Annotated in this window: 88 protein-coding genes and 1 tRNA gene (1 of these 89 cut by a window edge); 34 read left to right on the top strand and 55 right to left on the bottom strand. The window is 28.5% G+C overall.

The features are described 5' to 3' along the window. The 4 genes from SY27_RS18135 to SY27_RS05495 form a co-directional block, all read left to right on the top strand. A protein-coding gene (locus tag SY27_RS18135) for a Crp/Fnr family transcriptional regulator (RefSeq protein WP_052705158.1) crosses the window boundary here: on the top strand, window positions 1–135 show its final stretch. Its footprint begins 429 nt before the window's first position; the window shows 135 of its 564 coding nt (coding positions 430–564); its start codon lies beyond the left edge, outside the window; its stop codon occupies window positions 133–135. A gap of 75 nt (window positions 136–210) precedes the next feature. Continuing rightward, window positions 211–996 (top strand): hypothetical protein, encoded by a 786-nt coding sequence (locus SY27_RS05505; RefSeq protein WP_045967976.1) that lies wholly within the window; start codon window positions 211–213, stop codon window positions 994–996. A 350-nt stretch (window positions 997–1,346) separates the two neighbouring features. Continuing rightward, window positions 1,347–1,538, top strand: coding sequence for a hypothetical protein (locus SY27_RS05500; RefSeq protein ID WP_045967974.1), 192 nt, complete (start codon window positions 1,347–1,349; stop codon window positions 1,536–1,538). A 172-nt stretch (window positions 1,539–1,710) separates the two neighbouring features. After that, window positions 1,711–2,652, top strand: coding sequence for a GyrI-like domain-containing protein (locus SY27_RS05495; protein ID WP_045967972.1), 942 nt, complete (start codon window positions 1,711–1,713; stop codon window positions 2,650–2,652). A gap of 63 nt (window positions 2,653–2,715) precedes the next feature. Here the strand turns inward: SY27_RS05495 and SY27_RS05490 are convergent, their stop codons facing one another. Continuing rightward, the gene (locus SY27_RS05490) at window positions 2,716–3,453 is read right to left on the bottom strand and encodes an SDR family oxidoreductase (protein WP_045967970.1); all 738 of its coding nucleotides are present in this window, start codon (window positions 3,451–3,453) and stop codon (window positions 2,716–2,718) included. Window positions 3,454–3,556: 103 nt separating this feature from the next. Between SY27_RS05490 and SY27_RS05485 the strand changes: the two genes are divergently transcribed. Then, window positions 3,557–3,913 (top strand): helix-turn-helix domain-containing protein, encoded by a 357-nt coding sequence (locus tag SY27_RS05485; protein ID WP_045967968.1) that lies wholly within the window; start codon window positions 3,557–3,559, stop codon window positions 3,911–3,913. A gap of 25 nt (window positions 3,914–3,938) precedes the next feature. On the opposite strand, the gene SY27_RS05480 is transcribed toward SY27_RS05485, so the two are convergent. Together SY27_RS05480 and SY27_RS05475 are read right to left on the bottom strand one after the other, a co-directional pair. Further along, on the bottom strand, window positions 3,939–4,205 hold the full coding sequence (locus SY27_RS05480) for a hypothetical protein (RefSeq protein WP_045967966.1): 267 nt from the start codon (window positions 4,203–4,205) through the stop codon (window positions 3,939–3,941). A gap of 55 nt (window positions 4,206–4,260) precedes the next feature. Then, window positions 4,261–4,593 carry a hypothetical protein gene (locus SY27_RS05475; RefSeq protein ID WP_152640710.1) on the bottom strand — a complete coding sequence of 111 codons (333 nt, stop codon included), beginning with the start codon at window positions 4,591–4,593 and terminating at the stop codon, window positions 4,261–4,263. Window positions 4,594–5,046: 453 nt separating this feature from the next. On the opposite strand from SY27_RS05475, the gene SY27_RS05470 reads away from it, so the two are divergent. Then, window positions 5,047–5,520 carry a hypothetical protein gene (locus SY27_RS05470; RefSeq protein ID WP_052705156.1) on the top strand — a complete coding sequence of 158 codons (474 nt, stop codon included), beginning with the start codon at window positions 5,047–5,049 and terminating at the stop codon, window positions 5,518–5,520. 98 nt (window positions 5,521–5,618) lie between these two features. Here SY27_RS05470 and mtaB read toward each other — a convergent pair whose 3' ends face one another. Continuing rightward, window positions 5,619–6,947 (bottom strand): tRNA (N(6)-L-threonylcarbamoyladenosine(37)-C(2))-methylthiotransferase MtaB, encoded by a 1,329-nt coding sequence (gene mtaB / locus SY27_RS05465; protein WP_045967963.1) that lies wholly within the window; start codon window positions 6,945–6,947, stop codon window positions 5,619–5,621. Between the two features lie 158 nt (window positions 6,948–7,105). Between mtaB and SY27_RS05460 the strand changes: the two genes are divergently transcribed. Both SY27_RS05460 and SY27_RS05455 read left to right on the top strand, forming a co-directional pair. After that, entirely contained in the window at window positions 7,106–7,378 is a 273-nt protein-coding gene (locus SY27_RS05460) for a hypothetical protein (RefSeq protein ID WP_045967961.1), read from the top strand. A gap of 27 nt (window positions 7,379–7,405) precedes the next feature. Then, on the top strand, window positions 7,406–7,672 hold the full coding sequence (locus SY27_RS05455) for a hypothetical protein (protein ID WP_045967959.1): 267 nt from the start codon (window positions 7,406–7,408) through the stop codon (window positions 7,670–7,672). Window positions 7,673–7,680: 8 nt separating this feature from the next. Here the strand turns inward: SY27_RS05455 and SY27_RS05450 are convergent, their stop codons facing one another. From SY27_RS05450 to SY27_RS05435, 4 genes are all read right to left on the bottom strand, one after another. Beyond that, on the bottom strand, window positions 7,681–8,037 hold the full coding sequence (locus SY27_RS05450; protein WP_152640709.1) for a hypothetical protein: 357 nt from the start codon (window positions 8,035–8,037) through the stop codon (window positions 7,681–7,683). Window positions 8,038–8,086: 49 nt separating this feature from the next. After that, window positions 8,087–9,241 (bottom strand): histidine decarboxylase, encoded by a 1,155-nt coding sequence (locus tag SY27_RS05445; protein WP_045967955.1) that lies wholly within the window; start codon window positions 9,239–9,241, stop codon window positions 8,087–8,089. Window positions 9,242–9,497: 256 nt separating this feature from the next. Next, window positions 9,498–10,673 carry a GlmU family protein gene (locus SY27_RS05440; RefSeq protein WP_045967953.1) on the bottom strand — a complete coding sequence of 392 codons (1,176 nt, stop codon included), beginning with the start codon at window positions 10,671–10,673 and terminating at the stop codon, window positions 9,498–9,500. A 115-nt stretch (window positions 10,674–10,788) separates the two neighbouring features. Next, window positions 10,789–11,043: a type B 50S ribosomal protein L31 gene (locus SY27_RS05435; RefSeq protein ID WP_045967951.1), complete on the bottom strand. Its 255-nt coding sequence runs from the start codon at window positions 11,041–11,043 to the stop codon at window positions 10,789–10,791. 231 nt (window positions 11,044–11,274) lie between these two features. Between SY27_RS05435 and SY27_RS05430 the strand changes: the two genes are divergently transcribed. The 5 genes from SY27_RS05430 (at window position 11,275) to SY27_RS05410 (ending at window position 17,174) form a co-directional block, all read left to right on the top strand. Continuing rightward, entirely contained in the window at window positions 11,275–11,805 is a 531-nt protein-coding gene (locus SY27_RS05430; protein WP_045967949.1) for a DUF4199 domain-containing protein, read from the top strand. After that, window positions 11,806–12,750 carry a glycosyltransferase family 2 protein gene (locus SY27_RS05425; protein ID WP_045967947.1) on the top strand — a complete coding sequence of 315 codons (945 nt, stop codon included), beginning with the start codon at window positions 11,806–11,808 and terminating at the stop codon, window positions 12,748–12,750. An 88-nt stretch (window positions 12,751–12,838) separates the two neighbouring features. Then, window positions 12,839–14,566, top strand: a complete 1,728-nt coding sequence (locus SY27_RS05420; RefSeq protein ID WP_045967945.1) for a phospho-sugar mutase — start codon at window positions 12,839–12,841, stop codon at window positions 14,564–14,566. Continuing rightward, window positions 14,567–16,396 carry an ABC transporter ATP-binding protein gene (locus tag SY27_RS05415; protein WP_045967943.1) on the top strand — a complete coding sequence of 610 codons (1,830 nt, stop codon included), beginning with the start codon at window positions 14,567–14,569 and terminating at the stop codon, window positions 16,394–16,396. It abuts the gene before it with no gap. A gap of 76 nt (window positions 16,397–16,472) precedes the next feature. Continuing rightward, the gene (locus SY27_RS05410) at window positions 16,473–17,174 is read left to right on the top strand and encodes a hypothetical protein (RefSeq protein WP_045967941.1); all 702 of its coding nucleotides are present in this window, start codon (window positions 16,473–16,475) and stop codon (window positions 17,172–17,174) included. Between the two features lie 6 nt (window positions 17,175–17,180). On the opposite strand, the gene SY27_RS05405 is transcribed toward SY27_RS05410, so the two are convergent. The 3 genes from SY27_RS05405 to SY27_RS05395 all read right to left on the bottom strand — a co-directional run bounded on the left by SY27_RS05405 (window position 17,181) and on the right by SY27_RS05395 (window position 22,188). Further along, window positions 17,181–17,900, bottom strand: a complete 720-nt coding sequence (locus SY27_RS05405; protein ID WP_045967939.1) for a hypothetical protein — start codon at window positions 17,898–17,900, stop codon at window positions 17,181–17,183. Between the two features lie 127 nt (window positions 17,901–18,027). Then, complete coding sequence (locus SY27_RS05400; RefSeq protein ID WP_045967937.1) at window positions 18,028–20,487, bottom strand: TonB-dependent receptor; 2,460 nt, start codon at window positions 20,485–20,487, stop codon at window positions 18,028–18,030. 12 nt (window positions 20,488–20,499) lie between these two features. Beyond that, entirely contained in the window at window positions 20,500–22,188 is a 1,689-nt protein-coding gene (locus tag SY27_RS05395; protein ID WP_045967935.1) for a M23 family metallopeptidase, read from the bottom strand. Between the two features lie 193 nt (window positions 22,189–22,381). Between SY27_RS05395 and SY27_RS05390 the strand changes: the two genes are divergently transcribed. The 4 genes from SY27_RS05390 (at window position 22,382) to SY27_RS05375 (ending at window position 25,400) form a co-directional block, all read left to right on the top strand. Beyond that, window positions 22,382–22,672 (top strand): hypothetical protein, encoded by a 291-nt coding sequence (locus SY27_RS05390; protein WP_045967933.1) that lies wholly within the window; start codon window positions 22,382–22,384, stop codon window positions 22,670–22,672. Between the two features lie 5 nt (window positions 22,673–22,677). Beyond that, on the top strand, window positions 22,678–22,971 hold the full coding sequence (locus SY27_RS05385) for a cell division protein ZapA (RefSeq protein WP_045967931.1): 294 nt from the start codon (window positions 22,678–22,680) through the stop codon (window positions 22,969–22,971). Window positions 22,972–23,177: 206 nt separating this feature from the next. Further along, window positions 23,178–24,740, top strand: coding sequence for a ribonuclease Y (gene rny / locus SY27_RS05380; RefSeq protein WP_045967929.1), 1,563 nt, complete (start codon window positions 23,178–23,180; stop codon window positions 24,738–24,740). A 48-nt stretch (window positions 24,741–24,788) separates the two neighbouring features. Beyond that, the gene (locus SY27_RS05375; RefSeq protein WP_045967927.1) at window positions 24,789–25,400 is read left to right on the top strand and encodes a porin family protein; all 612 of its coding nucleotides are present in this window, start codon (window positions 24,789–24,791) and stop codon (window positions 25,398–25,400) included. 70 nt (window positions 25,401–25,470) lie between these two features. Here the strand turns inward: SY27_RS05375 and SY27_RS05370 are convergent, their stop codons facing one another. The 4 genes from SY27_RS05370 to SY27_RS05355 form a co-directional block, all read right to left on the bottom strand. Further along, the gene (locus tag SY27_RS05370) at window positions 25,471–26,973 is read right to left on the bottom strand and encodes a PAS domain-containing protein (protein ID WP_045967926.1); all 1,503 of its coding nucleotides are present in this window, start codon (window positions 26,971–26,973) and stop codon (window positions 25,471–25,473) included. An 87-nt stretch (window positions 26,974–27,060) separates the two neighbouring features. Further along, window positions 27,061–27,960, bottom strand: a complete 900-nt coding sequence (gene xerD / locus SY27_RS05365) for a site-specific tyrosine recombinase XerD (protein ID WP_045967924.1) — start codon at window positions 27,958–27,960, stop codon at window positions 27,061–27,063. 80 nt (window positions 27,961–28,040) lie between these two features. Further along, entirely contained in the window at window positions 28,041–28,814 is a 774-nt protein-coding gene (locus SY27_RS05360; RefSeq protein WP_045967922.1) for a hypothetical protein, read from the bottom strand. Window positions 28,815–28,960: 146 nt separating this feature from the next. Next, window positions 28,961–29,608 (bottom strand): outer membrane beta-barrel protein, encoded by a 648-nt coding sequence (locus tag SY27_RS05355; RefSeq protein ID WP_045967919.1) that lies wholly within the window; start codon window positions 29,606–29,608, stop codon window positions 28,961–28,963. A gap of 558 nt (window positions 29,609–30,166) precedes the next feature. Between SY27_RS05355 and SY27_RS05350 the strand changes: the two genes are divergently transcribed. From SY27_RS05350 to SY27_RS05335, 4 genes are all read left to right on the top strand, one after another. Further along, window positions 30,167–30,709 (top strand): porin family protein, encoded by a 543-nt coding sequence (locus tag SY27_RS05350; protein ID WP_045967917.1) that lies wholly within the window; start codon window positions 30,167–30,169, stop codon window positions 30,707–30,709. A 76-nt stretch (window positions 30,710–30,785) separates the two neighbouring features. Continuing rightward, a complete protein-coding gene (gene aroQ, locus SY27_RS05345; RefSeq protein ID WP_045967915.1) occupies window positions 30,786–31,199 on the top strand; it encodes a type II 3-dehydroquinate dehydratase in 414 nt (137 codons plus the stop codon). Between the two features lie 117 nt (window positions 31,200–31,316). Further along, window positions 31,317–33,779 carry a DUF5686 and carboxypeptidase regulatory-like domain-containing protein gene (locus tag SY27_RS05340; protein WP_045967913.1) on the top strand — a complete coding sequence of 821 codons (2,463 nt, stop codon included), beginning with the start codon at window positions 31,317–31,319 and terminating at the stop codon, window positions 33,777–33,779. 54 nt (window positions 33,780–33,833) lie between these two features. Then, window positions 33,834–34,256, top strand: coding sequence for a hypothetical protein (locus SY27_RS05335; protein ID WP_045967911.1), 423 nt, complete (start codon window positions 33,834–33,836; stop codon window positions 34,254–34,256). A 59-nt stretch (window positions 34,257–34,315) separates the two neighbouring features. Here SY27_RS05335 and SY27_RS05330 read toward each other — a convergent pair whose 3' ends face one another. From SY27_RS05330 to SY27_RS05315, 4 genes are all read right to left on the bottom strand, one after another. Continuing rightward, window positions 34,316–35,083 (bottom strand): TSUP family transporter, encoded by a 768-nt coding sequence (locus tag SY27_RS05330; RefSeq protein ID WP_045968298.1) that lies wholly within the window; start codon window positions 35,081–35,083, stop codon window positions 34,316–34,318. 76 nt (window positions 35,084–35,159) lie between these two features. Beyond that, window positions 35,160–36,470, bottom strand: a complete 1,311-nt coding sequence (gene murA / locus SY27_RS05325; RefSeq protein WP_045967910.1) for a UDP-N-acetylglucosamine 1-carboxyvinyltransferase — start codon at window positions 36,468–36,470, stop codon at window positions 35,160–35,162. Window positions 36,471–36,474: 4 nt separating this feature from the next. Continuing rightward, window positions 36,475–37,173 (bottom strand): DUF4290 domain-containing protein, encoded by a 699-nt coding sequence (locus SY27_RS05320; protein ID WP_045967908.1) that lies wholly within the window; start codon window positions 37,171–37,173, stop codon window positions 36,475–36,477. Window positions 37,174–37,175: 2 nt separating this feature from the next. Next, window positions 37,176–37,460 (bottom strand): DUF493 family protein, encoded by a 285-nt coding sequence (locus SY27_RS05315; RefSeq protein WP_200894132.1) that lies wholly within the window; start codon window positions 37,458–37,460, stop codon window positions 37,176–37,178. A 129-nt stretch (window positions 37,461–37,589) separates the two neighbouring features. Between SY27_RS05315 and SY27_RS05310 the strand changes: the two genes are divergently transcribed. From SY27_RS05310 to SY27_RS05290, 5 genes are all read left to right on the top strand, one after another. Further along, on the top strand, window positions 37,590–38,129 hold the full coding sequence (locus tag SY27_RS05310; protein WP_045967904.1) for an AAA family ATPase: 540 nt from the start codon (window positions 37,590–37,592) through the stop codon (window positions 38,127–38,129). A gap of 38 nt (window positions 38,130–38,167) precedes the next feature. Beyond that, window positions 38,168–40,057 (top strand): ATP-dependent DNA helicase RecQ, encoded by a 1,890-nt coding sequence (locus SY27_RS05305; protein WP_045967902.1) that lies wholly within the window; start codon window positions 38,168–38,170, stop codon window positions 40,055–40,057. Beyond that, window positions 40,057–41,004, top strand: a complete 948-nt coding sequence (gene fmt, locus SY27_RS05300) for a methionyl-tRNA formyltransferase (RefSeq protein ID WP_045967900.1) — start codon at window positions 40,057–40,059, stop codon at window positions 41,002–41,004. Before SY27_RS05305 ends, fmt begins: the two co-directional genes overlap by 1 nt. A 177-nt stretch (window positions 41,005–41,181) precedes the next feature. Next, window positions 41,182–41,457 (top strand): HU family DNA-binding protein, encoded by a 276-nt coding sequence (locus SY27_RS05295; protein WP_045967898.1) that lies wholly within the window; start codon window positions 41,182–41,184, stop codon window positions 41,455–41,457. A 105-nt stretch (window positions 41,458–41,562) separates the two neighbouring features. Further along, window positions 41,563–42,123, top strand: coding sequence for a YqgE/AlgH family protein (locus SY27_RS05290; RefSeq protein WP_045967896.1), 561 nt, complete (start codon window positions 41,563–41,565; stop codon window positions 42,121–42,123). Here the strand turns inward: SY27_RS05290 and SY27_RS05285 are convergent. Both SY27_RS05285 and SY27_RS05280 read right to left on the bottom strand, forming a co-directional pair. Then, complete coding sequence (locus tag SY27_RS05285) at window positions 42,116–42,958, bottom strand: aminotransferase class IV (RefSeq protein ID WP_045967894.1); 843 nt, start codon at window positions 42,956–42,958, stop codon at window positions 42,116–42,118. The two genes, SY27_RS05290 and SY27_RS05285, sit on opposite strands and share 8 nt — an antisense overlap. Before the next feature lie 52 nt (window positions 42,959–43,010). Next, entirely contained in the window at window positions 43,011–43,403 is a 393-nt protein-coding gene (locus SY27_RS05280) for an START-like domain-containing protein (protein ID WP_045967892.1), read from the bottom strand. A gap of 148 nt (window positions 43,404–43,551) precedes the next feature. On the opposite strand from SY27_RS05280, the gene SY27_RS05275 reads away from it, so the two are divergent. Both SY27_RS05275 and SY27_RS05270 read left to right on the top strand, forming a co-directional pair. Beyond that, window positions 43,552–43,625: transfer RNA gene (locus SY27_RS05275), tRNA-Met, on the top strand. Between the two features lie 67 nt (window positions 43,626–43,692). Beyond that, the gene (locus SY27_RS05270) at window positions 43,693–44,904 is read left to right on the top strand and encodes a tyrosine-type recombinase/integrase (RefSeq protein ID WP_045967890.1); all 1,212 of its coding nucleotides are present in this window, start codon (window positions 43,693–43,695) and stop codon (window positions 44,902–44,904) included. Between the two features lie 152 nt (window positions 44,905–45,056). Here SY27_RS05270 and SY27_RS05265 read toward each other — a convergent pair whose 3' ends face one another. From SY27_RS05265 to SY27_RS05210, 11 genes are all read right to left on the bottom strand, one after another. After that, entirely contained in the window at window positions 45,057–46,493 is a 1,437-nt protein-coding gene (locus SY27_RS05265) for a hypothetical protein (RefSeq protein WP_045967888.1), read from the bottom strand. A 2-nt stretch (window positions 46,494–46,495) separates the two neighbouring features. Continuing rightward, window positions 46,496–48,142: a DUF6035 family protein gene (locus SY27_RS05260; RefSeq protein WP_045967886.1), complete on the bottom strand. Its 1,647-nt coding sequence runs from the start codon at window positions 48,140–48,142 to the stop codon at window positions 46,496–46,498. An 8-nt stretch (window positions 48,143–48,150) separates the two neighbouring features. Beyond that, entirely contained in the window at window positions 48,151–49,377 is a 1,227-nt protein-coding gene (locus SY27_RS05255; RefSeq protein WP_045967884.1) for a Shedu immune nuclease family protein, read from the bottom strand. Between the two features lie 8 nt (window positions 49,378–49,385). Further along, window positions 49,386–51,365, bottom strand: a complete 1,980-nt coding sequence (locus tag SY27_RS05250; protein ID WP_045967882.1) for a UvrD-helicase domain-containing protein — start codon at window positions 51,363–51,365, stop codon at window positions 49,386–49,388. After that, window positions 51,349–53,178 (bottom strand): ATP-dependent endonuclease, encoded by a 1,830-nt coding sequence (locus tag SY27_RS05245; protein ID WP_045967880.1) that lies wholly within the window; start codon window positions 53,176–53,178, stop codon window positions 51,349–51,351. Before SY27_RS05245 ends, SY27_RS05250 begins: the two co-directional genes overlap by 17 nt. Window positions 53,179–53,434: 256 nt before the next feature. Continuing rightward, on the bottom strand, window positions 53,435–54,367 hold the full coding sequence (locus tag SY27_RS05235; protein ID WP_045967876.1) for a relaxase/mobilization nuclease domain-containing protein: 933 nt from the start codon (window positions 54,365–54,367) through the stop codon (window positions 53,435–53,437). After that, window positions 54,368–54,706, bottom strand: coding sequence for a plasmid mobilization relaxosome protein MobC (gene mobC, locus SY27_RS05230; protein ID WP_045967874.1), 339 nt, complete (start codon window positions 54,704–54,706; stop codon window positions 54,368–54,370). A 138-nt stretch (window positions 54,707–54,844) separates the two neighbouring features. Beyond that, complete coding sequence (locus tag SY27_RS05225) at window positions 54,845–55,330, bottom strand: hypothetical protein (RefSeq protein ID WP_045967872.1); 486 nt, start codon at window positions 55,328–55,330, stop codon at window positions 54,845–54,847. Further along, on the bottom strand, window positions 55,330–55,998 hold the full coding sequence (locus SY27_RS05220; protein ID WP_045967870.1) for a hypothetical protein: 669 nt from the start codon (window positions 55,996–55,998) through the stop codon (window positions 55,330–55,332). Before SY27_RS05220 ends, SY27_RS05225 begins: the two co-directional genes overlap by 1 nt. 520 nt (window positions 55,999–56,518) lie before the next feature. Further along, a complete protein-coding gene (locus tag SY27_RS05215) occupies window positions 56,519–57,064 on the bottom strand; it encodes a hypothetical protein (RefSeq protein WP_045967868.1) in 546 nt (181 codons plus the stop codon). 14 nt (window positions 57,065–57,078) lie between these two features. Beyond that, window positions 57,079–57,597, bottom strand: coding sequence for a hypothetical protein (locus SY27_RS05210; RefSeq protein ID WP_045967866.1), 519 nt, complete (start codon window positions 57,595–57,597; stop codon window positions 57,079–57,081). 107 nt (window positions 57,598–57,704) lie between these two features. On the opposite strand from SY27_RS05210, the gene SY27_RS05205 reads away from it, so the two are divergent. Continuing rightward, window positions 57,705–57,938, top strand: coding sequence for a helix-turn-helix domain-containing protein (locus SY27_RS05205; protein WP_045967864.1), 234 nt, complete (start codon window positions 57,705–57,707; stop codon window positions 57,936–57,938). Between the two features lie 145 nt (window positions 57,939–58,083). On the opposite strand, the gene SY27_RS18130 is transcribed toward SY27_RS05205, so the two are convergent. The 11 genes from SY27_RS18130 to SY27_RS05150 form a co-directional block, all read right to left on the bottom strand. After that, complete coding sequence (locus SY27_RS18130) at window positions 58,084–59,412, bottom strand: T9SS type A sorting domain-containing protein (RefSeq protein WP_052705154.1); 1,329 nt, start codon at window positions 59,410–59,412, stop codon at window positions 58,084–58,086. Window positions 59,413–59,540: 128 nt separating this feature from the next. Beyond that, window positions 59,541–60,473, bottom strand: a complete 933-nt coding sequence (locus SY27_RS05195) for a hypothetical protein (protein WP_045967862.1) — start codon at window positions 60,471–60,473, stop codon at window positions 59,541–59,543. Window positions 60,474–60,497: 24 nt separating this feature from the next. Continuing rightward, window positions 60,498–66,974 (bottom strand): hypothetical protein, encoded by a 6,477-nt coding sequence (locus SY27_RS05190; RefSeq protein WP_045967860.1) that lies wholly within the window; start codon window positions 66,972–66,974, stop codon window positions 60,498–60,500. 6 nt (window positions 66,975–66,980) lie between these two features. Then, window positions 66,981–74,915 (bottom strand): hypothetical protein, encoded by a 7,935-nt coding sequence (locus SY27_RS05185; protein WP_045967858.1) that lies wholly within the window; start codon window positions 74,913–74,915, stop codon window positions 66,981–66,983. A gap of 214 nt (window positions 74,916–75,129) precedes the next feature. Next, the gene (locus SY27_RS05180) at window positions 75,130–75,981 is read right to left on the bottom strand and encodes a hypothetical protein (RefSeq protein WP_045967856.1); all 852 of its coding nucleotides are present in this window, start codon (window positions 75,979–75,981) and stop codon (window positions 75,130–75,132) included. Further along, window positions 75,978–79,553: a hypothetical protein gene (locus SY27_RS18125; protein WP_052705152.1), complete on the bottom strand. Its 3,576-nt coding sequence runs from the start codon at window positions 79,551–79,553 to the stop codon at window positions 75,978–75,980. The genes SY27_RS05180 and SY27_RS18125 overlap by 4 nt, the downstream gene beginning before the upstream one ends. An 11-nt stretch (window positions 79,554–79,564) precedes the next feature. Beyond that, window positions 79,565–82,612 carry a S8 family serine peptidase gene (locus SY27_RS05170; protein WP_045967854.1) on the bottom strand — a complete coding sequence of 1,016 codons (3,048 nt, stop codon included), beginning with the start codon at window positions 82,610–82,612 and terminating at the stop codon, window positions 79,565–79,567. Continuing rightward, entirely contained in the window at window positions 82,609–83,967 is a 1,359-nt protein-coding gene (locus SY27_RS05165; protein WP_045967852.1) for a hypothetical protein, read from the bottom strand. Before SY27_RS05165 ends, SY27_RS05170 begins: the two co-directional genes overlap by 4 nt. 45 nt (window positions 83,968–84,012) lie before the next feature. Further along, window positions 84,013–84,477: a hypothetical protein gene (locus SY27_RS05160; RefSeq protein WP_045967850.1), complete on the bottom strand. Its 465-nt coding sequence runs from the start codon at window positions 84,475–84,477 to the stop codon at window positions 84,013–84,015. A gap of 130 nt (window positions 84,478–84,607) precedes the next feature. Beyond that, on the bottom strand, window positions 84,608–87,952 hold the full coding sequence (locus SY27_RS05155) for an SMEK domain-containing protein (protein WP_045967849.1): 3,345 nt from the start codon (window positions 87,950–87,952) through the stop codon (window positions 84,608–84,610). Between the two features lie 255 nt (window positions 87,953–88,207). Further along, the gene (locus SY27_RS05150) at window positions 88,208–88,873 is read right to left on the bottom strand and encodes a response regulator transcription factor (protein ID WP_045967847.1); all 666 of its coding nucleotides are present in this window, start codon (window positions 88,871–88,873) and stop codon (window positions 88,208–88,210) included. Window positions 88,874–89,370: 497 nt separating this feature from the next. Here SY27_RS05150 and SY27_RS05145 point away from each other — a divergent pair, with 497 nt between their 5' ends. From SY27_RS05145 to SY27_RS18115, 5 genes are all read left to right on the top strand, one after another. After that, on the top strand, window positions 89,371–90,072 hold the full coding sequence (locus tag SY27_RS05145) for a hypothetical protein (protein ID WP_152640708.1): 702 nt from the start codon (window positions 89,371–89,373) through the stop codon (window positions 90,070–90,072). A gap of 213 nt (window positions 90,073–90,285) precedes the next feature. Continuing rightward, window positions 90,286–91,995 carry an amidohydrolase family protein gene (locus SY27_RS05140; protein ID WP_045967843.1) on the top strand — a complete coding sequence of 570 codons (1,710 nt, stop codon included), beginning with the start codon at window positions 90,286–90,288 and terminating at the stop codon, window positions 91,993–91,995. A gap of 9 nt (window positions 91,996–92,004) precedes the next feature. Further along, on the top strand, window positions 92,005–92,664 hold the full coding sequence (locus SY27_RS05135) for a LysM peptidoglycan-binding domain-containing protein (protein ID WP_045967841.1): 660 nt from the start codon (window positions 92,005–92,007) through the stop codon (window positions 92,662–92,664). Window positions 92,665–93,142: 478 nt separating this feature from the next. Continuing rightward, window positions 93,143–93,355 carry a hypothetical protein gene (locus tag SY27_RS18795; protein WP_052705150.1) on the top strand — a complete coding sequence of 71 codons (213 nt, stop codon included), beginning with the start codon at window positions 93,143–93,145 and terminating at the stop codon, window positions 93,353–93,355. Between the two features lie 301 nt (window positions 93,356–93,656). Further along, window positions 93,657–94,103 (top strand): hypothetical protein, encoded by a 447-nt coding sequence (locus SY27_RS18115; protein WP_052705148.1) that lies wholly within the window; start codon window positions 93,657–93,659, stop codon window positions 94,101–94,103. A 2,079-nt stretch (window positions 94,104–96,182) separates the two neighbouring features. On the opposite strand, the gene SY27_RS05125 is transcribed toward SY27_RS18115, so the two are convergent. The 12 genes from SY27_RS05125 to SY27_RS05070 form a co-directional block, all read right to left on the bottom strand. After that, window positions 96,183–97,109 carry a hypothetical protein gene (locus tag SY27_RS05125; protein WP_045967839.1) on the bottom strand — a complete coding sequence of 309 codons (927 nt, stop codon included), beginning with the start codon at window positions 97,107–97,109 and terminating at the stop codon, window positions 96,183–96,185. A 17-nt stretch (window positions 97,110–97,126) separates the two neighbouring features. After that, the gene (locus SY27_RS05120; RefSeq protein ID WP_152640707.1) at window positions 97,127–103,105 is read right to left on the bottom strand and encodes a hypothetical protein; all 5,979 of its coding nucleotides are present in this window, start codon (window positions 103,103–103,105) and stop codon (window positions 97,127–97,129) included. A 7-nt stretch (window positions 103,106–103,112) separates the two neighbouring features. Continuing rightward, window positions 103,113–109,370, bottom strand: coding sequence for a hypothetical protein (locus SY27_RS05115; protein WP_045967835.1), 6,258 nt, complete (start codon window positions 109,368–109,370; stop codon window positions 103,113–103,115). A gap of 236 nt (window positions 109,371–109,606) precedes the next feature. Then, complete coding sequence (locus tag SY27_RS05110) at window positions 109,607–110,155, bottom strand: 3'-5' exonuclease (RefSeq protein ID WP_045967833.1); 549 nt, start codon at window positions 110,153–110,155, stop codon at window positions 109,607–109,609. 3 nt (window positions 110,156–110,158) lie between these two features. After that, a complete protein-coding gene (locus SY27_RS05105) occupies window positions 110,159–110,791 on the bottom strand; it encodes a hypothetical protein (RefSeq protein ID WP_045967831.1) in 633 nt (210 codons plus the stop codon). A 19-nt stretch (window positions 110,792–110,810) separates the two neighbouring features. After that, on the bottom strand, window positions 110,811–111,815 hold the full coding sequence (locus tag SY27_RS05100) for a hypothetical protein (RefSeq protein ID WP_045967829.1): 1,005 nt from the start codon (window positions 111,813–111,815) through the stop codon (window positions 110,811–110,813). 114 nt (window positions 111,816–111,929) lie between these two features. Then, entirely contained in the window at window positions 111,930–112,328 is a 399-nt protein-coding gene (locus SY27_RS05095) for a hypothetical protein (RefSeq protein ID WP_045967827.1), read from the bottom strand. A gap of 28 nt (window positions 112,329–112,356) precedes the next feature. Continuing rightward, complete coding sequence (locus SY27_RS05090) at window positions 112,357–112,725, bottom strand: hypothetical protein (RefSeq protein ID WP_045967825.1); 369 nt, start codon at window positions 112,723–112,725, stop codon at window positions 112,357–112,359. A gap of 2 nt (window positions 112,726–112,727) precedes the next feature. Then, on the bottom strand, window positions 112,728–113,216 hold the full coding sequence (locus SY27_RS05085; protein WP_152640706.1) for a hypothetical protein: 489 nt from the start codon (window positions 113,214–113,216) through the stop codon (window positions 112,728–112,730). Window positions 113,217–113,438: 222 nt separating this feature from the next. Then, entirely contained in the window at window positions 113,439–113,936 is a 498-nt protein-coding gene (locus tag SY27_RS05080; RefSeq protein WP_045967821.1) for a hypothetical protein, read from the bottom strand. A 142-nt stretch (window positions 113,937–114,078) separates the two neighbouring features. Then, entirely contained in the window at window positions 114,079–114,603 is a 525-nt protein-coding gene (locus tag SY27_RS05075; RefSeq protein WP_045967819.1) for a hypothetical protein, read from the bottom strand. A gap of 11 nt (window positions 114,604–114,614) precedes the next feature. Then, window positions 114,615–115,343: hypothetical protein (locus SY27_RS05070; protein ID WP_045967817.1), on the bottom strand; the 729-nt coding region annotated here is incomplete at its 5' end.

Raw genomic sequence — 115,343 nt, 5'->3', positions numbered from 1 at the left:
GAGGATGCAACAAAAAGATATTCTAATTTTAGAGCTCAAAATCCAAAATTATTAGAAAGAATCAGTTTAGGAGATTTAGCTAATTATTTAGGCATTACTCAGGTTTCCTTAAGCAGAATAAGAGCTATTAAATAACGTTTTTATCATTTGTTAAATGAATTACAATAGTTAATATAGAATTTTGTAATCATAACTTTAAAAAATAACAAAATGACTAAAGACTTAAATATAAAGTTGGTTAATAAACATCTAAATTATAAGAAGGTTTCTTTAATAACACCTTCAACATCAAATTACATTCATATTGCAGCTGAAATTGATGAAAAAGCAACCCCGTTTTTTATAACAACTAGTTCAAAAAAGAAAAAACTAATTGCAAATTGTAAAACTTGGTGTAGCGATTTAGGAAAAATAAAAGGAATCAATGAAATTAGTCTTTTTCAGGCAACCATGATTCCTCCTGGAATAGGTAAATATGTTCAAGAAAATAGTAGTAAAATACATTTAGCAAAATTTGACTTTGTAATATTGATTGAAATGCATTCAGAAAAAATATATGATGAAATAAAAAACAATGCCACTTTTAAATTAATGATAGACAACATACAAGAAATCTCTAATTTTACAGTCATTACACCTGCGTTGAATATTAGAAGGATTCACAATGTTAATCATAAAAAAAAGGGTGTGTTCCTTTTCAATTATTTCTCTGCATTAAATATAGAACAAAACCTAAGTGTATGGGAATATACTGCAGGTTGGTTTGAAAAAGAAACAAATTTGGATAACTCAACATTATTACTTCCTTTAGATAATAAAACTGCTAAATACTCGATTATCAATCATTGTAGATGGGATAAATACTTAGATATTTTACCTTCATTAATTTTTAAGAAAACATTTAAAAAATATGTGCTCGACAATTTTTATGTAAATAATGTTGGTGCTCAGCCCATCTTATATAAAATTATTCAATCTTACAGCTCTAATAAATAAATCTTGTTACTAACAATAGTGGTTTGCACAACCTCTTTTAAAGTGATTTAAAAGAGGTATGTCTTTTTTTGAGTTAAAACAAACACTTATATTTAAATTTAATAGTCATTAATAGAATGACTCAAAAACATGAAAAAGATATGATCTTTAGTAAAGTTTACAGTTAAATATAAAGTTTTAACACCATTATATTAAATATCACAATTAAAAAGAAATTCTACAATTAATTATTCTAGAATAAGTTTAACTTCAAATAAAAAGTTATCATAATAAAACTATAATTAAATCTATAACCATTTTATATTCCTTATATTTGACATACAAACACTTAATTTTAAAAAAAGAATAACATGACTACAGTAAAAATTGAAGGAATAATTGATCATCTTGATGACGAAATAAAGCAAGCTTTAACTACTACTTTAAAAGAGTATTTTCCAAATCAAGATTTTAGCAAAAATGATCTTTTTAATACTTTTAAAAGGAGACTTAGATGCAACACTTGGGAAGTTGTACCTGATAATCTTGTTAAACAGAAATAATACATCAATAAAATACAATTTGAAAAGCTTACATAGAAATGTGTAGGCTTTTTTATTTCACTTAGTTTTTATTTAACACTTAATTCTTTCTCTTACTATTTAAAAGAAAATAAACTTTTAGATTAGTCTTTAAACACTTTTAGCTTAAATTTGGATTATTAGCAATAAGCCAATGAATAATCTAAAGCAACAAAATGCTGAATACATTTCAAGAGTCAATAAGATATTTGACTATATTGAATTGAATCTTGAAAAGACAATTACTTTAGACGAACTTGCTTCTATTGCAAATTTCTCTAAATTTCATTTTAATAGAATTTTTCACTCTGTAGTAGGAGAAACTCCTTTTCAATTTATTTTGCGTCTTCGACTCGAAAAATCTGCATCCTTAATTTTAGCAAATCCAAAAGAGAGTATCACAGAAATTGCGTTAAAATGTGGATTTTCTGATATTTCAATTTTTTCAAGAAACTTTAAAGCTTATTTTAATACTTCAGCATCTCAATACAAAAATGAAAAACTTCAAAATAGCAATATAAGTCAAATAGAAAGCAATATAGAACAACCTAAAGGCAAGTTAAAGATATACTTTTGTCCTGATTCAAAAACAATTAAATGGAGGACAAATATGGAAATAAACAAAAGCGTAGAAGTAAAAGAACTTCCTAAAATGACCGTTGCTTATATTAGAAATTTGGGTCCGTATAACGGAGATCAAGAACTGTATCAAAACCATAGAAACAAATTATTTTCATGGGCTGGAGCAAGAGGATTATTAGGCGGAAAAGATTTTAAATATCTAGTATTGTATCATGATAATCCGAATGTTGCACTTAGTGATAATCTTAGAATGAGCTTGTGCATTACGGTTTCTCCTGACACAAAAGTAGATGGAGAAATAGGTAAAATGGAAATTGAAACTGCAAAATATGCAATTTGTCGTTTTAAAATTACCGAACATGAATTTCAAAAAGCATGGGATTGGATTTATGGACAATGGTTCCAAAATAGTGGCTATTTACCTGAAGACAAACCTTATTTTGAAACATATCCGGAAGAACCAAAAGATGGAAAATTTATTGTCGATTTTTGTATTCCTGTGAAACCTATTTAACTAAAATTACACAAGAGAACTAATTTGATATCTTAGTTCTCTTGTATAATTTATTTTATTATTTTAAAAAAGTGTTGAACCTCCATCAATAACAATTTTTTCATTTCTTAAAACTAAAGAACGATCTGAAACTAAAAATTCTAATATGGGAGCAATATCTGTAGGTTGCACAATTCTACCTATTGGAGATGTTTTAGAAAAATGTTGTAATAAACCATCAATAGCTTCATCTGTCATTCCTGATTTTTTCTGAATAGGAGTTTCTGTTACACCTGGACTAATTACGTTAACTCTTATTCCTTTTGACGCAAGTTCTATATTTAAGACTTTAGAGACTGATTCTAAAGCCGCTTTACTTGCTGTATACACACTTGTATTTACAAATGTTTTAAAAACAGCTATTGAAGTGTTAAGAACAACACTTGATGGATTTCTTAAAATGGGAATAAACTTCTGTACTGTAAAAAAAGCACCTTTAAAATTAATATTCATCGTTTCATCAAATAGTGCTTCGTTTGTATCTTCAAAACTAAATGATTTAAAAATTCCTGCATTTACAAACAATCCATCAATTATACCATGGTTCTCTTTAATTTGATTTACTAAATGATCTATTTCTTTTAATGAACTTGCATCTGATTTATAACCGAAGGCATTTACTCCAAGCTCTTCTATGGCTAATTTCAAATTCATCTCGTTTCTACCTGTAATAATTACTTGATAATTATTGTTTACTAAATATTTTGCACAAGCTAGCCCTATTCCACTTGTTCCTCCTGTAATAACAATTATTTTACTCATTTTTATATTTATTTTTGAGCAAAGCTATATTATTACTAACTTTGAAACAAGTACTTACCATTTGGTAAGTAACTGACTTTTAACTCGGAATATTATTCTTACTATGGAAATTTATAGAAAAAAAATTGAAGAAAATTATTTAGTTGCTAAAGAATGTCCTATAACTATTTTTATGGAGCAAATAGGTGGAAAATGGAAACCTGTTATTATTTGGTTACTACTTATTAATGATGTGATGCGCTTTAATGAATTAGATAAAGGAATAAAAGGAATTAGTCAGAAAATGTTATCACAGCAATTGAAGGATTTAGAACAACTTGGTGTTATTATTAGAAAATCATATCCTGTAATTCCTCCAAAAGTAGAATATAGTTTGACAGAAAAAGGGAAATCGCTTGAGCCAATTTTAACTTCTATGAAATCTTGGACAAACGAAAACATCCTTGAAAACAATCATTAATTTTCTAAATATTGAAGAAACTTAATTATAAAAACTTTTTATTAAAGACTTCTTGTTTAAGGCTTTCAATATCATTTTCGATTTTCTGAGCAGCTTCAACTATTTTTACTATTTGTGTTTCTACTTTGAAATTTTCAGTTTTACCGTTTATTATGTCTTGTATAGATTTTGGAGAAAATGATTTTCCTCTAGCATTAAAAATCCGTTTTTTATTTAATACAGGAATTATAGATCTGCTAGGTTGCTTTCCTAAGTATTTCACAATTATTTCTTTCTCGGATGGCTTTATCATGATTTTATTTTTATCATTCTAACTTCTTTCGAAAAGGAAAACTATTTCAGTATAATTAAAATTTTACTGTATTACTTAATTTTTCTTCAATTGAAGCTACACTATTTTTAAAATATAAAGCACCTCCATTTTTATAGAACATTTCAAAATCATAAAATAACATGGTTAAAAAATGAAATGATGCTAGTTTTTCCATTTGGCCTATCATTTCTAATAATAGCTTTGGCACCGCTTCCATACAAAATACTCCTATAAAGTTAAAATAGTCTGATGTGAATTGTTTCAAATATCCTTCTACGTTTTCTAGTATCTCTATTTGAATATGCAAAAAGTCATCTATTGTTGTTGCTTCGTGCAATATTTTTCCTATTTCGTGATTTGTGTACATAATTTCATTTTTAAGCATTTCATTATCTTATATTAAATGCTAGTTTAAATATTTTTATTTTTCGGCTTCTAAATTTTCATTTAAAGTGTTCTAACTTAGTTTATTTCTTTCATTCTCTTCCAAAACAAGAACAACTGGATAATATTATCGATTAAATACCTATTTTAACATTCTGATTTTATGCATATTATCCTTTTATATTAAAAGTTATTTTAATATTCTACTACTATTCTTCAATAAGAAGATCTTTGTTTGTTTTTTTTCAGAAGTCATTTACTATTAATTCTTTAGAAAAATGATTGCATTTACTATTCAATTTCAAGACATAATTATACCATCTATAGTATTTTTTTACTATATTAGCTCTCCATATCAATTCGTTTTCTAGTAGCTTTTAACTCGTTTTGATGTAGCTAATATACAAACAAGTTTTGATTAAACAAATTTATTTTAATGAAAATGCAAACTTTTTTCAAGAGATTAGTACAAATAATTGAACATCAAGGATTTAAAAATGTAAATGTTTTTGCGTTAAATGGCTTAGGCTATGATAGTTCGAGTAAATTAAATCGATTAAGAGATCCTAAAAATAAGCCTTCTCTTGAAATCTTATTGGATATTTCAAAACATTTTCCCGATATAAACATTCATTGGTTAGTCACTGGAAAAGGAAACATGTTGCTATATAGTAATGAATCAATTACAAACAAGTTACAAGAACCTAATGAGGAATATTTATCTGAAAATTATGCTTCTTTAAGAGAAAGTATAATGATGAAAGATGATATTATTAAAAACTTGAAAGAAAAAATTGAATTTCAAGAGAAACAATTGGAACCATTTTTAAAAACTATTGAAAACTTAGAATTGAGAATCAGTAACATGGAAAAGTTTAATGAATTAGTTAAACTCAAGGTTAAGATTTAAAAAGAATACAAGTTTGTACAGTTTATTTTCAAAGTATAATTTATACAAAAAAGTCTGCTAAATAATTTAGCAGACTTTTTTGTGATATATGATTTTTTTTACACTTCTACGTTTACAAAGTCAAAACGAACCATCCCATCTTCATCTATTTTTGTTAAGTAAATATCATGTAATGTATTCACTAATTCTGGATTCCAAGGTGTTTTTACTTTTACATAATTTTCAGTAAATCCGTGAATATATCCTTCTTTGTTTTCACTTTCAAATAAAACGGTTCTGTTTGTTCCTATTTGATTCTCATAAAAGGCTCTTCGTTTTTTAACAGATAATCCGCGTAGCATTTTGCTTCTTTTTGAACGTACATTCATTGGTACAACCCCTTCCATTGTAGCTGCTTCTGTATTATCTCTTTCTGAATAAGTAAAAACGTGTAGATAAGAAATATTAAGTTCGTTTAAAAAATTATAGGTTTCTAAGAAGTGCTCGTCTGTTTCGCCAGGAAAACCAACAATTACATCTACTCCTATACATGCATGTGGCATTACTTCTCTTATTTTTGCTACTCTATCTATATATAATTCGCGCATATAGCGACGTTTCATTTTTTTAAGAACATCATTGCTTCCACTTTGCAATGGAATATGAAAATGAGGCACAAATGCTCTTGATTTTGAAACTAAATCTATGGTTTCATTTTTTAATAAATTTGGCTCAATTGATGAAATTCGCAAACGTTCAATTCCTTCTACTTTATCCAATTCGGTAACTAAGTCTAAGAATGTATGTTCGTGTTTTTTATTACCAAATTCTCCTTTTCCATAATCTCCTATATTTACACCTGTAAGCACTATTTCTTTAATTCCTTTGGCTGAAATTTCTTTTGCATTTTTTAAAACGCCTTCCATAGTATCACTTCTCGAAATTCCACGAGCTAAAGGAATTGTACAATATGTACATTTATAATCGCAACCATCTTGCACTTTTAAGAAAGCACGTGTTCTATCTCCTATAGAATAACTTCCTACGTAGAAATCGGCATCTTCAATTTCACAAGAGTGCACTTCTCCCATGTCATTTTTTACCAAATCATTTATGTAATCGGTAATTTTAAATTTTTCAGTTGCTCCTAAAACTAAATCTACTCCATCAACCGCAGCTAATTCTTCTGGCTTTAATTGTGCGTAGCATCCTACTGCTGCAACGAAAGCTTTGTCATTTAGCTTCATCGCTTTTTTTACAATTTGTTTGAATTGTTTGTCTGCATTTTCTGTAACTGAGCATGTATTAATAACATACATATCGGCTACTTCTTCAAAATCTACACGTTCAAAACCTTCATTTTGAAAACTCCTTGCAATGGTTGAAGTTTCTGAGAAGTTTAATTTACAGCCTAAGGTATAAAAGGCTACTTTCTTTTTGTTTTCCATAATGTAACTCAATCAATGAAATCGTTGTCAAAAAATTGAGGTTGCAAATTTACACAGATTATTTCTGAAAATAAAATGATTATGTTGTAATAAAAGCACTTGTTTTTGTAACTTTTTTAGTTCTTTATTCGTAAAACTATAAACTAAATATTACAATTATGGCTGGAGAAGGTTCAATGATGCATGCTAACACTAGCTTAAAGAACAATAAAAGAAATAGAAAATCAAGACTTGAGAATTTTGTAAATACAACTTCTAACGGATACACTGAACTTATTAATCCAAACAAGGCAACGCCTGAAGTATTAGCAGAAATTAGAGAAAAACTTCAAGTTGAAAATAAAATTATTCTGCGAAAAAAAATTATTATAACTACTGCTGTTTTAGTATTAATTATAATAACACTAACAGTTTTAAATCAATTTTTATAAAATAATCTAATACCTAAAAAACATATTATGGGAGGATATTGCGGTTCACCAGCTTCAGTTATGAAGAACAATAAAGCACAACGTAGAACAGAACGGAAACCAACCGATTGGAAAGATTATATTGGTATGAAAAATATACCAACAGAAGATCATATAAAAGCTACACCAGAATTATTAGCTCAAATTAGAACTAAATATAAAAGAGAAAGAAAACGTAAGAATATTTTTCAAATTATACTTGCATTTCTGTCTCTTATAATTGCTATAGGAATACTTTATTTACTCACTATTTAAAGAAACTCTTATTCCTTGCCAATATTATTAATATCTTGAATTGGTTTTATCTCTATTTTTTTCCACTTCTTTTCTAATAGATAATAGAATAACCAACAAGAAGCTAAACCTATTGGTAATCCAATTGCTGCCATTAAAATAGAATTGTCCCAATCAACTTCAAAATTAAAAACGACACTTAAGACTCCTATAATAATACCACCAATTGCTCCGGCCGCATAATAAACTATAATTCCTAAAATGGCAAATAACCACTTGTTCTGATTATACTCTTCTGCTAATTTATAAAAGTACTTTCCTATGATAAATATAAATACGAATCCTAACATAATTTCTCTTGGATAATTTAATATACAAAAAAGCATCCAATTTTTAAATTTGAATGCTTTTATTTTTCCAAATATATAACTTTTTTTAAAAACTTAATTCAAAGATTTCTTCCTTTACCTCTGTACAATTTTTCATATCATCAATAAAATGATCAATCTGTTCTTTAGTGACATTTGGCATACAAATAATATGTGCAATATCTCCTTCAGTAGCTAATTGCCATTTTAATTTAATTTCATTTGATGTTTTTGGAAAAACAACAGTTATAGCATTTGGATTTCTCCATGCATCTACACCTATCTCTTTTAAACGTTGCTCACAATATTCTGCTACTTCTAAACTATGTAAATAACGTTTTTTTAATCCATCAACATTTAATTTTTTCAAAGCATACCACAAAAACAAAGGACAATGACCATTTCGAGAGCCTGTAATTGTTGTATCTAATGAACCTATATATGAAATGCTTTTTGATATTCTATCTCTATTAGATCGTTTTGCAATAATTACACCTGTTGGAATAGGAGAACCAATAAATTTATGTCCACTAATTGAAATACTATCTGCTCCATCAAAAAAATCAAAAGGAAGACGTGGTTCCATAAAAGCACCATAAGTTCCTGATAAGGCTGCATCACAATGAACATAACTATCTTGAATGGCTAATTTTTTCAAGATATTTCTAATTTTTGAAACGTCATCTTTTGCTTCTTTCATTGTGGTTCCAAAAGTGGTTAACACAATAGCTGGTTTATGACGATTCATTCGCAATGTGTTTTCAAAATCTTCATAGTCTATTTCTCCATTTTCTTGTGAACGAATAACAATACTTGGAATGTTTAGCAAATGAATGTTTTTACGAACGCTATAATGTGTAGATTCTGAATAATATACCATTGCTTTTGGAAATAATTCGCGTGCTAAATATAAACCATATAAATTGCTTTCAGAACCTCCATTAGTAACATATCCCCAGTAATCATTAGGATTTGCACGAAATAATTTAGCAAAAAAAGTTACAACTTCTTTTTCTAACTCATGCGTTTGCACTTTATAAGTCCCATCCTCAAAAGGATCTCCAAGATTATTAATTGGATATTGTAAGAAATGAGCAATTTCAGAATAATCGAAATCTTTTGATACTGGATATCCTAAAAAATTATCTCTTGCTTTTTCTATGTAGTCTTGTAAGTTGTTTAGTCTTTGTTTGTCTTGAGTTGACAATGGTTTTGCAGTCATTATTTGTATTTCATATTTTTTGCAAAAGTAATTTTAAATACTCTAAAATCTATTCAATAAATAAATATTAATTTTTAAATCTAATCATAACTTAAAATACAGAAAATAAAACCAAAAATCAATACAACATACCACTTTAGCTTAATTATTTAAAGGTTGCATTTCATAGCTTTATAGCCTATTAAATACAAACAAGTATAAAAAAAGAGAAATATATGGTTATATTTCTCTTTTTTATTTTAAATAATACCTCTTTTTATTCTTTTCTCCATTTTTTAGTTTCTTCAAAAACGTGTTCTAATATTTTTGCATCTTGTTCTGTAAATTCAACATGACGACGACTCATTACAACTTTTGCTACTTCAAATGCTTTTTTAGTTAAATAGGTTGTAAAGCCTGAAGCTCCGCCCCAAGAAAAACTTGGCACAAAGTTACGCGGAAAACCAGAACCAAAAATATTAGTAGAAACACCAATAACAGTTCCTGTGTTGAACATAGTATTAATCCCACATTTACTATGATCTCCCATCATTAAACCACAAAATTGCAATCCTGTTCTTGCAAATCCTTCAGTTTCATAACTCCATAAGCGAACCTCTTCATAGTTATTCTTTAAATTTGAGTTATTAGAATCCGCTCCAATATTACACCATTCTCCTAAAACTGCATTTCCTAAAAATCCATCATGCCCTTTGTTTGAATAACCAAACATAACAGAATTATTAACTTCACCTCCAACTCTACAATGTGGTCCAATTGTAGTGGCTCCGTATATTTTTGTTGCTAATTTTACTTGTGCTTCTTCACATAATGCGAATGGTCCACGAATAACAGAACCTTCCATTATTTCTGCATTTTTACCAATGTAAATTGGTCCTGTTGATGCATTTAGTGTTACAAACTCTAATTTTGCTCCTTCCTCAATAAAAATATTTTCGGGAGAAATCACATTTACGCTTTTAGGAATTGGCTGTGAATATCTATCTCCTGTAAGAAGTTGAAAATCTTCTCGAATAGCTGTATCATTTTTAGCAAAAATATCCCATGTATTTTCAATTCTTAAAACATCTTCATCATAATCAATTAATTCATATTCATCAAAATCGACTTCTTCTTGAGTATCATTTGAATAAAAAGCAATAATCTCTTCTCCTGAAATAACAGCTTGATTTTTTTCCAAATTAGTAATCATTTCAACTAAAACTTCATTTGGCAAAAAAGAAGCATTAATCATAATATTCTCTTCCATTTCCACCATTGGAAACTTTTCCATTAAATACTCCTCTGTTAATGTTGTAGTTGTATATCCTAAATATTTTTCCCATTTTTCTCTAATGGTTAAAATTCCTACTCGAATATCAGCAACAGGTCGAGTAAAAGTAAACGGAAGTAATGCATTGCGAACCGTTCCGTCAAAAAGTATATAGTTCATAATTATTTAGTTTGAAAGTCTCAAAGTTACAAAGTTTGAAAGTAAATATAGAAAAGTTAAGACATAAAAAAAACCTTCCAAATTGGAAGGTTTCTTTATATCTATAAAAATTCGATTATTTTTTATCGAATTTTGCATATTTAGTTTTGAATTTATCAATACGTCCAGCAGTATCAATAAGTTTCGATTTACCTGTGTAAAAAGGGTGAGAAGTACGAGAAATCTCCATTTTGAATACTGGGTATTCTACACCATCAACTTCGATAGTTTCTTTAGTTTCTACTGTAGATTTAGTAATAAATACGTCTTCGTTTGACATGTCTTTGAAAGCTACTAATCTGTAATTTTCTGGGTGAATTCCTTTTTGCATTTTGTAAATCTTTTTTATTTGTGATTATAAATTGCTTCGCGGCTTTTTTATTTTAGTAAAAAAGGTGTAAACGCTTTATAACCTTTTAGTTTATAATCTTTTATTTTCAGAGTGCAAATTTACACTAAATTTTTAATTTACAAGCGTTCCTGTAACTTTTTTTATTTTTTTTATACTAATAAGACAAACTTTATTATTTCTATATTTGTAAACTATTAAAACAAACTAACCATGAACGAAATTATTAAAAAGAATGCGATTACTTTTGGAATTGTAACAGGTGTAATATCTGTTTTAATTACTTCTTCTATTTATTTAATAGACCTAAAACTATTTACTGCTTGGTGGATTGGAATTGCAAGCATTGCTATATATGTTGGAATTGGAATTTATATGCTAATGAAAACAAAAAAAGAATTAGGTGGTATTTTCTCATTTAAAGATGCTTTTACAACTTATTTTTTATCTGCTGTAATAGGAATTGTAATTTCAGTTTTATTTAATATTTTATTATTTAATTTCATTGATACTGAAGCCAAAGACACTGTTCAGGAACACCTAATTGAATTTCAAGTAAATATGTTGAAAAAATTCAATACACCTACAGCTACTATAAAAGAAGCTGTTGAAAAAATGGAAGAACAAAATCAATTTGACATTGTACCTCAAATAAAAGGATCTGCATTTAGCATTATATTTAGTGCTCTTTTTGGACTAATTTTAGCTGCAATTTTCAAAAGTAAACCAAAAGAACAATTCTAAATGAATATATCCATAGTTATTCCTTTATTAAACGAACAAGAATCGTTACCCGAATTACACAATTGGATTGTGAAAGTTATGACTAGTCATAACTTTTCTTATGAAATATTGTTTATAGATGATGGTAGCACAGATGATTCTTGGCAAACTATTCAACAACTTTCAAAAAGCAATAATAGTGTAAAAGGTATTCGTTTTTTAAAAAATTATGGCAAAAGTCAAGCTCTTCACGCTGGTTTTGCAAAAGCAAAAGGAGACGTTATTATAACTATGGACGCAGATTTACAAGATAGTCCAGATGAAATCCCTGAATTATACGACTTGATTACGAATAAAAACTATGATTTAATTTCGGGTTGGAAAAAAAAGAGATATGATTCAGTTCTATTTAAAAATATCCCTTCTAAATTATTCAATTGGGCAGCAAGAAAAACGTCTGGAGTAAAATTAAATGATTTTAATTGCGGATTAAAAGCTTATAAAAATGAAGTTGTTAAAAACATTGAAGTTTCGGGCGAAATGCATCGATATATTCCTGTTTTAGCAAAGAATGCTGGATTTAGTAAAATAGGAGAAAAAGTAGTAATCCATCAAGCAAGAAAATACGGAAGTTCTAAATTTGGAATGAGTCGCTTTATAAACGGTTTTCTAGATTTAATAACTATTTGGTTTTTGTCAAAATTTGGAAAACGTCCAATGCATTTATTTGGCTTATTAGGTTCTATTATGTTTATAATTGGATTTTGTCTTGCCTTATATTTAGGTATTGACAAGGTTTTTATTCACACAAAATCTAGACTAATTACGAACAGACCTCAATTTTATATAGCACTTACAAGTATGACAATAGGAACTCAATTATTTTTAGCTGGATTTTTGGGAGAAATTATTTTAAGAACAAAAAATAACGAAGAAAGATATAAAATATCTAAAACAATAGAATAAAATTAGCTCTGATTATTTATTAATCTACTTTATTTTCATATGTTAAGAATATTAATGAATAATCAGAGATAGTTTCAAAAAATAGATTATGCACATAAATCAAAACATTTTAAATAAAGTAAACGAGTGGTTGACTCCTGTTTTTGATAAAGAAACACAGGAATCTATAACTGAAATGATGACTTCTTCTCCTAAAGAACTTGAGGATTGCTTTTACAAAAATCTAGAATTTGGAACAGGTGGAATGAGAGGAATCATGGGAGTTGGTACAAATAGAATCAACCAATACACATTAGGAAAAAACACACAAGGTATATCGGATTATTTAAAGAAAAGTTTCGTAGGCGAAGAACTAAAAGTTGTTATTGCTTATGATTGTCGTCATAATAGTGATACTCTTGCCAAAGTTGTTGCTGATGTTTTTTCCGCTAATGGTATTAAAGTATATTTATTTTCAGAATTAAGACCAACTCCCGAATTATCATTTGCTGTTCGTTATTTAAAATGTCATGCAGGAATTGTTTTAACAGCTTCACACAATCCACCAGAATACAATGGATACAAAGTATACTGGCAAGATGGAGGTCAATTAGTCCCACCTCAAGACTTAGAAATAATACAAATTATTGAAGACTTAAAATATAGTGATATTCTTTTTGAAGCAAATGAAACTTTGATTGAATATATTGATAATGATATTGATGAGGCTTTTTGGCAATCTACAGTTGAAAATGCAAGTTTTAATACTCCTCAATTAGCAAAAGATAATTTAAAAATTGTTTATACTTCTTTACATGGAACTTCTATTAAAGCAATTCCAAGTGTCTTAGCAAAAGCAGGATATAACGATGTAAATATTGTAGCTGAGCAATCTGTTCCAGATGGAAATTTCCCTACAGTAAAATCTCCAAACCCTGAAGAACCAGAAGCTTTAACAATGGCTTTAAATTTAGCTGACGAAATAAATGCTGACATTGTTGTAGGAACAGATCCTGATAGTGATCGATTAGGTGTTGCTGTTCGCGATTTAGATGGAAAGATGAAATTGCTTAATGGAAACCAATCCATGGTTATAATGACTGCTTTTTTATTAGAACAATGGAAAAGAACTGACAAATTAACAGGAAATGAATTCATTGGCTCGACTATTGTATCCACTCCATTAATGCTAGAGTTAGCATCGGCTTATGGTGTTGAATGTAAAGTTGGATTAACTGGTTTCAAATGGATTGCAAAATTTATCAAAGATTTCCCAAATCAACAATTCATAGGTGGTGGAGAAGAAAGTTTTGGTTTTATGGTAGGTGATGCAGTAAGAGATAAAGATGCAGTAGCTGCTATTTTATTAGTATGTGAAATTGCCGCTCAAGCAAAAGCTTCAGGAAGTTCACTATTTAAAGAATTAATCAATTTATCATTAGATTTTGGTTTTTATAAAGAACACCTTATTTCAATTACTAAAAAAGGAATTGAAGGTGCTAATGAAATTAAGCAAATGATGATTAATTTGCGTGAAAATCCTCTAAAAGAAATTAATGAACAACGTGTAGTTTGTATTGAAGATTACCAAAGTTCAAAAGCACTAGATTTGATGAGTAATGAAACATACGACATTACAATTCCAAAATCGAATGTTTTAATTTATTATTTAGAAGATGGAAGTAAAATTTGCGCAAGACCTAGTGGAACTGAACCAAAAATTAAGTTTTATTTTAGTGTAAATACCGAATTACCTTCAATTGAAGAATACAATATCATTGAGCAAGAGCTTGATAATAAAATTAAAAATATCATTGCTGAAATGCAATTAACCTAGATGAAAAAAAGCACCTTTTACAAAATTTTAAAATTTGCACTTCCTTATAAACGATTTGCATTTCTTAACATATTTTTCAATATACTATATGCATTATTTAATGCCTTGTCTTTTGTTATGCTAATTCCAATGTTAGACGTTATGTTTGACACTACTAATAAAGTATACAAAAAACCCGTATATACATCAATATTTGAAATTAAAGATTTTTTAAAAAATTATTTAGATTATAGCATTACTACTGCAAAAGCTTCAAGTCCAGAAAATGCATTACTTATAATGATAGCATTAGTTATTTCTACTTTTTTATTAAAAAACATTTTTAATTATCTAGCTGTATATAATGTTACATTTTTAAGAAACGGAACGCTTAAAGATTTACGTATTGCTTTATATAAAAAAGTAATCCATTTACCTCTTGGCTTTTATTCAGAAAAGCGCCGTGGAGATGTAATGGTACGTTTGACAAATGATGTAGGTGAAGTACAATTTTCTTTTTTATCAATACTTGAAATCATCTTTAAAGAACCTTTAACCATCATTATAACATTAATAATAATGTTCTCTATGAGTGTTGAATTAACTATTTTCGTCATGATATTTATTCCTTTATCAGGAATAATCATTTCAAAATTAGGTAAAAGTTTAAAACGTAAATCTGGTAAAGTTCAACAAGAATCAGGTATTTTTCTTTCTATACTAGACGAGACTTTATCTGGATTAAAAGTAATTAAAAGTTATAATTCTGAAAATAACTTCAAAAATAAATTTACAGATTCAGCTAATAAATTATATCATTTTTCTAATAGCTTATTAAATAGAAACAATATAGCTTCTCCATTAAGTGAGTTTTTAGGAATTGTAGTAATTGCAACATTATTATGGTATGGTGGGAAAATGGTTTTAATTGATGAATCTTTAAAGGGAACTGATTTCATTGGATACATGCTATTAGCTTATGGTATTCTAACTCCTGCAAAAGCTATTTCTAAAGCTAATTATACATTAAAATCATCAATGGCTGCCGCAGATAGGGTTTTAGAAATTTTAGAACAAGAAAATACAATTACATCAAAAGAAAATGCATTCATAAAAAAATCTTTTGAAGATAAAATATCTATTTCAAAAATTAATTTTGCTTACAACGAAGAAAAAGTCCTAGAAAATTTCACATTAAATGTTCCAAAAGGGAAAATGATTGCACTTGTAGGTCAATCAGGAAGTGGAAAAAGTACTATTGCTAATCTACTAACTCGTTTCTATGACATTCAAGATGGAGATATTAGTATTGATAACGTATCCATTAAAGATTGGGATATTCATGCTTTACGAGATTTAATGGGATTAGTAACACAAGACTCTATTTTATTTAACGATTCAATAAAAAACAACATCTTAATAGGTAAGCCAAATGCTACAAATGAAGAAATTATTGAAGCTTTAAAAATTGCTAATGCTTATGAGTTTATAAAAGATTTACCTAATGGTATTGAGACTAATATTGGCGATGCAGGTGGAAAGCTTTCAGGTGGACAAAAACAACGTTTATCTATTGCTCGTGCTGTTTTAAAAAATCCTCCTATTATGATTTTAGACGAAGCTACTTCTGCTTTAGACACTGAAAGTGAAAAATTAGTACAAATTGCACTAGAAAACATGATGCAAAACAGAACTTCAATTGTAATTGCTCATAGACTTTCAACCATTCAAAAAGCAGATACTATTGTTGTAATGCAAAAAGGTCAAATCGTAGAACAAGGTTCTCATACTGAGCTATTAGCTAAAAATGGCACTTATGCTAATTTAGTTAATTTACAATCATTTGAATAAAACTTAATCGTTTTTATAAGACAAATCTCAATTAAATTTACTTAAATTTGATTGAGATTTTTTATTTTTAAAAATTATGTTTCTAAATAGTCCAGATATAAAGTTAACTGATAACCCAGAAACCATAGTCTGGAAATATTTAGATTTATCTAAATTTTTAGATATGCTCTTATCTAAAAAACTTTTCATGTCGCGCTCTGATAAATTTGAAGATCAATATGAAGGTACTTTTTCTGAGCCTACTTTTGAAGAAATCAAGAAAATTGCAGTTAATAATCCTAAGTTTTTAGACTACTACAAATCTCACAGAGAAAAAGTTGTAATTAGCAGTTGGCACGCAAATGAATATGAATCTTTTGCCATGTGGCAAATTTTTACAAAAAATAACGAAGGTTTAGCAATTCAATCAACAATAGGAAGAATTAAAGAAGCTTTAAAGTCTGAAAAGCATTTTGAACAATATATTGGTGAAGTAAATTATATTGATTATAAGAAAGAATACATTCCTTTTGATGATACTTTTTTTCCCTTTTTATTTAAACGTAAAAGTTTTCAATATGAAAGGGAAATTAGAATAATTTCTGATGTTAGCAACTCTAAAATTTCAATCAATGATGGTTTAAAAATTGATGTAGATATTAATCAACTTATTGAAAAAATCTACATTCATCCAAAAAGTGAAAATTGGTATAAAAATTTAGTAATTGAAATGGTTCAAAAGTTGGGCTATGCCATTACTATTGAAAAATCGGATTTAGAAAGTGATATTTTGATTTAACTATTTCTAAATCGGCATATACTCTTCTACTTTCCAATCGTCTGCTAAAAGGTTCACAAAATGATAGTGCACTTTATCTTTCTTGTCAAAAGCGCCATTTTTATTAATATCTTCTATACATCTTAGATATAAACGATTTTGAGTTTCAATAATATTCCAATCTATTAATTCTTGAAGTGGTTCGGAAATTTTCACAAAATCGCTACCATCAATTAAGCTTAGATATAATGATTTAATATCGTTTTGATCTATTTTCCCATCTTTATTTGTATCATCATCTACTAGTGTATACACTAAAATTTGTTTTCTAGTTTTTTCAGCAATTGTATTCAAATAGGTTACTGTTTGAATTTGAATTTTATCTTCTGTTAATGGTTTTACATTTATAGAATCGATATGTTGAAATTTTAAATTTTCAAAATAACCTGTTAATTCAAATCGATTGTAATTTGAAATAGCATAACTTACTTGATTCGTTTTACTAGATCCATATACTTTACTATAATCATCATATACTCTAACATCTCCTACTGGATGAATCAAATAATTAGTTCCTTCCATAAGTATTGGTAAATCGGCAATTTTTATAGAAGATGTATCTACTTTTTTAGGTTCAATAATCGTTTTCACTTCTTCATAAATTACCTTTGGTGTTTGCTTTTCTTCTTTGCAACTTACCAATAGGAGAATAACCAAAAAAGGAATATTACGCAAGATCGTTTTCATATATTGTTAATTATTTGTTTTTCAACCGTTATGCTTTGCTTTAAATTACACTCATAGTCTTTTCGTAAAGCAACTTCATAGTTTGAAAGTTATTGTCAAATATAGTAATTTTTTGAATGGTTATAATTTACATTCTAGCAATTAACTTTATATTAAAAACACGAGTAGTCATAAAGTTTGGAATTCCATATTGAGATTTTGTATATACATCTCTTACCCAAGTATTCGTTATTGCATTTTGATTGTTAAACAGATTAAAAATTTCTAATCCTAATGAAAATTCACTAAAAGGTTTTAACCATGTTTTATTAGACTCAATTCCTGCATCTTTAAACACATAAGAAAATCCTGCGTCTGCTCTTCTATAGTCTTTTAAACGCAATTGGTAATCATAAGGATCTGCATAAGATGGTGAACCTCCTGGTAATCCTGTATTATAAACTAAGTTCAAATAAACTTTTACATTTGGAATATTCGGCATATAATCTTGAAATAATAATCCAAATTTCAATCGTTGATCTGTAGGACGAGCAATGTACCCTTGATTATTATAATCTTCTTCTGTTTTTAAAAATCCAAAACTAAACCACGATTCTGTTCCTGGCACAAATTCTCCATTTAAACGAGCGTCAAACCCGTAAACATAAGCTTTTGCATTATTATCGGCTCTATATCGAATTCTAACATTGTCAATTGTATATGTATTTACATCTGATATGTTTTTATAGTAAACTTCATTCAGTAATTTAAAAGGTCTGTTCCAAATTTTAAAACTGTAATCATTGCTCAAGACTAAATGGAATGATTTCTGAGCTTTAACATTTGGTTGCACAACTCCATTATAATCACGCAATTCTCTATAAAATGGAGGTTGATTATACATTCCACCTGAAATCCTAAACAACATATCTTTCTCCCAATTTGGTTTTATTGCAAATTGTACTCTTGGTGAAAAAGTAAACTGACTATCTCCATTGATATTTTCCCCTGAAACTTGCCATTGGTGTCCACGAATTCCTGCATTTAACCAATATTTATGTTCTCCTATTTCACCTCTATAATTCCACTGTACATAACCTGAAAATCTATTAATCGTAGTAAAATTTGTAGCTCTTACATTTCTATATGGAGCCAAAGGACCTGTATATGGATTATAAGGTTGGTCGTTTTGATAATCTAAAATAGGAGCTGGTAAAGAGAATCCTGCTGAATCTACAACTTCCCATTCTACAATTCTATCTCTAATATCTTCTCTTGTATATTTTAAACCCCATTCTAACTGAGTTTTTTTATTTAATTCATGAAAACCTTTAACTTCTGTATTAAAAATTAAAGCATCTAAATCATTACGAGCATGATTTAATTGAGAACCAATTCCCCTTGAAAACACAACATCTCCAAAAGTTTCTGAACCAATATTTGAATCTACTTCTCCTAAACGATATTGAGCTAAAATATCATAATATTCTTGTTCTTGAGTATGATAAGTAGACGCAATAAATTTTAATTTATTCTTATTATTGTATTGATAAACAGATTTAACAGCACCAAACAAAGTTAAATATTCATCTTTTTCTTGTCCTTCATAAAACACCAGCAAAGCAATTGGATCACTTATTGTTCCAAAATTAGTTTGACGTGTTAAAGGTTGATAATTATATTTATTTTGTGAAATATTACCTAAAAAACTCCAACTCCATTTTGTGGAAGCATTATAATTTAATAAGGTTTGAATATCTGCAAATGTTGGTCTGAAATTAGTTTCTGTTTCTTGACTGTTAACCAATAAACTATTATCTCTATATCGAATACCAGTAATATTACTCCATTTTTGATTTTTAGAAACTGCTTCAGCCGTTAAACTTCCTCCTAATAAACTAGCTTCTAACCCTATTTTAAATCGTTTAGGATTTCGATATGTAATATCTAAAACAGAAGCCATTTTATCTCCATATTTTGCTTGAAATCCTCCAGCAGAAAAATCAACATTTTCTACCATATCGGTATTTGTAAAGCTTAATCCTTCTTGTTGTCCAGACCTAATTAAAAACGGACGATATACTTCAATTTCATTTACATAAACTAAATTTTCGTCATAATTTCCACCACGTACTGCATAAGATGTACTTAGTTCATTATTCGAATAAACTCCTGGAAGTGTTTTTATAATATTTTCAATTCCTGCATTTGCTCCTGGAATTTTACGAATAATAACAGGGTCAATTGTAGTTATTCCTTCTACTCTTTTTTTATTATTTCCAGTTACAACAACTTCTCCTATTTGTGTAACTCTAGCATTCAAAACAGGATTTAGCTCAAAATCTTCGTTTGATTTAAGAGTTACAGTAATAACTGTATTTTTAAATGTAACATGTGAAAAAACAATTGTGATTTCCTTGTTTGCGGGAACTTCTAACAAATAAAATCCGTTTTTATTTGAAACGGTTCCTGTTTCTCCTACTTTTATACTTACGTTTTCAACAGGAGCATTAAATTCATCTAGTATTACACCTTTGATTCTGGCTGTCTGAGCAACAATAAATTGTTCAAAAAAACAAAAAATCACTAAAAAAAATAGCTTTTTCAATTATCTAAATTTTTAATTATTTATAAAAAAATGTGATTCAAAGGTAGTTGAATTTTGCATATCATCTGTCACAATAACTTTGAAATCATTCTTACCTTCTTTATATTTATTATCACTTAACATGTGAATTAGCTTTTTAGTCTTATAATCGTATTCCATTAAAATCCATTCCCCGTTTAAATAAGCATTATAAGTATCTATTCCAGATAGATTATCAGAAATTGAAACACTTAGTGTTTTCTGATTTTTTAAATTAGATCCTTCTACAAAGTTCACATTGTAAATTCGTGGTGAAATTGAATCTTGAGCTAATTTATAATTTTCTAATGAACGAACTCTTGCTGAAAATGTATTTCCTTTTCTATATGTCTTATTGTATCCTAATTTGTACCCTTCTACTGAAGCAATAAATGTTTTATTCAATTCTTCTTCTGTTAAGCCAGTAACATCATTAAAAGTAATCGTTATATTCTTATGCACTGGAATATTCTCTTCTGAAAATGATAGAACTCCATCTTTTACATCAAAATCAAAACTAAAATCATCATAAAAAGCATTCTCAGGAATATAGACCGACACATTTTCTTTTGTGTAATTATTTTCTACTCTAGATTTTAAAAAATAAGGTTTCACTTCTTCTTTTTTAAGAATCACTTCTTCCTGATTCTGAAATTCTATTGGAATTATAATTGTAGCTTTATTATTGTGATAATCAAAAATCTCAATTTTATAATTATAGTTAGTATTTGGCTGAGCATCTACAATTCCATTATTCTTACTAAATTTTATAACCGATAAAGGATAATCCGAATAATGAAACAGTTTTTGTACTTTTTGTCCCATTTCCTTCATTCTATTATAATCGATTAAGTTATTTATATATCTACTTTCAGCAAAAGCAAATGTTTCAAAATCATATTGATAATATAGAACTCCATTTAAGTATGCATTCACTTTATATAATCCATTTCTATTATACGGATTAGTACAATGATCGTAAGCATTTATCCCAAATGCAATTTTACCATTAGTAACTACTTTAGTCCCTAAATAAGTCCCATCTGCTTGCTTATTAAAAGAAATAGCTATTGGTTTTTTAGATTTATTTACAATTGCATTTTCTATTGGATAAGCCACAATTCCTTGTAGAAAGGGATTCCTAGTATCGTTTGCTAATTTATTAAATCCAAAACTTAAAGGATTAACTACTTTCTCAGTCTTAGTTTCTCTAAATTCAAAATGTAAATGCGGACCACCACTTCCTCCTGAGTTTCCAGAAAAAGCAATAATATCACCTTGCTTTACAGGTAATTCTGAAGAGCTTGGAAACATTTCAACTTCAAATGATTTCTTATTATACTGTGTCTTTCTTATATACTCTTCAATTACTCCATTTGCCTTTTGTAAATGAGCATAAACCGTTGTATAACCATTTGGGTGTGTTATATATATTGCTTTTCCATAACCATAAGTAGAAATTTTAATTCTAGAAATATAACCATCTGCTACTGCAAAAACATCAAGTCCTTGTTTTTTATTTGTTTTCAAATCTAATCCTGAATGAAAATGATTACCTCTTAACTCTCCAAAAGAACCAGAAACATCTAATGGAATAGACAATGGAGAAATAAAATCTTTAGGATAATCTTTCTGACTATATGATATGGCTGATAAAAATAAAAATAAAAATACCTTCTTCATGTTTTTTTGTATAAATGCTAAAAATAATAAAAATTTACTCACAAATATACGTAAGAAAAAACGCATTTCATAACTACTTAAAAACCAAATTATTATAAAAAAAACAAAATATTATATAATTTTTTTTAAAAAGTATTGTTATTATCCAATAGTAATATTAATTTTGTAGAAATAGAAATGAATCATATCATTAATGAATGGATTGTCTGAACTAATTGATTCTCTTGAAATTAAATTTTTCAAGCTCAACCAAAAGTTAGTAAAACTTGAAAAGAGAAATATAGAATTATTAGAAAAAATTAAGGTTTCTGAAAATATTCAAAAACAACAGTCTGATGAGATTGTCGCTCTTAATAAACAATTAGATAATTTAAAAATGGTAAATTCACTATTAGGCAGCGAAGAAAACAAAAGAGAAACAAAACTCAAAATAAATTCATTAATTCGAGAAATCGATTATTGCATAGCACAACTTTCGGATTAGAAAGCATGAGTGAAAAATTAAAAATAAAAATATCAATTGCTGATAGAGTTTACCCTCTAACTATAAAAGAGTCGCAAGAAGAAGGCTTGCGAAGTGCTTCAAAAAAAATTGACACTATGATTAAGCAATTTGAACAAAGCTATGCTGTGAGAGACAAACAAGATGTTTTGGCAATGTGTGCACTACAATTTGCATCACAAACAGAACAAAAGCAAATAGATGTTTCACAAGATTATGAATCATCCTTTAATCGTTTAAAGAATTTAGACAAGAAATTGAGTGAGTTACTCTCAAAATAAAAATACGTTCTTACAATAAAGATACTGCCTACATTAGTATATATTTGATAAACTCAACACTAACAAATTAAAATGAGTGAATCTTCGTAACTATAGCAAGCCCTTAAATGGGAAGCTTGAAATACGAGTTAGCTCAAAACTTGTCTTTACGAGTTTATACAAACACCTAATGTAGGCTTTTTTTATATATAATTTTTAAAAACAACATGGATATAATAAGTATAATAATTGGAATTTTTGTAGGTATTGGAGTAGGATTTGGAATTGCTAAATTTTTAGAAAAAAGTAATGTTTCCACTTTAATTAAAAATGCAAAAAAAGAAGCCTCTTCAATTTTAAGAGATGCGAAAACAGAAGCAGAGTCAATAAAAAAGGATAAAATTCTTCAAGCAAAAGAAAAATTTTTAGAATTAAAAACAGAACACGAACAAGTTATTTTGTCTCGTGATAAAAAGATGGCTGATGCTGAAAAAAGAACTAGAGATAAAGAATCTCAAGTATCTAGCGAATTAGCAAAGGCAAAAAAATTAAATGATGAAGTCGATTCTAAAATCACTGACTACAACAACAAAGTTGAATATTTAGAGAAAAAACAACAAGAAATTGATAAACTTCACAAAAGTCAGGTTGAACAATTAGAAGTTATTTCGGGCTTATCTGCTGATGAAGCTAAAAATCAATTAGTAGAAAGCTTAAAAGCAGAAGCTAAAAGTAGTGCAATGTCTTTCATTCAAGACACAATGGAAGAAGCAAAAATGACAGCACAACAAGAAGCTAAAAAAATAATCATAAACACTATTCAAAGAGTTGGAACAGAAGAAGCAGTTGAGAATTGCGTGTCTGTTTTCAATATTGAATCTGATGATGTAAAAGGAAGAATTATTGGTAGAGAAGGAAGAAACATTAGAGCTTTAGAAGCTGCAACTGGCGTTGAAATTATTGTTGATGATACCCCTGAAGCAATTATCTTATCTTGTTTTGACCCTGTAAGAAGAGAAATTGCACGTTTAGCTCTTCATAAATTAGTTACTGATGGTCGTATACACCCTGCAAGAATTGAAGAAATTGTTGCTAAAACACAAAAACAAATCGATGAAGAAATCATAGAAGTAGGAAAACGTACTGTTATTGACTTAGGTATTCATGGTTTACATCCAGAGCTAATTAAAATTGTAGGAAGAATGAAATATCGTTCTTCTTATGGACAAAATTTATTACAACACTCTAGAGAAGTAGCAAATCTATGTGGAATTATGGCTGCCGAACTTGGATTGAATGTAAAACTTGCTAAAAGAGCTGGTTTACTTCATGATATAGGAAAAGTACCTGATACTGAAAGTGAACTACCTCATGCTATCTTAGGAATGCAATGGGCTGAAAAATATGGTGAAAAAGAAGAAGTTTGTAATGCTATCGGAGCTCACCATGATGAGATTGAAATGAAATCTTTAATTTCACCTATAATACAAGTTTGTGATGCAATTTCAGGAGCAAGACCTGGTGCAAGAAGACAGGTGTTAGATTCATACATTCAACGTTTAAAAGATTTAGAAGATATTGCTTTTGGATTTAATGGTGTTAAAAGTGCATACGCAATACAAGCAGGTAGAGAACTACGTGTTATTGTTGAAAGCGAAAAAGTTTCAGATGAATTAGCTTCTAATTTATCGTTTGAAATTTCACAAAAGATTCAAACCGAAATGACATATCCTGGTCAAGTTAAAATTACTGTAATTAGAGAAACTAGAGCTGTTAATATTGCTAAATAACTACTTTACAAAATATTAAATTATTGTATAATCTTTAATTAATTTTTTATGAAAAAAGTTTTTTATGTATGCCTCACACTATTTTCAATACATTATAGTTCGGCACAAGAAGTTCAATCATCAGTGAGTTCACCTTCATCAGATAATAAAGGTACTTATGGAATAAAAGGTGGTTTAAATTTTTCAACGATTACTAAAGGAAATTTTGATGAAGGAGCAGATCCTAGAACAAGTTACTACATTGGCTTTTTTAGCGAAATTCCTTTAATAAACAAAGTTTTATCATTACAACCAGAAGTTCTATATTCAAGACAAGGTTTTGAAACTAATTTTAGACTTTTAGGCACAAATTACAAACAAGAATACAGAATTGACTACATAAACGTTCCTGTTCTTGCAAAAATACATTTAGGTAGAGTTCTTGCTGTAGAAGCCGGACCTCAATTTGGTTTTAAAATTAATGAAAAGATAAAAAGTGAAAACAGCACTTCTACCAATGATGATGTAAATAGCTTTGACACAGCATTAGCTGCTGGTTTATCTCTCAAAATTGATGATTTTTTAATTTCAGGAAGGTATACTTATAGCTTTAATGAAGTAATTAAAAATACGGATTCAAAAAACTCAGTATTTCAAATTGGAATTGGGTTTTACTTTTAAAAAAAACATAATTATAAAAAAAATACAGTGTAAATATTTACACTGTATTTTTTTATATAATCGTAAAACGCTACTTCTTAAAATATACTTTAAATGTAGTTCCTACTCCTAATTTGCTTTCCACTTCAATTTTTCCTCCCATAGTCTCAATTTGATTTTTGGTTATATACAATCCAACTCCTCTTGAATCTTCTCTATTATGAAATGTTTTATATAACCCAAAAATTGATGTTTCATACAATTTCATATCAATACCTACTCCATTATCCTTAACAATTAAAACATAATATCCTTCTATTTCTTCAACAGAAAACGAGATCATGATTTGTTCTTTTCCTTCATCTGAATATTTAATTGCATTAGTCAATAAATTCAACAATATACTTTCTAAATAAGCTGGAATACAATTTACATAAATACCTACATCAACATCATTTAATACATGAATTCTTTTACTTAGAATATCATCATTTAAAATATATAACATCCTAGCTATATAATCTGTTAATCTTAATAATTCATATTCTTTATTAGTTTGCGTATGTACTTTAACTAAATCATTTAAATTCTCAATCGTTTCATTTAATTCTTTAGACACAGCATCTATATTTCCTATTGTTTCTTGATAACCAAAAGTATTATTGTGATAAAACGCTAAAAGCATTTTAATATTACCTGCGTGTGTTCTTAGATTATGAGAAACAATATGTGCAAAATTTAATAGCTTATTGTTTTGCGTATTAACAATTTCCAGCATTTTTACCAACTCTTGTTCTTTTTCCTTTTGTGCTGAAATATCTGTATGAGTACCTACAATACGAAGTGGTTTCCCTTTATCATCTCTTTCAATTACTTTTCCTCTATCTAAAATCCATTTATACTTTTCATTACACATAACTCTATGACAAGTTTCATAAAAAGGAATTTCCCCATCAAAATGACGATTAATATTTCCATAATACTCTGCTCTATCATCAGGATGCACTCGTTCATCCCATTTTTCAGGAGAACCCACCAAATCGGATTCTGTAAGCTCTAAAATTTTCATGGATTCAGAAGAGTAATAAACTTTATTTGTGATTAAATCCCAATCCCAAACTCCTCGATCTGATGCTTGAACAGCAAAATGAAAACGTTCATCTGCTACTCGCAACTGAATTTCTTGTTCTTTTATGGTTGTTACATCAGACAAAAGACCATAAAAAATAGTCTCATCATTATCAATACCTCTTGGAGTAGCTTCTATTCGAATCCATTTATAACTACTATCAGGTAATAAGAAACGAAAATCGACTTCCCATTTGGAATTATTATCAACGGCATAATTGAATGATTCAATAAATATTTTTAAATCACTCTCATAAATACGATATTTCGCAAACTTATAAGAATCATGTAAAACTTCTTCAATAGAAAATTGATATATAAATTCAATTGGCTTACTGATAAAATCTACATGAATATCTTTTTTAGAAGTTACTCTAATTTGAAATATTATATTTGGCAATTGCTTAATTAGACTTTCATATAATCTATTTAAGTCTTCTGGTTTATTCTTTGGTACAAAAATCATGGTTAATAGCGGTTATCTAAGAAAGGTACAAATAAAAACACTGAAAATCAAACAAAAATAATAGCAGAAAATATTTTGTGATATGTTTCATTTTCTTGGATGAAACTTGTTCAAAACTTGTGCCAAAAATTTTCGATCTAAATGCATATAAATTTCAGTTGTTGTTATCGATTCATGACCTAACATTAATTGAATAGATCGTAAATCGGCACCATTTTCTAGTAAATGTGTTGCAAATGAATGTCTAAATGTATGAGGACTAATATTTTTCTTCAAATTTATTTTTGGTACTAAATCTTTAATTATAGTAAAAATCATGGCTCTAGTTAATTGTTTCCCTCTCCTATTTAAAAACAATGTATCCTCAAAGCCTTTTTGTACTTTAATTTGAGTTCTTATTTGTTCTTTATAAATTGTAATGTATTTTTCTGTTGTTTTCCCAATAGGGACAAATCGTTGTTTATCTCCTTTTCCTGTAATTTTCACAAAGCCTTCTTCGAAAAACAAATCTGATATTTTTAAAGTTACTAATTCAGAAACTCGCAATCCACAACTATACAAAGTTTCCAAAATAGCTCTATTTCTTTCTCCTTCTAGCGTAGATAAATCAATTGCAGCTATCAAATTATCAATTTCTTCAACAGACAATGTATCTGGCAATTTCCTACCTGTTTTAGGTACTTCTATCAATTCCATTGGAGTCTCTGTTCTATAATCTTCAAAAATTAAGTAATTAAAAAAACTTTTTAATCCAGAAATTATTCTTGCTTGACTTCTTGCATTTACTTTTGAAGATATTTCATAAACAAACTGTTGTACAATCTCTTCTGGAATTGTAATTGGTGTTTCATCAATATTATTTTCTTTAAGAAATAGCACTAGCTTCTCAATATCAAAAGAATAGTTCTCAATAGTATTAAGAGAAAGTCCTCTTTCTAATCTAAGGTAATTTTGATATTCTTTAATAAAAGATTGCCATTTATTCATACTTCAAAAGTATCAAAAATATAATAATAAAAAAATCCTGACGTTTGTCAGGATTTTATATTGTAAATAGGGATTAAAACCTAGAAATGTAATGTCAAATTAATTGATGCAATTCCTACATTACCTAATCCAAACGAAGAACTTTTCCCATTATCTGAAGTTACAGGATCTGCTGTACCAACCGTAGTTGTTGTTTCAGAATTTCCTTGAATATCAAATCCTACTCTGTAAGTATATTGTGCTCCTATCGCGAATTTAGGAAAAATAAAATATTCCGCTCCTAAAAAACCTTGGATTCCTAAACCTAAACCTAAACCTGATTTGTTTTCAGTACTTTGTATAAACTCACCATCTGAAATAGCATTAAAAGTAGTCTCAGAATTTGAAGAATTAGCCGTTAACAATACATCTGCTCCATAAAAACCTTGCAAACGTGTATTTCCTTTTCTCCATTCTTTTCCTAAACCTAAAGCCGCATCAAATGCATTTGTTTTAACTTCTTTATTTGCATTAGCAGGTTCTAATCCTGAACTGATACTTGTTCTAGAGTTATTATTAAACCCTAAATTTGCTACAACTCTATATGCTTTTTTATCTGAAATAAATTTTTTCCCTACAAAAGTGTTACTTCTTATATAATCAACACCTGGTGCTCTATTATCTAAAGTACCATTAAAAGCATTTCCTATATATTCAAAAATTCCATCAGCATTAAAACTAATAGCCCAATCGTCCATTTCTGGTAAATAGTTTTCTCCTTTTTTAGAAAGAATTGGATTAACTAAGATTTCATCTTGTGCATTAACAAGACTAAATGTGTACAATGCAATTACAGATAGTAATAATTTTTTCATTTTTTTATATTTTAATTTTTATAGTGCTGCAAAATTATAAAAAAATAACCTGAAAAAGAGAAAAAAAGCTTACAAAAAAAGAAGTACTATAATTAACAAAAAAAATCCCGCAATTGCGGGATTTTTAATGCTATAAAATTTACAAATTAGAATTTGTAAGTTAAACCAAATGTTGCTGTAGTAAAGAAGTTATTGAAAACATTAAAATTCCCATTAACAGAATTGTTTTTTGTTTCTCCTCCACCTGGAAATTCAGATTTACCTGATTCAAAAGACAATACATCTGATAAACCAAAATTGATTGCTACGTTAGAAGTTACAAAATATTGAATTCCTAAATCAATACCTAAACCAAAATTAGTATCTTTTTGAGTCTCTACTCCATCTTCTTCCCATTTTTCTGAACCAAAACCTAACCCTGCCTCAGCATATGTTTTAAATCTTTGTCCTAAATCTAAGAAATAATAACGAGCAAATACTCCCGCATTGAAAGAATTTGACGTTTCTTCTGTTGAACCAGCACCAGTTATAGTTGTTTCTTCTTTTGAAGAACCTACACCTAATTCAACTCCTAAAGCTAATTTATCAGCAATAAAGTAACCACCTTTTGGGTTAAATCTAAAATTGTTTGTTTTAATTTCAGTTCCAGCATTTTCATCTTTGTTAGTTCCAAAGCTTAAATTACCTTCAACAAAAACATCTCCTTCAGAGAAACCAAAAGATTCTCCTTCTTCTTGTGCATTAGCAAAGCTAAATGCAAATACTGCTACAGCAGCAAATAATACTTTTTTCATTCTATTTTTAATTTAAATTTTAGTTATTCGGGGCAAATTTATGCTATTTTCCTTTAACTACAAATCATAAAATCTAGCTAATTTTCTTTCTTTTACCCCAAAAACAACAAAACACTTTAACAATCAAATACTTATGTTTTAAAAAAAATGTTTCATGTTACTACAACATTAACATTTCAATGATTTTTAAGTTATAAATTCACAAATAATTAACTTTTTTAAAGGCTAAAATGCAACATCAATCTAACTTATTCTTATTATAAATCTTATGATTTTAGATTCTTAAATTAAAAATCTTATTAAATGAATAAAAAAATATCTTTAAACAAATTATTTTAATCGAAAATTATAATATACACACTGTATAAAATATTAACTTTTTAATCTTTAAAACCTACACAATAATCTTTTACATTGCATTTTTTTAAAGAACACATTCTTCATATTACTACCTTTACTGTGTAAATAAATTATTTTAAGCACAATTTTTATTACACATTCATCGTTTATAACTATAAACATATTCAGTCTTAGAAATAATTTTAATATCTAAATCTTATGAAAAAAACACATTTTTTAGTCATTGTATTATTATTAGTTACAGGAATAACTAATGCGCAAACATTAAAAATAGGGATAAAAGCAGGTATAAATTATGCTAATTTAACAGACACATCTATAAAAACAGATGCTATAACAAGTTATCATGCTGGATTATTAGCTGAAATAAGAATATCAGAATCGTTTGCTTTTCAACCTGAATTATTATATTCAACTCAAGGTGCATCCTATAAGAATGCTGTAGATGAGTTTAAAAATGAGTTAGGTTATATTTCTGTTCCACTTTTAGCCAAAATAGGTTTAAGCAAAAGTCTTGCATTAGAAGTGGGTCCGCAAGCATCGTTCTTACTAAGCAAAAAAGATGAATTTGATTTAAACGATTATAATTCTTTCGATTTTGGAGTTAATGGTGGTTTAAGATTAAGAATCACAGACAACCTTTTTGCACAAGCACGATACACACTTGGTCTAACAGAGATTTCTAAAAATGCTGAAGCAAAAAATAGTGTATTCCAATTGTCAGCAGGAATCCTTTTTTAAAATTATTCATAAACTTACTATAAAACCATTCATTAGTTGAATGGTTTTTTTATTTTTACTCAAATTCTTGAATCTTATGAAATTACTTATTCTTAATGGTCCTAATCTTAATTTACTTGGCAAACGAGAACCTGAAATTTATGGTAGTTTAACGTTTGAGGAATATCTTGAACAATTAAAAAATAAATTCCCCAATATTGTTTTTGAGTATTATCAAAGTAATATTGAAGGTGAAATTATAGATAAATTACACGAAGTCGGTTTCTCTTATGATGGAATTATTTTAAATGCAGGAGCTTATACACATACTTCAATAGGCATAGGTGATGCTATAAAAGGAATTACAACACCTGTTATTGAAGTTCATATTTCAAACACTTTTTCCCGAGAATCTTTTAGGCATCAATCTTATATTTCACCAAATGTAAAAGGAATCGTTATAGGTTTTGGTTTAAAAAGCTATGAGTTAGCCATTCAGTCTTTTTTATAATTTACTCCCTATATTTTTTATAGAGTATAATATTGCTTTTTTTATTAAATATTTATTTATGAGAAATTGATACAACCTTTTACAAGGAAAACTCGTCTATTAAATAAACCCATTCAAATGAAACAACTTTTCTCTTTATTGTTCTTCCTATTTGCCAATATAATTGTTTCGCAGATAAAAGGAACTGTTACTGACACTAATGGTAATGTATTACCTTTTGTAAACATTTATATTCAAGATACCTATATAGGTACAACTACAAACGAAAATGGAAAATATGAATTAAATTATATTAATTCAGGAAATACTGTTCTCTTATTTCAATATTTAGGTTATAAAACTCAAAAAAAAGAAATAAATACAATTTCTTCATCTCAAGAACTTAATGTTATACTTGAAGAAGAAAATTTTCAACTGAATGAAGTTGTAGTTCAAAATGGTATAAATCCAGCGAATGAAATTATTCAAAAAGCAATTGCATCAAAAAAGATAAATGCTGCAAAAACAGACAAATTTGAAGCTGATTTTTATTCGAGAGGTATTTTTAAAGTAAAAGACATTCCGAAAAAAATTATGGGATTTGAAGTAGGTGACATTGATGGAAGCTTGGATTCAACTAGAAGTGGTGTGATTTACTTATCTGAAACCGTATCAAGAATTAAGTTTGAAAAGCCTAATAATTTAAAAGAAGAAATAATAGCCTCTAAAATTGCAGGTGACGACAGCGGATTTAGCTACAATACAGCCTTAAACACTAATTATGATTTTTATGAAAACTATGTGGATTTCGATATTAATATGATTTCACCAATAGCAGATAATGCTTTTAATTATTATAAATATAAATTAGAAAGTACCTTTTACGATGATAAAAATCAATTAATAAACAAAATCCAAGTAACACCTAAAAGAGATAAAGAACCTGTTTTTGAAGGTTACATCTACATAGTAGAAGATAGTTGGGCAATTTATGGGATTGATTTAGACATTAAAGGTTATAGAATGCAACAACCCATTTTAGAAACCATGAAATTAATTCAAAATTTCAGTTACAATAAAGAATCGAAACTTTGGGTTAAAAATGTGCAATCACTAGATTTTGATGCGGGAATTTTTGGTATGAAGTTTACTGGAAAATTCACTCATGTTTTTAGCAATTACAAATTCAAAGATAGTTTTGAAAAGAAAACGTTTGGAAATGAAATTGTCACTTTTGCAGAAAATGCAAATAAAAAGGAAGATTCATTTTGGAAAAATACTAGACCTGTTCCATTAACTGAAGAAGAAACAAAAAACTACATTAAGAAAGATAGTATTCAAACTATAAGAAAATCAAAAACATATTTAGACTCGATAGACGCTAAATCAAATAAATTTAAAGTCTTTGACATTATAAATGGTTATACTTATAAAAATTCGCATAAAAAATGGAATTTTAGTTATCAAGGCGTTACCGACCTCTCATCGTTAAGTTTTAATACTGTTCAAGGATGGAACTTAAATAGTGGTTTTTCATTTAGAAAATGGAATGAAGAAACTGGTAAATTTACTTCAATAAACACTACATTTAATTATGGTTTTGCTGAAGATAGATTAAGAGTTAATGGTCGTTTCTATCATCGTTTCAATACTAAAAATTACGCTAATCTTATTATTTCTGGTGGAAGCGCTATAAGTCAGTTTAACGATAATGAGCCTATTTCTGCTTTTATAAACTCTATAAGTACATTATTCTTTAAGAATAACTTCATGAAATTATACAACAAAGAATTTGCAGAAATTGCATACGGTCAAGAAGTTGTCAATGGTATTTCTGCAAATGGAAAATTAACCTATGAAAACAGACATACATTATTTAATAATACTGATTACACACTTATAAAAAACAATGATGATTATTTTTCAAATAATCCTTTACAACCTTATAATTATACCTCAGCATTTGAAAAACATAGTATTTTTAAATTCAATCTTTCTACTAGAATTCGGTTTGGACAAAAATACATTTCAAGACCTGATGGAAAAATCAATATTCAAGATGACAAGTATCCTGTTTTAAGTTTCGCTTATGAGAAAGGCTTTGGAGGTACTAATTCAAACTATAATTACGATTTTATTGCTGGAAGAATTGATTATAATAAGACATTTGGAAACAAAGGAGAGTTTTCTGTAAATATTAGAGGTGGAAAGTTTTTTAACGCTGATAATATTTCTTTCATAGATTACAAACATTTCAATGGAAATCAAACACATGTAAATTTTAGAGGAAGTTATATTAATTCTTTTAATCTTCTACCTTACTATTCAAATTCTACAAATGATGCATATATAGAAACTCATTTACAGCATAATTTTAAAGGTTATATTATGAATAAAATTCCATTATTAAACAAACTACAATGGAATTTAGTAGGTGGTTTTCATCAAATTAATGTGCCAAACACTAAACCATATCAAGAATTTAGTGTTGGATTTGACAACATTGGTTTTGGAAAGTTTCGTTTTTTACGTATTGATTACATTAGAGCTTATCAGAATGGTTATCAAGGAGATGGAATCATGTTTGGGCTACGTTTTTAAAAATTGTTGATTTTTTTTCTTAAATTAGATTTAACTAACCAGAAAAATATAATCATGACAAAACCAAGCAAATCTTTTTGGATTATTAGCATTCTAGCATTAATCTGGAATTTAATGGGGGTTAATCAATACCTTCAACAAGCGTACAACACTGAAAGTTTTAAAGCAATGTATAATGAAGAGCAACTACAAGCTATTGCAAATACACCTTCTTGGGCTATTGCTGCTTTCGCAGTTGCTGTTTTTTCTGCTGTTTTAGGTTGCATTTCATTATTACTTAGAAAAAAATGGGCGCAATTCTTTTTTGGATTGTCTCTATTAGGTGTAATCATACAAATGTATCACAACTTATTTGTAATAAAATCTATAGCAGTTTATGGTCCTGGAGCAATGTTTATGACAATACTAATTCTTATTGTAGCTTTATTTTTATATTGGTATTCTAAGTTTGTACAAAAGAAGAATTGGGTATCTTAGCCTATAATTCTTTTTAATACATTAAAAATCACATCTTCAAAAATGATAATGTGATTTTTTTATTTTAGAAAAACATCATATCCAAATCGAAGTAAAGCAATTCCAACAATAACTAAGAATAAAACACGAATAAATCCATTCCCTTTTGAAATAGCTAATCTTGCTCCTATCCAAGCACCTAATGCATTACAAATTGCCATAGGAATAGCAACTGCCCAAATAATTTTTCCTTTTATTACAAATAATGTTATTGAACCAATATTAGTTGCCAAATTAACCAATTTTGCATAAGCAGATGCTTTTAAAAAATCGAATCCTAAAATAGCAATAAATGCCATAATCAATAAACTCCCTGTTCCTGGACCAATAAATCCATCATAAAAACCAATTACAACACAAATTAACATTGTGTAAATGTATTGCCTCTTTTTACTTAGTTTACTAATTTGAAATTGACCAAAATCTTTCTTCAAATATGTATAGATTAATAATAAAACTAATATTATAAACAATACTGGTTTCATAAAGTCATTCTTCATCACATTCAATAAACTTGAACCTACATAAGCAAAAACAAAAGAAACTAAAGCCATTATTCCAAATAGCTTCCAATTAATTTTTACCTTTTTAAGAAATTGATAGGTTGCAATACTTGTTCCACTAAAAGCAGGGACTTTTAAAGTTCCAATAACATGAGCAACACTTATATTTGGCAATAATATTAAAGCCGCTGGTGTTTGTATCAATCCACCTCCTCCTACAATTGCATCTATAAAACCTGCTATAAATGAAGCTAAACAGAGCAATAGTATAACGTAAAATTCTATTTCCATGGAATTAAAAAAAGCTAAACTCAGTTTTAAAGTTTAGCTTATTATTAAATTAAAGAATATTTTAATTTTATTAAACTCGAACAATATTAGCACCTATAGCTGTTAATCGTTCCCCTATTCTTTCATATCCTCTATCTATTTGTTCAATATTTTGAATTGTACTTGTTCCTTTAGCAGAAAGAGCTGCAATTAATAATGAAACTCCTGCTCTAATATCTGGAGAAGTCATTGTTGTAGCTTTCAATTGAGACTGAAAGTTATGACCAATAACAATGGCTCTATGTGGATCACAAAGTATAATTTTTGCTCCCATATCAATTAGTTTATCTACGAAGAACAAACGACTTTCAAACATTTTTTGATGAATTAAAACTTCTCCTTTTGCTTGTGTAGCTACAACCAAAACGATACTTAATAAATCAGGTGTAAAACCAGGCCATGGAGCATCGGCAATAGTTAATATTGAGCCATCAATATCTGTTTTAATTTGATATCCATCTTTGTGAGCTGGAATAAAAATATCATCTCCTCTTCTTTCAATTGTAATTCCTAGTTTTCTAAATACATTTGGTATTTGTCCTAGGTTATCCCAACTTACATCTTTTATTGTTATTTCACTTCTTGTCATAGCTGCAAGACCTATCCAAGAACCGATTTCAATCATATCAGGTAAAATTCTATGCTCACAACCTCCTAGTTGATCTACTCCTTCAATAATTAATTTATTAGAGCCAACTCCAGTTATTTTAGCTCCCATTGAATTTAGCATTGTACACAATTGCTGTAAGTAAGGTTCACAAGCAGCATTATAAATTGTGGTTATTCCTTCTGCTAAGACAGCCGCCATAACAATATTTGCAGTACCTGTAACTGATGCTTCATCAAGTAACATATAAGTACCTTTCAATCTTTCTGTCGTTTCAACACCGTAAAAGTGATCTTCTCTATTGTATCTAAATTTAGCTCCTAAATTAATAAACCCTTCAAAATGAGTATCTAATCTCCTTCTTCCTATTTTATCTCCTCCTGGTTTTGGAATATATCCTTTTCCAAAACGAGCTAACAAAGGTCCTACAATCATGATTGAACCTCTCAATGATCCTCCTTCTTTTTTAAAAGCTTCTGTTTCTAAATACCCTACATTAACTTCATCTGCTTGGAAAGTATAAGAACCATGTCCATTCTTTTTAATTTTAACACCTAAATTCCCTAATAATGTAATCAATTTATTTACATCAATAATATCTGGAATATTAGTAATCGTAACTTTTTCGGTGGTTAATAAAACAGTGCACAATACTTGTAATGCTTCATTTTTTGCTCCTTGAGGTGTAATTTCTCCTTTAAGTGCTTTTCCGCCTTCTATTTGGAATGTTCCCATAAACTTATTTTCGTTTTTGGTTTTTAGGATTTATACTTTTCTTTTTATGAATGTTCTTAGTATTTGAATTCTTATTATTAGAATTAAATTGAGATTTATTAGACATTTTCTTATTCACCTTCATAAGGTTATGCGAATTAGAAAGTTCCTCATTTGATTTAAACAAGTTAATTTTTCCGTCTGATAATTCTAATAAATGATTAAAGATAACTTCGTCTTCAACTGTTTCCTTGTTCCAGCTCAAATAACATTTTTTCATGTGATTTGCTATAACTAATATCAAAGCACTCTTCATGTCTCCTTCTTCCCATTTCATAGCAACATCTATCATATACGTAATATTATTACCATAAAAACGATATTTTGGGAAATTTTGAGGATAATTTAATGTATCTGGTCTTTGATTTAAAACATCTCTTGAAGGTATTGGATATGGAGAATCTACTTCTAATCTAAAATCAGACATTATAAACAACTGATCCCATAACTTGTGCTGAAAATCAGGCACATCTCGTAAGTGAGGATTTAAAGACCCCATAACCGAAATAACATATTTAGCTGCTTTATTTCGCTCTTCTTTATCTTTAATTACTGTAATTTGATCAATTAATTTTTGTAAATGTCTCCCATATTCCGGAATAATTAATTGTTCTCTTATTGAATTATATTCTAATTGTGATACAGCTTCAGATTTTACTTCCATAATTATAATGATATTATACCTTCAATTACTGAAAGTTCTTGATATTTATCAATGACACTTTGTGGATCTTTCATTTGAACACTTACTGAAACACTAGTGTATTTTCCCGTTTTTGAATGTTTTGTTGTAATTACTGCGCCCATTTTATCAAATGCCTTTTCAACTTGTTCTGTTTTATTCCCTTCTGAAGGCACAATAAATTTATATAAGTATTCTGACGGCCATAATGTATTATTAGCCAATTCTTCTTTTAAACGCAAATAAAAGTCTTCTGTTTTCTTGTCCATCCTCATTCTTTTTTTGAATAGCAAATATACTTTTTTATGTTAAGAATAAATATTTTAAAAAGCATAAAATTTAAAAGTTGAATACATTTTTAAAAAAAACTACTTTTGCATTTCAGATTTAATTAACTCATGAATAAAGAAATAATAGTTTTAATAGGTGGACCAAGTTCTGGAAAAACAACTTTAATTAACGCATTAATTGAAAAAGGGCATATATGTTATCCTGAAATTTCAAGAGATGTAATTAAAGAAGCTCAAAAACAAGGAATTGAACAACTATTTCTAGAAAAACCATTACTATTTAGCGAACTTTTATTAGAAGGACGAATAAAACAATTCAATCAAGCTATAAAAGAAGAAGAAAATACTATTTTCATAGATAGAGGTTTGCCCGACGTTTTGGCTTATATGCATTATATTGGTGATAGCTATCCAGAATCTTTTCACAAAGCTTGTGCTGAACATAAATACACTAAAGTTTTTCTATTACCTCCATGGAAAGAAATATATGTAAGTGATACTGAAAGATATGAAACTTATGAACAGGCTACTTTACTTCATAAACATTTAAAAGAAACGTATACTAGTTTTGGATATGATTTAATTGAAGTTCCAAAAGGTTCAGTAGAAACTAGAGTTGACTTTGTAATGAAACATATTTCTAAATAGTTTTTGTAATTTTAGCATTTCTAAGTTAACCCACCCAAATGTCTGAAACTTTACAAATTCTTCAAAAGTACTGGAAACACGAAAATTTTAGAGAACCGCAAGAAGAAATCATAAATTCTGTTTTAAAAAATAAGGATACATTTGCATTACTTCCTACAAGCGGTGGAAAATCTGTTTGTTATCAAGTTCCTGCAATGATAAAAGAAGGCATTTGTCTTGTTATTTCTCCATTAATTGCTCTTATAAAAGATCAGGTTCAGAATTTACAAAGCAGAAACATTAAAGCAATCGCACTTTTAGGTGGTATTTCCCAAAATGAAATTATAGAATTATTAGACAATTGCCAGTTTGGAAATTACAAATTTCTATACCTTTCACCTGAAAGATTACAACAAGACTGGATTATTGAAAGACTAAAACAATTGCCTATAAACTTAATTGCCATTGATGAAGCACACTGTGTAAGTCAATGGGGACATGATTTTAGACCGGCATATTTAAAAATAAATTTACTTAAAGCACATTTCAAAACAACTCCATTTCTTGCTTTAACTGCTTCTGCTACAGAACGTGTTCAAAAAGATATAATAGAAAATCTCGCATTAGAAAATCCAATTGTTTTCAAAAAGTCTTTTGCCAGAGAAAACCTAGCTTATCATGTAATTAATACTGAAGATAAATTTCATAAGATAAAGCAGATTCTTACAAAAAACCCACAATCGAGTATCATCTATGTTCGAAATAGAAAATCATGCATTGAAATATCAAACCAACTAAAAGCATTAAACATTTCTAGCACATATTTTCATGGAGGATTAAATATAAAAGAAAAAGACACAAACATGGCACTTTGGATGCAAAACAAAGTTCAAGTTATAGTGGCTACAAATGCATTTGGAATGGGAATTGACAAACCCGATGTTAAAACAGTAATTCATATACAATTACCTGAAAACTTAGAAAATTATTATCAAGAAGCTGGTAGAGCTGGTCGAAATAACGAAAAAGCATTTGGAATTCTTTTAATTGATTCAAACGACATCAAAGCAGCTAAAAATCAATTTATTTCTGTTCTTCCCGACAAAACTTTCTTAAAAGAAGTATACATTAAACTAAACAATTATTTTCAAATTGCTTATGGAGAAGGCTTTAACGAAACCTTTTCTTTTAATCTAAATCAGTTTTGTACACAATATAAATTTCCTGTTCTAAAAACATATAATGCTCTTCAATTTTTAGACAGACAAGCTATTATTTCACTTCAAAATGAATTCTCTGAAAAAATCAGCATCCAATTCACAACTCCAAGTAAAGAAATAATACGCTATATGAGTTTAAATCCTCATTCAGAAAACATTATCACAACCATACTAAGAACTTATTCTGGAGTTTTCGAATTAGAGACACAAATAAACACTTCTCTCATTGCAAAAAAAGCAAATACTACAGAAGACAACATCTTAAAAGTGGTTACCAATTTAGAAAAAGAACACTACATTACTCTTCAAGTTCAAAATAATGACAGTAGTATAACATTTAATGAGGTAAGAGAAGATGCTTTAACCATTAACAGAGTTTCTAAATTTTTAGAAAAACAGAATGATTTAAAAACAAATCAATTAAACAGCATCATTCATTATGCAAAAACGAATGCTTGTAAAAGCAAATTACTCTTAGAATATTTTGATGAAAAAGAGATAACCGAATGTGGGATTTGTTCATTCTGCATTTCTAAAAAAAACAATAAGAGTACAAATTCTATACTAGTTGAAGAAGTTTTTCATTTATTAAAACATTCAAACTTAACTTCAAGAGAAATAGAAAGTCAACTTTCAATAACAACAGAAGATACTATCTTTGCCATTCAAATCCTTCTTGAGAAGGATAAAATAGCTATCAATAACTACAATCAATATTACTTAAAATAATGGAAAAATTAAAAATCGTCTTTATGGGAACACCAGACTTTGCTGTTGGTATTCTCGACACTATATATAAAAACAATTATGATATCGTAGGAGTTATAACCGCACCAGACAAACCAGCAGGAAGAGGTCAAAAAGTAAGTATGAGTGCAGTGAAACAATATGCTCTTGAAAAAAATCTTCGTTTACTTCAACCAACTAATCTAAAAGCAGATGACTTTTTAACGGAATTAAAAAGTTTAGAAGCAAACTTACAAGTAGTTGTCGCTTTTAGAATGCTACCAGAAGTGGTTTGGAAAATGCCAAAACTAGGAACATTTAATTTACATGCTTCACTATTACCACAATATAGAGGAGCTGCTCCAATTAACTGGGCTATTATAAATGGAGAAACCAAAACAGGCGTTACCACATTCTTTATTGATGATAAAATTGATACTGGAGCTATGATTCTTCATAAAGAAACACATATAAGCGAAAAAGAAACTGTTGGAGAACTACATGACAGACTTATGAATATTGGTTGTGAAGCCGTAATTGAAACATTAGAATTAATTACAAAAGGAAAAGTGGAAACAACTATTCAAAAAGACACTGAAGAGATTAAAACCGCTTATAAACTCAATAAAGAAAATTGCAAAATTGATTGGACAAAGAACGGAAATGAAATTTACAATCAAATTAGAGGGTTAAATCCATATCCAGCAGCATGGACCTATATAAAAGATGAAAATCAAGAATGGAATGTTAAACTATATGATGTTAGTTTTGAAAAAACAGATCACAATTTTAGTATCGGACAGGTAATCGCTACAAAAAAAGAAATTAAAATTGCTACAAATGATGGCTTCATCCATATTTACAATTTACAATTTCCTGCAAAACGAAAAATGACATCTCAAGAACTTTTAAACGGAATTCAATTAAGTCATAATTCAATTGCGCTATAAGCCCTTATAAACAGTGATATTTGTGAAATTTATTTAAAAACAAATAAGGTTATTAACAAAACACCTATTTTATTAACATTTTTAGCTAAAATCCTTGTAAACACTTGTACAATCCAGTTATACGAGTAAATTTGTGTAGAAATAATTAAGTTTAACCAAATTAATAAACATTTTATTATGAACAAATCAGAATTAATCGATGCAATGGCAGCTTCTGCTGGAATTACAAAAGCAGCTGCTAAATTAGCTTTAGAGTCATTTTTAAGCAACGTTGAAGGCACTTTGAACAAAGGTGGAAGAGTTTCATTAGTAGGTTTTGGTTCATGGTCAGTTTCTAAAAGAGCTGCTAGAGACGGAAGAAACCCACAAACTGGTAAAACTATCAAAATTGCTGCTAAAAATGTAGTTAAGTTTAAAGCTGGTGCAGAATTAGACGCGGCAGTAAATAAATAATATATTTTTTACATAAAAATTTAAATCCCGCAATTGCGGGATTTTTTTATATTAATTTGATTTTGTAATTTATTTTTGATAATTTTAAAGTAAAATAACTTGTTTATGATATCAGTTTTACCCAAAAAAGGACATTTGCTGATAGCAGAACCTTCTACGATAGGAGATCTTTCATTTAATCGTTCTGTTGTTTTGCTTGCCGAACATAATAATGAAGGATCTGTAGGCTTTATACTGAATAAGCCTCTAAATTATTCCATCAATGACTTAGTGCCAGAAATTGAAGCTGTATTTAAAGTTTACAATGGAGGGCCTGTTGAGCAAGATAATTTATACTTCATACATAATGTACCCAATATAATACCTAACAGCATTGAAATTGCTAATGGAATTTATTGGGGTGGTGATTTTGAAACCACTAAAACATTAATTAATAATGGTGAAATTTCAAAAAATAACATTCGTTTTTTTCTAGGCTACAGTGGATGGGAAACTAACCAACTTGAAAAAGAGCTTAAAGAAAACTCATGGATAATTGCTGAAAACAAATTAAAAAGCAAACTACTTTCAAAATCTTCTCAACATTTTTGGAAAGAAAAAATAATAGAGCAAGGTGGAGAATATGTGCTTTTCTCAAATGCTCCTTCAGATCCTATGCTTAATTAAGTCGAATCTGAGCATTTAATCTCGTCAGCAACATAGTCGCTGTTTTTACAGTAAACTCTTTTTTTCTATATTTAGTAATGGGTTGAATTCCTTTTATTACATTCGTTACAAACAACTCATCTGCTTTTTGTAAATCAAAAGGAGAAATCGATTTTTCAACTACTTCCAAACCTTCAACTTTCTTTGCCAAAGCTAAGATTTGCTTTCTCATTATTCCGTTTAAACACCCATCTACAACTGGAGGAGTAATTAAAACATTATTCATCACCATAAAAATATTCCCTTGCAATGCTTCAATAACATTCTTTTCATCATTTAAAAGAAGACAATTATCATAGTCATTTTCAAAAGCAAAAATACTTCCTGCAACTTGTATTATTTTGTTATTAGATTTCAAAGTGGAAAACAATTGTTTTGTTACATAAGCATCTTTATAAAGCTCCACTTCATAAGATTGATTCTCTATAACATATAAATCTTCATTTAAAGAAGAAAAAGTTACAACAAACTCAACGTCATTTGTCTTTGGCAAATAAAATCCATCTCCTTTACGATAAACAGAAAATCGTACTCTATAAGCTGATTTTTTGTTTTCATCAGCATTAATCAACAATAAAATTTGTTCTTCAAAAAACTCCATGGTAAAGTTCATTGGAATTTCCATTCTAAAAATACGCATAGAAGCCATGAATCTAAAATAATGATCTTCTAAGAATAAAACCTTATTATTTAATACCTTAACTGTTTCAAAAACAGCATCTCCAAATAAAAAACCTCTATTACTCTCAATATTTACAGTACTTGTTTCCTGTATATTTCCATTAAAATTTACCATAACAAAAAATCCCGATTAAAAATCGGGACAAATATAATCTTTATAATTTAGTTTAAACAGAGCCTAACACATGTTTTAAATCAGAAATTTGATTTTCCCATAACAGCTTAGCTTCTTCAATTTCGTCTTCTTCTGCAAAATCCACAACAACAAGTGATACATCTTTTGTTATATCGTCTTCCATTATTTTTATCTCAAAATAATATTCCGTGTCATTATCATCTTCATCCAGCCATCTAAACTTAACTCGTTCACCTGTTCTTTTAGCCATTAACTTCGCTTTTTCTTCTGAGTCATCCCAAATAAACGTAAAAAGTTCTCCTCTAGAATTTACATTATCAGCAAACCATTCAGACAATCCTGAAGGCGTAGAAATATATTGATATAATAGCGATGGTGAGGCATGAAAAGGGAATTCTAATTCGTATTTTACTTTTACTTCCATTTTAAAAAATTTATTTTGGAAATATAGAGAGAATAAATTTAAAAACCAAAAAGAAAAAAAGAGAATTTTTCTAAAAAAATATTTGTACTAAAGAGAATTAATTATATATTTGCACCCGCATTCAACAAGGATGTATAACCAAAAAAATGGCGAGGTAGCTCAGTTGGTTAGAGCGCAGGATTCATAACCCTGAGGTCACGGGTTCAACTCCCGTCTTCGCTACAAGATTTAAAAAATCGTAAGAATTAGATTTTATGCGGGATTAGAGCAATTTAATCCCGCATTTTTTATGTCTAGTTTATTGAAATTTTTGTACATTGAACACGATTTTGAACACGATTTGAAGAAAAAGAAAAGATACTCGGAACCTAAACTATATGACGCAAATGGAGATTTATCTAAGCGTTGGTATGTTTACTTTTCTTTTAGAAAAATAATAGACGGATCTTTGGAAAGGTACCCTAATAATATTTATGCTCCACAACATTTTGGCAAAAAAGAACGAATGGAATGGTTAAAAACCATTCAACGCAATTTATCTGTGCTTTTAAAAGGCGGTTTTAATCCATATAACCCTGAAAACAAATTTAATTTTGATGAAGAGCAAGAAGGAAAATCTATACAAGATGCTTTTGAATTTGCTCTGACAATCAAAAAAAACACTTTAGCTCTAACCTCTTTTAAAGGGCTTGAAGGAAGAATAAAACGATTTGAAAAATGGTTAAACGAAAACGGCTTTAAGAACCGATTAATTAATTCAATTAATAAAAAGGTCGTTACGACTTATTTAAATGAAATTTTGACTGCTACTTCGGCTAAAAACAGAAACAATACACGAACTGATATTAGTACAATTTTTTCTACTTTAGAACAAAATGAAATTATAACTCAAAACTTTGTTCAAAAAATTCCCATATTAAAAAGTAATCCTGAAAAAAATAAATCCTATTCTAGTACGGAAGAAACTAAAATTTTTGAGTATTTAGATAAAAACAATAAGTTACTTTCTTTATATGTGAAATTCATTTCTTACAATTTTTTAAGACCTGTAGAAGTAAATAGAATTATGATTGCTGATATTGATTTAAAGGATAAAATTTTAAAAATTAAAACGAAAACAGGATTCAAATTAAAAAGAATTCCCCAACTTTTAATTAATGAAATCCCTGATCTATCCAATTATCCTAAAGATGCTTTTTTGTTTGGTAGAAAAGATTTTGGGCAATATTGGGAAGCCAATGAAACTAGCAGAAGAAATGATTATTCTGATTATTTCTTAGAAGTAAAAAAGAAGTTTGGATTAAGTAAAGACTATGGATTATATAGCTTTAGACATACCTTCATAACTAAGCTATACAATACTTTCATAAAGGAAATGACTCCTGAAGAAGCTGAATCAACCATTATGTCAATTACAGGACACACTACAAAAACTGCTTTACGAAAATATTTAAGAGAAATAAACGCTTATATTCCTGAGGATTATTCTAAGTATTTATAGATATTGTGTATCTTTCGATTATAAAAATCTATTTTTTAATAAAAAAATCTATTTACAGAAATAGATTCAATACTATGACTGTTTTTTATAAATTTACTTAGATTTAAGTTTTTTGTAAAAAGAAAAGCTAATTAAATATTTTAAAAATAGAATTAAACTTTTCTGAAATAATTTTCTTTTAAAGCATATCTTGTATCTTTTTCATATATTTTTGGAAAATTTAAAATATAATTATCAAATCCAATTAACTTAAAAATTAATAAATTTAATAAAGTATATAATCTAACACTTGCATAAAACAAATCATAATCTTTTAATTTAATTGATCGATTTGGACCACTCTTTTTAAAATCTGGCACTCTGCCATGCAAAAAATCATTCCTTGATTTAATTACTTTCAAATCTTCTTCCAATAAAGAAATTTCCAATATCGAAAAAGGTTTCTTCAAACTCTCTAAATTAGTAATTTGATTTATATTTTCAATTCTCACTTTTAAGGTGCTTACATCTTTAAAAGATTCTTTAGTTGAATGTTTATTCAGAACTCCAATTAAATCTTTTCTAAATTCTTTTGAATCTTGTTTTGAATTAATTGGTGCTATTTTTTCATTCTCTACTCCAATGATAATATCCGATAGTGTTTCAAGAGCAATTGAATATCCACTTGGTCTAAAAATAAGACTTGCTTTTGTTGATTCAATAATTAACAATATTGCAGCTAAAAATTCATCGTTATTAATTAACTCATTGCATAAAAATGAAAATTCACTAATTTTTAAAGGTCTAAAAATTTTCATTTTATAATATTTTTCGGCAACCTTTCTATTATCATTTAACCAAGAAAAAGGATTTGTATTAATTGGATTCATTAAAGTTTTTATTTCTTCTCTTAATGATGTAAAATAAAAATCACTGAAGTTTTCCATCTTAGAATTAGAATAAGTAAAGAAATAACCTTTATTCCCAGCGAAATATCCAGTTACATAACCTAGAGCAATTCTTAAAGCAAATGTTTTATTACTAAATTCCTCATAAGTTTGTTTTTTTCTAGATTCAATTATTAAGTATTTATTTTTATTTTCATCCTTTTCTTCAAATATAAAAATCTCTTCATCTAATAAATATATTTTTGATGCAACTGATGAACTTCCTCCAAGATCATTTTCAAATACTATATGCTCGATTTTATAATTTATGTTCAAAGATTTTGAGTTTGGAATAATAAATTTGAAATATTGCTTTTTTGATTTTGAAAACTTTTCAGAATATAATTGATTGATTGAACCTTCTAACCTTTGATTTGAAAATTTATTAATAAATACACTATCAAAAATTATTTTTTGTTCATTAATCTCAAATTTCACTTTTCTAACTATTTTCCCTACTCCTAGATTTTTTCGACTTCTAACAAATTTATTAAAGTCAAACTCAACTTTAAATTCATTCTTTAGACTGGATATTTCTACCTCGTCAATATCGTCTAATGAAGATTTTGGTTTTCTAAAAACTCCCGTTTTAGTTTTTTCGAAATCATTGATAAAGTCTATCGTCTTTTTATTGTAAAAAAAAGGTATTCTTTTTAAAGTCATAATTAAAATTTCATTTCTGGAAAAACTATTGATACAATTACATTGTATTTAGTATCTTGTTCAGGTTTCCAATTAGTAATATTCAGTATTTTAGGTTTCAACAACCCTTTTTTATCTTGACTACTACAAAATTCATCAATATTCCACCAATACGTTTCTATTGCTTTTACTATGACATCAAAATAAACAACTCTGTCATTTTTCAAATTTGTATGATGGTTAACAATTTGGATTAAATTAGTGAAGTTACTTCCAATGACTCTTTTCTTTTTAATAGACAATATTGCAAAAAGGAGTTGTTGAATTGAACTATTATAAGAATTGTATAATTCTTCATATTTACTCAATCTATTTAAAAAAACACTTATCGACATGAAATAGATAATTGAATATTCATTCAATCTTTCATCTGTTGAAATTTTATTTTCAAATTCTCGTTTAATGAAGTTTAAATCAGTTTTTGTAAAAACATATTTACCTTTGAATAGTTCAAAAATTTTATCGAAGATTACATTATAATCATTTAAAAATAAGCGTTGATAATTTGTAATGTAAGACCCGTTTCTTAATTCTATTCTAGTAATTCTATTTTGCTCTTCAAACAATCTATTTTGCTCATTAATATATTGTATTTTACGGTCAATTATTAGCTCTTCATTCTCTATTACATTATAATAATAGTCATAATATGAAGTTCTTTGATTTTGTAAATTTAATGCTTCTTCTTTATCTTGTTTTGCAATTTCTTTTAGTTTTAAATCCTTTTCAATCGTAAAAATTTGTTCCTTTAAAATCCTTTCTTCTTTATCAACATCGAAATAGAAAACTTTAAAATTAACCTCATCAAAAATTAATTGTTCAAAGCATACATATTTACATTCCCAATTGTAATGAATTTTTAAGTTTTCAATAATTGGTACTTGATAATAGCATAAAAGATATAAATCATTTTTTTGCTGGGATAGATTTATTGCTTCATCATCTAAAACAAAAGCATTTCGATTATTGGAATAAAAAACATCCTTTTCGGTAAATCGTTGTTTAAATTCATCAATGACAAAATTTCTAAAAACCCACAATATATAAGTTTGATTTTCTTTATAAAAGTATTCTCTATCAACTATGACACTTAAAAAAGTAGTTGACAATTGTATTTCAAAAACTATATTTATTTTTTTATAACTTGCTGAAATGTCAGGTTTTTTCCATTCGAGATAATTAGTATTACTCTTTAAAACTTTTTCAACTTTAATATTTGAAAAGTGACTGTTTGATTCAATAAATTCTTTAATTAAATTTTTGGTTTCAAAGTGAAGAGGACTTTCTTTTGCTCCGTTGAACTTTACTCTTAATATTTCTAATCGAGAATAATTATTATCTGTTTTAATATGGCAAAAATCACTATCTTTTATATGTGCAAAATGGAGAACTTTCTTTGTCTGACCTCCCCCATTAATTTTAATATTCTGACCACAAAAGTAACATACAAATAAAGGCTCTCTTATTCCTTTAATTGCTTTTTGTAATTCATTTCTATATTTGAAAACTTCATTCTCTGGTTTAACGAAAAAATCATCCGCATACACCGTTGAACCATCTTCTCTATTTAAGACGAATTCTATTGTTCTTTTGTTAAAAAAATCACTCATCCTATCGTTTAGTTCTTTTTTATTTGCTCAATAGTAAACTTTAATCTATTTAATAAATCATCATAACTGATAATATCAATTACATTCTTATATTTTCTCTTTACTACTTCAAAGTCTTTTTTTTGCTCAACTGATAAATTACTTTCTCTGCCCATAATTATAAAACCTTTTGGGTTTGTAATACTTATTTCAAATCCTTCAGGAATTTTATCCTTATATTTATTTGTCAGAAACTCTTCTCCATTTTCTCCCCATCTATTTAAGTAATAAATATATTTTTCAATTTGCATTACAGTACCAGATAATTCTCTTAGAGGTATATGATTGCTCCTATATTGTCCTTTTGTCATTAATGAAGAATCTGAGGGCTTTTTTATTTCAATTAAATCAATATTTCCATCAGAATCAACTAAGAGTATATCAATGAATCTTTCATCTCTAATACTTTTCTCTTTATCATAACTAGCTTTAATTGGGGCTTCTTTAAATATCAAAAAATATTTTGGATACAACAATAAAATTATCTGCAAAATTTCATCCTGCCAATCATTTTCAGAATAGGAAATTTGACTTGATAGCATATTTTCAAGTTTTTTTAGTATTGTTTGATATTTGATTAATTCAACATCACTGAAAAGCTTAATTAAATTTTCGCCTTTGTTAGTTGCTTTTTTGTCAATGTATTTTTCAAATTTCTTTTCTGCATTAATTGTACTTGCAAAAAACTCTTTTATTACATTGGTTAATCTTGCCTCGGAGTATAATTTCTTTTCGTATTGACTTGGAAAATCATTTATAATACCTCTAAAATCAATTTCAGAAACTGCATTTGGATTGTTTCCTCCAATGTATATATCCTCATTTATTACTTGTTCTATTTTTTTAAAAATAGAAATATCTCCTTCAGCAATAAAAACCTTATTGTTAAATTCAAAATCTTTATCAAAATAAATGTCGAACTTATCAACTAAGATACCTCTATCTACTTTGTAATATTCATCTTCTAATCTCGCAAAAATAAAGTCGACTGGGTCAGGCTCACTTGAAAAAAAACTAAAATTCTCATCGCTTTTTTTATATTCTTGCTTTCCATAAAAATTTTTAGCTGATAAAGAATACACCTTTTGAAAAGCATAATTCTCTTCTTCATCGAACTTATCAAATAGCCATTTATTATCTCTATCGGTTGAATAAGTAATAATTATAAAATTCTTCACCTTTTTAAACTCTATCATTTTTTAAATTATATTTCAATAACTTCCCATTTATTTCTATCTATATCAGATAAACGAGAATTAAACCTATCTTTATGGACTGCTACACAAAGAAAATTAGTAGGTCTTGAAAACCCAACATATGCCATTTTTGCTGATTGTATTATTTTATCATGGCTGTTTGGAACAAAAGCAAGAGTTTGAGATATTGTCTGTGTTCCTAAAAACTGGTTCCGTAGCCTTTCTGATTCGTAATTTCCATAACCTCTATCAAAAAAAGATTCTAAGTATAATGTAGCGCAGTGTGTTTGTCCTTTTACAGCGTGAACACTAGTCACTTCTATCTCTAATTCGCCTTCTTTATAAATGTTTGTAGTTTCTGGTTCTTCAATATTTTCAATTAAAATATCTTCAACATCTGTTGATATGAAATTTGAGCTAGATGAAATTTGAGCATCTGGAAAAACACTTAAAAAAACTGGGATATATCCTTTTATTTCATCCCAAATCTCATTTATTTTCCCTTTAATTATAACAATTGACCAATTATAGATGTTTAGACTAAATTGTTCGTGAAAAGCAAAATCTTTTTGTTTTATAAAATCTATTAATTTCTTCTTTGTAAAGGTTCTACCGTCTTCATTATTTATATTTTCAAGGCGCAATATCTTTAAAAAAGCATTCAATATATTTTTTCGAATTGGTTCTAGTGTCAATTTGTTTTTATCATAAAATAAAAGATAGCTTTTTAAGCAATTATAGTCTTGTTTAGGTTTTTGTTTATTCTTTTTAAAGGTATTATAATAATCTACAAGTCTTAGTTTAGCAATATTATCTTTTTCTGTTTGCGTTTTCCATTCAGTATTCCAAGCCACTACCTTAGTGGGATATTTATCAAAATCAATTAAACTACCATCTTCTTTAAAGTTTTTCACGAGTTGAGTAAAATGTGGAATAATGTCTTTAATTGATGAATTTTCAAAAACTAAAATATGAGGTTTTATCCCACATTCATTTAATCCGACAATTTCAAAATCAACATCAGTATGTAAAGCAAAACCACAAACTATATCTGCTATTACCTTACTTAGTCTTTGACTTCCACTTAATCTTAAAATTTCTTGTCTATCATTCCAAATTTCATTTACTTTAACGGAGTTGTAAATTGCTTGATTTTTATCGCCTATTCGTTGAAAATTTGAAATACTATTTCCCTCGTCAAAAAATAGTTTTTCCAATAAATCATATTGATGAGTATCCATGTCCTGCATTTCATCCACAAAGACATAGGAAAAACGCTTTTGCAAAATATTCTTTATTTCAGGGAACTGTATTAAGTAACGTTCAGCTAAAAAATATGCATCATCATAATTTAGAAATCCAGATTTTAATATGTTGGTCTTAATAGTTGTGAATGTTTTATATGTTGGGGAATCGTTCTGACGCCTTAAACAAACTTCTCCGTTCATTCCTTTTAATAAATTTAAGTTTACATCAAATCTTAAATTTTTAAAGAAGTTTTCAGGGTCGTGTTGCTGATATAGCCAGTTTCTGGCACCTGAATTTGGTAAATTATGAAAATAACTGCTTGCTATTTCATCAAAAATCTCACTATCTATTCTAATAGGCTTTTTCTTAAATTTAGAAGAGTAGAAAGGAATTGCTAAAAATTCATCTACAAAACTTTGAATTGTACCAATAAAATTTGGGTAAGAAAATAATTTTGGACAATGCTTTTGTATCTTATGTTTTATTTCATCAATTGCGGCATTTGTATGAGATAGCACAAGGACTCCAGCCCCATCAGAAAATGGTAATTTATTCTCTAGTATTAAAAGCTTTGCTAATAGTGTGGTAGTTTTTCCACTTCCCGGAACAGCTTGTAAATCTAATGTATTAAAATTACGAATAAACTCTTTTCTTTCATCATCAAAGGTTTTACCTTCAGGTAAAAGAATCTTTTCAGAATAAAGTATGTCTTCATCAGTTATATTAATTTCCTGTAACATAGTTTATAGCTTTTACTAGATAATTAATACTGTCTGCTCCATCATCAGTCACAATATTTATTGTTTTTACATCTATTTTTTTCTCTTCATAATTTTTTAAGTCCTCATCAATAGCATTTGCAATTTTGTAAGCAATCTCTGTTTTTTTTAGCCCTTTATTAATCAATTTTTCAGCTAACGATTTTTCAAAATCTGTGTCCCAATCTGTTCCAGTATGAATAGATTTAGCATTGATTTTAAATGTATTTGTTAAACTATTTGATTTAAACAATGAATATTCTAAAGTCCAATTTGGAGCGATGAAATATTGTACATTATTTTCTGATTTGGCTTCTAAATCAGCAATTTTTTGGTCTGTTTCTGTTTTTATTGTTGCTAAATCTCTTTTTTGATATACCGATTCACCTCCAGTTTGTACCTTTTCATATTCCCTAATATCGGAATCTGTAAGAATAGCTATTGGTATGTCCATTAATGGGTCTTCTTTTCTAAGGAAAATATTTGCATATCTATTATATGCAAGACTACCAACATTAACAATTGAAATTCCTTTCTCAGTTAAATTAATACCTATATTTTTTGAAATACTAGGAATTAGTATTTCTTCTGCCCATCCTTCAACTAAAATGATTCCTTTTGCAAAAAATAAATTAGCCTTTGTTGTATCAAGAAACTTTTCTAAAAACTTATAATCATCGGGGTCTAGTTTTGTATAGTCAGACCCCATTGGAAAAGCATTACCATTATTACAAATAATTAAGTTTTCGAGTTTTAATTTAGATGCTAGATTAGGACTATGTGTGGTTAGAATTAACTGTATTGCATTCTGCTTTTGAAGAGATTCTATAACTTGCATTTGGGCTTGCGGGTGAAGATGCGCTTCCAATTCTTCTACCAAACCTAATCTTAAACCACTCCAATTTGATTTGTTCAAGTGAAGTAATTCAGCAGCCATAAATAACCTGTTAAGTGTTCCCAGTCCAGGATTTAATTCATCTTTTAAGAATAAGGTTAGTTTTTCAAGAATACTTTTTATATCATTTGATGAAGCTTTAAATTCAGCTTCATATTCATTGCTATAAAACCCTTTAATATATCCATCAATTTTGTCTTTAATGACCTTTCCTTCTTGTGGTGAAATAGTTACTTCTTCACCTTCATCATTCGCTGTTGAAATTTCAAATTGACCTTTAAAATATTTATCAATTTCTCTACTTAAATTTTCAAATATAATTACAAGTTCATGGTCAGTTTCTTTTCCTTTAAATGCAGAATCTCCCAATAGAATTTGAGATAATCTTGAATTACGTTTCGCAATTAATTCGTTTTCTGCATCTCTTAGCGGTTTCAAATATGTAGCTTTAAGATACTCTCTTGCTTCAGCAGTTAGTTGGTAACCATCTTCATCTGCACCAGCTTTTAAATCACTTGGTAAAATTTTTTTTTCTTGTCTTTTTACATCATAATTTAGTTTTAAATATGGCTCTGTATCATCTCCTGAGCCATTCCATCCAAGCCATTCAGTAAAATTTTTTGCTTCATCTGGAATTAATCCACTAAAAATCAATTCAATTCTAAAACGATTTGAATTGCTAAAAAAGTCTTTATCCTCAACTCTAATGTAATCGTAACTATGTGTTTTTAGAGCAAGTTTTATAGCGTCTATTATTGCTGTTTTTCCCGAATCATTTTCACCAATAATAACATTTAAACCTTTAGAGAAGTTTAAATTTAAATTTGGTTTTTCAATATTAAATTCTCCATCAGAACCAAACTTTCTAAAATTCCAAAGTTTTATATTTTGTAAATACATAAAATATGCTTTTTTCACTAAAAATAAAGCATATATTTTTCTTTTCAAAATATGAGTAAACTTTAAATCAACTTCCTCTCAACTTCCTCAAAAGAAATTCAGTAGCTTCAGCATCAGAGAGAAGTGATTTCTTTTGGGCTTTTTTTGTAGTAGTATTAGTAGCCGAAACAACATTCAACATTTTATACAGCCTTTCCACTTCCTGTTGAGGAAGGGCTTGTATAACGTTGTATGCTGTTTCGGCTTTCATTGCAGTTTATTTTCTTCTAAATCTTGTGAATGGTTTTTTGTCTACTCTTTCTTGTTGATTTTCTCCCAAATTACTTTTTGGTTTTTGATTACTGTTTTGGTTGTCTCGCTCAGTTGTTCTGATAGATTGTCTTGTCTCTTGTTGATTTTCTGTAATTCTTCCAGTATTTTGGAAAATAATTGGATGGATTCGGTCTTGTTCATTAAATTTTGTTTTTAAATTATTCCATGATAGTTTTCTATTTACTTGACTTCCTTTGTATGTAACTCCTTTGTATTCAAAGGAAATACCCGATATTCTTCCCTCCTTGCTTGAATTGAATTTTACATTTACCTTTTTACCCTTAAGAAACTTTTCAAATTCAAAAATCGAAATCTTATGTTTTATGATTTCATTAATAATTCGTTGAAGTTCTAATCTTTCTGGAGCTTCTCCTGTTCGTAAACATTTTTCTATTTCTCCTTTAGACAACACATTAGATTCTTCTTTTTGTTCCAAAACGGTTAAATTGTATTTAAGTTCTAATTTTCTTATCAGTGCTTCGCTTCTTTTATAATCTTGGCTATCACTCACAACATCACCTGAAAAATTTACACGATTAGCTACGATATGAATGTGAGCATGATCTTGGTCGGTATGTTTATAAACGATATATTGATTGTCATCAAAACCCATACCTTCAAAATAATCTCTTGCCAAATTGGTAAACTCTTCATCGGAAAGGGTATCTGAATATGGCAAACTCAATGAAGTGTGATAAACTGCTTTAGATAAATTAGGTCTCAGCTGTCGAACAACATTTAATTCTTTGGTTTGCATTATAACCTTATTAGCAGCTAAGTTCGTATCTAAAACACATCCTTGTCCCTTATCTACTTTCTTTTGATTGTAAGATAAAACCCCATAAAAATCTTTACCTTTTATTTGTTTGCCAATCATCTATTCTAAAATTTTACTTTTTATTTTGTATAGCATTTCTTTTAATTGATTTAATTCTTTATCCAAACCATTTCTATCTAATACATTTTGATTTGACTTTTTTGTTAATTGATTAATGTTATTCCCAATACGACTTAATTCAACTAAAAGCTCTCTATTAACAGGAGAAATAGCTTGTTTTGGTAGTTGCTTGTTTAAAGATCTTTTCCTAACATATTGCACAACCGAAATACCATAAGTATTTGCATGACTTTCGACAAATATTTGTTCGTCAAGTGTTAATCGAATATTGACTTGAAAAACTTTTAAATTTTTAATCTCAGATTTTGGTCTTGCCATAATGATTTCATATTATTTAGATTTTTGATAGCGATAACATAAATAAAAAACCCACTTAAATTCATTCTTAGAACAAATTTAAATGGGTTTAATTTCTAATTCTAGGGCTACCGTACAAACCTATTGTACGGTAGACTTCTATACCTGTAATCTTTCGTAAAGTTCTACTATGTCTTCACCAGCTTCCTCACCATCAATATATAAATCTGGCATACAAGCTAATAATTCGATTGCCTCTCGATAATGACGGAAACTATTCATATCATCTCCATAATATCTAAAAGGATTTTTTGGATGCGTTTCTTGAGGCGAATTGAACTTTATTTTATCTCTGTTTTTTTGTTTAAAACGTTGTTTAGATAATTTTTCTACATTATCAAAATTTATATCGACCTCGTTATAACTATTAAATTTGAAATATTTTTCTTGAAGAATTACTATTAATGCTCTTCGCCTTGACAACTCAGATTTTATAGTAAAACCCGTAAGTTTATAAGCTACCTCATTTAGATCAAATATATAAGATTGCAACTGGTCATAGTTATAGGTTAAATCCTTTCTTATAACATCATAATCTATTATATTATATTTTTCAAGAACTTCAATTGCCTCATTTAAATTCATTATAATCTAGGTCCTCCTCTACCTCTATTTTTTCCATTGTCTAAATTCCATCTTAATGCGTATGATTTATCTAATATTTTCTTATAAATTTCTAGCCTTTTAACTAAGTCCAAAATTTTTACCCTTGCAACAACACTAACTAGGCTATACTCAGTTAAACTACATTTAGTAGCAATTAATTTTTCTTTAAGTACAAGAGCAAGCAGTAAATTTTCTTGAAGAGTAAAATTATATTCGTTAGCTTTAGTCACTTGTTCACCAATTTTTTTTAAAGGATGCTCTTCTTTTTTTAAAACATTTTGAATTTTATTATAGTAAAAATTAAATTCATTTTTGTTGATTACTTCCTCCGTGAATTTTTTCATAAATAATTTTCCGTATTCAAAACTTCTTAAAGGCATATAATCTATTAAGACTGTATCAGTAAATTCTAGAAGGTCATTATTATTTAAAATATCTTTTAAGTTATAGGTTTTGATTTGTAGCGATTTTAAATACTCTTTTTTAAAACCATCTAAATTTTCTAGTACTAATCTACCAAATTCGCGAGTAGTATTTGTAATGGTATGCTTTTCAAAAAGAATATAATTTATTATTTCTTTATTTCTTTCTCTATCATCAGAATCATGATATTGAATAGCAAAAATGTATGAAATAATTGATTTCAATTCATCAGTAGAAAATCTAATCGAATTTTCATTTTCTTTATACTTTTCTAAAATTTCCTTGATAGAATAATGTATGTAATCTGTATGTTTTATTGTTTTGATAGTGTCAATTTATTTTATTCAGAAGCAAAAATAAATAAATATCTTAAAAAAGAAATTGACTGTCAAAAACTTATACACTTATTTTCAAGCAATAAGCTTAACTTTTATATTTTTTAAATATTCAATCCCTTATCAAATTATATTTTACATATAAACAAAATACATTAAGATTCATCATATCACATTAATTAAAAAAATTATTTTAATATTATACGAATTCAAAGGGGTGTGGGGTGAAACCCTGCCAAGCCATGCGACCGAAGGGAGCAGTTTTCACTAGCAAAAACATGGCTTGCTTCATGACAACCTAAAAATTATTATTCTGAACAAATTATCATTCATCCCTTTAAAATGATACAAAAAAAGACTTCATTTTGAAGTCCTTGCCATTTATTATATATTATTTTTTACTTATAAATTAGCTTGATATTGTTTCAATTGATTCTATAATTTCTTCAATCGACTCTTCAGTAACCAAGCTTAAATCTAATTCATTTACTAATCTTGAAATTTTCTTCATTAACATTTTTTCTACATCTTCTCTTAAACCGCTTGCTTCTGGTTCATAAAGTTTGTATGCAAATTCTCTACCTAGTTTTAATTCAAATGAATCGATATTCTCTAGTGACTCTTGTTTTATAAAATTATCGTTATACTGAAAATAATTTTGATTCAATGATAAAAAATATAATGCCATAATATCGTGTTCGTCAAGATGATTTAAAAAATAATTTAAATAATTTATAACTTCGGGTAAAGTATCCAAATTAAAATCTCCTTGATGGTAATTTAAAGTTTCTAAAAGTGGATTAACATTTTCTATACTTAATTTATTAAACCTTTTTGAAAAGCTAGTAAATGAAAAGTGATATAGAAAATCTTTCAGTAAGACTTGCTTGGCATACCGACACATTATTTCATTTACTTGCTTAGTAACAATTAATTTTTCATTTACTGAAATCATAAAATTTATTTTAATTAAACTAAAGTTTTTGCATTGGTATTTCTCGAATAAATTTCTAAGTATTCTTCTTCAGTAATTTGATTATCATAAGCAAATTCAAAATAAAATAGCTCTTCAAAATAGATAGCAAAAAACCTTTGTATATAATAATCAATTTTTTCTCCTAGAATATAATCTCCAATTTTCCCAACAATAATATCTCCTATCCTTTGAAAATCATTAATTTTTACATCTGAATTATTAATCTTTAGCTGCATTATTAAAATGTTGATGTAAATAGGGTTTGTAATTATAATTTGTAAAATGGATATTCTATCCTCACCAGTAAAGCTATTCAAAATAATTTCGGTTTGTTTTCCAATATAATTTTCAATTAGCCTAACATCCGTAACATAATTACTTCTAGTTTGTAAAAAATCTTTACATAAATCGGATTTATTATTCTCAAAAACAGGTTTATCAGGTTTTCCAGATAAAATTTGATTAAGAAGAGGTTCTAATACTTGGTAATTGATTTTTTCAGTTTCGTCCATTGGGAATAGATTGAAGTTTATAATTTCAAATATAACAAAAAATGCAATGCATACAACCCCTAAAATACAATCACTTATAAACTATGCATTTTATTCATTTTTGTAGTATGCCTAGAGAAAGAAAAAATCCTATTCCAGAAATTGTAATCTTATTTGGAAAAAGAATAAAACAATTGCGAATTGAACGAAAAATGTCCCAAATGGATGTGGGTGCTGCTTTAGGAATTGATAGAGAAAATATCAGAAAATACGAAAAAGGGCTTCAAGAACCTAAATTATCTACTATTGTTAAGTTTGCTGAGTTGTTTCAGGTTGATTTTAATAATCTTATTTCTAAATAGAATCTTATTTATGATACATCATACTAATTGTAGCTAAAAAAAGAAGCTGTCTTTACATAGTGTAAAGACAGCTTCTTTTTTATACTTAGACACTTTATGTTGTAATAGAAATATATCTAAATAATTCACATATTTTTCAAAACTTTTAATTTTTAATAAATTTGATTTGATTTTGAATAGACCCAGAACGAACAGATAAAATATATAAACCTTCATTAAAATTACTTAAGTCAATATTTAAATTTGTATTGTTTATATTTTCATTATAAAGCTGTTTCCCTAAAGCATCAAAAATGACTATACGCTCAATAAAAATATTTGACTCAATTGTTAATTTATCTTTAACTGGATTAGGAAAAACTTTTATAATTGGCTTAGAACTAAACTGATCACTACTTAAAGTACTTGGACAAGAAACAAGTACAGGAACGGTTGAACTACTCGCAGTACTATTAACACCTATGCCCAATCCACCATGAAAATTGTTTCCCCAGGTCCATATTTCACCGTTTGAATTTATGGCTGCAGCACATTGGCTTCCCATACTTACCGCTACCCAATTATTAGCAGTACCAAGTTGAGTTAATGGTTGAAGATTTGGATTAGTACTACCCAGCATTATACCACCATACCACAAAGTATTATTGTCAAATCTAATATAAGCCGATGTATTTACACCAGTATCAACATCTTTAACATAATAAGGTTCATTATTTGGTCCAATATTATTATTAGTTTTAATATCTATGCTTGATATATGTCCTGTTCTGGTGTGTTTAACATTTGTTCCCGCTACTTTTTGAACGGGATATTGAACATCACCAGCAATTGTTGCACCTGGCGGAGCATTCAACATATCACTTTGGTTCCAACCCCATCCCCATACTGTGTTGTTTGTTTTTACTGCAACTGTCACGCGATCATGGGCAGAAGCCTCCTTCCAATTGGTATCAGGACTTCTTTGCTCGGGAACTAAAACATTTGGTCCACTTGGAAAGCCTATTAAAGCAAATCTTTCAGAACATCCCCATGACCATAGTGTACCATTCTCTTTGATAGCAATGGAATGACTAATTCCGGCAGCAACGGTACTCCAGTCAGTATCTGTACCCACTTGCATAGGATAATTTCTAAACACAGTTGTACCATCTCCCAACTGTCCTCTATTATTACTTCCCCATGACCATAAAGTGCCATCTGTTTTTACGGCAAGTGTAAAAGAGTAAATGCCGTCCATGCTAGGTGAAACCTCTTTCCAATTATTGTCTGTCCCAATTTGAACAGGAGAATTCTTTAGAACATTGGTACCATCACCTAACTCTCCAAAAGTATTTTTGCCCCATGCCCACAATGTACCGTTATCGGCAATAGCAAAAACATTAGCATAACCTACAGCGACAGACTCCCAACATTGTCCAAAACTTGATATAGTAGAAGCCAATAAGAAGTATAATAATAGTGCTGTCTTTTTCATTTTTAAATTATTAATAATCAGCTAATTATAGCTGAATTGATTTGTTGTAAAGTTAACGAAAAAACACCAAATTATGAAATAATATGAGTATAATCACTCTATTTTAACAGTTAATATTTTTAATAAACTTAACTTACAGTACCAACAGTTTGAACAGTATTACTACCTATTTCTGTTAATTCAATATGACTACCTAATTTCATAACATTTGTTCCTCCGGGTGCTGCTGAAAATGTTAATTGTGGAGTTAAAACCCCAGCTGATGTACAACGCAATACACCCTCAAACTCAATTGTAGTAGTTACAGCTGTACTAGCAGCATTTATGACTTTACTTGATGTTCCACTAACTTGGACATTGGAAGTAGCTGTAGCCATACCGTTTAATGTAGATGAGAATAACTTTGCCACATACTCCATTGAAGATATGGTTAATCCTGAAGATAAAAGCCAGCCAATAGCTGTAGTATGACTGGTGGCTCCATTTGAAATTATATACTTTCCTCTAAAAAAGTAAGTCTTATTTGCAGATAAAGCAAATTCATCACAGGAAGAAGGAAATGCATTTTGTGCAGCATTTGAATTGCTTAGTGTGAAATTAGACGAAGGCACGCCAATTAACTTAATAGGAGCTGAACCGGCAATAGGTAAATCACCATTCCCAAGGATAGATTGTCCATTAATAGTTTTGATAGTAGTACCACTAACTAAAACATTTTGTTTACCATTCAAATCATTTTCCAAACCGGTAACTTGACTTTTAGATATCGAACCGGTTATAGTTGAAGCTGAACCGGTTACATTAGTTATTGAAACATTTCCATTAGAATCAGGAGATATATTATTAATCTTTTTAACAGGAGCAAAAGTTAGTACCGTTTGCTTGGCTGTTTTGGGAGTTAAATATTTATTATCAATCTGATCATTTTGAGCCTCTGCTTCTGTGGCTTTATCATCAAGGATGTTCAATTTACTATCAATCAAGTTTTCAAATTCTTCTTGAGTTGGTCTATTGCCCGTTTCAAAATATGATTTTAATTCTGTTCTATTTTTTGTTGCCATGATTTATATTTTTTGTTTTTTTGTTTATCTAATGTAAAATGTTCCTCCTATAATCATATCACCAATTCCTCCGATATCCTGCCAATTTGATTCATTGTGAATTGTAAGTATATATTCCTCTCTACTTGTCATACCAGCTGTATTTTCAGTAATGACTTTAAAATGATTATAGATTACATTTGCATCACTGTCCAAAGTTGATAGAGTACCTGTTGCCAAATCGGTTGTTTCCAAAGGCAGATAAATATCTTGATCGTTAGTTTGTAGTTCATATATTTTTACCCAATTTCCTTGAGAATTCATTTTATAAAGATGATATTTGGCCTTGTAACATGTCTTTTGCCAATGCAATACAACAGTTGTTAATTCATTACTTGAGTTTAAAGGTTCAGAATAATAGTCTAGCTTGGGAGATAAGGGACTATAATTCTCTACAACATTTGTAATGATTATTTTAGAGGCTTCAGAAGGTGCATAGTCAACTATGTTAGCTAATTCTTTATCATTGTAACGAATCCTTCTTGAAACAGTTAATCTGTAAAATAGTGGATCTCCAAATGGTACTTCTGACAAATCAGAAAAATCATCTTCAAAAATCCATTTACTTTCATCTTGTAAATTTTCTACTTCTAAATCAAGAACTTTTACTAGTTTCATAGTTCTTATTGATAATGCGTCAGACGGATTATCTGCTCTGTAAATAGAGACTTTAGCAATATTTTGAGCTTTAGGATAGGCATTAATCTGTAATTGTACAGAAGGAGTTACACCAATAACTCTGTTCTCTAATATAGGTATTACTTTAATAATTTCAGGAGCAATTGGAGGTGCTGTATTTACCAAGCTAATCGGCCCTAGTATTTCACTGTATTCACTTGTTTTAAGTTGATTATTGATTTCTCTTACTGCATAAAAGTATTTTGCATTGGAAGCTCCATCCAATCCAAAATCTGTAAATTGTGATTCGTATTGACTACCAGATGGATCAACTCGCTTCATCATTGGAGCCATATCAAAGTCAGGATCAGTAGGTTTTAATAAATTACCATTTCTATCTCTTATGACTTGTTTTTTAGGTATTGGCTTGTAGTTAGCATCATTGACATAGTTGTATAAGATTGGTATTTCTGTTAATGGCACAAAACAATTCATTAAAACATCTTTCAGAAAATGATATACACGTAGTTCAGCGTTTTGCGGACTTGTAGGAATAACAATTGTATTCAAATTAAAACCTGAAGCTAAATGGGGTACTGTCGTACCATAAAATTCATTATGTGCATCGACAAAATCATTTATACCTGTAATAAAATTGGGATTATCAGGTAAAGGCAACGTCTTACCTTCGAATGTAGCAAAGTTGCCAGAAGAATAATTAAAGCTTAACAAATCATTCCATCTATCTACATAAAAATCTTCTTCACCATTCATAAATATGTTACGCATAACATTTTGTACTGTATTTAAAATTGGCTCTTGATTTGAATCATAGCCAAGTACAGTATTATCATAGATTGCGGATAAAAACTGGACATCACTTGCTCGGTTGAACTGAACGGAATAAGGCTTGTGAATTTCTTCAGGTGTTCCATACTTTGTATTAAAAGTATAAGATGCTTTTCCAAAATAGTCCGGTCTTGTAGCGTAAAATCCACCAGTTGGTTTTTGTGGTTGAACGGGCTCAATAATTGCATTGGCAAACATCAAAGCTGGTACTGACATTTTAGAAAAGAAATCCTCTGTGTTGTCATTTTGAAATTCATTTGGTAAATCCCAACTTCTTAAACCAAAAACAGTATAACGCACTTCATCTTCTCCTTGCGGAAGCACAGTATCTTTATTCAATCCTAAGTTATCATCTTTATATAAATAGACTTTATATCCAGGATAATAATTAACCATTTGATTAATTGAAGTAGTATTATCAGGAATTAATTTGCCTTTATATAAGTTAAAAAGTATTGGATCGGTCGGGAAAGTCAAATCTTCAATATAGAGAATTAAATCATTTGAGGTACCAATATTTTCAGTTCTAATTACTTTAAATTCCTTTCTAGGTTCATTTCCAATATCACTTAATGTATGTAGTCGAACAATACCATTATACCATTCTACAGAATTGACATTAGGGTTATTCACTAAATTATATTGCGAATGTTGTGCTAATTGAAAATCTGGGAACGTTATTTTGTATAATCCTAAATGTTTCAATACGAAATTTCCTCCTATGGTATCATACTCTCCATCTCCATCTTCATCAACTTTTTCTAGTACCTTTTCAATAATAGCATTTTTATAAATACCTCTGAATTTTTGAACATGGGTTTCGGTAGTACAGTCAACATTCTTAATAATAATTTCATCCTCACGATGAACTTTTGTGAGGTCAATATTGACGCTAAATCCAGATGCGTTTGGTAATCCCCAAATGGAAGTATTCTGCATATTTTCGACCATCATGAACAAACTTCCACTTTCAGGAATAAGACCTTGGGTACCTAAATCTATTTCCGAATCTAAAAGCGATCCACTAGCGTCTGCTTTAAAAACGATAAATTTCGGATAGGTTCCGGTATTATCCACTTCATGCACAATAAATTCAATTCCATCAACTAATAAAATACTCCCAATAAAATTATTCTCTGTCTCTGGAATTATAGAAGGAACATAAGTTTCATTATAAGTTGGAGGGTTAGTTTGTGGGACTATGTTATTGTTTATCCCTGAACTATATACAGAGTAAGGCTCAGTATGCACTTCAACCAATAAAGGATCACTTAGCAAAATAATTTCTTTGATTTTACCTGAAATACCATTAGGAACTTGATCTCTGAATAAAACTTGTATTTTTTCAGCAAATAATTCTTTACTGTTGTGAACTTCTACATAGTTAGGAATTATCTCACCATTAATTTTTTGATGGTAATCAATTAACTCCTGTGCATGATTATATTCAAAAGTCATGCGGACTAATGTTTTGTCAGGATTACTATTGTTGGTATACAATAATTGTTCGGTGGAAGAAGTCAGTAATAATGGACTTTCTTTCTGAATCAGGGTTGCCGTTACATTGCTAGGTGGTAGCAACTCATTGTTTGGACTAATTATAGTTTTAACTTCATGAACAATTTCACTCGCTTTAGCTCGACTAAACCAATTTATTCCATACGAAGAATATTCTATTTCACCACTTTCTTTTATAGCGTGGGTATACAATGACTCGCCCTGTTCAGGAATAATTAACTCTACTGTTTCATTTGTAAATTCTATTGGAACACCACTAGTATCAACATTGAAAAAATTAGGGTTGTAGGATAGTTCAGGTTTTATCCAGTTTGTTTCTCCTTTTTTTCGATATTCTAATCCTGCGAAAACAGGATCTGTGGTCTCACAAGCAATAAATTCATTAGTTACATAGTAAAATGGGGCATTAGATTCTTCATCAAAAAGTGGTTCGGGATATAGGCTAAAATATCTCGTTTTACCATCTGGTGAATACCCGTCAGCAGTTAACTCTACTGCATCAAAATTGTTTTGTTCAGGATCAACTATTTCTTCTTCCTCATCTACATCAGAATCATTATAACCATTGTTAAAAAATACACCTGGAACTGGCTCTTTCAAATCGACAGGAAGAGGGAGACGTTGGTCTGCTAATGAAGTTGGTAATGAGCAATATAAGTGTTGAACTTCCCTAGCACCTAAGCCGTCTTTTAAATCACCTAAAGATATATATTCGGAAAGGTACATATATTCTCCTTCAAACACCAAAGGATTAAAATCTAATGTTCCCAAACCTATCATTCTTGCTATGTGATAGTCTAAAGACCCGAGTAATAGTACATCTAGATAGGGTATTTCTATTCCAGTAGACTCTAAAGGAGTTTCTGGAATGTATGGATCATAATCAGGTTCAGAATTCGGGTCATTTGGGTCATAATTAGGATCAGTTAAGTTACAAGCTTCAACGTCATCATAATTTTCAAAAGGATATATTTCTATAGCTTTTGGATTATTTAAAGCATCACTTAATGTAATATATTTTTCAACAGATGTTGCAATTCTTTCAAAAATTGGCAAATCATTAGAACTCCATTTCGTTTGGTAGTTTGCAACGTTTACAAATGCTTGGTCGTTATATCGTAACCAATTGCTTAAGCAATTGGGCTGAGGCTCTAAACGTTGAAAAGCGACATTTGCTTCTTTAGTTAAGGCATATTTACCAAGAAGTTGCCACTTATTTTCTTTTTTGGTATTGATGATAAAATCTGAATAGAATTCAAAAGACAACAACAATATATGGGCATTATTGCTACTAAATCGAATGCTTCTGATATTCTCTGAAAGCAATGGTCTTTGATTTAATTCTTCGGCTGAATATTTTTTTCTTAATGAAGCACCTTTCGGAGATGTAATTTTATTCTCCGGTACAGAGAGTAATTCTGTTTTTACATAATTATTGCTATCTAAAATTTCAAATTTTGTAGAAACTTTAAAGCTTAATTCTGTTTTATTCTCAATTTCGATTAGAGCATTACCATAATTTTTAATAAAAACTAATGTATTTGCAATAGGATCAATACTAGCTCTAACTTGATTGTATTTGATAGTGTTTCTGAAATATACATGAAATACTTTTCCATTGATTTCGTAAACCCAGTTTTTCTGATTACCACTTTCATTAACCTGAAGCGGGGCATTTTTAAAATCCAAAGTTACTTGGTAAGGAACATATTTTCCCCTGTATATCTTTACAAAGTCATCACTTTTGTTGAAATTATGAGTTGTAGTTGCATAATTTGCTTTAGGCAAATGTTCAGACAAAGCCTCTCTCAATGTCCAACGTAAATGAATACCTTTTGTACTTTCTTCCCCTTTAGAACCTGCTGATTGTAGGTATAGATTACCAGATTGAATAGAGGCATAATCAGTTAGATCAAGAGTATTTTGACATTTACAATTACCCAGTTGCGATAAGTATTCTAAAATAAACTGAACCGCACTTAATGCATCATTATAATATTTTTCTAATTCTTTGTCTCCCTCGTAATCAATAAAAAATTTTATAGCATTAATTTGAAACTGAAGATATTCACTTAGTTTAAATTGTGGGTAATTTTTATCAATTATATAAAATGCTTCCAAGAATTTTGTAAAGCAATTTTTAAATACAGCTAAATTTTTTAAGTAATCTGGATTCTTACTTTTTACTTCTTCAATGCATTTTGTAAATGACTCAAGTAATTTTTCATATTCCTCACAAATTTTTTCATCTTTAATACAAGGATTTCCTAAGTCCGGACAAATAACTTCAATTGTTGAATTGATAGAAGCTACAGTTGAGTTTGATATATTGACAAAAGAGTAATTTAAATTGGTTAGTGAATGATTAATATCAGCGAGATAGAAAGTACACATTTTGTTACCCAATAGGACAATAGTTTCATCACTTGTTCTGCAACTTGATAATTCTAAATCCAAAGAACCAATAACTGCATGTTGTAAACCATTGAAATATATTTCTAAACTATTATTTAAAATTATATCATCATTGGTAACTTGACTCAAAATACCTAAAGCATAATGAATATTTACAAATTCAAATTTTTTAGTCCAGATAGGATTAAAGTTGTAATCAATTTTTGAAATTATAGCATCAAACCGGTTATAAGTTTCAGTATATAAATGATTGTCATTATATTTTAAATTGTATATGACAGGACCCTGATAATGCTTAGTATTAATTATGTTAACGTTATTGCCAGATTCGCTAAATTCAACGAAAAAATCATGTTGATCATACGTACGACCTCTAACAAAATAGTTTTGATTTTTATAAATCAAGTCATTAACTGAGCCAACAGTATCTGATTCAAAAATCTTTATGATTGAACTTAGATTGGTATCCAATTCAATAATTAATCCTCTATTTATAGGCTCATTATTAGTAACTGATCTGCCATAAAGACCTATTTTATTTGAAACTGAAGAAATACCGTTTAGTTCAAATATATAGTTGTCAAATGTTAATCTCTTTTGAGCAAGAATAGTTCCGTTTGCATCAAATTTTATAATAACAGTAAAGCTATTTTCAGATGATATTGACTCTGTAAAACCAATAACATAATTTTCATTACCAAGATTAATTAAGGTGTTGAAATCTTTTGTATTTGGCATTTGATAATCAATGCTACTACTTAATCGTTTTTTCCAGAGAATAGTTCCTTGGGAGTTTATTCTTAAAAGGAACAATGAGTTTCCTGATGAGGTACCTAAAACTAAGAAATCACTGTTGTTGCTACATGCAATTAACTTCCTAAATGAAATATTCTCATTAAATGGATATATTTTTTCCCAAAGAACATTTCCGTCAGAGTTAAGTTTTGTAATAATATTTTCCTCATTTTCACCTTCACCAATATTGTAGATGGCAGCTCCAATTTTTAAAGAATAATTGTACTTAAAACCTTCTCCTTTTATATACTTATTTAAAAATGCCATAACTTTCTAATTATTTAATAAATCTAAACTTAAAACAATTTCTGTTTTCACAGGATAATTTATCACTACATCTTCTCCTGGTAAAGAATCTTTGTAAATCTTATATTTGAAATTTAAACTAAAATTCTCTGTAATATTCTTATTTGAATTCATAATGATAGCTTGTGAATTATCTTTAGAAAACAATACAAAATAAGAACCATCGACTTCATTATTTATCAAAACTTGAATAGTATCAGCAATTACTTCTTTCCTGAATTTAGGGTTATTGAATGGTTCAGGATTTCGTACAATTAAAGCTATGATGTTATTTGTTGTAGTATCTTTTAAAATAGTTACTTCAGTTGAAATCGGTTCATCCCAAGGCTTCAATCCTAATATTCCTTCAAAAACTCTATCGTATGGATGCTGATAATCATTAGTTAATGTTTTAATTATCTCTGGTGTAAAACCAGTGATGGGCTCTTGGTTATTTTCATCACTTATCCAATTTTTAACGGTTAAGAAACTAGCATTAAGTTCGTCTTGTGAGAACTGTTTCTCAAATTTGAAAATAGCTTCACGCTGTACCAAATTACCGTCAAAATCTCGTTCTAAAAAGTAACTGTTTATCTGTTGTTCAAAGTCCTTGTATCTTGATGTTTTAAAGACAAATTTATGTACCTCTCGTATTTCTTCAATGTCTGCATTATTTTCAAAATCACCATCGTGATTGACATCAAATAAGTTATTTACAATAACAGAATATAATTTATTTGGTTTTAGATGCTTTGGAAATATAGTTACATATTCCGAAGCAGGTTTAATAATAGTAACCCCACCAATACAATTAGGTGCATTGTAAAGATTGAGATAATGATTGATGGCAAACGGAATTTGAGGATTTTCTTCTTGATTCCATTCTTCAACTGTTTGTGGAATATGAGTATGAACAGTATCATTCTCATCATAATCCAAATAAGGCGGATTAACAATACTGATATCCTCAACAGGGTCTTTAATCACTATTTTCAACCTGCCATCCATAATGTTTTGAGTTCCTGATGCGTTTTTATAAGACTCCCATTTATGGAAGAAGTGTGTTGCATAAGCTTTATTGAAGAACAAATAAATTTGTGTTGTTCCTCCAATTTCATCATTATAAAATAAGGGTTTTGCACTCAATAGATTACCATCAGCATTCGGATATGAACGGTTGTAATCAATATATTGGGTTAATGATGTTAAAGAATATTTGTCAGGATGAGCTATTACTTTTAGATTTCTAGGAGGATTGCTACCAGGTTCAATAATTATATTTCCATTTACGGCATTCTTTAGAAGCCCTGTAGTATCCTCAAGGATAAAGCCATTTGAATTTGCAAGATATAAACTTCCGTCTTCATTTAGTAAACCATTATTAGCTACAATAAAATAGCTGTTATCATCTTTCAATAATCGGTCACCGGATTTTAATTTTAAATCCCCATAAGTCGATTTTTCATCAGTATGAAAGTAACCAACCGGTCCTGCTGTTGTAAAGCCATAAGTATAAGAATATGGTTCTATGTGAGTTCCGTTATCAACATTGTCTTTTAACACAAAATGAATATAATAACTTGTGTCAGGTCGCCAAATTGGCTGAATAAATTGAGTGATTCCATCAATAGTTGCCTGTGCATCTTCTGCTATTGCTGCTTGAGAAGGAATATTGATGTTATATTCATAATCCTCTACAGATAACCAGCATACCTGATGAATAATTGTAAATTCTTTAGGCTTGCATTCACAAATGCAATTGCCTATTTCATTCAGATAATTAAGTATAGATTGTACAGCATTCCAAGCAAAAGTATAATTTGATATATCTTTTTTGTCTAAAAAGTCATTTACTAGTTTTATTTCGTTACTCAACTGTTCTTGTAAATTATAAGCTATATCAAAGTTTCTAATTAGGCTGAGTATTTCTACATAGCACAAGGAAACGGTTTCAAAACTATCTTGAGAAATTAAAGATGGATCTAACAAGCAATTTTCATTGATTTCTGAAATTTGTTGATAAAGTTCACAAACTTTTGTGTCTTCTTCACCACATCCATCACCTTTACAATATATTTTTATTTCGGAGCTAAATAGTTCTGATTCAAGAGGTAGAGAGTTTAATTTCAGTTCAAAATTTTCCTGTCTTACAGGTGTTCTCTTAATTGTTACATCACTTCTAAAAGCATTTGGAATAGTAAGAATATTTGTCAAACAACTATGCAGGTTTCTATCTGTATGAACAACTAGTGAACCTTCACTTTGATTATAACAATTAAAACTGAATTTATTATTTTCTCTGTTGAATGTGAAATTTCTTATTCCGTTTGAGCCACTGTTCAGATAAATTTCTTTGCTCCAGATTACTTCAAAATCAAAATTCATTAAATGTAACACACCATTATAATCGTCATTTTGAAGCATATAAAATCCTCCTTCACATATCTGAATACAGGAATTATGATTTTTGGTACTAGGCAGATGGTGCGAAGTATAACTGCCTTCTCCATCAATTAGTAAAACAAAAATTCCATCTTGTTTGTTGTCATAACCTGATAATAAATATTTACCATTATCAGTAACTTTTATGTCATGAATCGTTGTATAGCTTTTATCAATTTTTAAAGTTTCTATAATCTTTAATTCATTATCTAGTTTTATTATTGTTCCTACAGAATCATCATAGCCTCCTTCAATATATCTTCCTACAACAACAATTCCATCATAATCCTTACAAACGGAATTAACTATGAATTCTTCACCTTCAATTACAAACAATGTTCCCTTAACAAATTCACAAGAAGAATCTATAATAGCTACAAGAGGTTCTTTGTTGGTATCGATTTGATTTCTGTCTGAAACAGTTAAATAAAACTGAAATTTATTAACAACCGGTGCAATGTGTATAAAGACGTCTTGGTCTTTCCAGTCGATATATTTTATCCATAGGACTTTACCATCTTCAGGGTTGAAACTTAATAGGTAATGGTTGTTTCCTGTAGTGGCATACACAATATACTGAAATTCTTTTTCTTCAGGCTTGCCAGTTTCTCGCTCAATCTGAATGATGCGTTTAAAAATTAGTTTTTCTTTATCACTTGGCAACATATATTTTCTTTCCCAAGCCAATGTGCCATCTGGGTTGATTTTACTGATTAATCCATTTTTTTCAGTTGTACCTATTGCATAAATGAAATTTGAATTTTTCTCTGTAAATTCTTTTGAATAGTAGTAGTTTAACTTATCTTTTTTGTGATATCTGTTGATGAATGACGAAGAATTACCTTCATCGCTAGTACCACAAATTAGTTGATGTAAATCTTCTTCAAGCAGAGTTGTTGAAAGAATTTCTCCATCAATAATGCCTAAAGAAATCAGATTATTATCATTTTTGATTGTGGCAATTTGTTCATTCAGTATAGCTATTTGCTGGCTGATAGTACTATCAAAAATCGGTTCTATAACAATTTTTGTTATAGGTCTCCAGTCAGCATGAACAATATTCCAATCATCCTCAAACTGAGGTAAATTTGTGTAATTATATTTTATATCTTTTTCTAAGTCTTCTCCAAAAATGATTATTTCATGAGGTTCATTAATATTGGAAGCTGCTGGATTCGGATTACCATACACTACATTAAATAAGACATCATTTTCTGGACTCTGGATGATGGAATAAAATTTTACTTTTACACCTCCTGAAAAATTGCTTACTCTTAACCTTGTCATTGCAGTAGGTTGTGGCAATAAAATTTCCATACTATTCCAATTATCAAAAGCCAATGACTTTGTAATATTAAATGCATTAGGCTCATCTGTAATAAAGGCATAATCGACTTCATTAGGAGTAATCAATTGGAAAGAAACATTGTTAGAGAAAAACGGAGTATTTGGATTTCCGCAATAATAACGAGCATTTAATGGTTTTAATAAAAAGTTGGTACACTTAATTTTTTTAAGCTCAGCCTGACAAAACAAAGTAGAAGCATTTATTCCATATTGTTCTGGAACATACCAACCTGGCTGTCCTTGTTCAGTATAAGAAAATGGTGTTGTCGCTAATATTCTTACCGCATTATACTGACCGTCTGTTTTTTGGAAATGACCAACTTTCAGATTGCTTACGGAAGAATCGTTTGGATAAAGAGCTTCGTATGGGTGATAATCTTCCCATATTTCTTTAGTTGTATTCCAAAATTTTATTTCAATATGGTCGATTGTATATTGATGTCTTACCTGTCGAATACTTCTACCTCTAATGGAACTAACTGGCGGAATCAAATCCACATACTGACTAGGTGCGTTATTAATACCGCCAATAAGTTTTCTGACAGAATTGTTAGGATCTTGTGAGTTACCAGGCAACAATCCTTTTTGCGTTTTAATGTCAATATAAGTGTCCAATGGAATTATATAATTCAATATATCTTCATCAGGTTCTCCAGTCGGTCGAGAAGTCAGATAGCCGAGTGAAAACGATTCATTAGACAACATGTTGATTCCCTGAACTAATTCTTCTAATATAGCTCTTTCAGCTTCAGACAATGAAGAAGGGTTTTTAATTTCAACTATTAAAGGATTAACAGGTGTTCGGTCAATATTTTTATTGAAATTCCAAACCACTTCCAAATTACCACTGAATTTAAATAAGGTAATACGTTTTCCAAATATTTTAATACCTACTTTAACTTTAAAGTAGAATTTTCCATAAATAAGGAATGGTTTTGGAGCTTCAACACCAAATAAAATACCTACATCTAAGCTAAGCGTGACAAATAATACTTTTACAGTAGCACTAACTCCTGCCATTAAATAGGAGCCCATCTGAGGTCTTTCAAAACTAATTTTTCCTCCTACTTCTACAAAGGCATGAGCTTTAACTTTAATAACGCCGTAATTTCTGTCGAAATTAAAATCGCCTCGTGCACCAGCTTCAATACCCTTGGCCGATAACATTACATAACTCTTGATAGTGAGTAGGGTAATAATTCTAGCGGTTACAGGGTTTGTATTTGTACCGATATTTACATACCAAGGACGTTGATTTTTAAAGAAGAATCCCGCCTGAATATCAGCATAGATCGTTAATATTTTTCCATTGCCTGGTAGCTTATAATCAGCACCAAATCCAAATTCAAGGGAATCGTCGCCTATTGCAACAAAAGCAAAGAATGGTGGATCTTTGGTGTCATCCAGTCCAAGTCGAGCAGAAAGTATATTTGCTCTTCCGTCAATCATAAATAAGGATGGAATAGAAAACAAAGCCATTGCTTTTATACTGAAAGTATATCCATCATCAGCAGAAGTACCCAAAGTAGCTCCAGCACCTAAGGAAATAAGAGTGTTGTAATTGACACTTCTGTCTGGTCCACTAAACTTATTTACATTAATACCAAGTTTTGGAGCTTTGTAATATTCATACCAAGTATTTTCTGAGGTCAAACCTATAGCTTGTTTCTCTGCAACATAACGATAACCCAATAATCCTCTGAATCCATAAATTGCAAAAGATCCCAAAGGTATTGGAACAGGTGGTTCTAATTCACAATCTATAATAAATGCTGGATATTTTGGCATTAACTTAATGTCCGCTTTACCGGCTAATTTAACCGATGGAATTTGTAAAGTAATTCCGCCTGCATATTCTTTAGAAACCCCTGGTTCTGGAATGGTTACCCAACCATTTATCTGTGCCAAAGAACCTGAATTAGCAGGTAGTGTAAGATCTAAATAAAGCGTCTTAATTTGTAAGTATGGTTTCGGTTTATCATGTCCATCTACATCATCCACACAATAATAATACTTAACTCCATCTCCTCTTACTTCAATTCCAAGAGGGTCAATGCTCACACCACCATCAAAACCAAAATAGTTGAACTTACGCATTATGCCGTTCACCTCTTTTTGATGGGAACCGTAGTGAATGGCGGAAACTGTAATATTTACTGGACCTAATGGTAAAACCATAGGTTCAATTAATTGTATTGAACCTCCTTTGAATTCAATAGAACCATCACTATAAATACGAAGTCTTTCTATTTCCATAGGACCTAGTTTTAAGGTTTCTTTTAAAAACCCTTCAAATTGTAAGGTCCCGGATGTACCAATATAAAAATCATCATCATCTTTTCCTAACTCTACACTCTTCAAGTTATAGGTAAAAACATCAGGAAATTCAATCGGGTAGGGTGGAGCTGCTGATGCAGTTAGATTAAAATCGCCATCGTCACTTAAATGACCATCTATGTTTATTCGAACGGTTTGACCAGCATTAGGAGTTCCTTGTGGATAAACAAATTTTTTAATTTCTAATGCTCCTTTAATATTAGAAGATATAACCTTATTTTGTTTAAAAGTGATGTCAAATTGGTTGAATCCAACTCTAAATCCTTTGTCTGCAGAACCTATTTTTTTCCATAAAGTTGGTACTGGATCTACAGAACCATTAACAGATAAACTATTCAAATAAATTTGATAACCTATTATTGTATCAAATGTTTTAGTCCCTCCTGTTAATGGTGGTAATTCAGTCAATATTATAGGGAATTTAATTGAGCATGGAGGATTCGAGTTATTAGGAAATAATTTTGTCTTAAGCTCATTAATATCAATAACAATTTTTTCTTCAATAGCATTTGTACTAATATTCTTTTCAAGAATAGTTATTGGAAAATGCAAATTAAATTTATCCTCAAAATAATAAGTAGTTCCTCCTGTAATAGTTGACGGAACTGTCTCTAACATAAATGTACCTGAAACTCCTCCTGTACCAATCAATAGGTCATACCCTCCTAACCTCAATGTAGTAGCTGGCGTTCCTTGCACAGTATCAACATTGAACCATCTTGCAGGTAATGTTACTGATAAAGCTCTTGCATAAACTCCTGTAAAATCATCAGGTCTTCCATCCGCATCTGCTTCCGGTATATTTGTTTTTTTGCTTAAATCAAGTTTCAGACTTTCTATCTGAATTAACATACCTGTTTTTCCAATTTCGCAATAAGTAGGATTCAAAGTACCTGCTAACTCTAACTGATAACCAATACCAGCTTTTGTATCTGCATATAATAAAGCTTGAGCAAAATCAAAATAAGCTTTATTACTTGGATTTGTATCTGGTTCTAAACCACCACCATTATCAATCCATGGGACTAATATATTTCTTGGAAATTCTATTGAAGCAGCTAATTCTAAAGTTACTCTTGCTTCTGGTTTTATTATATTAAGTAAATAATCTTCAATATCATAAGGAACTAAACCTTCAAAAAAGGTTTTAACTCTTTCCTTTGTTTCTTGTAAATCAGAATTTACAAGAATGTAAGTCAAAAAAACAGCTATAGACCCAAATTCACCTAATTGTTCTTTTAATGCTATACTTAATTCTTCAAGTTTACTCTCAGAAGTTGGATAAGGTATAGATGAAGTTAATACCTCACCAAGTTCATTGTTTATATCATCAACAAATTGATTAATTGGATTTGTAGAAGGATTAGTAACTGTAACAAATGTATTAATAGCATGAGCTAAAACTTGCTCTTCAGAAATATTAAAAACAATTAATCCCATTTCATAAAACTCTCTTGGAGTAAATGAAAAACTCTGTAAATCAAATGCCTTTAAATACGCAATTATAGGCCAATTATATTGTAGCGTAACAGGAAAAGAAGAAATTCCTTGATTATCAAAATCTCTATTTAAAACAAACTTTAAACCAAAAAATAAATCAATATCAAGTCGTTCTTTTGTAACTATACGTAAGCTATAAAAAGCAACTGAACCATCAATACTAACCGATGATTGAAAATCTTTATAGTGTATTTTACTAAATAGATTAGTTAATGTCGACTTTATAAAATCAACACTATCAGGAACAGCATCTAATGTTATTAGATTCTTTAAGGATGGATAATATTTATTTGACATAATAATTTAGTATCTAATTTTTATATTTCATCTTGGTTGTTTATTGTAAAATAAAAATCATTCTACATCTTTTGTTATTAATACACTAGTATTCAATTCTTAATCAACAGATTTATTTATATTCTGTTCTTAATTCATTTTTATGGAGTTTCAACTTGATAGCAAAACCGTGAGAACTATCGCTAATATATTTAAATATATATTTTTCATTTTTTTAATAAAAATTACTCAAAAAATCTTCAATCAATTTATTTTCATAATCCCGAAATAAATATTGTTTTAAAATATTCGGGTTGTTTTCATATAAAATTTCTCCTGTTTTGTCATTAATAATAATAGCTTTAAAACAATATTCAGTTTCCATTTTACAAATCCAATAAGCATCCTCTTCATTAAAACTTCTTTCTATTATTATGCTGTCATTATCTAAGTTTAAACTATAAAAGAAGTCTTTTAATATATTAAAAACATCTATAAAAGTTAGTTTAAATTTTTTATCAAAGTTTAATTCATTGATGAGTTTTCCTTTATTATTATAGATCTGCCACCTTCCTGCCTCAAATTCATCAAACAAAAAAGCTTTACTCAGTACTAATTTTTTTCCATTAACAGAATAATCAATTCTCGTTTCTGTAGAAAAATTGTATAATTTATTGTTATATTTTAGTGTATATTCATTGTTAACTGAAACTAACTTGTTTAGCTCATTATAATCGTAATAAACATTTTGATTAAAGTCAAATTTCGAGTTATAAATATCTGACCCAAATTGTTCACATATTTCATAATTCTCATATTTAGATGAGAAATGAGTATTAAACCATAAGCCTTCAATATTCTTTTTACCTATTCTATAAGTACAGTTTATTGAATCAATCTCAAATGATTTTTGTCTATATTCATAGATATTATGTAATATTTCATCTATAGAAGAACCTATAAGAATTTTGCTAGGAATTGAAGGGATTTCATTCTTATCAAAACTATCTAAATATAAAGGTGTTTTAGTTTGACTAAATATTTGGCCAAAAACAGATATAAGTAATATAACTATAAGTTTTTTCATTTTAATTTTTTTACATTTTTTCTAGCTATCAACCATTGCCAATGATAAGTTGATCTCGTTACAGGAGTATAATCCATTATGTTATCGGTTTGTAGACCTTGATAAACATATAATGAATTTTTAGATAACTTGCTGAAAGTATGAGGAATTCCTAAACTATGTAAAACTTCATGTGCAAGAGTAGTTTCATCATTTTGAGCAATTTGAAACATAACAACATCTGAACCAATGCCTGTTGCAAACCCTCCTAATTGATTAAATATTCCATTATTATTAAAATTTCCACCAATATTATTAATGAAGAAAACAACTCTTCTGCCTTTACTACCAAGAATTTGTTTTAAATATTTGTTTAGGGGAATGGAGTTTGGAACAGTAGCATTTACACCTATAATATTAATTATACCATTTATAGTATCATAATAAGAGGCTGGCAAATTTCCAATGTTAAGTGTGGTTGGATACCATTCCACATCAATATCTATAAGAGCCTGACGAAGATAATTTCTTAAGAAATGTATTTGATTACTTAATTGAGTCTGATTATAAGAAGCTACACCTGATGGTAATTGTAATGAAACAGGAACAAATAGTAGCTTTTCTTCTTTCTTTTCTCTTTCTTTATCGTCCGTAAAAAGATTCAATATTCCTGCTATTCTTTCAGTTGGATCATTGATTTTTCTCGAAACAACTGTTAATTCCTTTTTAAATGGAATTGCTCCACTATTAGTTTCTTTCAAAGTAATGTTTAAAGTAGTCTCATTGTAAGAATTTGTAACTAATTGATTTACATCAATGTTTAAAAAAACAGTTTTATTTGGACCAACATTACTATTAGCATTATTCTGATGGCTTGAGTTATTAGGGTCTAATGGGCAGCTTAATTTTAATAAGCTGGTATTATAATTTATTCTTAATGTTTGAGGTAATATATTTCCTGTTTTGATTCTCAATCTGACCGTGTAAATTTTGTTATTGTCTTTAACTAAACTTAACCATGACGAAAAGTATTCTATATCATTGTCCGAATTATCTATTCTCCAGTCAAGAGGAATAGCATTATATTCTCCGACTTTAAGATTATTGTACATTATATAGTCAGGTACAAATGTACCAGTAGTAGGGTCATTACTATCCGTCTGGGTAGGAATTGTTCCTAAAATATTTCTAAAAGGTGGAAAGTTTTGACCATTGTAATTTTCATTTAATTTACGCATCCAATCAAAACCATATTTTAAATACCATTCTTCATTATTAGGGTTCAGTATAGGATCTGTAATAGTAAAGGGTAAAAATTCTACAGCAATATTGGCAAATGTTTCTGAATGAGCAAATTGTGCAACGTAATTAGAGGTTGTAAAAAATTTACCATCAATTGAATACAAAAACACAGGATTAGTGGTATTAATATATGTAACTTGATCTCCATTTGAATTATCATAAGTAATACCCAATTGATATTTTTTATAATCATCATTGCTAACAACTGCAACTTCATCTAAATGAAAAAATGTATTAAATTTTAAATTATCAGGAGCACCTGAATTAATCGTATTAAACTCTATCTGAGTAAGTCCTATTTGTATAAAGTTACTAACATTATCACTATCATAGATAAGATTTCTAACAGCCAAAACGTCAACCGAAACTCCATCATCAAGTATACTTCCTCTCCATATCCTAATGTCACTATTGTTTTGATTTAACTTATTTTCATAGACGCTTTTTGCAAAAGTATTTTTATCATCAATTATATCGCATCCTGATACAAATGGATATCTTTTAATAAAATTAGGATCATCAGAATCTGTTGGATAAATTAAATACAATCTAGTTCTAGTATCAGTTGAAGGTGCTGTATCAGTTCCACTACCTTCAAAAACTACTTTCATTTCTCCCAAAATATTACTATTTGCAATATGGTACATTTTAGGTTTATTATAAATAAGCCATTGTACTTTATTCCCTTCTGCTGTTTCAAAGTCCTCAGGTTCATATATACCAGAAACATCTATTGGTCCAATTAAATCATTGTAGTATTTCGAATAATCAATGTTTCGAGAGTAAATAGCATACATAAAATTCGCGATTGGTAAACCAACTCCTGAATTTGGTTTATAAAAAGGACTCTTTAATATTGTTCTTGTATGATTTGCATCTTCTCCTACAGTGAATTCTTTGAACCTTTCAACATTAAATGTATTTCTGATATAAAAGCAATTATTAAAAAAAGGATCAGTCGTTGGCATTAAATAATTCAAAAAGAAATTTATTCTAGTAAAAGAATTATTTGCAGAATTTATACTATATGTAAAATAACTCGGATTATTAACATCATCCAAAATTTTAATAGGCCACCCGTTAGAAGCAAAATCCTCTGCTGGAGGATAACTGGTAACAGTCGATGTTAAATCCGGTGCAGGCTGAATAGGTCCACTTGGAGGCATAAATGGTGTCTCATTATAAAAATTATAGGATCTACCTCTTTTTCCAAGTATATATAAATAAATTTTATTTGAAGTGAAAAATTTACTTACAATATAATAATAAATATCGTCTTGGTAAAAAGCATAATTTTCATTGACACTACCTGTTCCAGGAATGTGAATATTAGTATTAACTTTACCGTGCTTCATTCCAAATTGAGTTATATGAGCTCCATAATAAGCAGCTGGATCAATAAAATGATATATATTCTCCCTGAATATTTTAGTACTTATACCAGCATAAACATTTGGTACAACAGGTATGTCACCTACTACAAATGGAGTATTTGTTCCTGACAAGTTCAAAATACATTCTTTAGCACATGCATATTTAAAATCAAGATCAAAACCTGTTTCACTTGTCTCTTGCTCATAGTCCCCAAAATCAACAACTATTTCAAAACCTAACTTAGTTGGTCCAAAAAAACCTAAAGAATCTCCCATACTTACTCTTGCTAAGTTGTAAGATTCACTTGAGTTCCCGTTAGCACTCTTAAAAAATGTTTTAATTATTTTTAAATCATTTGGATTAGAAGCATTATATCCAAGTTCACTTGCATTAAACTCTATCGGATCAGTTGAGTTAGTTAGATTATTATACTCTTTATATTCATTCCAAAGCCTATTAACAAAATCCAGATTTGTTGTAGGGTCATGATTTATTAATTTCAAATTATTGGTACCTCCAGCATTAGTAAAAATATTAGATTTTAATATTCCTCTATATACAAAAAACTTAATTTTAACACCTATATCCACAGGCTTTGAAGGCCTTAAAAATATATTAACTTTATCAGGATCATCTCCATGAGGTGCAAAAAATAAATGGCCATCAGTAGTAGCATATGCGGCTCTTTGAGTTGTAATATTAAATTGTGAAGTAATTCTAAATTTGGTAGTCTCATGACCTACTACAGGTCCAAATCCATCTTCTTCTATCTGATGAGGGAAATTGTCTAAATCTGCAAAAAAGAAAGATTCAGGTACAGGAGGAATATATCTCACTTTATCCAATGCAGTTAAAACCTCATTTTGAGCTGATTCTGTGTTTATATTAAAAGTATAATTGAATAAGTTATCTGACATGGTTTATTTTTTTATATTGAAACATCATAGGTTACTTCAAGAACAGTCTCATCAATTGTTAGGATAAAATTCAAACTCACATTTTTATAATTAGGACTACTTAGTATTGAATCCGTTATAGAAATTACTGGCTCTATTTTAACCCAATCAGCAGTTGGCGCTACATCAAAACCCCAGGAAGTTCCAGTTTTTTTATAAATAACAGTCTGTTCAATCGCTCCACTAGCTCTATTTTTCTTAATAAACGTAAATTTTAGAGCATTTAATCTACTTTCTAAGATATTTGAAATTTCAAATATGAAGCTTTTACTTACCTCAATTGGATTTGCAGTTAAATTGTAAACATCTTCTGGCAGTTTAGTTTTAGTCCCATCAGCCCCCAATATAAATGAATTAAAATGGGTAACATTTATTGGTTTACAAGTAAGATTTTTATTATTTCTTATATTTGTCAAACTTATATCAGTTTGAGTACCATCAAAAGGTGCAATATGGGCTAATATATATGCTTTTTTGTTAAGTACATTCCAAAAACTACTCCATGAATCTGAAATATTTTTCCATTCAAATGAAATAATCACTTCTGAATTAGCCGGAATTATTGGAATTTCTTTTATTCCAATTAATATCGAATTATTATGAAGAGTAGAATTAATAATCGGATCTTCATTTGCTACATCAATATTATGGAACCATTTATCTGGAAAAGGAAAATTGGGATTAACATCATCAGTAAAAGACACAAATAATTTCAAATCACACTCTTTAAAACTTTGCCTATTTCCTATATTTCTTACCCTAACATATATTTTCTGATCAGTTGTTGTATCTAAAGTATTAAAAGGTTGTGATGGTGTTGGTAAAGTTACACTAGTGTCAATTAATTCTTTTACCCATATATCTGGACTGTCAACAATCTGATTAACCGGTACAATAGTTCCTGAATCATTGTCAAAAAATTTCATAACAGGTTTCTGAATACTTGGTAAAACATGCCAATTTAGAGCCATCTGAATTGCAGCATGAGCATCAATTAATCCTGTTCCATAATGGGAACTATGTTGATAACCATCACTATTTAAAACATACCCTGGTATCCCAGCACCTGAGGTTGTAGCAGCAGAAGATGCTGATTCTTTTATTATATGCTTTACTTCAGACGAACTTAAATTTTGATTTGCAGATAAAATTAATGCTGCTAAGCCAGATACAAATGGAGTTGCTGCAGAAGTACCATTAAAATCAGTAGTTATATCCCCTAAACCATAAAGGTATATTTTAGTAAAAGGGTTAGTCGTATTATTAAGATGAGTTAAAGGAAGTGCTAATTTTAGCATTTTTGTTGAATAATCAATTGCTGAAACAGAAACATTGTAAAAATCAGTTGAATCTTGAACAAGTAACGAACACCCTACAAAAAAACCTATAATACTATCAACTTTAATTTCCTTGACAATATTACCAGTAGCAGTTGTAGCAACTACATTAGCTGTTTTTCTAGGAAAAACTACATAGTCCCCTACGTTAGAGTTTACACTTCTTGTTAATGTAATCTCATTTGTAGTTGAATTTATAGTGCTTATTTTTCTTACATGACCAGTTGATAAATCGCCTAAAGAACCTATAAAAATCTCCTCTGTAGTATAAGGATATGCTCCTTTAACACTTTCTACTTTGATAACTGAAGTCGTACCAGCAGTTGTTATCTTTGTAAATAAAGGAACAAATTCAAAAACTGTCCTAACACCTGTCATTGTTGAATCAATCAAACTAGCATATGTTGTTTTTTTCATTCTGCTAATTGCAATTCTATTCATAGATAAAACAATTCCATTAACATAATAAAATTCAAAACTATTGATATTATTAAAATCACCTAAAACAATTTTCTGCCCTTCATAAACACCATTAACATTATCAAATTCTAAAACAACATATTCATAATAATCAGGATTTGGCGGAACAAATTCTACTGCATTTATTTTAGTTTTTAAACTTAATTTTAAAGGACTATTGCTATGTAATTCTCCTGCACCATTAACAGTATTAGTAAAAATAGTATTATCCTCTTGACCAACTACAGTTCCACCACCACCTGGAGCACAAATATCTATTCTTGTCCCAAAATTACTATAAGATGATCTCTTAGTATTTGGAGATGGAGTGCCTGTCAACCAGTTATATCCATTATCAATCGACACAGCTCCAACTATTAAAGGTTTATTACTAGCAGCCATTTCATTTAAAAACTGATTAGGTGTTGGTTCAATATCTAAACCATCATTACCTGCACCAACAACTATAACACAACCTCTACCATTTCGCCCTAAAGATGTTATTTCATTAAAAACAGCTATTGAATAATGTTCACTTGCTAAACTCGCATTTTGTAATATTTGAAGACTAAAATTAAATATATCAACATAAGAATTATTTAAGAAAAAATTTAATCGTTCAGTTGCATTTAAAGTACCTATTTTCTTATAAAGTCTAGCAAAATTAATACCATCAACTGTAAAATTATATGCTGAATTTATCGCTGAATACACAGAAAATGTTGCTAATGTGTATTCTAAACCAGCAAGTGCATGGGCATAAAGTAATTTAAATATTATTGAAGCATTACCACTACCTGTTGCTAGTGTGTATAAACTACAATTTGGAGCTATACCAACTACACCACTTCCATCATAAGAGGAAATTCCGTTAATTTGAGATTTTGATGATGCTATACCTGTTACTGATTCACCATGGGGTCCAGATATAAAATCAATAAAATCAAATGAACCATTACTGGTTTCAGAAACAACATGCTTTAAAAATTTAGAATCACCATTTGTTAATAAGCCTTTAAACCCAGAAGAAACAGGGATATTGTTAATAGTTTCAACACCAGTATCTATTACAGCTATCTTTATATTTGGACTTCCAAATGCAATTTCATTAGCGTTACCATTTAGAGCTTGAGACCCTCCATTAAGTAATTGCCATGCCTCAGGAGCATTTATCAAACGTAAACCCCATTGTTGTTTAAAAAACTTGTTATCAGTTGTAATCATAAATGTATACTATTATCAATTGCTTGATTAATTTTTTCTCCAGATAAATTATAATATTCAATTAAATCCATTACACCATATGGAGAAGGATAATTTTTAAATCTATAGATAAACTTATTATTAACTTTAGTCTCTTCAATTATAATTTTATCATAATCAATATTCTTCTCATTGTTAGAATATTTAAAATCAACTTTAAATTTTTCTCCTTTAGAATCAAATACTAATTTGATATTAGGGTTAAATAAAGAATTTGAAACTAAAATATAAGGTATTGTTTTTAATTCTTCACGGAGATTCTGGCTCGATTCTAATTCAAAATTTGAGATTATTGTATCATTAATAATATTGTAATCATAAATATTTGTTTTTTTTAATCTCTTTTCTTCTAATTTATATAATGAATCTAATTCAAATTTGTTGAATTTGTATGTTGAATTATTTAGTAATTTTCTATCTAATTTCTCTTGATATGATAAATTCAAATTTGAATATTGCCTTTTTACTACTTCATCTCTTTTTGAGTTTTCACTACTAAAACTTCCATCCTTATATATAATTTTATTTAAACTCATTTCATGATTTTTTTTAGGTTTAAATAGCGTATCATAATTTATATATTTAATGTACTTAGGAATATAATTAGGTTCTCCATTAGAATAAAAATATTCCTTTTCGATTTTATCTTTAGTTGATACAACTTTTGTTTTTAAAAGTAGACCAAATAACATCAAAACATTTTTATCACTTTCAAGATGTTTTATTATAGGATCATTAAATCGCTTAAAATTTGACTTATCTTTTTTTTCTAAATAGAAATAAACTATTCCTAAATTAGTAATCGAATTAAGCATTCCTTTTAGGTTTAATTCTGGGTAATAATTTTTAAAATAATTTTTAGCAAAACATAATTTATCATCTACCAAATCATTACATTCTATTTTAGAATTATACAAAGTATCATTAAAAGCAATAACTATTTTATTTTGGTCTTCTTTATATAAATTAAACTCATCATTAGTAGCCTTTACTCTGTAAGGCGATCTAAGTGAAAACTTTAATTCTTTTGGTAACATATCAAAACTCTGAAACCCTTTCTCATTATATTTTTCATGATAAACCATTATAGTATTATAACCTTCGGGTATTTCAGTAAAATAATAGAATTTTCCTTTTCTATCATATTTACCTTCAATTTTAGGTATTTCAAATCCTTCTAAAGTTACTTTTGCATCTTTAACATTCTTTTCAGTACAGGCATCCTCTAAATACACTTTTACAGCAATATCACTTTTTTGTCCTAAAACAATAAAACTGTTAATTAGAAAAAAAATACACAATTGTTTAATTCTCATATCATTATTTTTTAATACCTATACAACGGAAATAATAAAACAATCTTATCTATAAGCCCTAAAACTCCCGTCAGTCACAGAAACCGTAGTTCCATTACCATCATCTCCAGTAAAAGTAAAAGTTCCTTTAATATACTCGTCATTTATTTCAGTTACAACTATTGTGCCACTTGTAGCCGTGTAGGTATCATTTCCAACCCACAATTCTGCATTATGTAAGGTTTCCAAGTTGTTGTTGGTAGGTGTTTCATCTGTAATTTCATGACTACCAAGTGATGGATTAGTTGGCATCCACAAAGAAATACGATTATAAACGCTGTTAATTTCTTTTTCACCCATTATTAGTTTTTGAAGTGATGTAATGGTTGTAGGTTCAAAATCATAACTTACACTATTAAAAGTATATTTAATGTAAAGTTCACTTTCTCCATTATTAGAGGAATCATCAGAAGAACAAGATGCAAAAGACAGAGTAATTAAAATCAAAAAAATATACGATAATTTTTTCATGGAAAAGATAATTTGTTATAAATAGTTCTCTTCCAAAACTATCTATTTTATATTTAAAAATCAATGAGTATTTATACCTAATTTGATTTTACTTTTAAACTTTAAAGAAGTTTTTATTAGTTATTAAAAATCAATAATTATTCTTAATCTGTAAGCTTTCTATCTCTTTTATTGATAAATTTAATTCTTTAAATAAAAGGTTTTGATTAATAAACTTTAAAATTTTTAATTTCTTATCATGATTGAGTTGAATACTATCTTTATCTATTTCACTCAAAATAGAATGCTTTAATAAAATGGCATTAACTTCTTGTAATGTAATGCCCATTTTTAAAATGGGTAATTCATTAAATGTGGTTTTTTCTACTAATTTGTTATTCTTTTGAAAAGATCTGAAATACCTTCTAAAATATGATACTAATTCTTCACCACCTGATTCTATTAGTTCAACTATTTTTAGCAATGTATTATCTAAACCTGTTATATAATTATCAAAGTTTTTACTGGTTGCCGTACAGTTTTTAAAATTTATCTTTTCATTATACACTTTACTAATCTTACAGGTACTATCGAAAAAAGTATTGCTATTAAAATGACAATTTAAAAACCAATTATAGTTATCAATTACACTATTTGTAAAATAAAAGTCAGAAAAATCTAACTTTAAGTTTAATACTTCTGGTATATCTATCAAATAAAAATTATTTATCGCATAAAAATTATTATCCTCGTAATTTGTATCTGAAAATAATTCTATAAGTATTGTTCTGGAATTTGTTTTAATAGGTTTTAATTCATTTATAAATATAAATAAATTACTAATGGCTTTATTAATTAACAAATTAAACTTAACAGGCAAAGTATTAATTTCATCCATCATTGTTTTGAAATAAACAATTAATTGATCCCAAGTCAATTCACTTTTGTCTATTTTATTTTTCAAACCCACATATATAGCTGAATTATAGATTAATCCAGTAGATATCATACTCAAAAACGAGTCGGTTAAAACAAAGGAATCTGGTTTAATTATTTTGGAATACAATGCATTAATACGAAAAACATGATTATAAAAATCAAATCGGAATAAATATCTATCTCTATTCGTGGTAAAGAAAGGATTGTCTTTTAAACTCTCTTCAATATTCTTAAGCATAAAGGGAGCATTAATTTTTTTTAGTAAAAAATCAAAATCTTCTAATTGAAAATAGCCATTCTTTTCAATAGCTAATAAGCTTAATAATTTTACATATTCATCGGTTTTCAATTTAAAGCCATGCTTCTCTTTTTTTGCAATTTCTCTACCAATAATTTTATAAAAAAGATAATCATTACTATAATTTTTTATTAATATTTCAGAATCATAGTTATACTGTAACAAATCATAATCAAAGTCATTATCAACTATCGTACATATTACTTCTAATATAAATGGCGAATAAACATATTCCTTTTCATCTTCTTCAAAATGTTCAAAAAAATGATTTAGCAACTTTAATGAATCGGCTATTTTTTTTCCGTTATTGTTAAAGTTTTTATTAAAGTATTGCTCTGCTAATTCTTTATTGAATTTCAACAATTTATAATAATTGTGTTTTTGAAATAAGGAATCTTGTGATTTTATTAATTCATCAATATAGACATCTCTACAACTGATTATCAATTTACCTTTCCCTAAGGTTTCTTCTAATTGATTCAAATCGATAATAAAATCAAGCAAGCTAAAATTTGGTAAAGTTGAGATGATTTCATCTATTCCATCAATAATTACTGTTATATTTCCAAATGCAAAATTTGATTTTAAAGTATTCACCTCAACTCCACCAAATTGAATATTTGAAATCTCAAAAATAGTTTGCAAGGTAAATTTTGAAGTTTCAACATTTCCTCTTTTTTGAATAAAATCAATATAAGTCTCTGTATTTAAAAATATGACTAAATGGTTGTCAAAATTTTGCAAGACCTCATCATGAATTTTTTCACAAACAGTTGTTTTTCCATCACCTCCTCCACCAGTTATAAATGAAACTGTTGTTTCTTCATTTTTAAGCCAATTAATAATATCATCTAACGTTTCATTATCCTCTTCTAATCTAAAAATGGGTGAAATAAACACCTCTTCAAGTAACCTATTTTCAATATCTTTTCGAATGTTTTTTAGGCACTTATCATAAAAATACTCATCAATAAAATATACTTTATTCTTTGAAAATTTTTCTTGAATAAATCGTAAACGTAAATTTGTTTTTTGATTATAATCTTTTGGCAACAAAACTGTTAAATTAGTAGAATATCCTTTAGAATATAATTTTTCAAATTTACTTAAAACATCATTTCTCTTGTAATCATGACTAAAAATCAAAAAATTAATAACCGAATTATCATAAGTAAAATTGTATAAACAAAAACTATCATTATTGTCCTCAAAACTTTTAAATGAATGTGTAGGAAATAAACTTCTAAGTACATTTTCTATATCTTTAAAACTATATTTTAAATTTTGCTTGGGTTTGAGATAGTCTAAAACTAACTTTTCAATTTTACTTGCATTTAAAAGAGAAACTGTTCTAGGGTTTTTATATTTCTTGTCAAAAATTTTATAACTATAATTTGTAAAATTTAGTAAAATTGGATGAATTTCATTTTCTTTTAAATACTTAAAAATCCTACAATCAGGATCTTTGGAATCGAGGTTATTTTTAATGTAATTTTGAGAAACTATTACTATTGCATTTTTTATAAAATCTAATACGCTAGTTTCCTTCAAAACCAAGATATTATCAACAAAAAGAGATTTCTTTTCTTTTGCTTTTTTTAAAAGTAAATGATTGGTTGTTACGACATTATAACCTAACTTTGAAATAATTTGCGATGACTCAAAAGCATTATCTATTTCCTCATCATCAAAACTTAGAGCTATATATTCTAAAGTAGTATTTGAATAAATATCGATATCAAATAAGACGGATTCAATTTTTTTGTTAACTTCAAATACTTTTACTTTATCACCTTCATTATATAAATATTCATAAAGGTTAGACAAATCGATAATATTCTTGTCAAAATCAAATTTAAAACGATTATCAATAATTTGTAATATTTCTTTCTTAGTATTGTTGTTAACTCTTTTTTTAGGACTTAGAATTAAAAAAAACAGCTCGTCAGCTTTTTCATAATGCTTATATTTAAGCACCTGATTTATGGTATGTTTAATTTTTTCTGGTGAAAAAGTAGAACTTATTTGAAACATAACCTTATTTTCAAAATCAATACCGTCTATACCGGGAAAATTTTTATCTATTGAATTCGAATTTATTAACTTGAAATTGTAAATTAAATTAAGAATATCTAATAAAGGACTTTCTAAAAGAATATTTAAACTTTGATCATTTACACTATTTTCTAATTCAATTTTGCTTCTAATTAACCCTAAATTAGTAGTTAGTTTATCGTTGAGATTACGTAGCGTTGTCATTAAATAAGATTTTAATCAATTATTAAAGATTAATTGATAATTAATTAACAAACCTATCATTTACAATTAAAAAAATCAATGAGTGTTTTTACTTAATTTGAAAATAGTTATTATACAAAATAATATTAAAAAAACAACGAAAATAAACTTGAAAAGTCTTATAACTTTTAAAATTTAGAGTTAAAATATACATTATAAATTTTCCTAATTACTTTATCTGACAACTCAAAAGTCTTCAGATTATAATTATACCAATTAAGTAAAATTATCTAAAGTAATAGCATTAATTTTTAAAGCAAACAATATAACTCCAATAAAGTTTTTGGTATGTGTTTTTTCCATAATACGCTTTCTATGATTTTCGACCGTTCGAGTACTAATACACAATTTATCAGCTATTTCCTTACTACTCATTTCAACACAAGCCATGTTTATGATTTCAATCTCTCGTTCAGATAAATAAATAGATTCAGATAAATCTAATACATAACCTTCTCTTTTCTCCCATAAAATAGCATCCTTAATGACAACACCTAACTCATCATCAAAATAATAATCATTTTCAATAGTGTTTTCAATGGCGTTTTCCAAAAGATTTGGAGAAGAATTTTTGCTAAAAAATCCATTAGCACCACATGTCATAACATGATGAATTACTTCTTTAGAATTTAGTTGTGAAACAATCAATATTTTTATTTCAGGTTTAATAATTTTTAACCTTTTACACAACTCAAATCCATTTAGTATAGGCATTTGAATATCTAATAATACAATATCAACATTATTATCTTTTATATATTCTAAAAAAGCTAAGCCATCGTCAGTGTCATAAACAACATCAAAATCTATTGATAAAGACAATAATGTAGACAAACTTTTTCTAAAAAGCTCATGATCATCGATTAAAGCAATTTTAATCATAATATTGGGGAAATAACTGTAAAACAGCATGGTTAACAACTTTTAGTTTCCTATTTTCACTTCTTTCTTTTATGGGATTCCATTTTATAATCCCACGCAATTTAGTATAATAAAACTAATATCATTACTATATGATATATTTTTATTTCACTTATACATTTACAAAAACATTTTTTTAGTTTATAGTAATCTAACAAATTAAAAATACTTTAACAGACCTATAAATAGAACCTAATTTTAAAAATAAAAACGCGTAATCAATAGAATATATTATACTATTTTAATATTAAGGAAACATAGCAATTTATGACAAAAAATCTAGCAACACTTTATTTTAACTTATATTAACATCCCTATTTTTAAAAAAATTTAAAATAAATGAAGTCTATGTTTTTACCTAATAGAATCCTTTATAATCTTTTTTTATAAATATCATTGAGTAAAAATACTCATTGCAAAAAACTTTAGTTAAATATAATTTTATAAAAAAAACATTTATGTTAAACTTACTGCAAAATTTATACACAGAGGAGCATAGTTTTAAAGAAGCTTCGTTAGATTTTACGACAAAAGATGGTGATATTTTAGGTTCTGATAAAATCAGCGGCCTAGAAATCAGATTGTCACATGTTATTATTAAAGATAACAAAACAGCCAAAATTTTTCCTTTCCCAGGATTGGCAAAAATTTATTTTTTAACCCTAGTGGTTTCTGATGCAGAAAACCAAGTCATAAATTTAGATTTAAAAGGTTTTGAAAAAGTTGATGATGGAGATGCATTATCTATTGATAAATCCATTTTCTATTGGAAACAAGAAAAAAAAGAAAAAACACCTTCACAAGTCCACGTAATGACTTCAATTATTAAATCAAAACAAAGTTTAAGAGATGTTGCCAAAATAATGGAAAACATTAAATCTGACAGTGATTACAAAGATTTAACAGACAATTTACTAACAATAATAAAAGATGTTAATCAATTTTCTAATGTTATTAATTTTATCAGTACAGTTTCTTCAATCGTAGGCAAATATCTAGGTAAAGTTGAAGATAAACCTTTTTTAACTTGGTACCAAAGTTTTACAGATATTAATGGTGATTGGGACAAGTTAGGAAAAACATACAAACACGCTGAAAACAAATATGCAGCAATGGATTTATCTATAACCATTAGAGATAAGGCTAGGAATAAAAAGTAATAAAAGTTGAAAAACATCATAATCTAACATTCAAAAAATAATTATTTCTCATGTTATTTTTCAATATTGTAATTTCTTGATTATTTAAACAAAGATTACTATGTTAGGAATCTTAAGTCAAAAAATTAATATAATATAAAAGCACTTTAAATTAAGTATAAATACGCATTGACATGTAAACTCATTATTTATAATTTTAAAAAAAATAGAAAGATGAGTGAAAAACCAATTATCAATTGTCATACCCATATTTTTACTGGGGATAACATCCCACCTTATATAGGCAAAAAATTTATGCCTTTTATTTTATACAAAATTTTAACTGTGCCTTTAGTTATACGAATTTGTAAATTTTGGTTTACGAATAAATATAGTCCTTATAAATTTAATTTTAGCTTTCAAAATAGCAATTTAAAAAAGAATTTAGTTAAGCTAAAACTCCTATGGCAGCGTTTCAGAGTTTTAAGAGCTATAGTCGATGTAGTAAGCTTTTTAATAGTCTTATTTTCTACTTACCTCCTATTTAAATATTTTTTTAAAGAAATTGAATTTTGTGAAAAATTACTTATAAAACTTTATAATATTCAATATTTAGAATTTTTAAAAAATGATGCTATACAAATAAGTATCATTTTATTTACACTAATTGCTATACCGTATGGTAGAAAAATAGGCTTAATGATAATACGTAATTCTAAAAAATTATCCCTTCTTTTTATCAACGAAGATCAGCTGAAGTTTATTACGCGCTATGTGAGCATAGGACGATTTGCCTATTATCAAGAACAAAATGCAATTTTTAAGCGACTAACAAAACAATATCCTAAAAACACACAATTTGTTGTACTTCCAATGGATATGGAATTTATGGAAGCAGGTAAAGTTAAACCAATTGGTAATTACCAAACTCAAATGGAAAGACTAAAAGAAATAAAATTAAAAAACCCAACGATTATACATCCTTTTATTTTTGTTGATCCACGTAGAGAAAATGTTGGTTATAAAGATTTTTTTAAATGGAAAAACCTCAACGGCAAAGTCATTTTAGAAGATTGCTTTATAAAAGAATACATCGAAAAAGCAAATTTTGCAGGTTTTAAAATTTATCCAGCATTGGGGTATTTTCCTTTCGATGAAAAATTATTACCCTTATGGAAATATGCGGCAGATAATAATCTACCCATTATGACTCATTGTATTAGAGGAACCATTTTTTACAGAGGTAATAAGAAAAAAGAATGGTACTATCATCCTATAATTAAAGATGCTAAATTGCCCAATGAATATATGCTATTAGCTAAAAGCAAAAACATTGAATATTCTCTAGACTTCACACATCCTTTAAATTATTTATGCTTACTTAATCCTATTTTGCTTAAAGAATGGATAAAAAAATGCAACAAACCAGAACTCTTGGATTTATTTGGATATTCTGAAGAAACTGATACAATTAGTTCTGATTTGAGTAATTTAAAAATCTGTTTTGGACACTATGGCGGAGATGATGAATGGAAAAAATTCATGGAAAGAGATAGGGATAATTATTCTCACAAAATGACAGATAATTCCAAAGGAATCACATTTATTAATACAAAAAAAGACAAACTTGGTTATGGCAGATTAATGGATATTTGGAAAAATGCTGATTGGTACTCTATCATTTCAAGTTTAATCATGCAATATCCAAATATATATGCTGATTTAAGTTATATTATACATGAAGAAGAAATTGTACCCTTATTAAAGCAAACTTTAAGCAACCCCGCATTAAAAGAAAAAATATTATTTGGCACCGATTTTTATGTCGTTCGTAATCATAATTCGGAAAAAGAATTACTAGCCAAAACTAAATCAAATCTATCTACTAAACAATTCAACTTAATTGCAAGAGAAAATCCAATAATTTTTTTAAGACGCAACTAATTCATAATTATGATATATAAAATTAAACCTAACGATAATTTAACAAAAATTGCAAAAAAATTCAACTCTACTGTTGAATTAATAATGGCATTCAATCCTGAAATAAAAAATCAGAACCACATCTATGTCAATCAAATCATAAAAATTCCTAATCTAGAAGATTTACCTGGAGAAATTATAATTAATGAAACATTAAATGCTAGTTATTTTATAAATAGAGCAAAATCCGCAATTGGAAAAGGAATAAAATATAAATTAGGTTCTGGAGGTATGAAACCAGAATTGATTTTACCAACTACAGACAAACAATGTGACTGTAGTGGTTTTATTTGTTGGGTTTTTAAAATTTCGAGAAAAACCGATATTCCTTTTTACCAAAAATTTGGTGGTTGGATTTTTACTGATTCAATGGAAGCTGATATAAAAAGTATGTCAGGAATTTTTAATAAAATTGAGACCCCTGAAATAGGATGTATAGTAGTTTATGGAGCTGGGAATAAAATTGGACATGTAGGCATTGTTTCAGAAGTAAAGAGTGGAAAAATGACGAAAGTAATACATTGTAGTTCTGGAAACAATAAAAAATTTGGAGATGCTATTCAAGAAACTTCATCTGCAGTTTTCAACAGACCAGATATACTTTGGGGAAGATTTACTGACTTGATCTAAAAATTTAATTGAAAATTTAAAAATATTATTTACTTTTGAAAAAACATTAATCCAGTTCTAATCTTGAACATAAAATTGAACACGATTTTAATAAAATAGTAATTTTGAAGCCTCTAAAACACTAGTAAAATGGTTGATTTTTTCAAGACTTCTAAATTCATAACCCTGAGGTCACGGGTTCAACTCCCGTCTTCGCTACGAAAAACAAACCCTAACTAATCAAACAGTTAGGGTTTTTTTATATCAAAAATCGTATCCATTTATTTTAACAAACGCATACGATTTATTACTTTTGAAATTATTTTTGACACCAAAAATATATACCTCAAATAACGATCTTTCCAAAAGATAGATGATATGTCTATTTTTCATTTAGAAATCCTGAAAACGAAAAAATGGAAAGGCAGACACCTATTTATGAGGAAATTAACAAACATAAAAATTTAAAAGAAAGAAAAGAAGCTGCTGAAAATCTTAAATGGCAGTCGATAGAATATTAAAAAACGGTTTCAATCCTTACGAAAATTCAAAATTTGAAGAAATTGAAAAGCACTACAACATTAAAGAAACTTTTCAATTTAGCTTAGATATAAAAAAAATATTCTTTCAGAAAGTAGTTATTCCGATTTTCGAATTAGAATTACAAAGTTTCAAAAATGGCTTAAAGACAATGGACTTGATAAGCTACTAAAAATTGAACATCTAACAAAAAAATTGTTGCCACTTATTTAAATGAAGTCCTAGAAAAAACTTCACCAATTAACCGCAACAATACACGTTCTGTAATTTCATCTTTTTTCAAAACACTTGAAGATGATGATCTTGTTAAAGATAATTTTGTAAAAAGCATACCCATTTTAAAATCTAATCCAGAAAGAAACAAAACATACTCTAACGAGTTAGAAAACAAAATATTCGAAAAACTAAACGACGACCCTACTTTAAAGCTTTTTGTTCAATTTATTTCTTATAATTTTCTAAGACCTGTAGAAGTGAATAGAATTATAATTGCTGACATCGATTTAAAGGATAAAATTTTAAAAATTAAGCCCAAAACTGGATTTCAGTCAAAAAGAATTCCTCAACTCTTAATTGATGAGATTCCAGACTTATTTAATTATCCTAAAGATGCTTATTTATTTGGTAGAAAAGATTTTGGACAATATTGGGAAGCCAATGAAACTAGCAGAAGAAATGATTATTCAGATTATTTCTTAGAAGTAAAAAAGGAGTTTGGATTAAGGAAAGACTATGGATTATATAGCTTTAGACATACCTTCATAACTAAGCCCTACAATACTTTCATAAAAGAAATGACACCTAAAGAAGCTGAATCAACCATTATGTCAATTACAAGGCACACTACAAAAACTGCTTTACGAAAATATTTAAGAGAGATAAACGCTTATATTCCTGATGATTATTCGATGTATTTGTAGTTTATTTATTTTGAAATTAACATTTCAACTAAATCATTAGACTCTTCAATTATCCATTGATTATATTGTATTAATTCATTTAAGATATCTAATTGGTTGGCTGTTAATAGATATCTATACTTCTATCATGAATATTCTCCCATTTACTATTATGATCTGTTTCTATAATACCTTTTTGGGATGCCATTTGGTGTAAGTAGTTGAATATTTGGTATTTTTTCTTTTACCAAAGGATAAATAAACCGTCAAAATCCCAATCATTTCAAATATAATAAAAAATACAATATATACAACCCCTAAAATACAATCACTTATAAACTATGCATTTTATTGATTTTTGTAAAATGCCTAGAGAAAGAAAAAATCCTATACCAAAAATTATAGTTCTATTTGGAAAAAGAATAAAACAATTAAGAATTGAAAAAAAATGTCCCAAATGGACGTGGGTGCTGCTTTAAAAATTAATAGAGAAAATATAAGAAAATATGAAAAAGGTTTGTAAGAACCTAAACTATCTACTATTGTTAAATTTGCTGAGTTATTTGAAGTTGATTTTAATAATTTAATTCAACTCGAAAAAAAAATGTAATTAACTTTAAATATTGATCTATTAAAAAAGATTTTTATATACTTATTTTACATAAAATTTTAATTTTTAATAATCTTCATTGTTTTTTGAATATCATTTACATAAACTAAAGCAAAATATACCTCTTGATCAAGTTTGTTTAAATTAATTTCTACATTAGTATCATTTGTAATTTCATTATAAATTTCTGTACCAAACACATCAATAATAATAATAATAATAATAATAATAATAATAATAATACGTTCAATTGAAACAATTGACTCAATGGTTAATTTATCTTTATAAGATTAGAATAGACCTTTATAAATGTTTCTGTAGTAAAATTTTTACTACTTAAGACACAAGTACAGGCATACTTGATGATGTACCTATACCACTAGTATCATTTCCAAGTTGCCCATCAAAATTCGAACCTCATACATATAATTCTCCGTTATTGTTTATTGCTCAAGTACTTTCACCTTCAACGTTAACTAATTTCTAGTTATTTGCTATTCCAAGTTGAATTTCGATTAAAACTTGACTAGACCCACCTAAAACAAAACCTACAGACCTTAAAGTACCATTATCCAATCGTATGTATACAAGTGTACTGTCCCCAGTATCAAATACTTCACATACAAAGGATTGTTATTTCCTGAATCATTTAGGTTTACTAATAAATTATTTAAATTCTCATCATAAAATCTACCTCACTAGCTGTTATATACATAATAGTTGTATTATTATTTTTTAGTTGGATATTATTTGCAATAGTTGTTCCAATAGGAACATTCAAAAATTATCATGATTCCAACCCCAATATCAAACCGCTTTATCTGATTAAAAGAAACAGTTATTCTATTACGAACAGATGCTTGAACCAAATCTGCATCCTTATTCCTTTGTTTAGGAACTAAAGAAATCTAATTAAAGTAAATCTTTCTGAACTTCATCAACCCAATAAAGTTCCATTTTTATTAGTACTGATTGAATGGTAAATCCATCTGAGGTAATTTTTCAATCTGTATCTGATTCTATCTGAAAACAAAATTTTTTATTTATTAATGTTTAATCTTCTAACTAGTCTCTTTCATTATTTCCCATGTCCACAATGTCATATCTGTTTTTATAGCTAGTGTAAAAGATTTACTAGGATTTAAACTTGCAAAAATTTCTTTCCAATTAGCATCTGTTCCAATTTGAACTGGAGCCGACCTTGACTATTTGTTCCGTCTCCAAGTTCACCATGTATAATCCTTCTGCATACCCATAACGTAATATTTTCTGGTATTGTAAAAAAATAGCATTACCTGAAGAAATGGATTTCCAACATTGACTGTACACACTTAAATTAATTCCTGCAATAAAAAAAAATAAAGTTTTTTTTCATTTCAATTAAGTAACAAAATTAATATTAGCTGGAGTTTTATAAAGTTAGTGATTATTTCCTCCGCTTATTATTTAGTTTCCTAAATTAATTAAATTTTTGCTTGAACAAATAACTCTTAATTTACAGCACCTACGGTTTGAACAGTATTACTACCAATTTCTGTAAATTCTATAAAACTACCCATTTTCATTTGATTGGTACCTCCAGGTGCTGTAGAAAAAGCTAATTGAGGAGTTAAAACACCTCCTGTAGTACATCTCAATACTCCTTCAAATTCAATAGTTGTGGTAACTGCTGTATTAGCAGCATTTAAAACTTTACTACCTGTTCCACTAATTTGGACATTTGAGTTGGCAGTAGCTATTCCGTTTAATGTAGATGAAAAAAGTCTAGCTACATATTCCATAGATGTTATATTTAACCCTGATGTTACAAGCCATCCCATTGCTGTAGCATGACTTGTTGATCCATTTGCTATTAAGAATTTCCCTTTAAAAAAATAAGTTTTATTTGCCGATAAACTAAATGCATCGCTTGAAGTAGGAAATGCATTTTGTAACAAATTTGAATTAGCAAGTGTAAAATTTGAAGATAAAACCCCAATTAATTTTACTGGTCCAGAAACTGATAAATTCCCAATACCTAATATAGATTCTCCATTAATTGTTTTAATAGTAGTTCCACTTACTAAAGCGTCTTGTTTATTATTTAAATTATTCTCTAATCCAAATACCTGATTCTTACTTATAGAACCTGTTATTGATGAAGCAGTTCCATTAATATCTGTGACTACAATATTACCATTTAAATCGGGAGTTATATTATTTACTTGTTTTACAGGAGCAAAAGTTTCAACACTTTTTTTTGCTGTTTTAGGAGTCAAAAATTTATTATCAATTTGAGCATTTTGAGCATCTGCCTCAGAAGCTTTATCTTCTTCAATATTAAGTTTACTATCGATTAAATCTTCAAATTCTTGTTGAATTGGTCTTTTACCTGTTTCAAAATATGATTTTAATTCTCCTCTATTTTTTGTTGCCATAATTTATTTTTATTTATTTATCTTACTCTAAATGTACTACCTGTAATCATTTCACCAATTCCTCCTACTTGATTCCATGTCTCTTCATTGAAAATTGTAAGAATATTCTCTTTAGTACTAAACATTCCTGATGTATTTTCTGTTATTACTTTGAAATGGTGATATAATTTATCTCCTTCACTAGATAGTACTCTTAAATTTGCACTATTCAGCTTTGTTTCTTCTAATTGAACAAAAATTGTTTCTTCATTTGAAGCTACTTCATGAATTTTAATCCAATTTCCTTGCTGGTTCAACTTATATAAATGATAAATACCATTATAACATGTTTTATTCCATTTTAAAGTAATGAAATTCACATACCCATTTTCTTCTTGTTCAGAGTAACAGCTCATCAATGGAGATTCTGGCATATAATTTTCCACCACTGTTGTAGCCAGTAATTTAGACGGATTTGATGGTACATATTCTATAACTGCATTTGAGTTATCTTCCGAATATTCTACTTTTCGGGAAACTGTTATTCTGTAAAATAGAGGATCTCCATATGGTACCTCTACCAAATCAGAAAAATCATCAACAAAGTTCCAAATATCTTCAATTTCAAGATTTTCAATTTCTAAGTCAATGGTTTTAATCAATTGCATAGTTCTAATTGACTGTGCTTCAAGTCGATTAAAACTTCTATATAAATTTATTTTCTTTATAAATTGTTCTTCCGGATATCTATTGATTTCTAATTTAACACAAGCATTAATTCCAAGAATTCTATTTTCTAAAATTGGTATAATTCTTTTTATCTCAGGTGCTTCGGGAGAATTTGTATTAACGAGTTTAATTGGTCCTAAAATATCACTCATCTCACCCATTTTCATTTGGTTCCCTATTTCTCTAACTGAATAAAAGTAGATGTTTTTAGAAGTTCCATCAATTGTGAAATCAGTAAATTGCACTTCATTTGAATTTTGTGAGACTCTTTTAGCCATTGGTGCAATATCAAAATCTGGATGATCTGGATTTAGCATATATCCATTGCTATCCCTAACATTTTGCTTTTTGTAAATAGGCTTATAATTATTTGGATAAATTGTATTTGGTTTTATATAATCATATAAAATTGGAATTTCTGTTAGAGGAATAAAAGAATTTTTAACTGTTTGTTCCACAAAATCAATTAGTAAAATATCATATTGCACGCCACTAGTTGTAGCGATAATTACTTGATTTAAAGCACTAAATTGATTTACTAGTGAAGCATCTGAATTTGAACCATTATTTTTATTATGCCATTTAATAAAATCATTTACACTCGAAATAAATGTTGGGTTATTTGGAATAGGAAGTCTATATTTTTCTATTTCGTTTTCGGGATATTCCATATACAAACCATTTGATTGAGCACTTCTGTAGCTTTCAAAATCAAAAAAATTATCCCACCTATTTTTTAACCAAACTTCATCATTTCCCCCATAAATTTTTAAGTTTTGCCTAATATTTTTTACAGTATCAATATCATAAAGAGCATTTATAATACTATCATCATTACTTCTTAAAAATTGTAATCCATGTGGTTTATGATTAGCATTTGAACCAAAAGCGGTTGTAAAAGTATACGTTGATTTTCCATAGAAATCAGGTCGAGTAGCATATTTTGCGCCTAAAGGTGTTTGCGGTTTTATAGGAGCAACTATTTCTTGTGCAAAAAGTAAAGCTGGGATACTTATTTTTGAATAATAATCTGTAAACCCTATTGATAAATCATGACTTCTTAGTCCAAAGATTGAATATTTATTACCTTCTCCTTGTTGAGGTAGTATTTTTGATTCTGTTAAATTAACAGCCTGGTTTTGGTATAAATACACTTTATAACTTGGATAATAGTTGACTAATTGAGTACCTGTTTTAAGTTTGTCATAAGCATCTAAAATATTTTGATCCGCATTATAACCAGGATAATTATTATCATATATATAAAGTACTAAATCCCCTGTACCTATATTTTCTATTCTTATTACTTCCAGTGATTTTCGTTCACCAGTAATTAAGTGAGAGGCTTCAGTTCTTAGACGAACTAAACCTCTAAACCACTCTACCGAATTATTATTCCCAGAAAACTGAGGATGTTGGTTTAATTGGAATCCTGTAAAAGTTAATTTATAGAGACCATTAAACTCATTAGCATATAAATATGTGCCATCAGCTTGCTCTATTTCATTAACAGGTTCAGCAATTTCTTCTATAATAGCATTTTTCCAAAAACCTTTTGTTTTTTCTAAAAACCGTGTAGTATTTCCTTCTTCATCTATAAGATGAATTACTTCTCTTTTTAATTGCCAATTAGGATTATTAGGAAGCCCTAATTGAATTTTAAATACAAATGGATTTGCTAGAGAGTTTATAGCATTGAATGGTGTATTCCAACTAGTAATATTTTGCATGTTTTCTACCAATTGGAAATAACCATCTTCAGCTATAACTATATCATCTAATTCACTATTTTTCAAAACTTTTAGGGTAGGATAAGTTGATGTGTTTTCAATTTGATAAATAAAGTATGCATTTGTTCCCATCAATACTTTTCCGCCAATAAAATTATTTTCTTTTCCTTGAGGAATTAATGGTGATAAATTTAAGCCTGTACTTGATTGATTAAAAACTCCTGTATTTAAAGTTACAACCAACTCATTTATCAGATCATTATTTTGGCTAATTATTTTACCCTCAATTACATTAGGTGTTTGATTTCTAAAGAATACTTCGACTTCTTCTGCAAATATATCTTTCTCATCTGGATAAATATAATTGGGCTCACCATTTAAGGTTTCACTTTCAATAGTTGTAATAGCAATGTCGTTATACTTTTCTTCAATTTGATAATTTGTTAACTCTTGATTGGTATGATAATCAAAGGTAAGTCTTACTAAAGTTTTATCTGTATTAGAAATTGTTCCTATTCTATCTTGTTCTTCTTCTGAAGTAAGTAATAAAGGAGACTCTTCTCTAATTAATAAAGCATTTATATTATGTGGTGGTTGTAATTGATTTTGGGGTCTTATAATTGTATTAATACTTAAAATATCATTTCCTATAGTGGAACGTGAAAATATATTGATACCGTAAGTTAAATAATTATAAGTACCAGAATCTGATTGCTTATGAATGTAAAGTACATTATTTTGTTCTGGTAGCATTAATGGAATGGTTTCATTAGTTCCAAGATTACCCTGAAAAATATTTCTGTAATTTATATCATGACTCAATTCTGGTTTTACCCAGTTTTGCTGATTGTTCATTTTATATTCTAATCCAGCAGATACAGCATAAGAAAATTCAGATTGATTAAATAATTCCGAGGTATCATAGAATGGAATATTTACTAATTCTTCAGGTAATGGATTTGATTCTAGTGTAACAAAGCGATATTTGCCATCAGGTGTATACCCTTCATTATCAGTCATCATTACTGGAATTTCTTCATCATTCTGGGTTACAATTCCTGGTACAATTTGATTTAATTCATAGGGTAAAGGAAGTCTTTCATCATAAATACTTGTTGGTAAACTCATAGAAATGTGTTGCAATTCTCGTTTTCCTAAACCATCTTCCAAATCTCCAAAAGTGGTATATTCAGACAAATACACATATTTTTCACCTGTTAAAACTATTGCATTTATATCTAATATCCCTAGACCTAACATTCTTGCCACATGATAATCTAAAGCCCCTACATTAAGAATGTCTAATAAAGGTAAACTTGTGAAATCATCCTCAGAAACTGGAGGAGTAGTACCGTCTTCATTTTCAATATTTAGATTAAAATTGATAGTTTCAATACCAGTTGGATTTGGGTTATTACTATCAGTACTTAATGCTAAAAACTTAGCAACAACTTCTTTTATATTTCTATCATCACCTTGTATTGTGCCATTCCACTTATCTATATAATTATTAATATTTACATTTTCACCATCATTAAATCTTGGCCATTTTGAATTAACAAGTCCAGAAGCAGGTTCTAACTGCGCTAAAACTTTAGTGTCATCAAGAGACAAAGCATATTTTCCTAAAGGATACCAAGATTGAGATGCATTTTTACTAAATATAAAGTCTGAATAAAACTCTAAATGTATTTTTACTACCAAACACGCTGAAGTTTTAAAACGAATAGATTTACAATTGTCATTAAAAATTTTCAAGTTTCCGAAATCATTACTTCCATATTTTCCTCTTGAAGATGTTATTTTTGGAGCGAGTTGTAGATTTTTCTCTACTGATAAAGTTTCAGTAAGTAATTGAGAAGATTGAATCACATCATTAAATTCATAACTACTTCCAAAAAACAAATCTTTTTTACTTTCAATTTCAATTAAGTTACCTCCATAAGCTTCAATAAAACTATAGGTTTGCGTTAATGGATCTATTTCATTAGCTACTGAATCATACTGAGCTGTATTTTTGAAATACACATAAATTAATTTTTTATCTATTTTGTATATCCAAAATCTTTGCGCAGGATTAACAACATTGGGTGGCAAAGAAAAATCTATAGTTGTTATCACAGGACTATATTTTGCTCTATATATACTTACATAATCGTTTGGTTTATTGAAAATAAAATTCCCACTTGTATAATAATCGCCTTTGGGTAAATGTTTTTCTCTTAAAATACCTCCAAAAAACCATCTTAAGTGTATTCCTTTAGTAGATCCATCTTGAGCTGTCGAACCCGCTACATTTAGAATGAAATTTGGAGATTGTAGACTTATATTTTTTGATATAACGATTTGACCATCAATCGAGGTGTTATTACAGTATTGTTTTATTTGAGACGCAATTGTTTTTTCACTAACTTCAATATCTTCAGGTCTATGGCTAACTTGTTTAATAGCAACCTCAATAGTTTTTAAATATATTTTAGAACTATTAAGTAAAATGGTGGTTAATTCTTTAGTCTTACAGGTGTCTAAATTTGTGTCACTATTAACAATTAATGAACCTTCTGTTTGATTGAAAAAAAGACTAGTTAACCTATTATTTTTTTCTTTTATAAATCGAATCCCATTATTTGTACTTGGAGCTATTTCAATTGTTTTTGTCCATAAAGCATTTAAGTTAAAATCTAGTTTATGAACATAACCCATTTGCTCATTATAATGAACTAAATAGATAGTATCATTAGTTATTTCTATATGTGAGCCACAGTTTTGGGTATTTACTAAAATTTTGTAATCCACTACTTCTTCTTCATATAATATCTTTGTAATAAAAACAGCTTTATCATTAATTGAATATCCTGAAAGTAAATATCCTCTTTCTGGTATAATTTTAAAATCATGAATGTCACAGAAAATTTTATCTATTAAAATTGTATCAATATATTTTAAGTCTTTATTAAAACTTATAATTATTCCTGTTGAGTTTTCTAAAATAACTCTTCCAGCAATTGCTATTCGATCGTTATCAGCAACAATTGAGGTAATAAGTAGTGGTTTTCCATGTACTACTTCTATAGTATTAATAACTTCTCCATTATAATCAAACTTATATAGTATAGGGTTAATTGAATAATCCGTTTCACTTCTGTCTGAAATCACTACATAAAAAGAAGTTTCCTCTTTGGTTGTAACTAGATTGCAAATAGCATCACTATCTTTCCAGTTTAAAAGTTTTGTCCACATTATTTCCCCAGAAGAAGCATCAATAGCCATTAGGGAATTAATGTTGTCAATTACTACATTTAAAACATAAATAGTTTTAAGTTCACTAGTAAGATCTTCAATTTGAATTATTTTTTTACATTCAAAAGAAGATGAACCTTCTGCATTAAAAGTCTTTTCCCAAATTATATTTCCAGATAAATTAACTTTAGTAATTAGTCCTTCATTTTTAGTTTTACCAATTGCTAAAACAAATGAATTACCATACTCATAAAATTGTTCTGAATAGTAATAATTAAATGCATCGGGTTTTGTATATCTATTAATAAATGTCATCATTCTTTTTTTATAAATCAATACTAATTGTTTCTACAGCCAATTCCATAAGTTGCGTTCCGCTCCAACCTAAATATTTGAATTTAATATCTAGCGTTGTTTCATCGATAAAAATGCCATTTTTCATAATTAAACAGGAAGCATAATCTTTGGCATATAATATGGAATAATCGATACTATTATTATTTAAAATTGAGATGGTGTCTTCTAAAAACGAAGCTTCAAAATTTGGGCTATTAAATGACTCTGTACTTCTAATTAAAAGCCCCACTGTTGCTCCATTTAAATCTTTTAGAATATTAAATTCAGTAGTTTGGGCTGGATCTAAAGGCTTCAACTTAAAGACGCCTTCAATGACCCTATCAAATAAATCAGTATAGCCTAAAATGCTTGTATTTATATCTACGTTTAAATTAGACACAATTGCATAAGCCTCATTAAGCATTTGCTGAGAAAAATCATGTTCTAGCTTATAAATCGCTTTAACAACATTTCCTTCTTCTTCATGAAGAATATAACTTTCGATATGTTCTTTGAAATTTCCATAACGAGAAGTTTGAAATACAAATTTGTGAACTTCTTTGTTTTCACTAACCCCAATATTTCTAGTTGTATTTAAGTAATCCGTAAAATTACCATCTCCATTTACATCAAAAGCGTTGTTTATGATTGCTGTATATAATTTTTGTGGTTTTAAATCTGTTACCTCAACGGAATAAGAATAACTTTTAGGAACTAGTGGTTGGCCTACTTCGAAATTACAAGGAATCGATCCGTTTTCAATTAAATTTTGTAAAATTTGAATATTTAATGGTAATCTTGGATCATTATTACCCACCCACTCTGGTTGTCCTTCACTAGTTGTTGTTTGAGGAACAACTTCAGTAGTTGTTTCAGTTATTGCTAATGGATAATTAAGTAATAACTCTGTAACAGGATCTTTTATTTGGATGTTTAAAGCTCCTTTTATTTCGGTTAAACCTTTATAGGATGACCAATTTTTAAACATATGAAAAGCTAGTGGTTTTACAAAATTTAAAGTTATTTTACATTGATTATTTTCATAATAAATAGGTTTAGCCAAAATTAAATTCCCATCGATGTTAGGATATGATTTATTATAATCTAAGTATTTTCTTAAACTTGTTAAACTGTATTTATCTGGATTGATTAATTTCCCATGTAAAGAAACTACTGCATCTTTATTTTTTCTATTAGTAATAGTTCCATTTTGATATTCATTTCCATATTTTACACCATCAGCATCATGGAAATGCCCTAAAGGTCCTGCGGTTTTAAATCCATAGTAATATTCTTTTGAACTAGTAGTAGTAGCATCATTATTAACCTCATCTTTCAGTTTAAAAGAAATATAATAATTAGTATTGGGTCTCCATATAGGTTGCACTGTATTTAAAATCGATTCAATTAAAGCTTGATTTTCTGCTTCTTGAGCCGCTTGATTTGGGATGGTTGCCTCAAATTCATATTCCAGAACTGTTTTCCAACTCACTTGTTGGAAAGAAGTAGTACAGTTTTGTTTTTTACATTTACATTTCCCTTCTTCAAGTAAAAAATTCAATAACACAGTTACTGCATTATTTAAATTTGAATAAATAGATAAAATCTCATTCTCTGAATAATTATTAGTAATGGCACTTTGTAATGAATTTAATAAAATAGAGCATGGATCATAATAGTCTTTCCTAATTAATTGATGGATATAAGCAAACTGACCCATCACATTTTTGATAAGATTCACAAAATTCCAATAACACTCCATATTCAAGTCTGCAGAACTTGTAACTACTCTTTCAAAACACCCTAAAGCAATTAAACTATCATATAATTCGCATAATAGATTATCTCTATCTTCACAATTTATTTGAACACAACCTGTTTCTAATAATTGATCCAATTGACGAATCAAATAATCATATTGAGTTCTATCGTTAGGCAATGTTACATTAACATAATCATCAGAACTCTCATAAGTATCTGTAAACAAAGCTTCTATTTCTTCTTGAATCGCTAAAATTTCATCATATTGAGGCGTAACTGGAATTATTTCAATTTTTAAAATAGGATTGTTTATATTATCAAAAACAACTTCTGTTTCTAATTCTTGTACGGTTTTGGTTTTCGTTTCAACCAATTCATATCCAATAAAACTAGAATTAGGAACTATAACCGTTTTGTAATAATTAATTACAACTAAACCTGCATAACTATTTAATTTCAAATTTACTTTTGGAGCATCTTCTGGCAACAAAATCATAAAGCCATTTAAGTTATTAAAAACTAAAGATTTTGCAAATCCAAAAGAATTTTGCACATCAGAGACTACTAAATTATTATATTGAATGGAATTTGGAATATAAGGATCCGCTCCAAATTCTCCTATAGCAGAAAAATAAGCTCCATTAATAAAATGCCCATTTTGCTGACCTGTTAGCGGATATATATGACCAATATTTTTATTCAATACGTTTGAGGAATGCCAAACATTTGAAGTATTAGCACAAAATAAATTAGAAGCAGTAATTCCATATTGTTCTGGAATAAACCAACCTGGTTCTCCTTGTTCTGTATAACTAAATGGATCACCTCCTAATATACGAATCATGTCATATTGATTTCCTGATCGTTGCCAATAACCTATTTTTTTTGAACTTGAACTTGGAACATTTGGATCCAAAGCTTCTACTGGATGATAATCTATCCAACTTGTACCGTTCCAACATTTAATCGCAATACTTTCAATGGAATATTTATGTTTTACTTGACGTAATACATGTCCACCTCGAACAGTTTTTTGAGGTGGAATTAAGTCAACAAAATTTTCTGCACCTGAAGTATGCCCACCTATTTTTGATGTAACCAAATTTGGTACAACTCCTTTACTAAATTTAATATCAATAAAAGTATCTAAAGGAATCACATCTTCTATTAAAGCAATTGTCGGCTCAGTATTAAAATATTTAATTTTAAACTCTTCATTGGTCAGCATATGAACTCCTTTAACCAAATCATTTAAAATATTTGGCGTTCCAGCAGTTCCATCAGATAAAACAGGTATTGGAGAGGTGTCTACTTCTCTATTTTTTTCCCATTTGAGTTGTAAACTTATATTAAATCTAATTTTTAAAAATCGTAACACTCTAACTCTTCCTGAGAAGCGTAATTGAGCATAAATCAAATAAGGTTTTACAGCTTCACCTGATAAATAAGCGTTTAATGAAAAACCAATGTAAAGCACTCTCCAAACATTGACCTCTATTCCTCCTCCTAAATGAATATAGCCACCAAATTGTGGTCTTTCAAAACTTATTTTTGCTCCTATTTCTACAAAAGCCCATAACCTGACTTTAATACCAAAGAAGTTCTTCTTCAGTTCATAATCCATTCTAGCTCCAAATTCTAATCCTTCAGATGCTATCATCAAATAAGAAAGCGCTCTTAGATTAACAACATCTTTAAATAATGTTGCAGTGTTTGGTTTTTCTCTTGTACCAATATTTATGTACCAATGTCTTGAATTATTTAGCGGAAATAAGGCTTCAACATTAGCATTTAACGTCAATACCTTTCCAGTTGCAGTTGGCATTTTAAAATCGGCCCCCATTCCTGCTTCAATTGTATTATCGCCCCAAGCGACCATTGCCCAAAAAGGAGGTTCTTTACTATCTGTTAAACCTAATCTTGAACTAATAAGTGATGCTCTTGCCTCAATCATAAACAAAGAAGGAATAGAAAGCAAAACCATCGCACGCATCGATAAAACAGTTCCACTATCGAAACTGGTTCCTAAAACTGCTCCTGCACCAAAAGAAAAAGGATTGCTATAGCCTTCTGATTGATAAGGGCCACTAAATTTAGAAACATGAATTCCTTTTGGAGGAAATTTATAATAATCGTACCACGTTGCAGTTGGAGGTAAAGCAGGAATTGCTTTCTTCTCTGCTACATATCTAAAACCTACTAATCCTCTAAAACCATAAATGGCAAAAGAACCTAACGGAATAGGTTTTGGTAACTCTATTTCTGCATCTACAATAAAAGCTGGGAATTTTGGAGCTAGTTTCATAGCTGCTCGTCCCGTTATATTTCCTTTTTTTAATTTGAATTCTATTTCTCCTACATATTCTTGAGAAGCTCCAGGTTCTGGAATGGATAATAAACCGTGTAACGAAACTGCTTTTGTTTTTGCAGGTACTACTAAATCAATCTCTATGGTTTGAATGTGTAAAAAAGAATGTCCATTACCCCCATTTTCATCATCGTCGTTGGTATAATAATATTTTATTCCTTCTCCTCTTGCATCTAAGGCAAAAGGGTCTACACTAATGGCTCCATCAAAACCAATATAATTGTAGCTACGCAGTATTCCTTGATGCTCTCTTTGAATGGAACCCATATGAATTCCTGTAACCGAAACATTAACTGGACCTAAAGGCAAATTAATATTTACAGGTAAAAAACCATTACCTCCTACAATTTCAAATTTACCATTGCTATAAAAACGAAGCCTTGGAATTATAATTTTTTGATCTCCTAAAAGTTCGTTTATTAAACCACTTGGGAAGCTTATTTCTACTGAAGTGCCAACATAAAAATTAGTATCTTGTTTTCCTAATTCTAGGGAAAGAAAATTAAAATCTACATAATCTCCTATGCGAGCATGAACAATCCCACCATTTGCAGCAGCAGTTAAATTAAAATCACCTTCATGGTCTAAATGCCCTAAAACATCTATTTTAAAAGGTGCTCCTGGAGAAACAGGATGATCATCTGGAAATTTTAATTTTGGTATTTCTAATGCAGCTGCTATATTAGAACTGGTTACAAGATTTTGTTTGAAAGTGATGTCGAATTTACTAAAACCTATTTTGAAACCTGTAGTTTCTGATCCAATTATGAACCAGAAATAATCGTTTTCTGTTATTGGGTTACCCAAAGCTACTGCTTCCAATCCTATAATTCCTGAAATTCCACCTGTTCCTACTAACAATCTTTTCCCTGTTAGTTTTACTGTTTGCTGAATGGAATTATCCTTTGAAAACCATTTTTTTGGTAAATAAATATCAATTTTATCACTGTAGAACCCCATAAAATCATCTGGTCTTCCATCCGCTTCAGCTTCTATGATATTATTTTCTTTACTTAGGTCTAATTTAAGATTTTGAATATTGATAATTAATCCAGTATTTCCTATTTGAGCTGGAACAATGGTGTTTAAAACTAATTCCATATTGTAACCAAATCCCTTTTCAGTATCGGCATAGAATAAGGCTTCTACAAAAGTAAAAAGCACTTTTGGATACCCATTTGCATCTGCTGGTATTACAGACAGTCCTCTCGTGCTATTTGGGCTTGCAACATCACTTGGATTATATGGATTTACACCATTTTCATCATATACTGGTTGTAGTAAACTTCTTGGAAATTCTACTCCTGCTATAAGTGTTAGTGTTGCTCTAAATTTTGGTATTAAAATATCTTTAATAAACGCGTCTAAATCATCAGGTATAAAGCTTTTAAAAAAAAGTTTAACTCTACTTAATGTAGTATTTAAATCATCATCTAGTAGATAAACACCAAAAGCGGTTAAAGAAGCATATTGATTGCCTCCTTGAGTATATATTTCTTGAACAATTTCTGTGAGAGTTGTATTATTGGTTGGTGGTGATAAAACAATAGTTGTTTCTGCATTTATATCTATTACAAACTGTTGCAAAGGTGTAATATTTGCATCTGATGGAGTAACAAATAAATTTATAAAGTTTGCTAGTACTTGTTCTTCTGATATATTTAGAACTAACAATGCCATTTCAAATAACTCTTGAGGAGCGAATGAAAAGGAGTCAATATTAAAAGAGCGTAAATAACCTAATACTTTCCATTGGTACTCCACTGTAATAGGGAAAGAAGAAATGCTAAAATCATTTCCAGTTACATCTGGATTTAATACTAATGAAATTCCTGAACCTGGTAATTCTATAGCTAATCTTTTTGGAGAAACAATATTCAAGCTATAAAACGCAGCATCTCCTCTAGGACTTTTAGTATATTGTAAATCTTTATAGTGAATTTTACCTAGCAAACCCACTAAACCTTCTTTTATGAAACCTAATATTTCTGGAATATCTTCTTCATTCAAAATTGTGGATAAAGTAGGATAATATCTTTTTGTTACGGCAACAGAAGGTGTTTGTGTATTTGGCATATTTCGAAAATTAATTGCTTCTAGAATCTTAATAGTGTTCATTTTGTAAAAACCACATGAATATCATGTTAAGATTCATTTGTAAATTTAACGCCAAATTCATTGCCAGTCAATCCGTATTTACACGGAATTTTACATTGCGTGTAAACACGTAATATTTATATAAAACACTCTTTTTATGGTGAATTACTATTCTTTTAAATAGATGAAATACTACTAAACAAAAACCGCAAAGTCAAAATAGGTTTGCGGTTTCGTATTATTTTAAAGTTATAAACTTAGTTTTTTAGAATTTCCCTTAAAATTTTCGCAATATTATTAGCATCATCCTTACCTCTGTGATGAGTACCTTCTAATGGAATTCCTAATTCTTGAAGTGAGCCGTCCATACCTAATTCATGAGGTAATTTTTGTTTTAAAGCAAAAAGCGTTTTTACATTAATATGTGATGGACTAAATGGATAACCTTTGCATAAATCGGTACATTGTCTTTGAAATTGTTTCAGATCATACGCGCCATAACTTGCCCACGCTCTGCTTTGAGTATCATATTCTTTTTTAAGAATGCGAAGTGCTTCTTGAAAAGCTACTCCTTCTTTTTCTACCATTTCTGATGTTATTGTTGTAAGTTGTGTACAAAATGAACTTATAACTGAACGTTCTGGTTTAACAAAAATACCTCTGTTATTTGTTATCTCTCCAGTATTTACATCTAACAAACATACCCCTATTTCAATAATATCATTATCCATTCCTTCTGGGTTTTTACCTTCCCAGCAAGTGGCTTCTATATCTATTACTACTATTTTATCTAATAATTTTGCCATGATTTATAATTGCATTGGAGGAACCAGAGGTTCTGGATTTGTAAAATATGCTAAAATTTCTGGTGTCATAAAAGGTAATCTTTCATAATATGTGCCGTAAAATAAATTTATATTAGTAAAATTTCCTTCTGCAACATTATGAGAAACGTTAATCGTTAAATTCCCGTTTTCAAAATCAAAAAATATTTCATCGTCTTCTTCATAAACAAAATCCAACTCTTCTTCAACATTTACCACATGTTTACCTTCTAAATAATAAACTTTACGAATACGAATCGGATCTTCTTCAGATTTATAGGCAACACATTTATTATTAGAATTTAATACTCTTATTGATATTAATAAACCTAAAACTCCATTTTTATATTCATAAAACCTCCAAACTGTATAACCATTTATTATTTCTAAATCTTTTGCAATAGTATAAGTTAAATTATTGTCTAGTTTACTGAGTTCAGTATTTAAATCTTCATCAGGATATATATATATAATTTCCACCTCTTTATCCCAATAGAGTATCGAACTTTTAATTCGGTTATTCTCAAAAGCATTTTCTCTATAATCGTCTAATTGACTTGCTTGTTGAGGCGTAATTAAAATTCCGTCAGTATTTTTAAATTCTTTATATGTGCTCATTTATTTTTATTATAATTAGTTAATATTTTAGAGGCATTACTGGATGAACATCATAAGGGGATCCTTTGATAATAATTGAAAATCCAATTTCAGTTTCATCAGCAGTGTTTTTTGGATAAAAAATATGCGTTCCATCGTCTCTTTTTACGGCTTGTTTTAAATCATCTAAAAATCCATCAGGTTTAATATAATCTTTCCTAATCATTCCCTTATCTATACCTTTTTTCACATTTATTAAAATTACATTAACTCCATCATTAATTTTATCTGAAGTCCATGTAGGATTTTCTAATCTTAACTGTTTCCTATAATCTCTTTCAAGTCCTTTTAAATAAATATTGGCTTGATGTTTCGATATATATATTCTACCATCAAAATCATCTGGTTTAATGATATTACCATCTCTTGTTAAAACTGGAACATCATTTACATTAGGATCTAAATCATGTGATTTAAATTGTACCGAACCTTGAACTTCATACTTTGCATTAGAAATCCCTCTTTTTTTACAAAAATCATCTAAAAAAACTTTTGCTTTCTGCGAGAATAATTTATAATCCTGCAAATTGTAAAAACCTGTTACGAATCCTCTTTTTAAAATTACATTTGCGTAGTAATTAATAATAATTCTTGATTCAGTAAAAGTATAACCTTTAATAATTTTACCCACAAGCTGTCCAGTAACTGGGTCTATTATTTTTTGATCAACTCTACATGCAAATGTAACAAAGTCTTCTATTATTTTACTATCGGTAATTCCATTCTGAATAAAATCTTGAATTGTTAACTGCCAATGTGTTCCTATTAACTGAAACTTATTTGGATAACCATGTAAATCTCTAATATGTTCAATCTCCCAAGGTTTTAGTTTTCCTCTTCTATATTCCACTAAAACTTTAATATCACTTCTTGCAAATATAATCTCTTCAAATTCATCCCAATCTTTTATCAACTTTGAATTTCCTCTAAATACTTGAAAAACATCTGCAGAAGTATCACCATAATCTTCTAAAAACTTAATCATTTTATCCTCTCCTAAAGCTTTAAAATCAGAACGTAAAATGGCATCGTCATAATATTTTAACCATTTATTTTAAAAACAAAATACCATCTAAAACAAGATAGTATTTTTAGTTTTTTACCTATTCTCTAACCAGTGTGGAGATGGAACTAAAGCTACAAAAGCTTTGCATTCATCAAGTATTAACAAAAAGTCAGAGAGAGGAATTATTACTTCCACTCCTCCTTTATTAAATACGGCAACTGGAGCATTTGGTGGATTATTCCTAATTTCGACACTTTCAGAATCATGATACCCCCAAACATCATTACCTGTAAAAAGATTACTATAATTGAATGAATTGATTTCATCTTTTATACTATTAACTAATTCTACACCATTAGGTTCTAAAAAACTGGCTATTTCGTGATTTACGGAATTACCATTTATAGTGTTTACACTAATAAAGGGTCTAGGTGTAAAACCAGATAAACTAGTCACCCCAAATATTAAATTATATTGACTTGCTATACTCATATTTTTAAATTTTATCTTGAATTAAATATTAAAGTAATTCTATATAAAGTTTATTATTATTATTATTATTGATAGCAGATAAACAAATTTGCTTTATTGCATTATAAGCATCTACAAAATCAGAAGATATATTATTTATGTTTATTGCATTTAATTGATCTAAAAATTCTTGTTTTCTTTTACATTCCCATTCATCGTCATAATATCCAGTACATTTATAAAAATTATTAATCAAACTTTCAGGATGATAGTTTCCATTTGGAATTAAATTTAATATTTCATTAAAATGGTAATCAAGTAAAATTACCTTAAATAAAATTTGATTATTACTTTTTTCTTGTAGAATTATTTGTAATTCTCCTAAATAATGTTGTGTGTATAAATCTATTGTTTGCATATTTATTTTGCTTTAAAATGACTGTTCTCTAAAATTAATATTTGTTGTGGAGTTGCAATATTATTCTGCTGTGCTTTAATAGCATCATAAAAGATATGCCCCCTAATCCATTGATTACCTACAAGATGCTCAGAATATTTTTTAAAATTTACAGAACCATCATCAATTTTTATTCTTGAAATTCTCCATACATTTCCATTCCCTTCGCCAGGAGTATTGGGTATCTCTGTGTGTGCTCGTACTTCCCATCTAAATTCACCATCATTCAATTTAAATGTTACTTGTTTGTAACCATTTGGCATAAGATTTGGCTTAATTCTTACCCATGACGAAATATCAACAGGACAAAACTTCCTTATAAAACAAAAATCTTGGTACTGATAAACTGAAGGTATCCATTCATCTGGTATGTTTTTTAATAAAAGTTTGTCAGCTTCTTCTAGATTATTCCAGTTTCTGAATGTCATTGGTTTAGATTTTAATTCATTCATTAGATTTTGTTGTAAAATCCCATATTCTTCGCACCACCTTATCATTCCATCCTCACCTAAAGCTTTAAAATCAGAACGTAAAATGGCATCGTCATAATATTTTAACCATTGGTTTACTATTTTTAAAAGAAGGAAAATCTAAATAAAAAAATCATTAACAACATGTAGATAAAAACAATAAACCTTTCAAAAAAATAAAAAAAAATTAATCTCATAAATTTATTAATCAGTATAACTTACCATCATTGGAGAATTAAGATTTAAAGATTCTTGAAGTAAATCTTTCATTTCATTTGCCATATTTATAAAATATTCCATTTCATACGGTACCCAATCATGTGCTATATATAAACTAAACCCTGAATCTCCACTATTATAATTATTAACTTGATTTATTAAACTACTTACACTTCCTCCATATTTACCGTCCATATCAACAGTCTCACTTTGCATTGCTGGTATAAGCTGAATAGTAATAAATTGAATAACTGCTTGCATGTCGGTAGTGTTAAAATAGGCATGCATATCGTTATCGCTATCTAAACCTGAAATATTAATATTATGCCTTATCATATATGACGTTTTTTTGTCAAGTAAATAATTCATTTTTTTTGTCAAATTTAAATCAATATCCTTTGCATAATAAAACAATACACTCATTTCATCCCTTCTAAAGTAAGTATCTTGATTTCCTATTATATAATTAATTTCTAATGCCATTATATTTTTATTTATTCTGTCATTATTCTGTTATATAAACTCTCATAAAAATCATCCTTAGTAGTCCCAAAAGTATCAGGGTTTATTTCTATAAAATCATTTCTTGAATAAGTTGTAGGTTTTAACTTTTGTTTATTTTTATTTATATGTCTAAACTAATTTGATTAACATATTGAACTGAAGATAAATTTAAATCTTCTTGTGTCAAAATTAAAGTTATATAAATATCATTTTTAACAATCGAATAGTAATATTCCGAATTTGACAACATCTTGTAATTGTTTGGATTTAATTTTATATCTGAAAACGCTTGAGTTATTAAACTCCTCAAATTAGTTAAATCCTCATATTCATGCTTAAAACTTTTAATTTCTTCCATAAGATCTTTCATTAGATTTGTAGGAATATCACCAACTTCAATTCCATCGTAATCTGTACATAATGAACCCTCAAAATCAGAATCTACCATACATCTATCAACGCCCCAAGTTATTACACCCGTAGGTTGAGACAAAATCCAATTCAAATCATTAATGATTTTGTCTATTGAATTTGTACTGAGTTCTGATAAAAATGATGTATTGGGAACTTCTATATATCCTAAAGAAATTTTAGCCCCTCTAGTAACATATTTCTTTGAAATTAATATTGATTTTGAAATTGTCATAATTTATTAAATTAGTGATTAAGTTTTGGAAATGCAGATGCGTAATTAGTATTTACATTAGGTAATGAACTAGGTAAAACACCAAATAAGTAAGGTGGATCTAAATACATTGAAATTTTTGTACCTTCACTACTCATTCCGTGCCATTCATTAGAGCTTTGACCTATTCTTTGAGGTGGCTGAAAATCATTCAATTCTAAATTATATCTAGCAAATGCAATTTCATTTAAAGCTTTATCATCTGACATATTTATAAAAACAGTTGTTCTACCTCTATTATTAGTTTTTTGAACCCAAGCCTTAATAGGATTTCCATTACTATCAAGTACAAATTGCCAATTTGGAAACCTTCTAGTGCCAATATTTTCTCTAGCGTAACCCCAAACTCTAATTTCAAATTCTTTAACACTACCAGTACCTATTAATTCAGAATTATTAACTTTAGCTGTCCTAATACCATTTCCTGTAGGGATAGGTCCGATAATATATTCCTTTCCACCTATGATATTGTGGTAAGGTGAACTCGTACTAACATCTAACAAAAATGATTCTGTTATTGATGATTCCAAATGCAGCCCAGAATATCCTGTTATTAAATCATCACCATTAAAAGATGCTTTCTTTATTGTACCTTTCAAATGATCTACAAGTAATTCCCCATGATTTCTAGATGCATGAGCTTTTTCAACAGCCTCCAAATAATCAACTCTTTTAATATAATCTGAATGTACGGAAACATG

Origin of the sequence: Flavobacterium sp. 316, assembly GCF_000967805.1 — a bacterium.
Taxonomy (GTDB): Bacteria; Bacteroidota; Bacteroidia; order Flavobacteriales; family Flavobacteriaceae; genus Flavobacterium; species Flavobacterium sediminilitoris.
Note: the sequence above shows the minus strand (reverse complement) of the source record. Positions and strands in the feature narration are given on the sequence as shown.

What these genes read in the sequence shown, in the direction of transcription:
- SY27_RS05505 (WP_045967976.1), top strand. Translation starts at nt 211, where the DNA reads ATGACTAAAGACTTAAATATAAAGTTGGTTAATAAACATCTAAATTAT.
- SY27_RS05500 (WP_045967974.1), top strand. Translation starts at nt 1,347, where the DNA reads ATGACTACAGTAAAAATTGAAGGAATAATTGATCATCTTGATGACGAA.
- SY27_RS05495 (WP_045967972.1), top strand. Translation starts at nt 1,711, where the DNA reads ATGAATAATCTAAAGCAACAAAATGCTGAATACATTTCAAGAGTCAAT.
- SY27_RS05490 (WP_045967970.1), bottom strand. Translation starts at nt 3,453, where the DNA reads ATGAGTAAAATAATTGTTATTACAGGAGGAACAAGTGGAATAGGGCTA.
- SY27_RS05485 (WP_045967968.1), top strand. Translation starts at nt 3,557, where the DNA reads ATGGAAATTTATAGAAAAAAAATTGAAGAAAATTATTTAGTTGCTAAA.
- SY27_RS05480 (WP_045967966.1), bottom strand. Translation starts at nt 4,205, where the DNA reads ATGATAAAGCCATCCGAGAAAGAAATAATTGTGAAATACTTAGGAAAG.
- SY27_RS05475 (WP_152640710.1), bottom strand. Translation starts at nt 4,593, where the DNA reads ATGTACACAAATCACGAAATAGGAAAAATATTGCACGAAGCAACAACA.
- SY27_RS05470 (WP_052705156.1), top strand. Translation starts at nt 5,047, where the DNA reads ATGAAAATGCAAACTTTTTTCAAGAGATTAGTACAAATAATTGAACAT.
- mtaB (WP_045967963.1), bottom strand. Translation starts at nt 6,947, where the DNA reads ATGGAAAACAAAAAGAAAGTAGCCTTTTATACCTTAGGCTGTAAATTA.
- SY27_RS05460 (WP_045967961.1), top strand. Translation starts at nt 7,106, where the DNA reads ATGGCTGGAGAAGGTTCAATGATGCATGCTAACACTAGCTTAAAGAAC.
- SY27_RS05455 (WP_045967959.1), top strand. Translation starts at nt 7,406, where the DNA reads ATGGGAGGATATTGCGGTTCACCAGCTTCAGTTATGAAGAACAATAAA.
- SY27_RS05450 (WP_152640709.1), bottom strand. Translation starts at nt 8,037, where the DNA reads ATGCTTTTTTGTATATTAAATTATCCAAGAGAAATTATGTTAGGATTC.
- SY27_RS05445 (WP_045967955.1), bottom strand. Translation starts at nt 9,241, where the DNA reads ATGACTGCAAAACCATTGTCAACTCAAGACAAACAAAGACTAAACAAC.
- SY27_RS05440 (WP_045967953.1), bottom strand. Translation starts at nt 10,673, where the DNA reads ATGAACTATATACTTTTTGACGGAACGGTTCGCAATGCATTACTTCCG.
- SY27_RS05435 (WP_045967951.1), bottom strand. Translation starts at nt 11,043, where the DNA reads ATGCAAAAAGGAATTCACCCAGAAAATTACAGATTAGTAGCTTTCAAA.
- SY27_RS05430 (WP_045967949.1), top strand. Translation starts at nt 11,275, where the DNA reads ATGAACGAAATTATTAAAAAGAATGCGATTACTTTTGGAATTGTAACA.
- SY27_RS05425 (WP_045967947.1), top strand. Translation starts at nt 11,806, where the DNA reads ATGAATATATCCATAGTTATTCCTTTATTAAACGAACAAGAATCGTTA.
- SY27_RS05420 (WP_045967945.1), top strand. Translation starts at nt 12,839, where the DNA reads ATGCACATAAATCAAAACATTTTAAATAAAGTAAACGAGTGGTTGACT.
- SY27_RS05415 (WP_045967943.1), top strand. Translation starts at nt 14,567, where the DNA reads ATGAAAAAAAGCACCTTTTACAAAATTTTAAAATTTGCACTTCCTTAT.
- SY27_RS05410 (WP_045967941.1), top strand. Translation starts at nt 16,473, where the DNA reads ATGTTTCTAAATAGTCCAGATATAAAGTTAACTGATAACCCAGAAACC.
- SY27_RS05405 (WP_045967939.1), bottom strand. Translation starts at nt 17,900, where the DNA reads ATGAAAACGATCTTGCGTAATATTCCTTTTTTGGTTATTCTCCTATTG.
- SY27_RS05395 (WP_045967935.1), bottom strand. Translation starts at nt 22,188, where the DNA reads ATGAAGAAGGTATTTTTATTTTTATTTTTATCAGCCATATCATATAGT.
- SY27_RS05390 (WP_045967933.1), top strand. Translation starts at nt 22,382, where the DNA reads ATGAATGGATTGTCTGAACTAATTGATTCTCTTGAAATTAAATTTTTC.
- SY27_RS05385 (WP_045967931.1), top strand. Translation starts at nt 22,678, where the DNA reads ATGAGTGAAAAATTAAAAATAAAAATATCAATTGCTGATAGAGTTTAC.
- rny (WP_045967929.1), top strand. Translation starts at nt 23,178, where the DNA reads ATGGATATAATAAGTATAATAATTGGAATTTTTGTAGGTATTGGAGTA.
- SY27_RS05375 (WP_045967927.1), top strand. Translation starts at nt 24,789, where the DNA reads ATGAAAAAAGTTTTTTATGTATGCCTCACACTATTTTCAATACATTAT.
- SY27_RS05370 (WP_045967926.1), bottom strand. Translation starts at nt 26,973, where the DNA reads ATGATTTTTGTACCAAAGAATAAACCAGAAGACTTAAATAGATTATAT.
- xerD (WP_045967924.1), bottom strand. Translation starts at nt 27,960, where the DNA reads ATGAATAAATGGCAATCTTTTATTAAAGAATATCAAAATTACCTTAGA.
- SY27_RS05360 (WP_045967922.1), bottom strand. Translation starts at nt 28,814, where the DNA reads ATGAAAAAATTATTACTATCTGTAATTGCATTGTACACATTTAGTCTT.
- SY27_RS05355 (WP_045967919.1), bottom strand. Translation starts at nt 29,608, where the DNA reads ATGAAAAAAGTATTATTTGCTGCTGTAGCAGTATTTGCATTTAGCTTT.
- SY27_RS05350 (WP_045967917.1), top strand. Translation starts at nt 30,167, where the DNA reads ATGAAAAAAACACATTTTTTAGTCATTGTATTATTATTAGTTACAGGA.
- aroQ (WP_045967915.1), top strand. Translation starts at nt 30,786, where the DNA reads ATGAAATTACTTATTCTTAATGGTCCTAATCTTAATTTACTTGGCAAA.
- SY27_RS05340 (WP_045967913.1), top strand. Translation starts at nt 31,317, where the DNA reads ATGAAACAACTTTTCTCTTTATTGTTCTTCCTATTTGCCAATATAATT.
- SY27_RS05335 (WP_045967911.1), top strand. Translation starts at nt 33,834, where the DNA reads ATGACAAAACCAAGCAAATCTTTTTGGATTATTAGCATTCTAGCATTA.
- murA (WP_045967910.1), bottom strand. Translation starts at nt 36,470, where the DNA reads ATGGGAACATTCCAAATAGAAGGCGGAAAAGCACTTAAAGGAGAAATT.
- SY27_RS05320 (WP_045967908.1), bottom strand. Translation starts at nt 37,173, where the DNA reads ATGGAAGTAAAATCTGAAGCTGTATCACAATTAGAATATAATTCAATA.
- SY27_RS05315 (WP_200894132.1), bottom strand. Translation starts at nt 37,460, where the DNA reads ATGGACAAGAAAACAGAAGACTTTTATTTGCGTTTAAAAGAAGAATTG.
- SY27_RS05310 (WP_045967904.1), top strand. Translation starts at nt 37,590, where the DNA reads ATGAATAAAGAAATAATAGTTTTAATAGGTGGACCAAGTTCTGGAAAA.
- SY27_RS05305 (WP_045967902.1), top strand. Translation starts at nt 38,168, where the DNA reads ATGTCTGAAACTTTACAAATTCTTCAAAAGTACTGGAAACACGAAAAT.
- fmt (WP_045967900.1), top strand. Translation starts at nt 40,057, where the DNA reads ATGGAAAAATTAAAAATCGTCTTTATGGGAACACCAGACTTTGCTGTT.
- SY27_RS05295 (WP_045967898.1), top strand. Translation starts at nt 41,182, where the DNA reads ATGAACAAATCAGAATTAATCGATGCAATGGCAGCTTCTGCTGGAATT.
- SY27_RS05290 (WP_045967896.1), top strand. Translation starts at nt 41,563, where the DNA reads ATGATATCAGTTTTACCCAAAAAAGGACATTTGCTGATAGCAGAACCT.
- SY27_RS05285 (WP_045967894.1), bottom strand. Translation starts at nt 42,958, where the DNA reads ATGGTAAATTTTAATGGAAATATACAGGAAACAAGTACTGTAAATATT.
- SY27_RS05280 (WP_045967892.1), bottom strand. Translation starts at nt 43,403, where the DNA reads ATGGAAGTAAAAGTAAAATACGAATTAGAATTCCCTTTTCATGCCTCA.
- SY27_RS05270 (WP_045967890.1), top strand. Translation starts at nt 43,693, where the DNA reads ATGTCTAGTTTATTGAAATTTTTGTACATTGAACACGATTTTGAACAC.
- SY27_RS05265 (WP_045967888.1), bottom strand. Translation starts at nt 46,493, where the DNA reads ATGACTTTAAAAAGAATACCTTTTTTTTACAATAAAAAGACGATAGAC.
- SY27_RS05260 (WP_045967886.1), bottom strand. Translation starts at nt 48,142, where the DNA reads ATGAGTGATTTTTTTAACAAAAGAACAATAGAATTCGTCTTAAATAGA.
- SY27_RS05255 (WP_045967884.1), bottom strand. Translation starts at nt 49,377, where the DNA reads ATGATAGAGTTTAAAAAGGTGAAGAATTTTATAATTATTACTTATTCA.
- SY27_RS05250 (WP_045967882.1), bottom strand. Translation starts at nt 51,365, where the DNA reads ATGTTACAGGAAATTAATATAACTGATGAAGACATACTTTATTCTGAA.
- SY27_RS05245 (WP_045967880.1), bottom strand. Translation starts at nt 53,178, where the DNA reads ATGTATTTACAAAATATAAAACTTTGGAATTTTAGAAAGTTTGGTTCT.
- SY27_RS05235 (WP_045967876.1), bottom strand. Translation starts at nt 54,367, where the DNA reads ATGATTGGCAAACAAATAAAAGGTAAAGATTTTTATGGGGTTTTATCT.
- mobC (WP_045967874.1), bottom strand. Translation starts at nt 54,706, where the DNA reads ATGGCAAGACCAAAATCTGAGATTAAAAATTTAAAAGTTTTTCAAGTC.
- SY27_RS05225 (WP_045967872.1), bottom strand. Translation starts at nt 55,330, where the DNA reads ATGAATTTAAATGAGGCAATTGAAGTTCTTGAAAAATATAATATAATA.
- SY27_RS05215 (WP_045967868.1), bottom strand. Translation starts at nt 57,064, where the DNA reads ATGATTTCAGTAAATGAAAAATTAATTGTTACTAAGCAAGTAAATGAA.
- SY27_RS05210 (WP_045967866.1), bottom strand. Translation starts at nt 57,597, where the DNA reads ATGGACGAAACTGAAAAAATCAATTACCAAGTATTAGAACCTCTTCTT.
- SY27_RS05205 (WP_045967864.1), top strand. Translation starts at nt 57,705, where the DNA reads ATGCCTAGAGAAAGAAAAAATCCTATTCCAGAAATTGTAATCTTATTT.
- SY27_RS18130 (WP_052705154.1), bottom strand. Translation starts at nt 59,412, where the DNA reads ATGAAAAAGACAGCACTATTATTATACTTCTTATTGGCTTCTACTATA.
- SY27_RS05195 (WP_045967862.1), bottom strand. Translation starts at nt 60,473, where the DNA reads ATGGCAACAAAAAATAGAACAGAATTAAAATCATATTTTGAAACGGGC.
- SY27_RS05190 (WP_045967860.1), bottom strand. Translation starts at nt 66,974, where the DNA reads ATGGCATTTTTAAATAAGTATATAAAAGGAGAAGGTTTTAAGTACAAT.
- SY27_RS05185 (WP_045967858.1), bottom strand. Translation starts at nt 74,915, where the DNA reads ATGTCAAATAAATATTATCCATCCTTAAAGAATCTAATAACATTAGAT.
- SY27_RS05180 (WP_045967856.1), bottom strand. Translation starts at nt 75,981, where the DNA reads ATGAAAAAACTTATAGTTATATTACTTATATCTGTTTTTGGCCAAATA.
- SY27_RS18125 (WP_052705152.1), bottom strand. Translation starts at nt 79,553, where the DNA reads ATGTCAGATAACTTATTCAATTATACTTTTAATATAAACACAGAATCA.
- SY27_RS05170 (WP_045967854.1), bottom strand. Translation starts at nt 82,612, where the DNA reads ATGATTACAACTGATAACAAGTTTTTTAAACAACAATGGGGTTTACGT.
- SY27_RS05165 (WP_045967852.1), bottom strand. Translation starts at nt 83,967, where the DNA reads ATGAGAATTAAACAATTGTGTATTTTTTTTCTAATTAACAGTTTTATT.
- SY27_RS05160 (WP_045967850.1), bottom strand. Translation starts at nt 84,477, where the DNA reads ATGAAAAAATTATCGTATATTTTTTTGATTTTAATTACTCTGTCTTTT.
- SY27_RS05155 (WP_045967849.1), bottom strand. Translation starts at nt 87,952, where the DNA reads ATGACAACGCTACGTAATCTCAACGATAAACTAACTACTAATTTAGGG.
- SY27_RS05150 (WP_045967847.1), bottom strand. Translation starts at nt 88,873, where the DNA reads ATGATTAAAATTGCTTTAATCGATGATCATGAGCTTTTTAGAAAAAGT.
- SY27_RS05145 (WP_152640708.1), top strand. Translation starts at nt 89,371, where the DNA reads ATGTTAAACTTACTGCAAAATTTATACACAGAGGAGCATAGTTTTAAA.
- SY27_RS05140 (WP_045967843.1), top strand. Translation starts at nt 90,286, where the DNA reads ATGAGTGAAAAACCAATTATCAATTGTCATACCCATATTTTTACTGGG.
- SY27_RS05135 (WP_045967841.1), top strand. Translation starts at nt 92,005, where the DNA reads ATGATATATAAAATTAAACCTAACGATAATTTAACAAAAATTGCAAAA.
- SY27_RS18795 (WP_052705150.1), top strand. Translation starts at nt 93,143, where the DNA reads ATGGCAGTCGATAGAATATTAAAAAACGGTTTCAATCCTTACGAAAAT.
- SY27_RS05125 (WP_045967839.1), bottom strand. Translation starts at nt 97,109, where the DNA reads ATGGCAACAAAAAATAGAGGAGAATTAAAATCATATTTTGAAACAGGT.
- SY27_RS05120 (WP_152640707.1), bottom strand. Translation starts at nt 103,105, where the DNA reads ATGATGACATTTATTAATAGATATACAAAACCCGATGCATTTAATTAT.
- SY27_RS05115 (WP_045967835.1), bottom strand. Translation starts at nt 109,370, where the DNA reads ATGAACACTATTAAGATTCTAGAAGCAATTAATTTTCGAAATATGCCA.
- SY27_RS05110 (WP_045967833.1), bottom strand. Translation starts at nt 110,155, where the DNA reads ATGGCAAAATTATTAGATAAAATAGTAGTAATAGATATAGAAGCCACT.
- SY27_RS05105 (WP_045967831.1), bottom strand. Translation starts at nt 110,791, where the DNA reads ATGAGCACATATAAAGAATTTAAAAATACTGACGGAATTTTAATTACG.
- SY27_RS05100 (WP_045967829.1), bottom strand. Translation starts at nt 111,815, where the DNA reads ATGATTAAGTTTTTAGAAGATTATGGTGATACTTCTGCAGATGTTTTT.
- SY27_RS05095 (WP_045967827.1), bottom strand. Translation starts at nt 112,328, where the DNA reads ATGAGTATAGCAAGTCAATATAATTTAATATTTGGGGTGACTAGTTTA.
- SY27_RS05090 (WP_045967825.1), bottom strand. Translation starts at nt 112,725, where the DNA reads ATGCAAACAATAGATTTATACACACAACATTATTTAGGAGAATTACAA.
- SY27_RS05085 (WP_152640706.1), bottom strand. Translation starts at nt 113,216, where the DNA reads ATGAATGAATTAAAATCTAAACCAATGACATTCAGAAACTGGAATAAT.
- SY27_RS05080 (WP_045967821.1), bottom strand. Translation starts at nt 113,936, where the DNA reads ATGGCATTAGAAATTAATTATATAATAGGAAATCAAGATACTTACTTT.
- SY27_RS05075 (WP_045967819.1), bottom strand. Translation starts at nt 114,603, where the DNA reads ATGACAATTTCAAAATCAATATTAATTTCAAAGAAATATGTTACTAGA.